This window comes from Bacillus cereus group sp. N24, from assembly GCF_016483345.1.
Classification (GTDB): domain Bacteria; phylum Bacillota; class Bacilli; order Bacillales; family Bacillaceae_G; genus Bacillus_A; species Bacillus_A toyonensis.
In genome coordinates, this window is record NZ_JAEHCA010000005.1 from 57,319 (window position 1) to 172,661 (window position 115,343).

Consider the following 115,343-nt stretch of genomic DNA (forward strand, 5'->3'; position numbering starts at 1 on the left):
TACATATTTCACAACCAGCGCTTAGTAAACAAATTCAAAGATTAGAAGCGGATTTAGAGGTTACTTTACTCAAGCGTTCTGCTCAAGGAGTGGAGTTAACAGAGGCTGGTGAGATATTTATAGCAAGAATGTTACCGATTTTGGAACGAATACATGAAGTGAAAACGGAAATGAAGAAATATCAAGAAAAACGGAAAATCTCTATAGGTATATTGCCAAGTTTAGCGGCGCGTTACATATCGGAATGCAAAGATATATTAAGTGATGGATTCGAAATAGAATGGAAAATTGAGCATACGAAAGTATTAATGGAATTGTTTAAAGAGCGGAAGATTGAAGCGATGTTCATTGATTCAGTAGTAGAAGGCGCTACATATATAAAAGAAATGCGGGAGGAAAAAATTGTTTGTGTAGTTTCAAATGATCATCCTTATAAAGAGAAAACAATAATCCGAATGGAAGGTTTGGAACATGAGAAATTAATTGTGTACCCAGAAATATGTGATGTAAGGAAAATGATTATGAAAATGTTTCAAGGTATAGGTGCGAAACCAATCATTGCGTTTGAAACTTCTTATGCAGAACCGATGCTTGCGATGGTCGGAGCTGGACTTGGTATCACTTTACTTCCAGAAATGTCAGTGGAGCAAGCGGTAAAGCAGGGGAATGTGCATGTGATTTCTGTTGAACCCCCACTCATGCGCAAAATCTATTTCGTATCTCATATGAAAGAGTGCCCGTTATGGCAATCATTTGAGGATAGGTAGTGAAGCGGGCGGAAGATTAAGAAAGATTACAATTGCATTTAAAGAAACATGAAATTTTAAAAAAAACTAGGTCAAAAACACGTCATTACATGGTATGATTAGTACATTGTTAGTTGTTAAATATAGGGGAATTCCCTTTTTATACATAATGCCTTCCATTTCATAAACGGAACGGACAAAAAAAGAGATATAACTAGGAGGCTTTTTTGCATGGATTCTATCCTGACGATCGTTATCATTGTAGTAAGCTCTATTCTAGTGCTGCTCATGATAGAGCTTGTGATAAGAAATCGTTCATATAAAGATATTGAAGCACTGGAGCAGTGGAAACAAGAAATAAAAGATAAACCTGTAGCAGATGAACTAAAGCGAGTAAAAGATTTGAACATGACAGGTCAAACAGAAGAACTGTTTGGTAAATGGCGTGAAGAGTGGGATGAAATCGTATCAACAACTCTTCCAAAAGCTGAAAAAGATTTAGGGCAAGCGCGAAAATTCGCCTCGCAATTCTCCTTCCGCAAAGCAAAGCATGCGATGAACGAATCCATAAGTGGTTTAGATGACGCTGATAATCGTATTACAGACATTTTAAATGAATTACAGCAACTGTTAGAAAGCCATGAAAAAAATAGCTCGGAAATTGAAGGGTTACGTGATACATATCGTAGTATGAAAAAGAGTGTTCTTGCCCATCGACACATGTATGGAGCAGCTGAGCAGAGAATTGAAGAGATGCTAGATGCCGAATCTAATAAATTTAATAGTTTTGAAGAAGCAACAAATAATGGCGACTATTTAAAAGCGAGAGAAATTGTTATTAGTTTGGAAGAAGGTTTAGCTAATTTAGAAATCATTATTCACCAAATTCCAGATTTATTGGTAGAGTGTCAAGCAACGTTACCAGTTCAACTGGAAGATTTATTACACGGACATAATGATATGGTAAGACAAGGTTATGTATTAGATTACCTGGAAATCCCTAAAGAAGTCCGCGATATGACGACACAACTACAAACATGTTTAATGGATATACAGGAGCTTCATATAACGGAAGCGGCTGAAAAAGTAGAAAAATTAAAAACTCGTTTAGACGGTTTTTATGATCAACTAGAACAAGAAGTGCATGCGAGACATTATGTAGAGCAAAAAACACTTTCTGTTTATGAAGATTTAGAAGAACTTCGTGAAGAAACAATTGAAACGAAAGCAGAAACGCAACTTGTGAAACAAAGCTATCAGTTACAAGATAAGGATATTGAGTCTCAAAAAGTAATTGAAAAGCAAATGCACATTTTAATGAAACGTTTTGAAGTGATGCAATTACGCGTTGCTGAACAAGATATTGCATTCTCTATAATTCGTGAGGAATTAGAAGAGGTTTATGAGCAATGTGAAACTTTAAAAGTACTTCATGCAGAATATAAAGAAATGCTACAAACGATGCGTAAAGAAGAATTTGAAGCGCGTGAGAAGTTGCAGGAAATGCGCAATACAATTTTTGAAACGAAACGCTTTATGCAAAAGTCGAATTTGCCAGGTCTTCCAGAGAGTATTATGGAAGATTTACAAAGAGGGCAAATGGCAATGCAAGCTGTATATGAGCAATTAGAAATAAAACCGTTAAATATGCATGCTGTAAATAGCAGTTTAGAAGAAGCATACACAACTGTTAACGGTGTAGCTGAAATGACAGAAGAGTTAATTGGACAAGCGTATTTAGTTGAAAAATTAATTCAATACGGAAACCGTTACCGCAGTCATGATGAAAATCTTGCAGAAAGCTTAAATTATGCAGAGAAATTATTCCGTGAATATCAATACGATGCAGCTTTAGAACAAGCGGCTTCTGTACTAGAGCAACTTGAACCTGGCGTTGTTCAAAAAATAGCTGAATATGTAGACAATGAACAAACCCTTTCATAAAGGGTTTGTTTTTTTGTGTAATTTTGAAGGCGATGTTGCTATAATGAATAGCGGAATACAGTAAGGTTATTCGTTTCAAAATAAAGTGAAACTGTAATCAGTGGGGGGGATTCATCCCCCACTGATTACTAGCCTTCACCAATCGGGATAAAACGGAACCTTTGTGTAGTCTTAGCGTAATTACACGTATTTATGATATGATTATATGATGTGATAGCGCTGAAAGGGGAAGAACGATGATCTATTTTGATAATAGTGCGACGACAAAGCCATATCCAGAAGCCCTTCAATCGTACGTAACGGTTGCTGGGAAATATTTTGGAAATCCTTCTTCTATTCATTCGCTTGGAGGAGAGGCAGAGCGTCTATTAACACAATCAAGAACGATTGCAGCGCAGCTTCTTCACGTAAAACCTTCTGAAATTATTTTCACATCGGGTGGAACGGAAGGGAATAACCTTGCGATTAAAGGGATAGCGATGAGGAATCGTTCGCGCGGCAAACATATCATTACAACAAATATTGAACACGCGTCTGTGTTTGAGGCATATAAGCAATTAGAAGAACTCGGGTTTGATGTAACATATTTACCGGTTAACGAGCATGGTGTTGTATCGGTAGAGGATGTGAAGCGAGTGCTTCGTGAAGATACAATTCTTGTTTCAATTATTCATGTGAACAACGAAACTGGAGCAATTCAGCCCGTTGCTGAAATTGGAACGTTATTATCGAATTATCCGAAAATAAGATTCCATGTGGACCATGTACAAGGGATAGGAAAAGTACCGCTTAATTTATATGCTTCGCATATTGACCTTTGCTCAATATCTGGACATAAATTCCACAGTGTAAAAGGAACAGGTCTTCTTTACGTGCGTGATGGCGTAAGATTAGATCCGATTTTATCAGGTGGTCAACAAGAGCTTAAGTATCGCTCTGGTACAGAGAACTTACCTGGCATTGTAGCGATGGTGAAAGCACTTCGCATGACAATGGAACAAGTGAAAGAAAAGATAGCTCATTTGCAAAGTTTACAAACAGAGCTTGTACGTTTCTTTAAAGAAATGGAAGATGTAACAATTAATACGTCGCTTGCATATGCAGCACCACACATTTTAAATGTGTCGTTTGTCGGTTTAAAACCGGAAGTGGTCGTTCATGCTTTAGAAGAACACGGTGTATATGTATCAACGAAGTCTGCTTGTTCTTCAAAAGCGAATGAAGTGAGCAGAGTGTTAGTGTCAATGGGAGTACCGCATGCAGCTGCTGCAAGCGCTATTCGTATTAGTCTAGCACCAGACAACACGATGGAAGAAGTAAAACAATTTGAAGGTATTGTAAAAGAGACAATGCCAAAATTATATGAAGTGATGAGGTAAAGAAATATGATGACATATGAATATATTTTAGTACGTTACGGAGAAATGACGACAAAAGGTAAGAACCGTTCTAAATTTGTAAGCACATTAAAAGATAACGTTAAGTTCAAACTGAAAAAATTCCCAAACATTAAAATCGATGCAACACATGACCGTATGTACATTCAGTTAAATGGCGAAGACCATGAAGCGATTGCTGAAAGATTGAAAGATGTATTTGGTATTCATAAGTTTAATTTAGCGATGAAAGTACCATCAGAATTAGAAGATATTAAAAAAGGTGCATTAGCAGCTTTCTTACAAGTAAAAGATGATGTGAAAACATTTAAAATTACAGTGCATCGTTCTGATAAACGTTTCCCAATGAAGACGATGGAATTACTTCCGGAAATCGGTGGGCACATTTTAGAAAATACAGAGGATATCACAGTAGACGTCCATAATCCAGATGTGAATGTACGTGTAGAAATTCGCAGTGGTTACAGCTATATTATGTGTGGTGAGCACATGGGAGCTGGCGGTTTACCAGTTGGCGTTGGCGGAAAAGTAATGGTACTTCTTTCTGGGGGTATTGATAGCCCAGTAGCAGCGTACTTAACGATGAAACGCGGCGTATCTGTGGAGGCAGTTCACTTCCATAGTCCACCTTTCACAAGTGAGCGCGCGAAACAAAAAGTAATCGATTTAGCACAAGAGTTAACGAAATACTGTAAACGTGTAACACTTCACCTTGTTCCATTTACTGAAGTGCAAAAAACGATTAATAAAGAAATTCCATCTAGTTATTCTATGACAGTAATGCGTCGTATGATGATGCGTATTACTGAGCAGATTGCAGAGGAGCGTAATGCACTTGCAATTACGACTGGTGAAAGTCTTGGACAAGTAGCGAGCCAAACGTTAGATAGTATGCATACGATTAACGAAGTGACAAACTATCCTGTTATTCGTCCGCTTATTACGATGGATAAATTAGAAATTATTAAAATAGCTGAAGAAATCGGCACATATGATATCTCCATTCGTCCATACGAAGATTGCTGTACAGTATTCACACCAGCAAGCCCAGCGACGAAGCCGAAGCGTGAAAAAGCGAATCGTTTTGAAGCGAAATATGATTTCACACCATTAATCGAAGAAGCTGTAGCGAACAAAGAAACAATGGTATTACAAACGGTAGAAGTAGTGGCGGAAGAAGAAAAATTCGAGGAACTTTTCTAAAACCATAAATTACCATATCTAAAATACGTATGAAGTCATGTTGTTTATCACACTCTATACTCACAAGGAGGTGATACAACATGGCAAGCACAAATAAATTAGCAGTGTCTGGTGCTCAAGCAGCATTAGATCAAATGAAATACGAAATCGCTCAAGAGTTTGGTGTTCAACTTGGAGCTGATGCAACATCTCGCGCTAACGGTTCTGTTGGTGGCGAAATTACGAAACGTCTAGTTTCACTAGCTGAGCAACAATTAGGCGGTTTCCAAAAATAATTCCATATACAATGGCTTAGAAAGAGCGGGTTCTCCCCGCTCTTTCTTTTTGTTGTTCGTATTAGTATAAATTCATTTCGACAAAAGCATAAAAAAATTGTCAAAAGAAGAGGGTTCAAAATTTACTGAAAATTCTTTATTATATAAGGGAGGCATAAAGAAAAAGGAGGATGTTTATGAAGAGAGAGGAATTGTTGGCACCACCATCTTATAATTTAGTTTCAGAAATAGAGAAATATACAGACGATAAAGAGAAGCTTGCTTTAATTTGGCAAGATGATAGAGGGAATAGACGAGAAGTTACATATTTTGAATTAATGCAAGGTGCAAATAAAATTGGAAACGCTTTTATAAAAAGTGGCTTACAAAAAGGGGACAAGCTCCTTATTATGATGCCGCGTTTAATTGAAGCTTACATGACGTATATCGCTGCGATTAAAGCAGGATTTGTCGTAATTCCGAGTTCGGAAATGTTGCGTAAAAAAGATATTGAATACCGTATTGGACACGGAGAAGTAAAAGCGATTGTAAGTTATGAACCATATATCGGACAGTTTGATAACATAGGGGCGATGGAATCTCTTCAAAAGTTCGTTCTGAGCGAGCAGTCAGTAGACGGATGGATCAATTTAAAAACAGCATTAGAAACAGAAAGTGACATGTTAGAAATGGCGAAAACAGATAAAGAAGATATGGTCTTTTTATCTTATACTTCAGGGACGACAGGAAATCCGAAAGGTGTTGTTCATACGCATGCGTGGGCATATGCTCATTTACGTACGAGCGCTCCAAATTGGCTCGGAATTGAAGAGAATGATGTTGTATGGGCAACGGCTAGTCCAGGGTGGCAAAAGTGGATTTGGAGCCCGTTTTTAGCAACTCTCGGTTCAGGGGCAACAGGATTTGTATACAACGGTAAGTTTGAACCGAAAACGTATTTAAATTTATTAGACGATAATAAGGTGAATGTGCTTTGTTGTACACCGACTGAGTATAGATTAATGGCAAAGGTAGAAGACTTGACTGAGTACAATTTAGAAGCGTTACATAGCGCTGTATCCGCAGGTGAGCCGTTAAATAGAGAAGTCATTGAAACGTTCCAAAAGCACTTTGATATTACAGTAAGAGATGGCTATGGGCAAACGGAAAATACATTACTTGTTGGCGTAATGAAAGGGATGGATATTAGACCGGGATCAATGGGGAAACCAACGCCAGGAAACCATGTTGATATCGTTAATGAAGAAGGAATCCCAGTGCAGGTAGGAGAAGTTGGCGATATTGCAGTTCATATTGAAACACCAGCCCTCTTTAAGCAATATTATAAAGATGATGAACGCACAGCGATGCAATTCCGTGGTGATTATTATATTACGGGTGATAAAGCGAAAAAAGATGAAGACGGCTATTTCTGGTTTGAAGGGCGCGGAGATGATATTATCATTAGCTCTGGTTATACAATTGGGCCGTTCGAAGTCGAAGATGCACTTGTAAAACATCCTTACGTAAGAGAATGTGCGGTTGTCGCAAGTCCAGATGAAATTCGAGGGAGTGTCGTGAAGGCATTTATCGTATTAAGAGAGAATATAGAAAAGAACGAAGAAACATTAATTCCAGTGCTCCAACAACATGTGAAAGAACTCACTGCACCATATAAATATCCTCGCAAAATTGAATTTGTAAATGAACTACCAAAAACGATTTCCGGAAAAATTCGTCGTATTGAACTTAGAAAACAAGAGATGGAGCTTCCTTCAAAATAATTTTGAAAATAGGGAAATAAATAGTTGAATGAAATGTAAAACGATGATATTATAAAAACGAACATAAGTTCGATTTTATAAACTAAAAAAAGAGGTGTCCGTATGATTTTAGGTATTAATCCGTACTTAGTTTTAGATGGTAGTGGGCAAGAAGCTGTACAGTTTTACAAAGAGGCGTTAGACGCAAAAGTAGAAGTAATGCAAACTTTTGGTGACATGCCTGAAAATCCAGAATACCCGATTCCAGCTGAAGCGAAAGAGCGCGTTTTACATGCTACTTTAAAAGTTGGTAATACGGACCTTATGATTTCTGATACATTCCCAGGTCAAGAGCATGCAATCGGATCTCAAGTAACAATCGCAATTCAAATTAGTAATGCAGAAAAAGCAAAAGAAGTATTCGAAAAGTTACAAGAGGGTGGAGAAGTTATTATGCCACTTCAAGAAACGTTCTGGAGCCCAGCATACGGACAACTAAAAGATAAATTTAGCATTGAATGGCAAATTACAACGTCTACTACTGAACAAAAATAATTTTTGGGAAAGCACCATTTTTAATTCAAATGGTGCTTTTTTTATACGGATTAATCTCGTAGACTAAAGGGAAAAAGGGGATGAGCATATGGGAGAAATTTGGTATGGCGGCACCATTTACACGATGCGAGAAGAGAATGAAAAAGTAGACGCTGTTTATGTTGAAAACGGTGTGATCGTTGATGTCGGGAGTAAAGAAGAGTTAGAAGACCGATATGCTACTACGGTTAAATTGTACGATTTAGAAGGCAAAACGATGATTCCAGGTCTCGTTGATAGTCATATGCATCTTATTGGGCATGGAGAGAGATTACTCCGTCTAGATTTATCAAATTGTACATCTTATGGCGAAGTGCTTACTCTTGTTCAGAAGCAAGTAGAAGACGTGCCAAAAGGTTGTTGGATTATCGGAGAAGGCTGGAATGAAAATAACTTTACAGATACGAAAGATGTTCACGCACGTGATTTAGATGCAATTTCGAAAGAACATCCCATTTTATTAAAACGAGTTTGTCGTCACGTTACATGGGTGAATTCATACATACTGCAAGAAGCGAACATAACAGAAGAGACGCAAGATCCGAAAGGCGGGAAAATTGGCCGGGATGCATCAAATAAGTTAACAGGGCTTTTATATGAACAAGGACAAGAATTAATGAAACACGTTCAGCCTGAAATTGATGAAGCTTATTTACAAAGAGCTCTGCAAACAGCGATTAAAGATTGCTGGAAATACGGACTTGTTGGCGGGCATACAGAAGATTTAAATTATTATGGTGGTTTTAGAAAAACGTATAATGCGTTTTCTTACGTTATAAAAGAAATGCCATTTAAAGCCCATTTGCTCGTTCATCATGAAGTAGCACATGAACGAAAAGAATATGAAAATGAACACTATATTGAATTTGGGGCAATGAAAATTTTCTCTGACGGTTCTTTTGGCGGAAGAACAGCATTATTAAGTGAACCGTATGAAGATGCGAAGGAAACGAATGGGGTTGCGATTTTCTCACGTGAAGAACTTGCGGAATTAGTGAAGAAAGCACGAGATTTACATATGCCAGTTGCGATTCATACTATCGGTGACTTATCGCTTGAATATGTCATTGATGCACTCGAATTATATCCACCAGCAGAAGGGTTGCGTGACCGTATTATTCATTGTCAGCTTGCTCGTGAAGAGTTGATAGAAAGAATGAAAAACTTGCAAGCCATTATCGATATACAGCCAGTCTTTCTTTCATCAGATTTTCCGTCAGTCATTGAAAAACTAGGAGAACATCGTCTTCGTTACGCGTATGCCTGGAAGACGTTACTGAACGCAGGCTTACATTGCAACGGTGGATCTGATGCTCCTATTGAACAAGTGAATCCGTTTTTAGGCATATATAGCGCTGTTACACGTAGAAGTTTTATTGACGGTGTATGCTATATGCCTGAGGAAAGATTAACGGCATATGAGGCTGTTTCTTTATTTACAACAGGAAGTGCCTATGCAATCGGAAAAGAAGCGAAACGAGGGCAAATTATAAAAGGATATGAAGCAGACTTTACGATATTAGATCGAAACATATTTGAAATAGAGGTAGAAGAAATAAAAGAAGTGCAAGCGGAAATGACCGTCATTGATGGCCAGGTTGTCTATAGAAAAGATGCGTAAAAATATATCAGCGATTATTAAAATATATCGACTTACCGACAAAAACTGACAAGAATAGCGACCGGATAGCCAGAGATTGTTGGCCGCATCAATCGGGATAAATAAATAACCGCAAAATTATGGGATCCCATAATTTTGCGGTTATTTTAATACTATAAAAATGTTCTCTGTACTTTTTCCCAGAAGGAATTGTTTTTTAATTTTACTGTTTTAATTTGTTTATCGCTTAAGCGTACAACAGCTTTTTCCACTTGTTTAATGCTAAGCGCTTCGTTATCCATGCCGATAACAGGATAATCGTTACCGTCTGGTTTAAGTTTTAAAGTTAGTGTACGTTCGTGGTTTAAGATGAACGGTGAACCGAGCGTACGGTATGTGTTGTTATTTAAAGATGCTAGTTCGCTTACTTGGAAACATGGGATAAGCGGATCGACAACGGCACCATGTAATGATTTGTTGTAAGCTGTACTTCCTGTTGGGGTAGAAACAACTAAACCGTCACCTCTAAATGTTTCGAAATATAAATCATCAACGTGAACATCTACAACGAATGTTTTAATAATGCTAGAACGTAATGAGAATTCATTTAAACAATGGAAAGATGTACCGTGATCTACATCTACCTGAATTGTTGGATATTTTCGCACTTCAATTTCATTTTTTGTAATTTCTTGAAGGGCTGTATCAACGTGATCAATGTGGAAATCACAGTAGAAAGAAATTTCATCTTTCGTAGAAATCCCTGCGTATAAGCAATCTTCTCTAAAACCAGTTTTACGAACGGCTTGTAAGAAAGTTGCATCATCTCCAACACTGACGATAGCGTTTGCATTTTTTGGTTGATCTAATATGGTAAATCCATTCTCTTCTAAAATACGATAGATTGGTTTCATCTTTTCAACGAGCGTTGCTTTGTCATCACCATAAAAGAAAAATAAATTGCGACGATCTGCCATTATGTATCCCTCCACTGCAGTTAAATTTTCTGTTTTTCGTGCTACATATCATTAGAATACGTTCTCCGACGATATGTTCAAATAATATATTTCGATATAAATTGTCAAAATACCTTTTTATTTTTAGAAAAATTTTTATATTCAATCTTATGGAACTCTGTTTAATGATGAATAAACTTGTCGATAATGGGTACGGAGTGAAAGGATGATACGTATGAAGTGGCTCGTAATTGGAATAATAATTCTTCTCCTTTTTATTTTGCTTATACTATTGTCGAAAATAAAGCTTAAAGTGACATTTTTATATTCAGAAATGGAAAAGCAATGTTTGTTTCAAGTGAAAATATGGATGATTCGATATACATTTGATGTGTTGGAAAGAATTGAAAAACAGCAGAAAAAGACAGGGCAGAAAATCGAAAAAGCTGAAAAGGACGGCGGAATAGATAATAAAATTATGGCGCAACTTGACAGCATCGGGGAACTGATAAAAAGGCTTCAAAAAGTTCATACTATCGTTAAAGATTTTCTCAAACGAGTGAAAATCAATGGTTGGAAATGGCATACGCAAATTGGAGCAGGCGACGCAGCTAGTACTGGAATTGTCACTGGATATGCATGGGGGACAAAAGGAATGGCTGCTGGAGTTATAGGACAATATATGCATATTGTCGATGTACCAGAATTTGAAATTACCCCTGTTTTTCAAGGGAAGGGATTTGCATCAAGGTGCGAGTTAACAGCATCTTTTCGTATATTTCGTGCTATAAAAACAGGATTCAAATTATTAATGTTTATGAGAAAGCAAAAATCTGGTATGACAGAAAAATCTGTTCAAGCATAGGGGGGATATAGAGTGGACCATCCAATTCAAGGTTTAATGACAACAGCAATGCAGCATTTAAAACAAATGACTGATGTAAATACAATTGTTGGTGATCCAATTAAAGCAGCAGATGGAAGTGTAATTCTTACTGTTTCGAAAGTAAGCTTTGGTTTTGCTGCTGGTGGAAGTGAATTTGGTAAAGTAGAACATTCAGGTCGTCATCCATTTGGCGGGGGAAGTGGTGGAGGAGTTTCTATTAATCCTGTTGCCTTTCTTGTTATAAATGGAGATGGTGTGAAAGTATTACACTTAGATAAGCAGACACACGTCATTGATAAAATAATTGAATTAGCACCACAAGCTGTTGATAAAGTGAAAGAAATGATGGATAAACGAAAAGAAGATGATCCTGAATTTCAAATTTAACGAATAAAGAAGCTGATCAATGGATTAGCTTCTTTAATTTTTTTGTAAATAAAGCGATTTTATTTGCATTATCTATGGGGACAAACTATCATTTACATTGTACATATTTTGTTTAAATAAGGGAGGATTTTCAAGTGGCAAACGTAACTTTTAAAGGTAATCCAATGACTTTAGTTGGAACAGAAGTTAAAGTTGGCGATCAAGCGCCAAACTTCCAAGTATTAGCAAACGACTTATCTCCAGTAAGTTTAGAAACATACAAAGGCGAAGTAAAATTAATTAGTGTTGTACCTTCAATCGACACAGGTGTATGTGATGCACAAACACGTCGTTTTAACCAAGATGCAGCAGGTATTGAAAACGCGAAAGTATTAACAATTAGCGCTGACTTACCATTCGCTCAAAAACGCTGGTGTGCAGCAAACGGTTTAGAAAATGTTGTAACACTTTCTGATCACCGTGACCTTTCATTCGGTGAAGCTTACGGCTTAGTAATGAAAGAACTTCGTTTACTTGCTCGTGCAGTATTCGTAGTAGATAGCAATGACAAAGTAGTTTACGCAGAATACGTAAGCGAAGGTACAAGCCATCCAAACTATGAAGCAGCATTAGAAGCAGCTAAATCTGCAAAGTAATAGGAAGGAAATGACCTCTTATAAAGAGGTCGTTTTTTCTCATCTATTGCTGCGAATGGTAACGATAGATGAGAAAAAATGTTATATCATATATAACTTGAAAGGGAGCTCTTTACAGGAGGTCGCTTTTTCTTTTTGGAAAAAATCACTTTGTGGTATGATATAAGTTATGTGTAAAAGAGAGAAGGAGGAATGTACGTGAGTCAGACAGTGGAAACATTATTTTCTATTTTTGATTCTTCTGCGGTAGTTTTACGTAAAGAATTAGATGTAACATATTTAGAGGCGCTTGTAGAAACAGGTGATAACTTGTTTGAAGGTGCGATTTTACAAGAGGAATTATCCGAATCAACAATTGAAAGGTTGAATCGTGAATATAGTACGTTTAATGAAGAAACATATAAAGGTGAAGAAATTCGTAAAGCATTTCAGCTAGCCATTTTAAAAGGAATGAAAGAGGGCGTACAAGCGAATCACGAAATGACGCCAGATGCAGTTGGAATGTTCATGAGCTACTTATTCCATAAATTTATGCAAGGCAAAACAGAAATTACTGTTTTAGATCCTGCAATTGGAACAGGTAATTTAATGACTACAGTATTTAATAGCGCTAAAGAAGAACTAGCAATGAGTGGATTTGGTGTAGAAGTGGATGAAGTGCTAATTAAACTTGCTTTAGTAAATGCGAATTTACAAAAGCATGGAATCGAATTCTTCCATCAAGATGGACTAGCACCACTTTATATCGATCCAGTTGATGCAGTCGTTTCAGATTTACCAATTGGTTATTATCCAAACGAAATCAGTGCGAGTGAATATAAGTTAAAAGCAGATGAAGGAATGTCATATGCGCATCACTTATTTATTGAACAAAGTGTGAAACATACGAAAGAAGGCGGGTATTTATTCTTCTTAGTACCAAACTTTATTTTTGAAAGTGATCAAGCGCCGAAACTACATGCATTTATTAAAGAAACATGCTTTATTCAAGGTTTGTTACAGCTACCTGTTTCCATGTTTAAAAACGAGAAAAATGCAAAAAGTATATTTGTTCTCCAAAAGAAAGGCCAAGGTGTAACAATGCCGAAACAGGCACTACTAGTGGAATTACCTAAATTCTCTAATATGAAGGCTATGGAGAACATTATGGATCAATTAAATACTTGGTTTGCAACACAAAAGTAACACGATATATATGTAACAGGGTTAGTGATTAATGTAGTACAGTTGTATAGAATATGTCATATTTTTTAATATATACAAGATTTAACTGAATTTTTTTGAAATCTGTAATATATTTTTTTTCTTGGTGTTACAATTTTTTCACTTGAAATATATGTCGGACGATGTTTAAATTAAAATCGTGAGTATAAAATTTACTGATGATGAAACGTTTTCATAGTGAGTGAATTTAATTAGATAAAATCGAGCGGTTTGTGGAATGATCCACACAACTACCAAGAGAAAAAGGGGCGAAAGACTAGATGTCAAAAATCATCGCGATTAACGCAGGAAGCTCTTCCTTAAAATTCCAATTATTTGAAATGCCAAGTGAAACAGTATTAACAAAAGGTTTAGTAGAACGTATCGGTTTAGAAGATAGTATCTTCACTATTACTGTAGATGGCGAAAAACAAAAAGAAATTACAAACATCCCAGATCACGCAGTAGCAGTTAACATGCTTCTTAGCAAATTAACTGAAAACGGAATCGTAAAATCTCTTGATGAGATTGGCGGTATCGGTCACCGTGTTGTACACGGCGGCGAAAAATTTGCGGATTCTGTTTTAATTACTGATGAAGTATTAGCGGAAATCGAAGAATTAAGCGATTTAGCACCACTTCACAACCCAGCAAACCTTGTTGGTATTAAAGCATTCCAAGAAGTATTACCAAACGTACCAGCAGTAGCAGTATTCGATACAGCATTCCACCAAACAATGCCGGAATCTGCATTCCTATACAGCTTACCATATGAGTACTATGAGAAATTTGGTATCCGTAAATACGGTTTCCACGGAACTTCTCATAAATACGTAACTGAGCGTGCGGCTGAATTATTAGGTCGTCCAATTGAAAGCTTAAGCCTACTTTCTTGTCACTTAGGTAACGGTGCAAGTATCGCAGCAGTAGAAGGCGGTAAGTCTATCGATACTTCTATGGGCTTCACTCCACTTGCTGGTGTAACAATGGGTACACGTTCTGGTAACATTGACCCTGCGTTAATTCCATACATCATGGAAAAAACAGGTCAAACTGTAGAAGAAGTAGTTAACGTATTAAACAAGAAGAGTGGTATGTTAGGTCTTACTGGTTACTCTAGTGACCTACGTGACATCATTGCGAAAGAAGAAGAAGGCGACCACCGTGCGAAAGTAGCACTTGACGTGTTCGTAAGCCGTATCCATAAATACATCGGTTCTTACACAGCTCGTATGAAAGGCGTTGACGCTATCATCTTTACAGCTGGTGTAGGTGAAAACAGTGCAATTATTCGTGAGCGCGTATTAGAAGGCCTTGAGTACATGGGCGTATACTTCGATGCAAAACGCAATAACGTATTCGGTGAAGAAGCATTCATCAGCTTCCCTCACTCTCCAGTAAAAATTATCGTAATTCCAACTGACGAAGAAGTTATGATCGCTCGTGACGTACTACGTCTTGGAGATATTGGTTAATATATGAAAAGAAAGACGAGATCCTATAGGATTTCGTCTTTTTTATTTTTAATATATTTTAAAATTCCATCTGGATATAATAATTTTTCCTTCTGAATGAATGCAGTAATGGGAACCCATTTTGCATATGACGCTGTTTGCTCATCTTGTATATTCACTATTTCCATTTCATATAGTGATCTGTCTAATAAACGCAAAGAATATAGTTGAATAATCTCATGACCAATTTCCTCATCTAGATGAAAGATGTTTTCTAAGCAACCTAAATAATCGATAATTTCTACTTCTGTATGAAGCTCTTCATTAAACTCTCGAATAACTGTTTCATCTGATTTTTCTCCGAGTTCAATTGATCCACCAAGAGGACGGTAATAGGTTTCATTGTCTATATTATATTCTTGTAGTAGAAGTCGATCGTGATGTATAACAATACCAAAGGATTTTGCACGTGGGTACATGAATGTGATCGCTCCTTATTCACTTATATGTGGATAATTATAAGTTGAAATATAGAGAAAATCACCTTTTTTTCACGTTGTTGAGCTAATTGTAATACCGTCTAATAGTTCTTTCCAAAATGCTTCATTGTACTGGTATATATCCATTACTGGGCATTTTATAACGCAAATGTTTTGTAATCCCCAATCTTCTTCAGTGATAGTTGGTACATCGGCAGGAAGTAATAAAAGGACGGAGAAGTTATGCTTGACCATTTGAGATAAAATTTGTTCAAGAGAAAGTGCTTCTCCATATGTTCCCCCGGTTCGAATAAACAATATGGATTCTTCCATTTCTACTGTAGTTAGAAAACGATTAATCCGATGCTCATAATTTAATTTAATATCTGTATAAGAAGGCCACGAAGTTGGTGTATTTACATCTGTTTTAAAGTCATGGCAGGAGTCAATTTCATAAATGTTGTCTCGTAGTCTTAATTTCGCATCATCATCCCAAAATGAGATGAAGGACAAATTTTCTAATTCTAAAAAACGGTGAAAGCGATTTTGTAATAATAAATTTACTTTCTCTAATGAAGGACTTAGCATAAAATCAATAACGCCAAAAAATGGGGATAATCCTAGTTGATATAAAGCCCAAGCAGGCCAGCAGTTTTGTCCTAAGCTAAATACAGCATTATACTTTTGTTTTATATTGGATAGATTCATGTGATTCATCTCATCCTTTTTGCTAATATTTTATGTCATTAAAAAATGGTATGTGAATAGAGATAGACAAGTATATTTGCGAAGAATAAGCAGATATATGTTACAATAGAAAAAAATCGAACGAGGTGGTTGTTACGATGCGATCGAAGCGAGAACAAGCCATTTTAGACAATATAAAGGAATGGGAAGCGCAATTAGTTGAGCAAGAAGCGACCGATTTTCAAAAAGTGTTTGATAAATGGTTACATACTACAGTTGCGAAATTACCTGAGAAAAAACGAAAAGAATTCTTTACGAAAGCAGATGGATGGCTTTTTCATTTGCATGCACTGATTCAAAGTTCACAATCACAATTAGATGCACGTAATCGTATTTTAGGAACATCGAGATTATTTAATGAATCAATTGAACAACTTGAAGATTTGAAAGCATTATCTATTGATCAGTTAACATACATAGCAGAGCAACAAACAGCACGTCATCGTCTATATTCATTCGTGCAAGGCGGAGCAACGGGTGCTGGAGGCTTATTATTATTGACAGCTGATTTTCCAGTTATGATTGCGTTAAATGTGAAGGCTGTCCAACTTATTGCAACATCGTTTGGGCATGATGTGAACAAGCCTTACGAAATGATGCTGGCGCTAAAGGTGTTTCATGCGTCATTACTGCCAGGAAGACTTCAGCAATACGCTTGGTACAACTTGCTACGAGAGCTGGAGCAAGAAGATTCGTTCTTTTATGAAGGAGACGAAGCAGTGTTACAAACAGCCTCTACCGAAGTTTTGTTAAAGCAAATTTTGAAAACATTTTCAATTTATGCTCTTCGTCGTAAATTATTCCAAGGTATCCCAGTCATCGGAATGGCAATCGGATCTACAGTAAATTATCGTTTAACAAGAAATGTTACTGAATTTGCGAATCGATTTTATCAAGTGCGCCACATAATGGAGAAAGAAAAAAAATCATAAAAAAAGCGAGAGGCCGAAGCCTTTCGCTTTTTTAATTTGTTGCATGTTTTTTGGTCATTGGAATAGATACTGGTTGCTTTTCTGCTGCTTTTTCTGCTTTTGGATAATAAATTAAATCCAATGTTTTTGCCTGTACGGCAATTGAAAGAATAGTAAAAGCAATTTCTGTCCAATTTAAATAATATAATGAAAGCGCAAGAACAATCGCGTCAAAGACGAAGAAAATTTGCCCAATTGTAAAACGAGTTCGTTTACTTAATACAATTGTTAAAATATCGTCTCCACCGGTTGCACCGCCAAATCGCAATATAAAACCGAGTCCAATACCAGCTAAAGCACCGCCAACTATTGCAGCTATAAATAAATTGTTTGATAAATCTACCGTAAATGGAGAATAATTTTCCATAAGGGAATAAAATACTCCGAATGAAATTGAACCTAAAAATGAATAGCCAACCATTTTTTTACCTAAAAATGAAGCGCACAGTAAAATAATTGGGATATCCATTATTACAGTTGAAATAGATGGTGAAATATCATAAAAATTTTGGATGAATAGTGCAATACCTACAAAGCCACCTTCTGTTAAGTGGTTTTGGAAGTGAATGTGATATAGCGCTGCCGCTAAAATAAATGAACCGATTAAAACCATAAAAACTTCTTTAATAATTTGTCGACTTTGGATGTTCCTCATCGTTATTCCTTCTTTCCGTAGTTAGTAGTCTTTTTTGTGTTGTAAACTAACTACGAGCTCACATGTAGCTTTCAGTTAGTTTACGAAAAAACTAACTACGCTATATGTCGCTGAAGAAATAACGAATAATCCTCTCGTCCATCAATTCTCCCTACCTTCGTTTTAGTTTAAGTCTTAAAACGACTAAACAAAACGTGGAGTAGGATTCGTCATTTAGCAATCCTGCTCTTCTTTGTTTTGTTTAGCTAATAACAATTAAGTCCTAAACAAAACGCTACGTGTAAGAAGAGTCTTTTTTTTGCCAAATTATCCTTCGGGCAATCATAATTTCCCCACTCTCGTATTTTTTTCGCTAGACTAAAGTATCTGAGCTGAAAAATACGCTACGTGTATGATTCGTCAATACGATGCCACATGCTCCTTCGAGCGATCATGATATCAAAATCCCTTCCTTCAAGATTTATATTATTATATCATACTTTCAAAAAATGTATGCGGATGGAAACCGACAATAAACGGAGGGAATCTACAAAAATTGTTATGTTTAAATATTTTTGTAGAAAAGCCTAACTTATTTTGTAGGATTGGACAGTTTTTAGAAGTTTGTCCAATAAGTAAGCAAAGATGGTTTTTTATTCAGTTGTATTGTTTTCGTCACCTTTATCTTTAAAAAATGCATCCCAGCTAATCACACTTAAAAATGTTAAAGCGATAATAATGAAAGCTCGCATCATTTTGAGGCCTCCTTTTGTACATAGTATATGAATACCTTACTTTGTAATGTGTCATTTTTTTACATGTTATATTAATATAGATAGATGAAAGGGAGAGTGGAGATATGCTAAAAGACATGTTTAAAAGAAGAGAATTAAAATGCGTTTCATGTCAGAAAAAGATTGAATATGAAGAAGAGCTAGTTGCTTTTGTGAAGTTGCCGAAAGAAAGAAGTATATTAGTAGGTCCGTTTGATGTATGTTTAGCAAAAACGGCGCAAGAAATATATTGCAAAGCTTGTCACGACAAAAAAGCATGACCCAAAGTGAATGAGGGGCATGCTTTTTTCATTGGTGTGCTTTTCCCTCAGATACATTTTGAGTGAGGCGATACCAAAGCCAAAGGTCGTTAATAATAGAGGCTAAATCAGCTATTTCAGAATTAAGCCTACAGGAAATTTCAAAATTATCTTCGTTATTTAAACGATGTTGTTTTTGATTAATGTAATGTTCAAGCTCTTTTATACGATCAGGTATTTTTCCGCGAATTTGCTCCCATTTTAATAAAATACCATGCTGTGTTTTTTCAGAGATGTCTTCCCATTCTTCTTGTATGTTTGGCACTGCAATTCCTAGATGTTCATTGTATATAAAATACTTTTCCATAGACACACCTCCAATTTCCTGCCTCTATTTTACATAAAAAAAGAAAGAAATTCGACGAAATTGTTTGAAAAAAAATTATGAATTCCCCTTGATTCATTTTATGAAAGGTGTTAAAGTTTGAATTATTATAAGAAATAATGAATATTTATTCTTTAGGGGGATGCAAAATGGAGAAGAAAAAAGTTGTATTAGCATATTCCGGAGGTCTTGATACTTCCGTTGCAATTAAATGGTTACAAGAGAAGAATTATGATATTATCGCGCTTTGTTTAGATTTAGGAGAAGGAAAAGACTTAGCGTTTGTAAAAGAAAAAGCACTTTCAGTAGGTGCAATTAAATCGTATATGATTGATGTTCAAGAAGAATTCGCGAATGAATATGCATTGATGGCGATGCAAGCACACACGTTATACGAAGGGAAATATCCTCTTGTCTCTGCATTATCTCGTCCACTTATTGCGAAAAAATTAGTAGAAATCGCAGAACAAGAAGGTGCAACTGCAGTTGCACACGGATGTACAGGGAAAGGGAATGACCAAGTTCGTTTTGAAGTTTCTATTCAAGCATTGAATCCATATTTAGAAGTGATTGCGCCTGTACGTGAATGGAAGTGGTCACGTGAAGAAGAAATTGCATATGCAAAAGAAAACGATGTACCAATTCCAATTAATTTAGATAGCCCATTCTCAATCGATCAAAACTTATGGGGACGCAGCAACGAATGTGGAATTTTAGAAGATCCATGGGCAGCGCCGCCAGAAGATGCATACGAAATGACATTAGCATTAGAAGATACACCGAATAAACCAGAGTTTGTAGAAATTGGATTTGAAGCAGGAGTGCCGATGACTTTAAATGGTACTTCATATTCACTGTCAGAACTAATTAAAGCGTTAAATGCCCTTGCTGGAAAACATGGCGTTGGACGTATCGATCACGTAGAAAACCGTCTTGTCGGTATTAAATCTCGTGAAGTATACGAATGCCCAGCAGCAATGACGTTAATTACAGCGCATAAAGAGTTGGAAGATTTAACACACGTGAAAGAAGTAGCACATTTTAAACCGGTGATTGAACAGAAAATAACAGAACTTATTTATAATGGTTTATGGTTCTCGCCTTTAAAACAAGCGCTTCATGCATTTTTACAAGAAACGCAAAAGAATGTAACAGGTACAGTGCGTGTGAAATTATTTAAAGGTCATGCGATTGTAGAAGGACGTAAATCTGAATACTCTTTATACGATGAAAAATTAGCAACATATACTGCCCAGGACGAATTTAATCATGATGCAGCAGTTGGATTCATTTCATTATTCGGTTTACCAACGAAAGTATACAGCCAAGTGAATCAAAAGAAGGTGGAAGCGTGAGCAAACTTTGGGGCGGACGTTTTACAGAAGAAGCGGAAGCGTGGGTTGAAGAGTTTGGAGCGTCCATCTCCTTCGATCAACAATTAGTCAATCAAGATATATATGGGAGTATTGCACATGTAACGATGCTAGCAAAGCAAGGCATCGTTACGAAAGAAGAAGCCGAGAAAATAAAGCTAGGTCTTCAATATTTATTAGAAGAAGCGAAACAAAATAAGTTACATTTCTCAGTTGAAGCTGAGGACATTCATTTAAACATTGAAAAGATGTTAATCGAAAAAATTGGTGAAGTAGGAGGGAAACTTCATACAGGCCGAAGCCGTAACGACCAAGTAGCGACAGATATGCATTTGTATGTAAAAGAAAAGGTAGAAGATATTATAAAAGCTACAAAACAATTGCAAACTGTTCTTGTTCATCAAGCAGAAAATAATATTGAAACAATTATGCCTGGCTATACGCACTTGCAACGTGCGCAGCCTATATCATTTGCACATCATATTCTTGCTTACTTTTGGATGTTAGAGCGTGATGTGAATCGTTATGAAGATTCGTTAAAGCGTATTAACATTTCGCCATTAGGAGCAGGAGCGTTAGCTGGGACAACATTCCCGATTGATCGTGAATATAGTGCGGAGCTTCTTGGATTTAATGGAATCTATGAAAATAGTTTAGATGCAGTAAGCGATCGTGATTTCATATTGGAGTTCCTAAGTAACTCATCTATGCTCATGATGCACTTATCACGCTTTTGCGAAGAACTTATTTTATGGAGTAGCCAAGAGTTTCAATTTATTGAAATGAGCGATCAATACGCAACGGGAAGCAGCATTATGCCGCAAAAGAAAAATCCAGATATGGCGGAACTAATCCGCGGTAAAACAGGCAGAGTATACGGTAATTTATTCAGTTTACTTACAGTAATGAAAGGATTACCGCTCGCGTACAATAAAGACTTACAAGAAGATAAAGAAGGAATGTTTGATACAGTAAAAACAGTAGAAGGATGCCTTCATATTATGGCAGGCATGCTGGAAACGATGACTGTAAACAAAGAAAAAATGGGGCAAGCTGTGACCCAAGATTTCTCTAACGCAACAGAAATTGCGGACTACTTAGCAAGTAAAGGACTGCCATTCCGTCAAGCTCATGAAATTGTTGGGAAGTTAGTTCTACATTGCACACAAAAAGGAATTTATTTATTAGATGTACCATTTGAAACGTATAAAGAAATGAGTTCGTTATTTGAAGAAGATTTGTATGAAGTTCTTTCGCCGTATGCCGCTGTAAAGCGCCGTAATAGTGCTGGCGGGACTGGGTTTGAGCAAATTGAAAAAGCTTTGGAGAAGGCGAAAGGGTTAGTCGGAGAATTTGTAGGAATTAAATGATGTATGAGATAGAAGGTAAGGTGCTTTTTATAGAAAGTACCTTACCTTTTTGTATTTAGATTTTTACAGGAGTATTTATCATTTCATAATCATAAAATGATGTTTCTCATGTATCGCTAATAGTTGAATAGATTGAATCAAATTAGGATAGTGAGCAATTGGATCTAAAAATACGATATGCCCTGCAATATTTTCTTCTATATTTTGAACGAGTTTTTTTATTTCATTTGTTTCACGTGTAAGTAATTCTTCTAATTGAGTTACATTCATAGATTGATAGACTTTTTTTGAAGGGATTAAAATCCAAGGTGCTTTCATTCCTTTGCCATGCTTTTCTTTATATTCGGCATAAATGTCATGTATGTCAGTTGCAAATGGGGTGTTTCTTCTGAGCTTGGCATAAGGGATAAGAGTGAAAGAGAATTTAATCGCTACTTTTAGCATTTTTGCAATTAAATATAGGTGATAAAAATGCTCTCCAATAGACCATTTTCCATTCTTTTGCTGATACCACAGTTGTTCTTGAGATAGTGAATGGAGATGAGGAAGGAACTGGCTTCTTTGTACATGTAACGTATGAAAATGCTTTGAGATATTTTCAGATTTCATATTTTGGTATCCTCCACACGTATTTTTCCTAATTATAACATTTTTAGTGGGAATGTAATTAAGCCTAGAACAGTCTGTTCTAGGCTTAAAATTTCATCGCTTAATCATACTTATGTCGATCTTCTGTAATTCGAATATACTCAATATCCATCAAATCACGAAGTAATGCACCATTACTTAGTTCAACGCCGTGTTTCTCTTTAAAATGAGTGCGAATCGTATCTAGCATTTCAATTTCTTTGCCGTTCACGTCTAAAATAATGCGTTCAGAATCATCCATATAGCATCCTCCTTTTTTCAACATATATATTTTGTCCGTCTATTTCTAAAAAATGTATGTTAACGTAATGTTAGGAAATAAGAAAGGGATGGAAAATGAGACGTATTTATTTTATAGGGCTAATTTTGTACACATTAATTGTATTACATGTTGCATTCCCAAATATCTTTTCATTTGAGGATGTAGAAACAGTACACGTTGTGATATTTATTTTTGCTCTATTTGTAGTAGATTGCTTTATTTCTATATGGCTTTCGAAAAGAAAAGATATACAAGGCAAAAAAGAAATGGAACGGAAAAAGAGAAAACGTTCATTTTGGATGATGACGTACTGTTTGTCTTTAGTGCTTACTGCTGCTTTTTTTAGTGAACATATTCCATTAGAAAGATTAAATATTGGATTTGGAGCGTTCGTATTCGCATATTATTTTTTTATGCACTTTCTTCCTTATATGAAAGAAAAGCGAGGAGAAGAGGAAGTCCCGCTTGTAGAAGAAGTGAGAGAACAAGAGAGTAAGAGAATTGAAGGGGATATAAAGAAACTTGGAGAACAAAAGTGGTATTTAAAATCAAAAATCATATACGTTCTTTGCTTTATTACGCCGCCAATTGGCTATTTGTACGTTTTCTTACTTCGTAAAAAAATGACAGAAGATGCAAAGCAAGCGTACTTAACGATTGCGACAATCATGATGGCGTTATGGTCTTTGAAGTTTCTTCCGCCTTATGTGTTGGCAGTAGCTGTTGTAGTGGTTGTTTGTCTTGTATTTATAGTGAAGTATGTGAAATGAAGAAAAACAAGAGCCTGTGTTATTAAACTAACAGATAGATTAAAGTAAGAAATGTTATACTATAATTTGCTTATTCAGTAATAATAGGAGGGATAATAATGGTTCAATCAATAGTTCATATCGCATTAGTAGTAAAAGACTACGATGAGGCAATAGAGTTCTATACAAAGAAACTAAATTTCACACTAGTCCAAGATATATATCAGCCAGAGCAAAACAAGAGATGGGTAGTGGTATCACCTCCTGGTTCAGTCGGCACCACAATATTACTGGCTAGAGCATCTAAACCGGAGCAAGATTCTTTTATTGGTAACCAGTCAGGCGGCAGAGTTTTTCTTTTCTTAAATACTGACGATTTTTGGAGAGATTATAATGAAATGATTTCAAGAGGAATAGAATTTGTAAGAGAGCCGAAAGAGCAAGAATATGGAATAGTTGCAGTATTCAAGGATTTATACGGGAATTTATGGGATTTGTTGCAACTAAAAGACGACCATCCAATTGTTCAAAGAATTAAGTAGAATACAGTGTAAACTTGATTAAACAATCAATTGAAAAATGAGGATTTTAAAATCCATGCAAGAATAGAGAAAAAACAGAGCAGACTTATTCCTATGAATAAAGGCATGTCGTGAAAAAAAGGAGTGGATTACCCACTCCTTTTTCGTTTATTATCATTGTTTAACAACATGTATTTATTGTTCATTCGGGCCTCGAACTTAATTTTCCGTATCCTTCGGTAAAACATGTGGACTTGGTGTTTTATTTATGAATTAAAGATCACCTTGCTCCTCATCACCACGAACAACAAGGACATCGCATTTCGCGTAGCGAATAATATGTTCAGAGACGCTACCGATTAAGAAACGCTCAACAGCATTTAAACCAGTTGCACCACACATAATTAAATCTACTTTATGGTTTGGAGCGATTTCTTTTGAAATTTTTGATTTAGGATTACCAAACTCTAATACAGTTTCAATATTTTCAAGACCAGCTTCAAGCGCAGTTTTTTTGTAGTCTTCTAATAAGTCTTCTGCAAATAGATTTGCACGTTCAGCAATTGCGCGGCTATAAGCTTCTACTGCTGAGTATGCTTTTACATCAACGATATGAGCAATTGTTAATGTTGCGTTGTTTCGTTTTGCGACTTGAATTGCTTTTTTAAAGGCTTTTTCTGCTTCTTTAGAACCGTCCACCGCGATTAAAATATTTGTATATGTATTATTCATAGTAAATTCCTCCCAATCATTTTTATTACCTTTTACAACTTTATTATAAAACAAATTTTGGTAATGTGCTTGTCGGAAACGTTACAGAATTTTGAAAACTTTGTTTTAATTCATTTTAGTTGTAATTGGTGCGAGAACTTGTTACATATGAACTATAGCAATTTAAAAGGGGGCAGTTTTGTGAGACATGCGCTCATTACAGCCGGTACGAAAGGTTTAGGAAAGCAAGTAACAGAAAAATTATTGGCTAAAGGCTATTCAGTAACAGTAACATATCATAGCGATATAACGGCTATGGAAACGATGAAAGAAACATATAAAAATATGGAAGAGCGTCTACAATTCGTGCAAGCGGATGTCACGAAAAAGGAAGATTTACATAAAATAGTAGAAGAAGCGATGAGCCGTTTTGGCAAAATTGACTTTTTAATTAATAATGCTGGTCCATATGTATTTGAACGGAAAAAGTTAGTCGATTATGAAGAAGAAGAATGGAATGAAATGATTCAGGGCAATTTAACAGCGGTATTTCATTTATTAAAACTTGTCGTTCCGGTCATGAGAAAACAGAACTTTGGCCGTATTATTAATTACGGATTTCAAGGGGCAGATAGTGCACCGGGATGGATTTATCGCTCAGCTTTCGCGGCAGCAAAAGTAGGACTTGTTTCATTAACGAAAACAGTTGCTTACGAAGAAGCGGAATACGGTATTACTGCGAACATGGTATGTCCTGGTGATATTATTGGTGAAATGAAAGAGGCGACAATTCAAGAAGCACGCCAGCTGAAAAGTCATAACACACCAATTGGTAGATCTGGAACAGGTGAAGATATCGCAAGAACGATTTCGTTTTTATGTGAGGACGATTCCGATATGATTACCGGTACAATTATTGAAGTGACTGGTGCAGTGGATGTTATTCATAGACATCGATAGAACAAAATAAAATGGAGTTTTAAATAATTGGACAGTTTATCTTTCATACTAAGAGATGCGGATAATACTGTCCTTTCATGTAATATTAAATCTATCGGAAAACTTGTGTTATTTTTTTGTCAAATATTGAGATATTATGTTAGAATATAAGGGCGTAGAAAGCGCTTTAAAAAATGATTCAGGGGTCATTTCATAACTCAAGGGGGAACTAATAATGCGTATCGGTATTCCAACAGAAATTAAAAACAATGAAAACCGTGTGGCAATGACGCCAGCGGGGGCAGTACATTTAGTACAAAATGGTCATGAAGTTTTTGTTCAAAAAGGAGCAGGTTTAGGATCTGGCTTTACAGATGAAGAATACGTACAAGCTGGTGCGAAACTTGTTGAAACTGCTGAAGAAGCATGGAACCAAGATATGGTTATGAAGGTAAAAGAGCCAGTTGCAAGTGAATACGGTAATTTCCGCGAAGGTTTAATTTTATTCACATACTTACACTTAGCTCCAGAACCAGAATTAACGAAAGCATTAATTGATAACAAAGTGGTATCAATTGCATACGAAACAGTACAATTAGACAATCGTTCTTTACCATTACTTGCACCTATGAGTGAAGTAGCTGGTCGTATGTCTGCACAAATCGGTGCACAGTTCCTTGAGAAAAACAAAGGTGGTAAAGGTATTTTACTTGCAGGCGTTCCAGGGGTGAAACGCGGCAAAGTAACAGTTATCGGTGGTGGTCAAGCTGGTACAAACGCAGCGAAGATTGCAGTAGGTTTAGGTGCAGATGTAACAATCATCGACTTAAGTGCAGAACGTCTTCGTCAATTAGATGACATTTTCGGTAACCAAGTAAAAACGTTAATGTCTAATCCTTACAACATTGCAGAAGCAGTAAGAGAATCTGATCTTGTTATTGGTGCGGTATTAATTCCAGGTGCAAAAGCGCCAAAACTTGTAACAGAAGAAATGATTCAATCAATGGAACCAGGTTCTGTCGTTGTAGATATTGCGATTGACCAAGGTGGTATTTTCGAAACAACTGACCGTATTACAACTCATGACAACCCAACTTACGAAAAACATGGCGTTGTTCATTATGCAGTTGCAAATATGCCAGGTGCGGTTCCACGTACATCAACTCTTGCATTAACAAACGTAACAGTACCATATGCATTACAAATTGCTAACAAAGGCTATAAAGACGCTTGCTTAGGCAATTCTGCATTACTAAAAGGTATTAACACATTAGATGGATATGTAACATTCGAAGCAGTTGCAGAAGCACACGGCTTACAATACGCTGATGCAAAAGAGCTTCTTGAAAAAGCTCCTGCTTTATCATAATAGAGATACATTAGAGACCTTCCTCTTATGAGGAGGGTCTTTTTTTAGGGAATAATATGTAAAAAATTGTTACTTATTGATGTTAATAGATAGTAGTTGTGATAATTTAGAATTATAAAATAAAAAGAGGGGATTCAATGGGGAGAAAAAATAAGAAGAAAAAGCAAGCTAAGAGACAAAAATATATAAAGAAAAAACAGGAACAGAACATTCCAACTTCAAAAAAAATAGTCATTATGATAGAAAAAACGTTTCGGTATGTTTGTATGGTTCTGTATGTGATTTTGTGTATGGGTTCATTTGGGGTGCTTTACAGTTTTGGGATAACCCCGAATATTATTGAGAGTATTTTAGAGGTTATACTTGCCGTAATAGAATTAGTTTTATTCGTTATATTCTTTGATACAGTATGGCCTAGTCATGAACGTAAGAGAGATAGGAAAAGAAAAAAGAGAAAGAAATCTTCATACGCTTCAAGTTCATCAAGTGGATTTGGTGACTACAGTAGCAACGATTGTAGCAGCTCAATTGATGGTGGAGGAGATTGCGGAGGTGGAGGAGACTAAGTTGTTTTTTCAGAAGAACGACTAATGAAAGGATGAGACGAAAGATGGAAACTGTGAATTTAATTGAATTAACAAAGGGCATTCAAGATCAACATAAAAACTTCGTCGTTTCAAATGTAAATAGTCATTGCTTACGAATCGCTGTATTTACTGGTGAATATGATTGGCACTATCATTCTAATTCGGATGAGTTATTTATTGTGTTAGAGGGAGAATTACTTATCGATTTTCAAGACGGAGAAACAGCGGTTTTAAAGCCGAATGATTCTATCTTAATTCCAGCATGTACGATTCATAGAACGAGAGCATTCAAGAGAACTGTAAATCTTTGTTTTGAAAATATAGAGGCTGATACGATTATAGTGGAGCAATTATGAGGAAATTATCTGTAGCCCAGTATAGAAAAATACTTTCGATTTTAGAAAGTAATACAAGAACCACAACTTTTGCTTATGCAGTATGTGATCAAACGATAGATGGTAGGGTTTTTGCAAACGAGGAGTTAACAGCAGGACTAATTATCACAGCTAATGGCATTCATTATTTATTTGGTAATACGCAAGATGAAAGTTATAACGAAGATGTATTTTCGTATATAAAAACGGCCATTGAAAAAACAGAGAAAAGATTTACATTGTTCACTTCGAGTGAAGAGTGGGAAATGATGTTAGAAGAGCGTTTTAGTAATGTGCTTCGGAAAATCCCGCGAATGAAATTTCAAAGAGTAATCTTTGAAGAGAGAAAGCGAGAGTGTAACAAACATACATATGAAGTGAAGCGTATTGATAGAAGAGATATAGAACGAAGTAATGAATTTACACAGGCGTATTATAAAGAATATTGGGGATCAAATGAAGCATTTTTGAATGATGGTTTTGGATTTTGTATAGAACAAAATGGGATGACTGTAGCGGAATGTGTTTCGATATTTAGTGGGAATGGATTTGCTGAAATTGATATCGTGACGCATGAAGCGTATCAAGGGAAAGGGTTAGCTCAAGCTGTCGCAACACGTTTCATTGAACATTGTATACAAAATGATATTACACCGTGTTGGGATTGTTATGTAGACAATATTTCTTCGCAAAAATTAGCTAGTAAATTAAGTTTTCATCATCCAATAGAATATGGTTTGTTTGTACGTAAGAGAACGGGGGAATGAAAGTGAATGTGGAGTTAACGAGATTTAAAGTGAAAAAAGGTAAAAGTCATCGTGTAGATGAATGGATGCAGCTTCTTAATGACAATATGAAAGAAGTGCTTTTGACACTAAACGACGAGAAAATGTACGTAGAGACAATTTTCCGGGAAATAAGAGATGGAGAAGAATACTTATATTGGTATTCTGTCCAAGGAGAAGGCGAGGCTCTTGTCGAAAATTCTCATCATGAAATTGATAAAAAGCATGTAGCGTTTTGGTATGAGTGTATTGATGAAGAAGCACCGTCTGTTGATATGAAAACAGAAGTTGTTATGATTCAAGATGTTGTGAAGGAAGCGATGAAATAATAGAATGGTGTTTTTTGGAGAAGCACATTAAAATAGATGTGCTTTTTATTATGCAAAATTTTAAAAAAGAAAAGCTGTATTTGGATATTTTCAAGTGAAAATAAAGGGGGATTTCAAGAGCATTTTAGGACAAACTATAATGAAAAGACCTACCAATATACGGTGTAGTCGTAACAGGAAAAACAGAGGATTTACAAAGTTTACAAGGAGCACCGTATATTAAGGCGGCTGTTAGAGGTGTAACAGTTGAGAAATATTGATTACAAGTAATTAATGTGAATAATCAGAAAATTTATGTTATAATATGGGAAAAGGAGGTTTATATGAGGCAAATACATGGAGCAATTTATATTTACATAACAATGTTTTTCGTGGCGATATCCTATGGATTGGGGCACGTGTATTCGCATCCTATACTAACTTTTTTAAGCGGAGCATGTATGGCGTTTGCGCTTCTTGTCCACCTTTTCTCAGTTTGGATCGTAAAATTTCAATTAAATATTAGTGAAATAGAAGAAGGCACTTTTTGAGTGGCCTTCTTTTTTAGTAATATTGGCGAAGTCCTTGTAGTAACTTTTCAATTTCGTATTCAGTTTCCTTACATATAGACATTGTACGTAATCTGAAAAATAAGCTACGTAAGAAAGCTTTTATATTTCCGTATAGAAATTCGTATGATTCAATATGTAGCGTTGATTTTTGAACTTGTAATTGAGTTGCTAAATCACGAAGGGCTAATATGAGTACTTCTTCCTTTAGGCCATTTTGCAGCATTGCGACAATTGGATAAACGAGACGCTCATCTTCTTCGTATTTGTAATAGATGGAATGAACACAAACTTTGTTTAATAAAGTTTGTAATATTTCTTCGTAATATAAAATTTCCAGTTTAGGACTATTCACAAGCGCTTCAAATGTATCGGAAGCATGAGCGACACTATGCGCCCAGCCACGTTCTTGGACATAGCCTCGTAAGTCGTGCTCTTTGTTCATATATAAAATTAATTGATCTTTTACATTTAATATATCAGTCTGTGATAAGAAATTATGATTTGTATCCGCATCAATAATGAGCGCAATTAATAATGTCGTAAATGCACGGGTAAATACCGCATCTTCGTCATCCGAATGAATCTTATACAATAAATATTTATCACTGATGCTTTCTAATAATAGTTTCTGCAAGTGTGAGTATGAAATATAGCCCTTCTTGATGAGATGATAAAAAGTAGAGTAAATAAGTTTATCCCTTAAATAACTATCAGTAACACCGATATGTTCAAGCATATTGGAACTTAAAGAATTGATATGAATTGTGTTGTCCAGTATGTAATTTTTATTACGAATTTCTTCTAACTGTTGTTGTAACATATAAACCTCCTATTTTAGAAAATTCTGCATTTTAATAATATAATAAAAGGAAGAAATAGACAATAAAGTGAAGCTTTAATCAGTAGGGGGTATTCATCCCCCACCTAACTTCTTTGCTTTCACCGAATTTTGAGGTGGGGAGTCTTACTGCCCGTTAATGCGGGATAAATAAGTGCTTTTGAATGGAGGGCATTATGAAGAGAGCATTATTCTTTTTTATAAGTATTTTCTTTTTAGGAAGTTGTTCGATTCCGTATGTTACTTTTTCTAGCGAGAGCAAAAGTTGGACGGGGCAATATAAAGGGCATATTAAGGATGACAGTGAAGATGGAATATTTACGTTTCAGTATAAGGGCGGAGATGGAAATACAGAATTTAAAAATTTGGAGATTTCTATTCATGGGACCTTTAGTACAATGACAGAAACGTCAGAAGTTCATAAAGGAGCAAGGATTGAAATGAAATCTTCTTGTGTAAGTTGTGCGCCTCTATCTAAAGATGAACCGATAGAGATTGTGATTAAATGGGATGATAAGTATGAAGAGAAGATGGTTTTAAAGCGGAAATTGCATACATAGAGTGAGGGATAAAAATGAGTAGGAATATGAGAGTTTCTATGTATATATTTTTTAGTGTATTTCTAATCATATTATCAGCGTGTACTACAAAACAAGTAGAGGTAAAAAAAGTACCTGAAGAAGGGTATGTCATAGTAAGAAATGATGCGGTATTTTTTGTCGGTGATAAAACGTTTAATACAAAAGTAGAGTTGCAACATTATATAGAACAACAAATGAATAAAGAACATCCATCAGATATAGTGTTGAGCTTTAAGGAGAAAAACGCATCTAATCAATTAAAAACAGGAGATAAAATAAAAGTATGGTCTTCTCACATACTTGAAAGTTACCCAGGACAAATGATTGTAGAGAAATTTAAAGTAGTAGAAAAATAGAAAAAGGCAGCAATTAAGCTGCCTTTTTCTTATTTTACAAATTGTAATTCTTTCGGGAATTTCGTTAAAATTTCTGATCCGTCTTTTGTGATGTAAATATCATCTTCAATACGAACGCCACCTACGTTTGGTACGTAAATACCTGGTTCGATTGTGAAGACCATACCTTCTTTTAATAGAGAATCGTTGCCTTCTTTTACATCTGGATATTCGTGAACGCTAATTCCAAGTCCGTGACCAAGTCGGTGCGGGAAGAAGTCTCCGTAACCTGCATCCGCGATAACAGAACGAGCAGCATTATCAATTGCGCCAAGTGTAACGCCTGGTTTACATGCTTCAACTGCTTGTAGTTGTCCAGCAAGTACAGTGTTGTAAATGCGAGTTTGTTCTTCAGAAAGTTCACCGAATGCTACTGTACGTGTAATATCAGAGCAATAACCGTCAATAATTACGCCTAAGTCAAATAGTACGAAATCGCCGCGCTTCATTTTGTTAGCACCTGGAATACCGTGTGGAAGAGCAGAGTTAGCACCTGCTAATACCATCGTATCAAATGACATTTTATGTATGCCTTTTGTTTTTAATTCGTGTTCAATAATTGCTAATACTTCTAGTTCGCTACGGTTTTCTTTAATTGCATTTACCCCAACTTCAACAGCATAGTCTGCCATTTTAGCTGCTTCACGTAAAATAGAAAGTTCTTTTTCATCCTTAATTAAACGAAGCTCGCGAACTTTTTCCTCTGCTGATTTGAAAGCTGCATTTGGGAATAATTTTGTTAATTCTTCGTAACGTTCTACGTTTAAATGTTCTTTTTCAATTGCAACTGCATTTGCATTGATGCCACGGTCTTTAATTGCTTTTGCAATCATATCCCATGGTCTGTCAGTATCAGTGAATCCGATAATTTCATGTGCCCATCCAGCGTTACGTGCTTGGCCTTCTTCCATTTTAGGGCAAATTAAAATAGGCTCTTTTTCTTGGAATACAAACATACCAAGTAGTCTTTCGTGTGGTTCACAGTGGAAGTTTGTCATGTAGAAAACGTTTGGTGTAGAAGTTAAGAACGCGGCTTCTACGTTTTTTTCTTTTAGCCATTGCATTAAATTTTCTAATCTAGCATTCATCGATTGGCACCCCCGAGATATTTAATTACAAATATAACTTTACCTCGGAAGAAAGCGTTATGACAAGTAAATAGATGTTAGAAAAGACAGGGAATTGAAAAATCATGTAGAATAAAAAGTGAGAATGTGAATAGGGGAGGAATGTAATAATGAAAGTATCTTATCATGGGCATTCAGTTGTAAAGATTGAAACGAATGGAAAAGTGATTTTAATTGATCCATTTTTAACGGGAAATCCGAAAACAGATTTAAAGGCTGAAGATGTAAAAGTAGATGCAATCCTTTTATCGCACGGTCATGGTGATCATGTTGGAGATACAGTAGAGCTTGCGAAGAAAAATAATGCAGTTGTTGTGGCGCCATTTGAACTAGCGACATTTTTAAGTTGGCAAGGTGTAGAAACACATCCGATGCATATTGGTGGTTCACATGAATTTGACTTCGGAAAAGTGAAGTTTACACAAGCATTCCACGGCTCTAGTTATATTGATGAAGAAAATAAGACGATTACATATACAGGTATGCCAGCGGGTATTTTATTTACAGCAGAAGAGAAAACGGTTTACCATGCAGGGGATACGGCTCTATTCTCTGATATGAAGTTAATTGGGGAACTGAATGATATAGATATAGCGTTTTTACCAATTGGTGATAATTTCACAATGGGACCAGAAGATGCTGTTTTAGCAGCAAAATGGATTCATGCGAAAACTGTTGTACCGATGCATTACAATACGTTCCCAGTTATTGAACAGGATCCATATCAATTTGTAGAAAAACTACAAAATTGTACAGGGAAAGTATTAGAAGCTGGAGAAAGTATTACGCTATAAAACAGATACCCTTCATTTGAAAAGACAAGTGAAGGGCTTTTTATGCGTGTAGTACAGCTTTTAAAGTCTGTATTTGTTTAGTTGACTCTTCTCTTTTTGAACGTGGCTGTTCAGGAGTTTCATTCAAATCCATTGCAACTTTTTTCCCATCTACACAAGCTAAAAATACTGCGCCTATAACCTCTAAAATTTTTTTCATCATGTATTCGCTCCTTTGTTTTATTTCTTGTCTTAATTGTATATGGAAGTGTGTGGACGAACTATCGAACGAGATGACAATAGCATTACATTGTTGTAATGGAAGGACTAGTGGAATGTAAGGGTCATTTTGTTATAAAAAAAATAGTACAGATATACAAAGAGAGAGTGTAACAGTTTTGAAAATATAGTATACTGGGAATACAACACATGAAGAATTTAGGGAAAAGAAAGTATGGTGAAACCATTTGGCTACCAAACATAATCAAATTTTAGAACATATTAATAGCCTACCGGTAGGGCATAAAATTTCTGTAAGGCAAATTGCGAAAGATTTGAGTGTAAGTGAAGGGACAGCTTACCGTGCGATTAAAGATGCAGAAAATAAAGGATATGTTAGTACAATTGAACGTGTCGGAACAATTCGAATTGAACAAAAGAAGAAAGAGAATATCGAAAAACTAACATATGCAGAAGTCGTTAACATTGTCGATGGTCAAGTACTTGGAGGCAGAGAAGGACTACATAAAACATTAAATAAATTCGTAATCGGGGCTATGAAATTAGAAGCGATGATGCGCTATACAGAAGCGGGGAACTTGCTTATCATCGGGAACCGTACGAATGCGCATCAATTAGCATTAGAAACAGGGGCCGCTGTATTAATTACAGGTGGATTTGATACAGAAGAGCATGTGAAAAAGTTAGCAGACGAATTGAAGTTGCCAATTATTTCGAGTAGCTATGATACATTTACGGTCGCAACGTTAATTAACCGCGCAATTTATGATCAACTTATTAAGAAAGAAATTGTACTCGTTGAAGATATTTTAACACCGATTGAAGAAACACTATATTTAAAGCCTAGTGATATCGTGCAGAAATGGCATGAGTACAATGAAGAGACGATGCATGGACGTTATCCAATTGTGGATGAAAATAAAAAGGTGTTAGGTATCGTAACTTCGAAAGATATGATTGGTGTTGCGAAAGATACACCAATTGATAAAGTGATGACGAAACACCCTATTACGGTAAATGGAAAGATGTCTGTCGCAGCTGCAGCGCGTATGATGGTATGGGAAGGTATTGAATTACTTCCTGTTGTGGAAGATGGAAATAAATTGCAAGGTATCATTAGTCGTCAAGATGTACTTCAGGCATTACAGATGATTCAGCGTCAACCACAAGTTGGTGAAACGATTGATGATATTGTAACGAATCAATTTATGACGCCGAAAGAAGCAAAAAATGAGCATTTGTATCAATTTTCAGTGACGCCACAAATGACGAATTCAATCGGAACGTTATCTTACGGTGTATTTACAACAATTGTGACAGAAGCAACAAACCGTGTCATTCGTGCTCAGAAGAAGAGTGATTCAATTGTTGAGAACTTAACAATTTATTTTGTAAAGCCGGTTCAAATTGATAATGTTGTATCGGTTCATCCGAAAGTATTAGAGATTGGGCGTAAATTTGGTAAGGTTGATGTAGAAGTGCATCATGAAGGTAATGTTGTTGGAAAAGCATTACTTATGGTGCAATTGATCGATAAATAAAAAGATGGAGCAAGCCGCTTTGGTTTGTTCCATCTTTTTTTTATGTAGAGAGTGATTTATATAATGTTAAATGACAGAATATTAATTTATTTAGATGGTAGACTATGTTACAATTGTATTGTAAGAAAATGGATTTTGAGGAGGCGGTATGCAATATGTCATCAGAAATAATCTTCTTTGGTGGTATCGCACTATTTTACTTTCTTGTAATGATACCGATCCAATATTTATATTTACAAGGTTTACATGAAAAAAGGAAACGTACAGGATTATCTCAGCGAGAACTATATGAAAAAATGTCTTTTGAAGAGGAACAATTACATTTTCATGTGCAAGGCAACCTATTTAATATACCTTCTGCGTTTGTTGCATATATGATTTTAAAAAGTAGAGGACGTAAAAAAGCATCACAATGGTGATGCTTTTTTACGTTGCTTCATAAGCTTCTGCTTCTTTAACTGCTAATGGAAAGAAATGTTTATATTGGCGAAATCCATTAAATGCACTCGTACTACCAAATAGAACGAATAAAACACCGACGATCATACGAGCGGTTGAAAGTTCTAAAAAGAATTGGTTTATCCCGAAGAATAAGACGAATGAACCGAGTGCCATTGCGGATTTTCCTGAGAGCCAACCTTTTTCCATTGGGCGGTTTGTACGAAAGTATTTTGTTTTGTAGAAGAGGTACAACATAAATGAGACGATAATACAGAAGACTAATACTGGCATAATGCACACTCCCATCGCTTTGTGAAAAATTATAGTGAAGAAAAAAGAAATATCTAAACTTTCTAATTTTTATTATAAAGCAATTGTTCGCATGTATGAAATACTTTCCGTTATAATGGAGGATAAAGTGAAGAAGTTGAATAAAAAGGAGATTATACATATGCATGAGCAAATTTTAGGAGCAATTAAAGAATTTGAGACAATTATTATTCATCGTCATGTGCGTCCGGATCCAGATGCATTAGGTTCACAAGGCGGTCTTGGTACGATTTTGCAAGAATCGTTTCCAGAGAAAAATATTTATACGGTTGGGTACAATGAACCGTCACTAGCATACTTACGAGTAATGGATAATATTGAAGATAGCGTATACGAAAATGCACTTGTTATCGTTTGTGATACTGCGAACCAAGAACGTGTTGACGATCAACGCTATACAAAAGGGAAGATGTTAATCAAAATTGATCATCATCCAAATGAAGATCCGTACGGAGATATTACGTGGGTAGATACGACAGCAAGTTCTACAAGTGAAATGATTTATGAGTTTTATAACTATGGAAAAGATAAAGGATTAAAAATAACAAAAGAAGCAGCTCGCCTTATTTTAGCAGGGATTGTTGGAGATACAGGTCGTTTCTTATTCCCGAATACAACAGCAAAAACACTCCTTTACGTAAGTGAGCTTGTTGATATGGGTGTGAAATTCACAGATTTATACAATGAAATGTATAAGACAAAAGAAAAAATCGCTCGTTTAAACGGTTATATTTTACAAAACTTTACGATGGTAGAAGAAGGAGCAGCTTACATTAAATTAACGAAAGAAGTATTAGAAGAATTTGATGTACTTCCTTCTGAAGCATCTGGTGTTGTTGGAGCGCTTGGTAATATTGACGGATTAAAGGCATGGGTTCTATTTTTAGAGGAAGACGATGTAATTCGTGTTCGCCTTCGTTCAAAAGGGCCAGTTATAAATAAATTAGCAATGCAATATAACGGCGGAGGACATCCGATGGCTTCTGGTGCAAAAGCATCTTCTTGGGAAGAAGCGGATCGTCTGTTTGCTGATTTACGTGATATTTGTAAATAAGAGAGTATATGTTAAAACGAAAAGAAGGAGCGGCGCTTAAGCCCTCCTTCTTTATTTTTCTTTCTCTATATCAATACTAATTTCAAGTACAGTATCAAAAGAAATTGTATCGACTTTAAAGCGGTATATACGATCGTAATGTTTGTACGTTTTGTTTTCGATTGCTTTTTTGAGTAGGTCTTTATTTTTTGCGATACTTTGAATGTTTTTCGTTAAAAGATGCTGGAGGTCATTATGGATAGAAGTGGTCATATTTTCGAGTGTTAGATTGTCTAAATCATATTTTTCTCGATTTATTATTTTTATTTTAATCTCTTGAATTGTTAAGAGACGTTTATTTTCTGTGTTCAACTTTTCTTGATCTTCGAGAAGGACGTGGAGCTTTGCTTCTTGTTTTTCTATAATTTCTCTTTGTTCTGCTATTTTACTAGCTTGTTCTTCTTGAAAAACACCGTATATGTACAAAAAAATAAACCAGCTCAACACGCCTCCAACAGCAGCACCAGCTAAAACTAAGTACCATCTTTTTGCTGTATTGGCACTTGGCACTCTCATACATGTTCCTGCGTTAGCCATTTAATAATAATAAGACCTGTTTGCATACCGCCAGTTGCGAAAAAAATAAGGAGAATTTGTTTTACGATATCTTTCATATCTCCGCCAAAGAAGCTTCTTTCAAAGCTATAAAAGGTATCAAATGTTCCGCCGATTGCTGCAACGAGTGCCCAAATTCTTAAATTTTGGGCGAATTGATTAATGTAAGTTAGAGCTGGTTTTCCGATAAGAAACGCACCAAATCCACCAATTAATGAACCGCCAAGTATAACCCCAAAGGCAATAAAATAACTAATAATAAGCAGAGAGAAAAAAGTATGTTCTCTTACATCCATCGTCATTCCCCTTTCTTCTTCATATATATGGACAAAGTATAAGAAGTATGTTTTGATTTCCGCTTTCCTCATCACCTATAATAAAAGTAGTCAAATAGGTAAAGAGAGGGTACAACAGTGAAGTTTGTGCATTTACAATGTCAAACCGTTTTTAGTTTATTAAAAAGTGCTTGTAAAATTGATGAGCTTGTAGTCAGGGCGAAAGAACTCGGTTTTTCATCGCTGGCTATTACGGATGAAAATGTTATGTATGGTGTTATTCCGTTTTATAAAGCATGTAAGAAACATGGTATACAGCCTGTTATTGGATTAACCGCTTCTATTTTTAGTGAAGAAGAAGAAAGGTCTTATCCGCTTGTATTACTTGCTGAGAATGAAATAGGCTACCAAAATTTATTAAAGATTTCTAGCAGTATTATGACGAAGTCAAAAGAGGGTATTCCGAAGAAGTGGCTTGCGCATTATGCGAAAGGATTAATTGCTATTTCACCAGGTAAAGATGGCGAAATTGAGCAATTATTACTAGAAGACAATGAGAGTCAGGCTGAAGAAGTAGCTCGCACATATCAAAATATGTTCGGCCATTTTTATATGAGTTTGCAACATCATGCGATTCAAGATGAGTTGCTTTTACAAGAGAAACTACCTGAATTTATTAGTAGGGTTAATATTCCAGTCGTTGCAACAAACGATGTGCGCTATATCAATCAAAGTGACGCGCTCGTTCACGAATGTTTACTATCTGTTGAAAGTGGAACGAAAATGACTGATCCAGATAGGCCGAGGCTGAAAACAGATCAATATTATTTAAAGTCATCGGATGAAATGGAAGCACTATTTTCTCACACGGAAGAGGCGATTTACAACACTGTAAAAATTGCAGAACGTTGTAAAGTAGAAATACCGTTTCATGTAAATCAATTACCGAAATTTCCTGTTCCATCTAACGAGACGAATGATATTTACTTACGCCGTGTTTGTGAAGAAGGCTTGCATAAACGTTATGGTACGCCAAAAGAAGTGCATATAAAGCGTTTGAATCATGAACTAAACGTCATTTCTAGTATGGGATTTAGTGATTATTTTCTCATCGTATGGGACTTTATGAAGTATGCACATGAAAATCATATTTTAACAGGACCAGGCCGTGGATCGGCAGCTGGCTCACTCGTTTCGTACGTATTAGAAATTACAGATATTGATCCAATTGAATACGATTTGTTATTTGAAAGATTTTTAAATCCCGAACGTGTGACCCTTCCGGACATTGATATCGATTTTCCAGATATAAGACGTGATGAGATGATCCGATATGTGAAAGATAAGTATGGTCAGCTCCGCGTGGCGCAAATTGTAACGTTTGGGACGCTTGCAGCGAAAGCAGCAATTAGAGATATTGCTCGTGTAATGGGGCTTCCGCCGCGAGACATTGACATATTTTCAAAACTTATTCCATCGAAGCTTGGTATAACGTTAAAAGATGCATATGAAGAATCACAATCACTCCGTGAGTTTATACAAGGGAATCTTCTTCATGAGCGTGTGTTTGAAATTGCAAAACGTGTAGAAGGCTTACCTCGTCATACGTCTATTCATGCCGCTGGCGTTATTATGAGTCAAGAACCGTTAACGGGTAGTGTAGCAATTCAAGAAGGACATAACGATGTTTATGTTACGCAATATCCTGCTGATGCATTAGAAGAACTCGGGTTGCTCAAGATGGACTTTTTAGGCTTACGTAATTTAACGTTACTTGAAAATATTATAAAGTTTATTGTGAAAAAAAAGGGGAAAGAAATTGATATAAGGAATTTACCTCTCCAAGATGAAAAGACGTTCCAATTGCTAGGGAGAGGGGATACAACGGGAGTATTCCAGCTTGAATCAGGTGGTATGCGAAATGTACTTCGCGGATTAAAACCGAATGAGTTTGAAGACATTGTCGCTGTTAACTCGTTATACAGACCAGGACCGATGGAACAAATCCCAACCTTTATTGAATCGAAGCACGGAAAAAGAAAAATTGAATATTTACATCCGGATTTAAAGCCGATTTTAAAAAGAACATACGGTGTAATTGTATACCAAGAACAAATTATGCAAATTGCATCGAAGTTAGCAGGATTTTCGCTCGGAGAAGCAGATTTATTACGCCGAGCAGTGAGTAAAAAAAATCGTGATATTTTAGATCAGGAACGTCAGCATTTCGTGCAGGGTTGTTTGCGAAATGGATACGATGAGACATCAGCAGAGAAAATTTACGATTTAATTGTAAGATTTGCGAATTATGGTTTTAACCGAAGTCACGCTGTAGCTTACAGTATGATCGGATATCAGCTTGCCTACTTAAAAGCGAATTATACGTTGGAATTTATGACAGCATTATTATCAAGTGCAATTGGAAATGAAGATAAGATTGTGCAGTATATACGAGAAACGAAGCGGAAAGGTTTCCACGTTTTGCCACCGTCACTTCAGAAGAGTGGTTACAACTTCCAAATAGAAGGGAATGCGATACGTTACAGCTTACTTTCAATTCGAAATATCGGAATGGCCACAGTGACGGCATTGTTAGAAGAACGAGAGAGCAAAATGTTTGAGGATTTATTTGAATTTTGTCTTCGTATGCCAGCGAAGTTTGTAACAGAACGAAATTTAGAGGCGTTCGTCTGGTCGGGATGTTTTGACGATTTTGGTATTTCGAGAACGAATTTATGGAAAAGCCTTAAAGGAGCGTTAGAGTACGCAAATCTTGCCCGTGATTTAGGGGATGCTGTTCCAAAATCAAAATATGTACAAGGAGAAGAGCTCTCTTTTATTGAACAGTTAAATAAAGAGAAGGAAGCACTTGGCTTTTATTTATCAAGCTATCCGACAGCGCAGTATGTGAAGTTAGCAAAAGAATTAGAAATTCCATCTCTCGCTCAGGCGATGCGAAATAAGAAAAAAGTACAAAGGGCTATCGTGTATATAACAAGTGTGAGAGTCATTCGTACGAAAAAATTGCAAAAGATGGCGTTTATTACATTCTGTGATCAAAATGATGAAATGGAAGCGGTTGTTTTCCCGGACACGTATATACATTTCTCAGACAAGTTACAAGAAGGGGCAATTGTTTTAGTTGACGGTACGATTGAGCTAAGAAATCATAAGCTGCAATGGATTGTAAACGGACTATATCCGTTAGAAGAAATGGATGTTTATGAAGAAAAGAAAGATGCATCTGTTTACGTGAAATTGCCGTCTCAGTATGAAAAAAAGCTTTTGAATCAGGTTACAAAAATATTGTTTGACTATTCGGGTTTTGCGAAAGTACTAATTTATTATGAAAAGGAACATAAAATGGTACAATTATCTCGAAGTTTATCGATTCATCCAAGTGAAAAATGCTTAAGAACACTTCGTGAAATTGTCGGGGAAGAGAATGTAGTTGTGAAAATATAATGGACAATTTCCCTACACTTCGATTATTATAGTAGTAGTGTTCGTGGTCAGACCACTTGGAGAAATTGATACCAGCTAGAATAATTTGAGGAGAGTGGATAGTTTGTCAACACTTCGTGAAGAAGCACTTCACATGCATAAAGTGCATCAAGGAAAATTAGAAACTGTATCAAAAGTAAAAGTAGAAAATGCAAAAGATTTAAGTCTTGCATATTCTCCAGGGGTTGCAGAGCCTTGTAAAGAAATTTATGACGATAAAAGTAAGGTATATGAATATACGATGAAGGGAAATATGGTAGCAGTTGTGACGGATGGAACGGCTGTACTTGGTCTTGGTAACATTGGACCTGAAGCATCTCTTCCAGTAATGGAAGGTAAAGCTGTATTATTCAAGAGCTTTGCTGGTGTAGATGCATTCCCAATCGCCTTAAATACAAACGATGTAGATAAAATTGTTGAAACTGTAAAATTAATGGAGCCAACTTTTGGCGGCGTTAACTTAGAAGATATCGCAGCACCAAACTGCTTCATTATTGAAGAACGTTTGAAGAAAGAAACAAATATTCCTATCTTCCATGATGATCAACACGGAACAGCTATCGTAACAGTAGCGGGCCTTGTGAATGCGCTGAAATTAGTTGGAAAGAAAATGTCTGACATTAAAGTTGTCGCAAATGGCGCAGGTGCAGCAGGTATTGCAATTATTAAACTTTTATATCGCTATGGAGTACGCGACATTATTATGTGTGACCGTAAAGGTGCAATCTATGATGGTCGTCCTACTGGTATGAATCCAGTGAAAGATGAAGTTGCAAAATATACAAACAAGAATCGTATAGAAGGTTCTTTAGCTGATGTTGTACAAGGTGCGGACGTATTCATTGGTGTATCTGCAGAAGGTGCATTAACAGAAGAGATGGTTCGTACAATGAATGACAATGCGATTATTTTTGCAATGGCGAATCCGGTTCCGGAAATTATGCCAGAATTGGCAAAAGCAGCGGGCGCAGCTGTTGTTGGAACAGGTCGTTCTGACTTCCCGAACCAAGTAAATAATGTACTGGCGTTCCCTGGTATTTTCCGCGGTGCACTTGACGTACATGCGACACAAATTAACGAAGAAATGAAGATGGCAGCTGTACAGGCTATTGCTGAGCTTGTAGCAGAAGATGAGTTGAATGCAGACTATATCATTCCGGCACCGTTTGACGCGCGTGTAGCGCCTCGAGTGGCAGCTTACGTTGCGAAAGCAGCAATGGAGACAGGAGTAGCTCGTCGTCAAGTAGATCCAAATGAAGTTGCTGAGAAAACAAAACAATTAGCGCTGATTGGTAAAGAATAAGCGAGGAATTTCCATTGACATCATCAAATACAAAAGTATATCTCGAAATTGTAAAAAAAATCCGTTCCATTATGGAAGAGGATGGATTGGTAGCAGGGGATCGTTTGCCGTCTGAGCGGGAGCTAAGTTCACGCTTAAACGTAGGACGCTCATCTGTAAGAGAAGCATTGCGTGCTTTAGAACTGGTAGGGTTAATTGAAACGAGACGTGGTGAAGGGACGTTTATTCGAAACTTTTACGATAACGGTCTTGTACAACTAATTGCTCCGTTTCTATTGCAAGATGAGAAAACAATTCGTGATTTATTACAAACAAAACGATTGCTTGAGAAAGATATGATTCGAATTGTATGTAATTTACCGAAAGAAACATTTTCTAAAGTGCTAAGTAGATTACAGAAAGTGCTTGAAGAAAATGAAAGTTCGATTCCAATGCTTCACCAAACGTTCTTTAAAACACTAATTGAACAAGTCGATAATTATTTACTATATCGCATTTGGATGATCGTAAATGATTACGTAGCAACTCTTTCTTGTAAAGTTTCAGGAGATTCTATCGATATGTATAGAAAGCTTTATGCTACTTTGGAAGAAAAACAAGAAAATGATGCACTAAAAATTTACGATGAATTAGTAGAGAATATACAGTTTCACTCGTAATGTATAAAATTTGTCGAAATGACCATGACACGTTATGACAAACATTCTACCGCATAGCGGTTAAAGTTAAACGTAAAGAGAGAGGTTATTAGACAGATTGAGAAGATAAGGCTAACATCAAACATTGGTGTTAGCCCCATTTTCTTCTTACGCTAACCTTAGCTCTCAACGAAGGGGGTCAAATTGTGCTAAGAGATTTATTCGTGAAAAAGAAAAAGTATGCTGCAATACCTTCAGAACAAGTACGAAAAGATGTACCAGATGGCGTTATGACAAAATGTCCGAAATGTAAAAAAATCATGTATACGAAAGAACTTCTGAAAAATTTAAAAGTATGTGTGAACTGTGGATATCATCATCCTATGAATGCATGGGAGCGCCTTGATAGTATATTGGACGAAGGGTCATTCCGTGAGTATGACAAAGAAATGGTTTCATTAAATCCACTCGAGTTTCCGGGATATGAAGAGAAATTAGAGAACGATCGTAAGAAGACTGAATTGAATGAAGCGGTTGTAACTGGTGAAGGAACAATTGATGACATGCTTGTTGTTGTTGCAGTAATGGATTCTCGTTTTCGAATGGGGAGCATGGGCTCTGTTGTAGGAGAAAAAATTGCCCGTGCGGTTGAAAAGGCATACGACTTACAAGTTCCATTTATTATCTTTACTGCTTCGGGTGGTGCCCGTATGCAAGAAGGTATATTAAGTTTAATGCAAATGGCAAAAACAAGCGTAGCTTTGAAAAAGCATAGTAATGCAGGAGGGTTATTTATTTCTGTTATGACTCACCCAACGACGGGCGGGGTTTCAGCGAGTTTTGCTTCACTTGGTGATTATAATCTTGCAGAGCCAGGTGCACTTATCGGATTTGCTGGTAGACGTGTAATTGAACAAACAGTGCGTGAGAAACTACCGGAAGATTTCCAAACGGCAGAATTTTTACTAGACCATGGTCAATTAGATGCGGTTGTGCATCGTGATGATATGAAAGAATCACTTCGTAAGATTTTAGAAGTTCATCAAGGAGGGGAAATGGCTGTATGGCAGAGCTAGAATTTGAAAAACCAGTTGTTGAGCTAAGAAATAAGATCCGTGAACTGAAAGACTATACGAAAAACAGCCAGATGGACTTCAGTGAGGAGATTCGTATTTTGGAAGACAAGCTAGAAAATTTAGAGGAAGATATATACGGCAATATGAAAGTATGGGACCGTGTGCAAATTGCTCGTCATGCAGAACGACCGACAACGCTCGATTATATTGAGCACTTATTTACTGATTTTTTTGAATGTCATGGAGATCGCCTATTTGGCGATGATGCAGCGATTGTCGGCGGCATTGCGAAATATAAGGGGATGCCTGTAACTGTAATTGGGCATCAGCGCGGAAAAGATACGAAAGAAAATATTCGTCGTAATTTTGGGATGCCTCATCCAGAAGGATATCGAAAAGCACTGCGTCTCATGAAACAAGCGGAAAAGTTTAATCGTCCTATTATTTGTTTCATCGATACGAAGGGAGCTTATCCTGGTAAAGCAGCTGAAGAACGTGGACAAAGTGAAGCTATTGCCCGCAATCTATTTGAGATGGCAGGCTTAACGGTACCAGTTATTTGTATCGTTATCGGTGAAGGCGGTAGTGGTGGTGCGCTAGGTCTTGGAGTAGGAGATTACATTCATATGCTAGAAAATTCCACTTATTCTGTTATTACACCAGAGGGTGCAGCGGCAATTCTTTGGAAAGATGCAGGAAAAGCGAAGGAAGCTGCAGAAGCAATGAAAATTACAGCAGCAGATTTGAAAGAATTAGGTGTAATTGATGAAATTATTCCAGAGGCAAAAGGTGGAGCTCACCGTAATCTTTTAAAACAGTCAGAAAATATAGACTTAATGATTAGAAAAACTTTTGAACAATTAAACGGAATTTCGAAAGATGAATTAATCGAAAAACGTTATGAAAAATATATGAAAATTGGGCAAGTTTCGTTTTCAAACGCTTCCATTGGGATAAAATAAGAAAAGCGTGCGTTCCTCTTCGCGAATGCACGTTTTTATTATGAAAAGACACATCTTCTCCATTGTGTTTTTATATTTTTTCGTGTTATTTTATTATAAGGCAAATAATCTTTATGAGGTGAGTACAAATGAAACGTATTGGTGTATTAACAAGTGGTGGAGATTCACCTGGTATGAATGCTGCCATTCGTGCAGTTGTTCGTAAAGCGATTTTCCATGATATTGAAGTATATGGTATTTACCATGGATACGCTGGATTAATTTCTGGTCACATTGAAAAATTAGAACTTGGTTCTGTTGGCGATATTATCCACCGCGGTGGTACGAAATTATATACAGCAAGATGTCCTGAGTTTAAAGACCCAGAAGTACGACTAAAAGGTATCGAGCAATTAAAGAAACACGGTATCGAAGGACTTGTTGTTATTGGTGGAGATGGCTCTTACCAAGGTGCTAAAAAATTAACTGAACAAGGATTCCCATGTGTTGGTGTACCAGGTACAATCGACAATGATATTCCTGGAACAGACTTCACAATTGGTTTCGATACAGCTTTAAATACTGTTATTGATGCAATTGATAAAATCCGTGACACAGCTACATCTCATGAACGTACATATGTTATCGAAGTAATGGGACGTCATGCTGGAGACATCGCATTATGGGCTGGTTTAGCTGATGGTGCAGAAACGATCTTAATTCCAGAAGAAGAGTATGACATGGATGATGTAATCGCTCGTCTAAAACGCGGTAGCGAACGTGGGAAAAAACACAGTATTATCATTGTAGCTGAAGGTGTTGGAAGTGCAATTGACATCGGTAAGCATATTGAAGAAGCAACAAACTTTGATACTCGTGTAACTGTATTAGGTCACGTACAACGTGGTGGATCACCAAGTGCACAAGACCGTGTATTAGCAAGTCGTCTTGGCGCAAGAGCAGTTGAGTTGTTAATTGCTGGTAAAGGTGGACGCTGTGTAGGTATTCAAGATAATAAACTTGTTGATCATGACATTATCGAGGCGTTAGCTCAAAAGCATACAATCGATAAAGATATGTATCAATTATCTAAAGAATTATCCATCTAATCGGCGTAATGTCGGATATTTGGGAACGGTTTCATAATTTTCGGAGGTGCAATATGCGTAAAACTAAAATTGTATGTACAATAGGTCCTGCTAGTGAAAGTATTGAGAAATTAGAACAATTAATGGAAGCGGGTATGAACGTTGCTCGTTTAAACTTCTCTCATGGTAGCCATGAAGAGCACGGCGCTCGTATTAAAAACATTCGTGAAGCTTCAAAGAAAACTGGTAAAACAGTTGGTATCTTACTTGATACAAAAGGTCCAGAAATCCGTACTCACGACTTCGTAGACGGACAAGCTGAACTTGTAACAGGTGCAGAAGTAGTTCTTTCTACTGAGCAAGTATTAGGTACTGCAGAGAAGTTCTCTGTATCTTATGCTGGTCTTTATGATGATGTAGACCCAGGTTCTCGCATTCTAATCGATGACGGTCTTATCGAGCTAGAAGTAATCGAAAAAGCTGACGGAAATATCCGTACAAAAGTTTTAAACAGTGGAACTGTAAAAAATAAAAAAGGTGTTAACGTACCAAACGTAAGCATTAAGCTTCCTGGTATCACTGAAAAAGACGTAAAAGATATCATCTTTGGTATCGAGCAAAAAGTTGATTTCATCGCAGCATCTTTCGTTCGTAAAGCATCTGACGTATTAGAAATCCGTGAATTGTTAGAAGAGCATAATGCTCAATACATCCAAATCGTACCAAAAATCGAAAACCAAGAAGGTATCGACAATATCGATTCAATCTTAGAAGTTTCTGACGGTTTAATGGTAGCTCGTGGTGATATGGGTGTGGAAATTCCACCAGAAGAAGTACCTTTAGTACAAAAACGTCTAATCAAAAAATGTAACGTATTAGGTAAACCAGTTATTACTGCAACGCAAATGTTAGATTCTATGCAACGTAACCCACGTCCAACTCGTGCGGAAGCAAGTGACGTAGCTAACGCAATCTTCGATGGTACGGATGCAATCATGCTTTCAGGTGAAACTGCTGCTGGTCAATATCCAGTAGAAGCGGTAACAATGATGGCTAACATTGCAGTACGTGTTGAAAAATCATTACAATACGAAGATATGTTCAAAAAACGTATTAAAGAGTTCACTCCAACAATTACAGATGCAATTAGCCAATCTGTTGCGCATACAGCACTTGCTCTTGATGTAGCTGCGATCGTAGCTCCAACAGAAAGTGGACATACTGCGAAAATGATCTCTAAATACCGTCCAAAATCTCCAATCGTAGCTGTAACATCTGACGAGCAAGTAGGACGTCGTCTTGCACTTGTTTGGGGTGTACAAGCATTTATGGCTGGGAAACGTGCAGCGTCTACTGACGAAATGCTAGATACTGCGATTCACACAGGTATGGATGCAGGTCTAATCGGACTTGGAGACACTGTAGTAATCACTGCGGGTGTTCCAGTTGCTGAAACTGGTACAACAAACTTAATGAAAATCCATGTTGTTGGTGAAGAAGTTGCTAAAGGACAAGGAATCGGTCGTAAAGCTGCAAAAGGTAAAGTAGTTGTAGCAAAAACAGCTGCTGAAGCTGTAGCGAACGTAAACGAAGGTGATATCCTTGTTACAACAAGCACTGATAAAGATATGATTTCTGCAATCGAAAAAGCTGCTGCTTTAGTTGTAGAAGAAGGTGGCTTAACTAGCCATGCAGCTGTTGTAGGCGTATCAATCGGTATTCCTGTTATCGTTGGTGTAAACGGCGTAACAGCAACTTTAAAAAATGGCCAAGAAGTAACAGTTGATGCGGCACGCGGAATTGTTTATAATGGACATGCGGAAGTGCTATAAGAAGTAATACGGAGAGAAGGAGCGGAGTCCTTCTCTTTTTTTTACACAAAAACATGATAGAACTATTTTAAAACGTCTAAATTTACTTTTACAAGCTGCTTGTTAAGAAGTTTAATGTGAATGGATGTCTTACTTCTGTTTAGTCTATATGAGCGTTTTAGGGGTCTTTAAAGCGATTTGTGAAAGGAGTGCAGAACTGTGAAATGGTTGTTATTCTTGTTGATTTTAATACCGGCGGTTGAGATTACGGTATTAATTGGGTCGAGTCATGTAATAGGTTTATGGTCTACGTTCGCTATGATTGTATTTACTGGTGTTGTAGGTGTATATTTGGCGAAAAGGCAAGGGTTTAAAGTGCTTAGAGAGATTCAATCTAAGTTGAATAGAGGAGAAATGCCAGGCGAGGCAGTACTAGATGGTATTTTTGTATTTGTAGGAGGTATTCTTTTAGTGCTTCCTGGATATGTGACGGATGTAATGGGGTTTATTTTTGTTGTCCCTTTTACTAGGGCTTTATTGAAGCCGCTTGTTATGAAGTGGATGGAATGGAAGTTTAGAAAGAGATCTACTATTATTATTCAGAAGTAGTGCTTAGATTATAGCGATCTAAGCACTACTTTTTTTATTCTGCAAAAAGCCTGATTGGTGCGGGTTAATAATTAGTGGGGGATGAACAAAACCTGATTGATTAAAGTTTCACTTTATTGTGTAGGATATATATTTCCGATTGAACATGTAAAATGGATACTATTTGTTCTTAATGAATAGTATGTAGAAAAAAATCCGCTATATTGAAGTTTTATTTTTGTGTATGAAGGATCGAGGAACGTAATGAAGTCTGATAAAAGCAGGGAAATCATTAATTGAAGCCTTATCTTATATTAATTTGTATATTTATTCATTTACATAAAAAGTAATAAATGTAAGGAATAAATATAAAACAAATAGAATAAAAATGTATTTTCGGTTAAAAAATCCGTTTTTATATGCAAAAAAACAAGAGAATTATCCTTTTTTGAGGCAATTCTCTTTTTGCATGTAGTTAGTATGAAAAAGAAGTACAAGGAATAATGAGTGGGAAATTGCACTCATTATTCCTTAAGTTTTTTGTGTGAATTAGAAATTATTGTTTTGAAGAGGGTGAACCTTTAATGTATTTCCACAAGTCATGGAAGACATGAGCTTTGTGTAATGTATTAAGTAGTACTAATGTGACTGGACCGATGATTAATCCTAAGAAACCGAAGAGCTTAAAGCCGATAAATAGAGCGACTAGTGTCGCTAATGGATCCAGGCCAATATTAGATGAAAGCACTTTAGGTTCCATAATTTGTCTTTGGACAATCACGACGATGTATAGAATGAGAAGACCGATGGCGAATGCAGTGTCGCCAGTGAAAAATACGTATATAACCCAAGGGACGAAGACGGCTCCTGTCCCTAAGTATGGGAGTAAATCTACAACACCTGTAATAATCGCGATAGTAATGGCGTATGGTACGCGTAATATTAAAAGTCCGATTAGTACAATAACGGTTGTCATAGATACGAGTGTAAGTTGCGCTTTAACAAAACCGAACAAAGCTTTTCTTAAATCGACAAAAATAGTTTTTCCGTAGCCATGTACACGATTCGGTAGAAGTTTTCTTGCTTTTTGAGCAAGACGGTGCCAATCGTAACTAATGAAGAAAGTAGCTAATAAAATGAATACAAGAACAGTTAGAGTTGTTGGTAATGCACTAATGAAATTTGTTAATCCACTTATAATAGCTGTTAAAAGTTCTTTCATTTGTGTTGTTGCTTCAGTTCCTAAGTTTTGGATGTTTTGTGTAATTGTATAACGCTGCGGTTCTCCAAGATGATTAAATTTAGAAATTAAATCGTCATAGAGAGGCATAATATGATTAAGTGCAAATTGCTCTGCGAATTTAACGATATCCGGAAACTTTACTGTAACAAGTTGTAGTAAGTATGTTGTGGCAGATATTGCTTCTGTTACAAGGTATGTAACAAGCCCGACGATAGCTCCGAATACGAGAATTAAGCTAACGAGTACTGCTAGTGCGCGAGGGAATTGTAGTTTTTGATTAAGGAAATTGACGACAGGATTAATCAAATAAGCAAATGCAAAAGCGATAATAAAAGGATAGATAAGTCCTGACATGTATAGTAATACATAGAACCCAGCTACCGTTGCTACAATGACAAATATGAGTCGCAATATCATATATAGTAAGTTTCGGTTCAAAGATGTATACCTCCCATTCCAATTTGTATTAGCCTAATTCGTTCAACTTATAACGAGTAGCATTCACTGATTAAAGTTTCACTTTTATGTTATAGTGGAATGATGGATTTTCCCTGCTTTTTCAGTACATGAACGACTGTAAAAGCTTGTTGATGATGCTTCTACTATATGGTAAAAACTTCATTTTCTCTTCTTTTTATTTTACCTGTTTCTTGCTAGAAAAGAAAGGAGAGACCATCGTTTCAAAAATGTATATATGCTTTGATTTTTTTGGGTTGTAGTCTCATTTTGTAAGTTAAAAATGCATACAAAAATGAAATTGTTGGCTTATTCTCATTGGCAAATAGACATCGATATGACATGTATAACGATAGGTTTAAAGGTATTTTTGTTTGGAAGCGAGTTCATTATTTTCAGAAAGGAAGTGCAAACATGATTAGTCAGTCAACGTTATTTTTATTCATACTACTTATTATAGGACTTATTGCTAAAAACCAATCGCTTACTGTAGCCATTGGAGTGTTATTCTTATTGAAGTTTACGTTTTTAGGAGATAAAGTCTTTCCTTATTTACAAACGAAAGGGATTAACCTTGGTGTAACAGTCATTACAATAGCAGTGCTCGTACCGATTGCGACAGGGGAAATAGGCTTTAAACAACTTGGAGAAGCAGCAAAATCATATTATGCATGGATTGCTTTAGCCTCAGGTGTGGCGGTCGCTTTGTTAGCGAAAGGCGGCGTACAATTATTGACGACGGACCCTCATATTACAACTGCGCTTGTTTTTGGGACGATTATAGCGGTTGCCTTATTTAATGGGGTGGCTGTAGGCCCGTTAATTGGGGCTGGAATTGCCTATGCAGTTATGAGTATTATACAAATGTTTAAATAAGGAATTTTATAGTAATATAAAATTTTTGAATTCTTTCTGTTCACAAAAGTCAGATAATTGTTTATAATAGAATTAGAAACTTTGAAAAGTTACATAACAGCAGAGACTTTACACCAGATAAAATAAAAACAACATAAAACAATTTTATAATGATATTGTTTTATGTTGTTTTTATCATAAAACTCTTCGGAATTCATTTTCCTCACTAACTTGTTGTTCTGAGCGTGAGGATTCGGGGAGACATTCACGCTCATGCTTTCCATGTAAGCAATGGACATTAAGAGGGGAACATCGCAACAAATGTGCATGATCGTGCATTTTGCTTGCCTAAAGAGTGAACGGGCGTTCATAATTCATAAGGGGAGCAAATAGATATAAGGAGCAAGGTTGGGAGAATTTTTCAGGAAAAGGAGAGAATGTCATGACTGTTATTCGAGGTTTAGAAGGGGTAGTAGCAACAACATCATCTGTGAGCTCTATTATTGATGATACATTAACTTATGTTGGGTATAATATTGATGATTTAGCTGAGAATGCTACATTTGAAGAAGTAGTGTACTTATTATGGCACCGCAAGCTTCCTAACGAACAAGAACTAGCGGAATTTAATGAAACTGTATCAGAATACTATAAAGTGCCAGGTGAAATTTTAACATATTTAAAACAAGTAGATTTAAAGATCGCACATCCTATGTCTGTTTTACGAACTGCAATTTCCATGCTATCATTATACGATGAGAGCGCTGAAATTATGGATGAAAAGTCCAATTATTTGAAAGCGGTTAAATTACAAGCTCAAGTGGGGACTTTAATTGCCGCTTATGCAAGAATCCGTAAAGGTTTAGATATTGTTGAACCGAGAAAAGATTTATCATTAGCTGCAAACTTCTTGTACATGTTAAATGATCGTGAGCCAAATGAAGTTGAAATTGAAGCTTTTGATAAGGCGCTTGTACTTCATGCAGATCATGAGTTAAACGCTTCTACATTTACTGCACGTGTTTGCGTAGCTACACTTTCAGATGTATATTCTGGTATTACTGCAGCAATCGGTGCGTTAAAAGGTCCTCTTCACGGCGGGGCAAATGAAAATGTAATGAAGATGTTAACTGAAATTGGCGAAGAAGAAAATGTAGAATCATATATTCATAATGCTCTTCAAAATAAAGTGAAAATCATGGGCTTTGGTCATCGTGTGTATGAGCAAGGTGATCCACGTGCAAAACATTTACGTGAAATGTCTAAGAGATTATGCGTGCTTTTAGGAGAAGAGAAATGGTATAATATGTCTATCAAAATTGAAGACATTGTAACAAAAGAAAAAGGTCTTCCACCAAATGTTGATTTCTATTCAGCTTCTGTATACCATTGTTTAGGAATTGACCATGACTTATTTACACCTATTTTTGCAATTAGCCGTATGTCAGGCTGGTTAGCTCATATTCTAGAACAATATGAAAACAACCGTTTAATCCGTCCGCGTGCTGATTATAATGGACCAACACATCAAGTATATGTTCCAATTGCACAACGATAAGCGAAAAACACTATTTCGATAGTAAAAATACGCTTTCAAAAGTCTGATTTTTTTGGAAAGATGTAATGATTAGAATATTTTAATTTGACTAACGGTTTGAACTGAGGGGTTATTCCCTCAGTTTCATACATATGAAATTTCAAACATGGGGGTTATCACATTGAAGACAGGTGAAAAAATTACTGTAACTAATGGTGTTATGAATGTACCAAACAATCCGATTATTCCATTTATCGAAGGAGATGGAATTGGTCCTGATATTTGGGAAGCTGCATCTCGCGTACTAGAAGCAGCAGTAGAAAAAGCTTATGATGGTGAGAAGAAAATCGTTTGGAAAGAAGTGCTTGCAGGGGAAAAAGCATTCAACCAAACAGGCGAGTGGTTACCAGAAGAGACTTTAAATTTAATCCGTGAATATTTAATCGCAATTAAAGGTCCACTTACAACTCCAGTTGGCGGTGGTATTCGTTCTCTAAACGTAGCGCTTCGTCAAGAATTAGATTTATACGTATGTCTACGTCCAGTTCGTTATTTTGAAGGTGTTCCTTCACCTGTAAAACGTCCGGAAGATACTGATATGGTTATTTTCCGTGAAAATACAGAAGACATTTATGCTGGAATTGAATATGCACAAGGATCTCCAGAAGCAGAAAAAGTTCTTGCTTTCTTAAAAGAAGCAATGGGTGTTAATAAAATCCGCTTCCCAGAAACATCTGGTATTGGTATTAAACCAATTTCAGAAGAAGGGACAAAGCGTCTTGTTCGTGCTGCAATTCAATATGCAATTAACGAAAAACGCTCTTCTGTTACATTAGTTCATAAAGGAAACATTATGAAATTTACAGAAGGTGCTTTCAAAAACTGGGGTTACGAAGTTGCGGAACAAGAATTCGGCGATAAAGTATTTACTTGGGCTGAATATGATCGCATCGTTGAAAAAGATGGCAAAGATGCAGCGAATAAAGCGATGGCAGACGCAGAAGTGGCTGGAAAAATCATTGTAAAAGATTCTATTGCAGATATCTTCTTACAACAAATTTTAACTCGTCCACGTGAGTTCGATGTTGTTGCAACAATGAACTTAAATGGAGACTACATCTCTGATGCACTTGCTGCACAAGTAGGTGGAATTGGTATTGCACCTGGTGCAAACATTAACTATGTGACTGGACATGCTATCTTTGAAGCTACACATGGTACAGCTCCAAAATATGCAGGTTTAGATAAAGTAAACCCGTCTTCTGTTCTTCTTTCTGGTGTATTATTACTAGAACATTTAGGATGGAATGAAGCTGCGAAATTAGTAACTGATTCAGTTGAGAAAACAATTGCATCAAAAGTAGTAACATACGACTTCGCTCGTCTAATGGAAGGCGCAACAGAAGTGAAATGTTCTGAATTTGCTAATGAGCTTATTAAAAACATGGATGTAGCGATAATCAAAAACGCATAATTAAAGTGGGGGGTAAATTATGACAATCAAACGCAAGAAAGTTTCAGTCATCGGTGCAGGATTTACAGGAGCAACAACAGCATTCTTATTAGCACAAAAAGAACTTGCAGATGTTGTATTAGTGGACATTCCACAACTGGAAAATCCAACAAAAGGGAAAGCGTTAGATATGTTAGAAGCGAGCCCAGTACAAGGTTTTGATGCTAACATTATTGGAACATCTGATTACGCAGATACTGCTGATTCTGACGTTGTCGTTATTACAGCAGGTATTGCACGTAAGCCTGGTATGAGCCGTGATGACTTAGTAGCAACAAACTCTAAAATTATGAAAAGTATTACGCGCGACATTGCAAAACATTCACCAAATGCGATTATTGTTGTATTAACAAATCCAGTTGATGCAATGACATATTCTGTATTTAAAGAAGCAGGATTCCCGAAAGAGCGTGTTATCGGGCAATCGGGCGTATTAGATACAGCTCGTTTCCGTACATTCATTGCACAAGAATTAAATTTTTCTGTGAAAGACATTACAGGATTTGTTCTTGGTGGACACGGTGACGACATGGTACCTCTTGTACGTTATTCCTATGCGGGTGGCATTCCGTTAGAAACGTTAATTCCGAAAGAGCGTTTAGAGGCAATTGTAGAACGTACACGTAAGGGTGGCGGAGAGATTGTAGGCTTATTAGGAAACGGTAGTGCATATTACGCACCAGCGGCTTCTTTAGTTGAAATGACAGAAGCAATCTTAAAAGATCAACGCCGTGTATTACCGGCTATTGCGTATCTTGAAGGTGAATATGGTTATAGTGACCTTTACTTAGGGGTACCAGTAATTCTAGGTGGTAACGGAATTGAAAAAATTATTGAATTAGAACTTCTTGCAGAGGAAAAAGAAGCGTTAGATCGCTCTGTAGAATCTGTACGTAACGTTATGAAAGTTCTTGTTTAATAATTAAATATAAGCGGAAAAAGATTCGGGGCCCCGAATCTTTTTCTACTATTTAATGAAATGTTTTTTTGAAATAATATGAAAACGCTATCATTTGTAGTATCCTATAATGAAACTGTAGATTTATACTATACATTGCCCTCATCATAGTAAATTTCGGATAAGGTATCGCTTTTAGTAGGATAATAAGGTGAAAAAATCGGAGGGGGTTGTAACATGTTAAAGAAAAAAGTTCAAATTGGTCGTAAAATGGATGAAATTACAGTAGGAGAGAAACTATCTATCACTGAAAAAATTGAGGATAAAGATTTGTTATTGTATTTAGGGCTAACGAATGATGCCAATCCATTATATATTCAGCATGATTACGCATCCCAAACTCCGTATGAAAAGCCGATTGTACCAAGCATTATGCTAACGGGAATGATTACAACGGCGGTTACGAAATATTTACCAGGTCCAGGTAGTCATATTATTAGGAAGGACCTTACGTTCGTGAAGCATGTTCACCATTATGAAACGTTACAAATCCACTTTGAAGTTGTGGCTGTTTCTGAGGAGGCACATACAATTGATATGCTTGTATCTGCTCATGATGAAAAAGGAGAAACGGTTGTTAAAGGTTCATTAACGGTAACGCCACCTTTTAAATCTGTTTCCATTATGGAAAAAGCATTAGATAATTTTTAAAACATGAAAATATGAATAGTGCTAGCATACCTTTAATAAGGGAGCTAGCGCTATTTTTAGTTGAAGAATCCTTCAGCGAACCCTGCAGCAAAATCTGAACAACCCGTTTTAATCGTATCCCAGCTTGGAGCGTTAAAAGTAAGAATACATGTTACTACTAAAGTTAGAATAGGTAGTACTAGTCGCATAATAGAACCTCCACATATGTAACATTCATATATATTAATTATTATATGAAATTATCACATACTTTAATAACTGAAGTCAATTGAAGGAGGGATTTTTTAAGTGAGATGGAAAAGGGAAGACGTTATTTTTGAAACGATAAGAGAAGCTGAAGTGTGGGCAGACGGGATCGCGAATGAAATATACGGAAGGGTATTTGATGGATATGAAACACCGGACTATAAAATAGCGTATGTTCTATCTTTTTTCTTAGCACAAAATCGAGAATTCAATGTTCATACGGAAGTAGAATGTAATGAGAATATAGAATTGTATAAAGTGTGGATAGTAACACGTTAATTGAGCCGAGTGTAATTGTTTTTAGAGATAACGAGAGCATAATCTGAATCCATGAATAGACAATTATATTGAGGGGGGACCTGTTTTCTAGTATGATGAGAATAACGGGGAAAATACTAGGATGAAGAAGGTTTCAAGTCTATAACTTGGAGGAAAAGAATGAACAATCGTATTTTAGTAGTTGATGATGAGGAATTTATCTTAACTTTAATTGAATTTAATTTACAACAAGCTGGTTTTGAAGTTATAACAGCGATGGACGGAGAAATGGCGCTTCAAAAAGCGACAACAGAACGTCCGGATTTAATTATATTAGATTTAATGCTTCCAAAAATGGATGGTATGGAAGTTTGTAAAGAATTACGATTGCAGCGTGTTATGACGCCGATTTTAATGTTAACAGCAAAAGATGATGAATTTGATAAGGTGCTAGGTCTTGAACTTGGGGCGGATGATTATATGACGAAGCCATTTAGTCCAAGGGAAGTTGTTGCTCGTGTGAAGGCGATTTTACGTCGTACGAAATTACAGCAAGAAGAGCAAGTTGCAGAAGCGCCAGATGAAGATAGCATCCTAATTGCAGACCTTAAAATTTTACCGGAGTTTTATGAGGCTTATTTCCAAGGAAGAAAGCTTGAATTAACCCCAAAAGAATTTGAACTACTTGTTTATCTTGCGAAAAATAAAAGTCGCGTGTTGACGCGTGATCAATTATTAAGTGCTGTATGGAATTATGATTTTGCTGGTGATACACGAATTGTTGATGTTCATATTAGCCACTTGCGCGATAAAATTGAAAAAAATACGAAAAAACCGACGTACATTAAAACGATACGTGGTTTAGGATATAAATTAGAGGAGCCAAAAGGGGATGAATAAATTTCGTTCCAGGCTTCTTTTTACATTTGTTTCTCTTATTGTGTTTATTTTAGTTGGACTAGGTTTACTGTTAGAAACCGTGTTTGAAAACTATTATATAGATCATGCGAAAGAGAGAATGGTAAAAGAAACAGGATATGTTGCGGTATTAGCAGAAGAACAAGGTTTTGAGGATGTTTTAAAAAGGCCGTATGTATTTGAAAAGTTAGAAGAAAAAATACCAGCTTCTATTATATTTGTAGATGAAAAAAAGAAAGTTCAATATGGCAAAGGGCAACAATCTGCATTTAGTCAAGAGATGATTAAAGAACTTTCTGCCGAAACAGCGAAACAACGAAATAAAGTCATTACGAAAGAAACGGATCAGAAGAATGAATTTTATCATGCGGTGTTCGTTCAAGATGTAACAGGGAAACAAGGATACATTTTGGTGAAAAGTACAATTGAGCCTTTGAAAGATGTTCATCAAAAAACGTGGGGATTATTAATTATCGGATTTGTTATCGCTTGTCTTGTAGTCGTGTTTTTAGGTATGAAAATTACAGGGCAATATATTAGGCCAATTGAATCAGTTACGAAAGTTGCGATTGAATTAGCGAAGGGAAATTATAAAGCACGTGCTTATGAAAGTCATTCGGATGAAACAGGAATGCTGAGTAAAGCGATTAATATTTTAGCTCGTAATTTACAAGAGATGACACTCGAACAAGAAATGCAACAAGATCGTCTGCATACGTTAATCGAAAATATGGGAAGTGGAATGATTTTAATTGATAGCCGCGGTTATATAAACCTTGTAAACCGTTCTTATAAAGAGACTTTCCACGTAACAGATGAAGAGTATTTAGATCGCTTATATTATGAATCGTTCCATCATACAGAAATTATTGAGCTTGTGGAAGAAATCTTTATGACAGAAGTGAAAGTGCGTAAACAAATGCTATTGCCACTTGGAATTGAGCGAAAGCATTTCGAAGTATATGGAGCGCCGATTATCGGGACGAACCATGAATGGAAAGGGATTGTTCTCGTATTCCATGACATAACAGAGTTAAAGAGATTAGAACAAATGAGAAAAGACTTTTTAGCCAATGTTTCTCATGAACTAAAGACGCCAATTACTTCTATTAAAGGTTTTTCAGAAACGCTCTTGGATGGAGCGATGGATAATAAGAAATTCTGCGAACATTTCTTACACATTATTTTAAAAGAAAGTGAACGCATGCAAGGGTTAATTGAAGATTTATTAGATTTGTCAAAGATCGAGCAACAAGGGTTTAAATTAAATATGGAAACCGTTGATATGAAGGGACTTCTTGAAGATATTCATATGGTGCTTGACAATAAAGCAGGCGAAAAAGAAATCTCTTTACAAGTGAATGTATTAAAACGTGTCTCTGTCATTGGAGATCCTGGTCGTTTGAAACAAATCTTTATTAATTTAATTAATAATGCAATCGTATATACACCGGCTGGAGGCGTTGTTTCTGTTGAATTAGCAGAAGATAAATACAATGCTTATATAAAAGTATCTGATACTGGAATTGGTATTAGTAAAGATGAAATCCCACGTATTTTTGAACGTTTTTACCGAGTGGATAAAGCGAGAAGTAGAAATACTGGTGGTACAGGTCTTGGATTATCGATTGTAAAGCATTTAGTTGAGGCACATCACGGTACAATTACTGTGGATAGTGAAGTTGGGGAAGGGACAACATTTACAGTTGTTTTACCGAAATCGGCAACTGAAAAATAGGATGAAGGATATTTACAATATATTAACAATGGCTTAATTAAATATTAATAAAGCTCTGTTAATATAATACATGAAAACCCCTTCATCCAAGGAGTAATTTTGGACGAGAATAGTTATGCTGTTCTCGTCACTTCCCTTTATGCCAATATAAGTTTGATATATATGAAAGAAAAAAACCGTTATTTTTCTTCTCTCTATTAGTCATGTTAATATAGAGAGAGGAAAGGAACGGTTTTTTTTCTATGTGAAAATCGTTTCAAATTTGTATGGGGAGGTTTCTATTGTGGAAAAAAAAGTCGTATTAGTAGATGGTAATAATATCGCGTATCGTGCTTTCTTTGCACTACCGCTTTTAAATAACGACAAAGGTATACATACGAACGCAATTTACGGTTTTACAATGATGTTAATGAGAATATTAGAGGAAGAAAAGCCAACGCATATGCTTGTTGCGTTTGATGCAGGAAAAACGACATTCCGTCATAAAACGTATAGCGAGTATAAAGGAGGACGTCAAAAGACTCCACCTGAGTTATCAGAACAATTCCCGTTTATTCGTGAGATGCTTGATGCATTTAATGTACCGCGTTATGAACTAGAAAATTATGAAGCGGATGACATTATGGGGACGTTAGCGAAAGAAGCGAGTGAGCAAGGGTTTCATGTTAAGGTTATTTCAGGAGATAAAGATTTACTTCAACTTGTTTCTGATAATACGCTTGTATGTATACCTCGAAAAGGGATTACAGAAGTAGATGAATATACGAAAGAAGCTTTATTTGAGAAATACAGTTTATCACCAAAGCAAATTATCGATATGAAAGGTTTAATGGGGGACCAGTCAGATAATATTCCGGGTGTACCAGGAGTTGGTGAAAAAACTGCAATTAAATTGTTAACGCAATTTGAAACGGTTGAAGCAGTGTATGAAAATATCGATCAAGTAAGCGGGAAGAAATTAAAAGAAAAACTAGAAGCGAATAAAGAACAAGCTCTTATGAGTAAAGATCTTGCAACTATTATTACAGATGCGCCGATTACAGTGCATGTGGATGATATGGAGTATAAAGGATATGAAGCAAGTGATGTGATTCCAATGTTCGAGAATTTAGGATTTACATCTCTTTTGAATAAATTAGGTGTTACGCCAGAAGAAACAGCTCCAGCTGAATTAGATGATATTACATTTGATATTGTGGAAGAAGTTACAGAAGAAATGCTTCAGCAAGATAGTGCACTTATTGTAGAAGTACAAGAAGATAACTATCATAAAGCGGACATTCAAGGTTTTGGTATTCAAAATGAAAATGGTTGCTACTTTATTCAGACGGACATAGCTCTTGCATCCGAGGCTTTCAAAGCATGGCTTGCAAATGGAGAAATGAGAAAGCATACATTTGATGCGAAGCGAGCTATCGTTGCACTCAAATGGAAGGGTATAGATATTCAAGGAATCGACTTTGATTTATTAATTGCTGCTTATTTACTTGATCCAGCTGATACGGATAAAGATTTCCGTACTGTAGCGAAAATGAAAGAAACGCATGCCGTGAAATCGGATGAAGAAGTTTATGGAAAAGGTGCGAAGCGTGCTGTTCCAGAGCTAGAAGTAGTAGCGGAGCATGTAGCTCGAAAAGTGCATGTATTATATGATGTAAAGCAAACGTTCTTAGAAGAATTAAAAAAGAACGAGCAATATGAATTGTTTACAGAGTTAGAATTACCACTTGCACGTGTACTAGCTGATATGGAAGTAAAAGGTGTAAAAGTTGATACGGAGCGCCTTCGTAATATGGGAGAAGAACTTGCAGGTAGATTAAAGGAAATGGAACAGGAAATTTATAAGCTTGCGGGAACAGAATTTAATATTAATTCACCGAAGCAACTTGGGGTTATTCTGTTTGAGAATTTAAACTTACCAGTTATTAAAAAGACGAAAACAGGTTATTCTACGTCAGCTGATGTACTAGATAAACTTATGAATCATCATGAAATTATTCCAAACATTTTACATTATCGTCAGTTAGGGAAATTAAATTCAACTTACATTGAAGGTTTACTAAAAGTTGTGCATGAAGATTCATCGAAAATTCATACTCGCTTTAATCAAGTTTTAACACAAACAGGTCGATTAAGTTCAACAGATCCGAACTTGCAAAATATACCGATTCGATTAGAAGAAGGAAGAAAGATTCGTCAGGCATTTGTTCCATCAGAAGAAGGATGGATTATATATGCGGCCGATTATTCACAAATTGAACTTCGTGTATTAGCTCATATTGCAAATGATAAAGGGCTAGTTGAAGCGTTCCAACATGATATGGATATTCATACGAAAACAGCTATGGACGTATTCGGTGTTGGAAAAGATGAAGTAACTTCGAATATGAGACGACAAGCGAAAGCTGTTAACTTCGGAATTGTGTATGGTATTAGTGATTACGGTCTTTCACAAAACTTAGGAATTACAAGAAAAGCAGCAGCGGAATTTATTGAAAAGTATTTAGAAAGTTTCCCTGGTGTACAAGAATACATGGATGACATCGTAAAAGATGCGAAACAAAAAGGGTATGTGGCTACTTTATTAAATCGTCGCCGTTACATTCCGGAAATTACGAGTCGTAATTTCAATTTACGTAGTTTTGCTGAGCGTACAGCTATGAATACACCAATTCAAGGTAGTGCTGCAGATATTATAAAGATAGCTATGATTATTATGGCAGATCGTTTAGAAGAAGAAGGATTACAAGCGCGTCTTCTTCTGCAAGTACACGATGAATTAATCTTTGAAGCACCAAAAGAAGAAATTGAAAAATTAGAGAAGCTTGTACCAGAAGTAATGGAGCATGCAATTGAACTCGCAGTTCCACTGAAAGTTGATTATTCTTACGGTCCAACTTGGTACGACGCAAAATAAGGAAGTGATGAAATGCCTGAATTACCAGAGGTTGAAAACGTCAGACGGACACTCGAAAATCTTGTAACAGGAAAAACGATTGAAGATGTTATTGTTACGTATCCAAAAATAGTAAAACGACCAGATGATGCGGAAATCTTTAAAGAAATGCTCAGAGGCGAGAAAATTGAAACGATAAAGCGAAGAGGTAAGTTTTTGCTTTTATATGTAACGAATTATGTTATCGTTTCGCATTTGCGTATGGAAGGAAAGTTTTTACTTCATCAAGAGGATGAGCCAATTGATAAGCATACGCACGTCCGTTTCTTATTTACAGATGGAACTGAATTACATTATAAAGATGTGAGAAAGTTTGGTACGATGCATCTCTTTAAAAAAGGTGAAGAGTTGAATCAAATGCCTCTTGCTGACTTAGGTCCAGAGCCATTTGATGCTGAATTGACACCACAGTATTTACAAGGAAAATTGCAAAAGACAAATCGTAAAATAAAAGTCGTATTATTAGATCAGCGTCTTTTAGTAGGGCTTGGAAATATATATGTAGATGAAGTTTTATTCCGTTCTCATATCCATCCGGAGCGAGAAGCTGCATCTTTAACGGAAGAAGAAATCGAAAGAATTTACGAAGCAATTGTTACGACGCTAGGCGAAGCAGTGAAGCGAGGCGGAAGTACAATTAGAACGTATATGAATTCGCAAGGGCAAATTGGTTCATTCCAAGAACTTTTAAATGTATATGGGAAAAAGGGAGAACCATGTGTAACTTGTGGCACGATATTAGAAAAAACAGTTGTTGGCGGAAGAGGGACGCATTATTGCCCAATTTGTCAGCCTAGAATATAGAAAAGAGATAACATCGGATAGGCATTTGTCATATACATACAGCAGAGCTATGTATAAGGGAGGAGCTTACCGATGTACCTTTATTTATCTCTTATTTTATTAGCTTTTACATTAAGCTTAGATAGCTGTAGTGTAGGGCTGACATATGGTTTGAGAAGCGTAAGAATTCCACTAAGATCAATTATAATTATCGGAATCTGTTCAGCGGCTGTTATGCTTGTTTCAATGGGAATTGGACATATGATTGCGAAAATATTTTCACCTGTTATCGCAACGCGTATCGGTGGGCTTGTTCTTATTGGAATAGGGATTTGGGTATTATATCAATTTTTTCGAAGTGATAAAAAGGAAGAACCGAAGCAAGAAGAGAAGGTTTGGAAACTAGAAATTGCTTCACTTGGGTTAGTAATTCAAATTTTACGGAAACCGACTGTTGCAGACTTTGATAAATCGGGAACTATTTCTGCAGGAGAAGCGCTACTTCTTGGTATCGCACTTTCCGTGGATTCGTTTGGTGCTGGAATTGGTGCATCTTTATTAGGTTATGCACCCGCTATGATGGCGGTATTAGTTGCAGTTATGAGTTCTTTATTTTTGTTTATTGGAATGAAGCTGGGTACAGTTTTATCGAATATGAAATGGTTACAAAAATTTACATTCCTGCCTGGGGTATTACTCATTATTATTGGAATTTGGAAAATGTAAGTATGGGCGTGGAACATTAGTTTCGCGCCTTTTATTATGAGGAGGAGAAGTATTATGACAGTGGTAATTGGATTAACGGGAGGAATTGCAAGCGGAAAAAGTACGGTATCAGAAATGTTTCGTGAGCTAAGTATACCGGTTATTGACGCAGATGTTATTGCAAGAGAAGTTGTAGAACGAGGAAAACCAGCATATAACAAAATAGTAGAAGTATTTGGAACGGAAGTGTTACAAAAAGATGGAGAACTGGATCGGCCGAAATTAGGAAATGTTGTTTTCTATAATGAAGAAAAACGATTGCAGTTAAATAAAATTGTTCATCCTGCAGTACGTGAGGAAATGAATGCACAAAAGGAAATGTACATAAAAGAAAGTATGCAAGCGGTTGTGTTAGATATCCCTCTTTTGTTTGAAAGTAAATTAACAAGTCTCGTTGACCGCGTTTTAGTTGTAGCTGTCACGCCTGATACGCAATTAAAACGTTTAATGGAGCGAAATAATTTTTCAGAAGAAGAAGCAAAAGCACGTATACAATCGCAAATGCCGTTAGAAGAAAAAGTGAAGCATGCGGATGAAGTAATAAATAATGATGGCACAATTATGGGAACGAAAACACAATTACAGGGAATTTTAAAGAAATGGAACATTATTGACTAAAAAATTGTGAAATTAATGAAAATGCTTAGTGACATATCCCCTTTTTGTGTTATACTATTATTGGGATTGGAGATAAATAGTATAACGCATTCAAGGGGGATAACATATTATGACTCGTGTGGCAATTAATGGATTTGGACGTATTGGGAGAATGGTATTTCGTCAGGCAATAAAAGAAAGCGCATTCGAAATTGTAGCAATCAATGCAAGCTATCCATCTGAAACGTTAGCACATTTAATTAAATATGATACAGTTCACGGCAAGTTTGACGGAACAGTAGAAGCATTTGAAGATCACTTATTAGTTGATGGGAAAATGATTCGCCTTTTAAACAACCGCGATCCAAAGGAATTGCCTTGGACAGATCTAGGTGTTGAAGTTGTAATTGAAGCAACTGGTAAATTTAATTCAAAAGAAAAAGCAATTCTTCACGTTGAAGCTGGAGCGAAAAAAGTTATTTTAACAGCGCCTGGTAAAAATGAAGATGTAACAATTGTAGTTGGTGTGAACGAAGACCAATTAGATATTACAAAACATACCGTTATTTCAAATGCATCTTGTACAACAAACTGTTTAGCGCCTGTTGTGAAGGTGTTAGATGAGCAGTTTGGAATTGAAAACGGTTTAATGACGACTGTTCACGCTTATACAAATGACCAAAAAAATATTGATAACCCACATAAAGATTTAAGAAGAGCACGTGCTTGCGGACAGTCGATTATTCCAACAACGACAGGTGCTGCGAAAGCGCTAGCAAAAGTTCTTCCGCATTTAAACGGAAAACTTCATGGTATGGCACTTCGTGTACCAACACCAAACGTGTCTCTTGTTGACTTAGTAGTAGATGTAAAACGTGATGTGACAGTTGAAGCTATTAACGATGCATTCAAAACGGTTGCAAACGGTGCGTTAAAAGGTATTGTAGAATTTAGCGAAGAGCCTTTAGTATCTATTGACTTTAATACAAATACACACTCAGCTATTATTGATGGCTTATCTACAATGGTAATGGGTGATCGTAAAGTAAAAGTACTTGCTTGGTATGATAACGAGTGGGGCTACTCTCGTCGTGTTGTAGATCTTGTAACGTTAGTTGTTGACGAATTAGCGAAACAAAAAAATGTGCAACATATTTAAGTGAATAAGGGAGAGGGCAAGTGAATATTGCCCTCTCTTTTTTATTTTTTTCTGAAAAGGAAAAAAATTATATGAGTATATTTTGGAAAGTGGACATACCACGAAGCGTTGTTATTACTGTATTTGTGAATCATTTCTTTTTTTTAGGGAAAAGTAAAGAGGAAAATATGACAGAAAATCGAAAAAACTGTTGTTGCAAAATGAAAATAAACAAAGTATACTAACACTCGTAAACTTAAGAGCTGAGGTACGTAGTCACTACTTAAAGGGTTAGGACCTCTCTGGACTAACTTTCCCCCGTGGTAGTGGAGCAAGCCAAATTGCAAATTAGTTTTCAATTCGAACAGTTAGAATAAATTTACAAGGGGGAACTGTAGAATGGATACTATGGATACGATGGGTCGTCACGTGATCGCTGAACTTTGGGATTGCGATTTCGACAAGCTTAATGACATGCCGTATATTGAACAATTATTTGTGGATGCAGCACTAAGAGCTGGTGCTGAAGTGCGTGAGGTTGCTTTCCATAAATTTGCACCACAAGGTGTAAGTGGAGTAGTAATTATCTCGGAATCACATTTAACAATTCATAGCTTTCCGGAGCACGGTTACGCAAGTATTGATGTTTATACTTGTGGGGATCGTATTGATCCAAATGTTGCTGCAGAATATATTGCAGAAGGTTTAAACGCGAAAACGCGTGAGAGCATCGAGCTTCCTCGAGGCACTGGTAGCTTCGAAATTAAGCAGAGAGAAACAAAAGCTCTTTAAAAAAGAACATAATTGATTTAAAATGTAAAGAGGTGTATAATGCACCTCTTTTTTAGTTTATAAAAAAGGAAAAACATAACGTGTTCATTAGTTAGTTAAATGGAGCTCTCACACATAAGTTAGTGCTACATCTACCATCTTATTTTGTTGGGAAAATAGATGATGAAATCATGTATTTAAACTTAGAGTGGTAAGAGCATTAGAATGAGTTATATAATATTGTATATATATTTTTACGTGAATGAAGTAGAGAAAAATAAAAATCAAATTGTAAGGGAGTGAATGAATTGCGTTGTCCATCCTGTTCTCATAATGGCACAAGAGTGTTAGATTCGCGTCCGGTAGACGAAGGGCGCTCTATTCGAAGAAGGAGAGAGTGTGAAAGTTGTTTAAGTCGCTTTACGACATTTGAAAGAGTAGAAGAGTCACCTCTTATCGTTGTTAAAAAAGAAGGCACACGAGAAGAGTTTAATAAAGAAAAGATTTTACGCGGTTTAATTAAAGCATGTGAGAAAAGACCAGTATCTTTAAGACAATTAGAGGAAGTAACACAAAGTGTGGAACGTGAACTTCGTAATTTAGGTATATCAGAAGTGAAAAGTGATATGATTGGTGAAATTGTTATGGAAGAACTTCGTGATATCGATGATGTTGCTTACGTACGCTTTGCTTCTGTATATCGTCAATTTAAAGATTTAAATGTATTTATTGAAGAATTAAAAGATATACTGCAAAAAGAAAGAGAATAGAAGCTGTATTCAATTCTCTTTACATACTGTAAGTAATGAGGTAAGAGAGCTAGAAGCGTAAGCTAATAGCTCTTTTTCGCTAATAATCATTGGGGATTTTGTTCATCCCAAAATGAGTATTAGCCTTCACCAATAGGGCATTTACGGGAAGGTATCTCCTGCCAAACTTCCGTGCATTCGCCGAATTTTGATGTGGGAGTCTTACTGCCCGCAAATAGCGGGATAAAATATATAATGAAGATAGAACGAATGAATTAGAGGATAGATTGGATGAAAGAAAGGAAAAGCAAGAATGCAAAAACAGTCATGGATGGAGCTATTGCCGATTGATCGTTATAAAGTAAGTACGAAAGGACTACTACATAATTACGACCGAAAAGTGTTAACGATGTTGTATCAGCCGTTAATAGGTAGTAGAGCTTTTAGCTTGTACATGACGCTATGGGGGGCGTTAGAGCAAGATCGTGTATTTGGAAAAGAGAATACACATCATTCCCTTATGGTGACCATGCAAATGCAACTTCCCGAAATATATGAGGAACGAGTAAAGCTAGAGGCAATTGGGCTTTTAAAGGTATATATTAAGAAAGAAAAAGATATTCGAATGTTTATATACGAATTGCAACCACCTTTATCTCCAAAGCAGTTTTTTGATGATATTGTTTTAAGTATCTTTTTATACAATCGATTGAGTCGGACAAAATATAATCAAGTAAAACAATATTTCTTAGAAGAAGAATTTGATTTTGCTTCTTATGAAAATATTACACGTTCTTTTAATGAGGTGTTTGATTCGTTTAATCCAGGACAGCTTGAGCATGCGCAAGAAGAACTCCGTATTCCAAAAGCGACAACGATGCCAAATAATGAAAAGGGAGATGCTCCTAAAGTTTGGAACGATTTCTTTGATTTCTCCTTATTTGTAGACGGATTGTCCGCTCTTGTTCCTAAAAAGGCGATTACAGATCAAGTGCGAGAATGTGTCATTACACTTGCTTACGTGTATGGTGTGGATGTGTTATCGATGCAAAATATCGTTCTTGGTGCGGTGACAGAGATGCAAACAATTGATATGGAAAGGCTTAGAAAAGGAGCGCGCGATTGGTACCAATTCGAAAATGGTCAAGCGTTACCAATATTAAGTGAAAGAGTACAGCCACACGCTGCACGTACGATGAAAGAGAAAGAGCCTTCATCGCAAGAAGAGATGCTTATAAAACAATTAGAAGAAATCTCACCAAAACAACTATTGAAAGAGATTTCTGGTGGTGCAGAGGCGACGAAAGCGGACTTGCAAATTGTTGAGGATGTTATGATCAATCAAAAATTAACGCCAGGAGTTGTGAATGTACTTATTTATTACGTTATGCTACGCTCAGATATGAAGCTCGCGAAAACGTATGTGGAGAAGATTGCTGGGCATTGGGCTCGTAAAAAGGTCGGTACAGTAGCTGAAGCAATGGCGCTAGCAAAAGAAGAAAACCGTCAATACCAAGAATGGGCTGAGACGAAGAAAAAAGGTCGTACAGCGAAGAAAACAGTACGAAAAGAAATGGTACCAGATTGGTTGAAAGAAGAGCCGAAAGAAAAAGAAACTGTGAAAAATGATGTAGGTGCGGAAAAAGATACAAGTACGTTAGAAGATGAACGAAAACGACTAGAAGAAGTGTTGAAAAAATATAAGCGTGATTAATAGAAGAGAATGAACGCTCTTTGAGGTGAGAAAATGGAGCATATTCAAAATTCATTTACAAAATTAATGGAAAATGAAAATTTTAAAAACAGATATGAAGTATTAAAGGCGGAAGTGATGGCACATCCGCGTGTGAAAGAATTTATAGACGAGCATAAAGGCGAAGTAACAACTTCTATGATTGAGCGCAGTCTTGTGAAGTTATATGAATATATTGGACAATGTGTAGGTTGTTCAGATTGTCCGGATCTAGGGACATGTAAAAATATGCTGCAAGGATATGAGCCGAAGCTCGTTATCCAAGGTAAGATGATTGATATTCAATACGATCGTTGCATTAGAAAAGTAGCATATGATGAGAGAAAAAAATATGAAAAACTCGTTCAAAGTGTGTATATGCCAACGGATATTTTACAGGCGACTATGGAAAATTTAGACCCTTCAGAGTTAAATGCACGTATTGATGCAATTGGTGCAGCGAATGAATTTTTAAGCACATATGAACCGGGTAAAAAAGTACAGGGGCTATATCTTTACGGTAAATTTGGTGTAGGGAAAACATATCTTTTAGGGGCGATTGCGAATGAGCTTGCTCGAAAGAAAATAAGTTCCATGCTCGTATACTTCCCAGAATTTTTACGTGAAATTAAAAGTTCGATTCAAGATAATTCAATTGGAGAAAAGATTGATGCGGTTAAACGGGTACAAGTTTTAATGTTAGATGATATCGGAGCGGAAGCGATGTCTAGTTTTGTACGTGACGATGTACTCGGTGCAATCTTACAATTCCGTATGCTAGAAAACTTACCAACGTTCTTTACGTCTAATTTTGATTTCAAACAGTTGGAACATCACTTAACGTATACACAGCGCGGTGAAGCAGAAGAAATGAAAGCGGCCCGTATTATGGAACGAATTAAATATTTAGCGAAACCAATTACAATCGGTGGGAAAAACCGCCGTCATAAGTAAAGAGCAAGCTGAGAAGCTTGTTCTTTTTTGTTTTGAATGCTTTTCAGCGTAGTCGAATTGTAAAACGAACAGTTCTTATTGAAAATTCATAGTAGCTTGTATCATTTTTTTCTCCCTCCCTTAATATATATAAAATTAGCAAGCCATATCGAGTGGATTTTCTAACGAAAGGAAATGCAATTCTACTAAGAGTGAACTTCCACGGGCCAAACTCTTATAGGATTTGTAACGTATAGATACAATCCTTTAGAGCGGGGATAAAAGGGGGGACAAAAGTGATTGAAATTTGCTTCGAAGAAAAAAATGATGCTATGTACGTATATAAACAACTACTGAAAAGGGCGGAAGTGTTATATAAAGAAACGAGTGTGTATTTACAGGAACAAAAAGTTGTAATTCACATACCAGTATGTGAATCACACTATATTGAAAAGATTTTATTGCCAGTCATGGTATATTTCATTGTGAATGTGAAACAAAATGAGTGGATTTATACAATTTTAAAAGAAAAGTTTTTTTATGAAGAACAAGAAGAGTGTCATCAAATATTGCATATAGCGCAAGAAGTTTTAAAGGGAAGAAGAAAAGGGGTTGCTCGTGAGTTAACACGTTACACATTTGAATCGTATATTAAGTCTTCTTTAAATAATTGGCTTTGTGATCCGCTCTCATTCTCGTTTTCATCATATGTTCGTTTTCGTCTTCGTACATATAGGGAAATGGTAGCTAAGCTTACTGAAGTGGCAATTGATGAGTATAAGATGGAACAAGAATATCAAATGTTCATTGAGACGCTCCGGCAACAAGTTAGTAATCGAAAGTCACGTTTGTCCTGTATGCATCTTATTTTTGATGAAAGTTTTATTTTCTATGATGATAAAGGTAGACGTTTAAAACAGGAGAAATTGGTCCAATATATAGATGAAGATTTGCTAAAGCAAAAAGATGTATATATTGATACAAAAGTAATTGCACCACTTCTTTCTATTTCACCGAAAAAAATCTATTTGTATACGAAAGAACAAGACCATAATATGATTATTACTTTGCGAAACGTATTTCAAGAACGGATACAAATACACGGATTACATGAGTTTGAACGCAATGTGAAAAATTTAAAAAATAAAGGTAACGCCCTTGATTTTCTAAGTTTTTGAGCATATAATTACCTACATAAATGAAATATATTGAAATGTCATGATGAGGACATGAGTAGTTTTCTACGATTTTCAGAGAGGGAAGCCTTAGGGTGTGAGCTTCCTAGTACGGGATTATTACTTACCACCTCTAAACTTTAGCAGTGAACGATTTTTTTAGTAATTGCTAACGGACAACACCGTTATGTTGAACTTGAGCAATTAACAATCATGTTAATTGGAACAAGGGTGGAACCACGAATTCAACACTCGTCCCTTTTTACGGGATGAGTGTTTTTTATTTTGAGAAAAAGAGGAGTGACCAGTGATGGCAGATGTAGTTAAAATTACTTTCCCTGATGGAGCTGTGAAGGAGTTTCCAAAAGGCGTAACAACTGAAGAAATCGCAGCTTCTATTAGCCCAGGCTTAAAGAAAAAAGCTGTAGCTGGAAAATTAAACGATGAGATGATCGATCTTGTTACACCAATCGAAGAAGATGGTGCAGTTTCTATTATTACATTAGATTCAGAAGATGGCTTATACATTTTACGCCATTCAACAGCCCACCTTTTAGCACAAGCGTTAAAACGTTTATATAAAGATGCTAAGCTTGAGCTTGGCATTGGTCCAGTAATTGAAAATGGCTTCTACTACGATATTGATATGGAAGAAGCAATTACAGTTGAAGACTTCAAGAAAATCGAAAAAGAAATGCAAAAAATCGTGAACGAGAACTTAGAAATCGTTCGTCATGAAGTACCACGTGCAGAAGCACTTCGTCGCTTTGAAGAAATCGGCGATGAGTTAAAATTAGATTTAATTAACGATCTTCCAGAAGATGCAGTTATTTCAATCTATGAGCAAGGCGAATTCTTCGACCTTTGCCGCGGTGTTCACCTTCCATCTACAGGGAAAATTAAAGTGTTTAAATTATTAAGCGTTGCAGGTGCTTACTGGCGCGGCGATAGCAATAATAAAATGCTACAACGTATTTACGGTACTGCATTTGTTAAGAAAGCAGAATTAGATGAGCATTTACGTATGCTTGAAGAAGCGAAAGAGCGCGATCATCGTAAATTAGGTAAAGAATTAAAACTATTTACTAATAGCCAAAAAGTAGGACAAGGTTTACCACTTTGGTTACCAAAAGGTGCAACAATCCGTCGTATTATCGAGCGTTACATCGTTGATAAAGAAGCAAGCTTAGGCTATGATCACGTATACACTCCAGTACTAGGAAGCAGAGAGCTATATGAAACTTCTGGTCACTGGAATCACTACCGTGATGGCATGTTCCCATCAATGGAAATGGATAATGAAGAGTTAGTTCTTCGTCCAATGAACTGCCCTCACCACATGATGGTTTATAAAAACGATATTCACAGCTACCGTGAATTACCAATCCGTATTGCGGAACTTGGAACAATGCACCGTTATGAAATGTCAGGTGCGTTATCTGGATTACAACGTGTACGCGGAATGACTTTAAACGATGCGCACATTTTCGTACGACCAGATCAAATTAAAGAAGAGTTAAAACGTGTTGTAAACTTAACTCTAGAAGTGTACAAAGATTTCGGTTTAGAGAACTATTCATTCCGTCTATCTTATCGTGACCCAGCAGATACTAAAAAGTACTATGCTGATGATGAGATGTGGGAAAAAGCACAAGGTATGTTAAAAGAAGCTATGGATGAAATGGGTCTTGATTACTACGAAGCTGAAGGTGAAGCGGCGTTCTACGGTCCAAAACTTGACGTTCAAGTTCGTACTGCTCTTGGAAAAGACGAAACACTTTCAACTGTACAATTAGACTTCTTACTTCCAGAACGCTTTGAATTAGCTTACGTTGGTGAAGATGGAAAACAACATCGTCCAGTTGTAATTCACCGTGGTGTTGTATCAACTATGGAACGTTTCGTAGCATTCTTAATTGAAGAATACAAAGGTGCATTCCCAACTTGGTTAGCTCCAGTTCAAGCGCAAGTAATTCCAGTTTCTCCGCAAGTGCATTTAGACTATGCGAAGAAAGTACAAGATGAATTGCGCCGTGCTGGTATTCGCGTTGAATTAGATACTCGCGAAGAGAAAATTGGTTACAAAATCCGTGAAGCACAAATGCAAAAAATTCCGTACATGCTTGTAGTAGGTGACAATGAAGTAACTGAAAATGGCGTAAACGTACGTAAATATGGTGAACAAAAATCAGAAACAATCGCATTAGATGCTTTTGTTGACATGATTAAAGTAGAAGGAAAACGATAAGAAAGAGCCGCGGTATACCGCGGCTTTTCTTTTTAATATAAAAGAGAAAAACTAGAAAAAATAACCATGTAACTCTTATCATAAAAAAGTATTGCATGTATGCTAGTTGTTTGTTACAATATTTCTTGTTGTTAGTAAAACACATCGCGTCTTCTTGACAGACGTCATGTCCTATGATAAACTCATCAAGGATAATAGAATATTGTTTTGTGGAACAAGTAGAAGCACCCGCTTCTCACCTGATGGACGCATTCGCAGTTAGCAGGTAAATGTATTTCTTACTTAAGATTTTACAAGTGTGGGTGTCGTATGCCCGCACTTTTTTTGTCGGGTTCTATGACTACAAAATATATTCTGAGAAAACCTTGGAGGTGGCTTACTATTAGCAAGGATATGATGATTAACGAGCAAATTCGTGCACGTGAAGTACGTTTAGTTGGCGCAAATGGCGATCAACTTGGAATCAAGTCTCGTAATGATGCTTTAGACTTAGCTGCAAATCTTAATCTTGATTTAGTATTAGTTGCTCCAAATGCGAAACCGCCAGTATGCCGCATTATGGACTACGGTAAATTCCGCTTTGAGCAACAGAAGAAAGAAAAAGAACAGCGCAAAAATCAAAAAGTAATTAGCATGAAAGAAGTTCGTTTAAGTCCAACAATTGATGAACACGACTTTAACACAAAACTTCGTAATGCTATCAAGTTTTTAGAGAAAGGCGACAAGGTTAAAGCGTCAATTCGCTTTAAAGGACGTGCCATTACTCATAAAGAAATCGGTCAACGTGTTTTAGATCGCTTCTCAGAAGCTTGTGCTGAAGTTAGTACAATTGAATCTAAGCCTAAAATGGAAGGACGTAGTATGTTCTTAGTTTTAGCACCGAAAAACGATAAGTAATAGATAGAGGAGGAAATACCTATGCCTAAACAAAAAACTCATCGCGGCGCTGCAAAGCGTTTCAAAAAGACTGGATCAGGTAAACTGAAACGTTCTCACGCTTACACAAGCCATTTATTCGCTAACAAATCTACAAAAGCTAAACGTAAACTACGTAAAGCTGGTGTAGTAAGCGCTGGTGACTTCAAACGCATTCGTCAAATGCTTGACAACTTAAAATAAGTTCGGCTGATATATAGAACAATTAGGAGGTAATATTATGCCAAGAGTAAAAGGTGGTACAGTTACTCGTCAACGTCGTAAAAAAGTTATAAAATTAGCAAAAGGTTACTACGGTTCTAAAAATACATTATTCAAGGTTGCTAACCAACAGGTTATGAAATCTCTAATGTATGCATTCCGTGACCGTCGTCAAAAGAAACGTGACTTCCGTAAATTATGGATCACACGTATCAACGCAGCAGCTCGTATGAATGGTCTTTCTTACAGCCGCTTAATGCACGGTTTAAAAAATGCTGGCATCGAAGTTAACCGCAAGATGCTTGCTGACTTAGCTGTTCATGACGAAAAAGCTTTCGCTGAATTAGCAACAGTTGCAAAAAACAACATTAACTAATTAATTAGTTGAAACCTTAGAAGAATTTTCTTCTAAGGTTTTTTGTTTGTTTTCAAAGAGAAGTTTGAAGTGAATGAAGCTCTAAAGATTTATGGACGCATCGTTATCGATATGACAAAATTAACATAAAAATTATAGCGATATAGAAGAATATACATATGAAGTCAGGAGAATTCTCCTGGCTTTTTTCAATTATGCTCGTTTGGAAAGAAGAGTATCTTTCCTAGCCGAAACGACACTGCTATAATGGAAAGATGATATGGAACTTTCATCAGATGAACAATATACGAGCGATGACTGAAACGTATTTGTAAATTAAGGACAAGCTATTTTATAAAGAGGTAGATAGCTGACTTATTCATAAGAACTGAAACATAATAATGAACTTTGAGATGAAACAACATTGTTGCATAAAATGCGATGTTGGAGGAGGACAATAGAATGGACTTACTACAACTATTTAAATTACAAAAAGAATTAGATGACCGTATTGCAAAAGAACATGACTTACAACCGAAAAAGTTGTTAAAAGAAAAAATGCTAGCTCTTCTTGTAGAAATTGGAGAACTTGCAAATGAAACACGTTGTTTTAAATATTGGAGCAACAAATCAGCTTCAGAACGTGAAATAATATTAGAAGAATACGTAGATGGTTTGCATTTTATTTTATCAATCGGAATCGATTTAGGTATTGATAAAAACTTCTTATTCTATAAATGTGCACAAACGAATAAAACACAAGTGGAAATTTTCTTAGACACATATGCGAAAGTAATTCGTTTTACAGATCAACCATCTATCACGAACTATATTGAATTATTTACAAGCTATCTTCGACTTGGACAAGCACTTGAATTTGAACAAGAAGAAATTGAAAAAGCGTATTTAGATAAAAATGAAGTAAATCATCAGCGTCAAACACAAGGATACTAATTTAATTTTTGAATATTTCAATTTCCTTTTGTATAATAAGGTGACTGAAGAAAAAGGAGGGTGTTGGCAATGATAAAATTAGACGCGACATTGACAATGCTAAAAGAGTTAACAGATGCACGTGGTATTGCTGGTAACGAGCGTGAACCACGTGAAGTAATGAAGAAATATATTGAGCCGTTTGCGGACGAACTTTCTACTGATAATTTAGGAAGTTTAGTTGCGAAAAAAGTTGGGGAAGAAAACGGCCCGAAAATTATGGTTGCAGGTCATTTAGATGAAGTTGGCTTTATGATTACGCAAATTGATGACAAAGGCTTCCTTCGTTTTCAAACAGTTGGTGGCTGGTGGTCACAAGTTATGCTTGCACAGCGCGTGACAATTGTAACGCGTAAAGGAGATGTAACAGGTGTAATTGGTTCAAAACCACCACACATTTTACCTCCAGAAGCCCGTAAAAAGCCAGTTGATATTAAAGACATGTTTATCGATATTGGTGCTTCTAGCCAAGAAGAGGCAATGGAGTGGGGCGTACGACCAGGAGATCAAGTTGTACCTTACTTTGAATTCCAAGTGATGAAGAATGAAAAAATGTTACTTGCAAAAGCATGGGATAACCGAATCGGTTGTGCGATTGCAATTGACGTATTAAAACAATTAAAAGATGAAAAACATCCAAACGTTGTATACGGCGTTGGAACTGTACAAGAAGAGGTTGGTCTTCGTGGTGCAAAAACATCTGCGAATTATATCAAACCAGATATCGCGTTCGCAGTAGATGTTGGTATCGCTGGAGATACACCGGGTGTAACGTCAAAAGAAGCGCAAAGTAAAATGGGCGATGGACCGCAGATTATTTTATATGATGCTTCTGTTATTGGACATACAGGTTTACGTGATTTCGTAGTTGATGTTGCTGACGAACTACAAATTCCATACCAATATGATTCAGTAGCTGGCGGGGGAACAGATGCAGGTGCGATTCACATTTCTGTAAATGGTATTCCGTCTATGGCAATTACGATTGCGACACGCTACATCCATTCGCATGCGGCAATGTTACACCGTGATGATTATGAAAATGCAGTGAAGTTAATTGTAGAAGTTATTAAACGTCTTGATAAAGAGGCTGTACATAACATTACATTTAATTAATAGAAAAAAGCGAAGGAGGATCTCCTTCGCTTTTTTATGTTTTAAAAAGGTCTTTCTAATCCTGCGGCAGTATGGGCCCCTAAAATAATTAAACGAGTTAATTGCATGGCCATAAAATGCGGGGTATATATCATCCCTCTTTTTAACCATGACATAATCATCCCGATGTGAGCCCCTGTCACATAACTAATTAGAATATCACGAGGAACCATAAGATCTTTATCATCTGGTTGTGAAATTGATAAGCTTAATGTTAAATGCGTTTGTATTGTTTTCATCATTTTATAAGAGTAGTTTCCTGCAGCTTTATCCCCGAGCATAACATTATAGAAGTTCACGTTTTCTGCGATGTGTTCGAACAGAGCCAAAAATGTTGGATGTGGTGAATCGAATGTAAGTTGAAAATCCTCTTTATTTTTATTTTTCGGTTTGATTACTTCTGCTAGCTTCTCTAACATTTCTTCAATGCTTTTGTCTAATAAGTCGTATTTATCATGGTAATGGCTATAAAATGTAGCGCGATTTACAGGAGCGCGTTCTGCGATATGTTGAACAGTTACATTTTCAAACCCTTTTTCGCCTACTAAAGCGACAAAAGCATCCTGTATGAGTTGTCTCGTCCGCTTTACACGTGGATCATTTGTATTTTTAATAGACATTTTACTTCTCCTCGTTTCATTTTATACACTTAAACAACAAATCGGTATTATATTGTTGTTTAAGCGACATTTCATACTTAAATTGTCGGTTGTAGATTCGAAATAATTATTTATAATTATAAACGATAGTCCTTTAGAAATCAGCACCACTCGCAGGTAGACGAAATCCGGTTTATGCTGCTGAAGGTGTGCTTTTTTTGTTTAAAGGTTAATATAATTAACAATTAAACAGTATAAACAATAAGGATGTAAATAGTTTAGAAAAAAATTATATGCGATATAAGGAGAGGAATGCAATGAATCAGTTTCGAAGAATGGTGATTATCAACATTATCACATTAATTGTGCTAGTGGGCGGCGGCATTGGCGGTTATTACTATTACAATCAAGCGGAAAACTATTTAAAAACAGAAAATGCAAAAATTGATGGAAAGGTAATTCCAATTGCTTCACCAGCAGCAGGTAAATTGACTGACTGGAAAGCTGAAGTAGGAAAAAACTACAATGAGAACGATAAATTAGGTGCTGTCACTGTAGCTGGAGCAAATGGGGAGCAAACAGTAGACGTAACAATTCCGCAAAACGCGACAGTTGTACAATCAAACGCAACGACAAATGCTTTCGTTGGAGCTGGTAGCCCAATTGCTTATGCATTTGATATGAACAATTTATGGGTAACAGCAAACATTGAAGAAACAGATGTTGACGATGTGCAAAAAGGTCAAGATGTAGACGTGTATGTAGATGCATACCCAGACACGACGTTATCAGGAAAAGTAGAGCAAGTTGGATTAACAACAGCGAATACATTCTCTATGTTACCATCAAGCAACGCAACAGCGAACTATACGAAAGTAACACAAGTGGTACCAGTTAAAATTTCTTTAGATCATAGTAAATCAGTAAATATTGTTCCTGGCATGAATGTGACAGTTCGTATTCATAAGTAAGGGGGAGATGAGATGTCCTCAATTGCAATTGCAGGATATGCACTATTTTGTATAATCGTCTTCTTCCTTGTAAATCGTCTTTTACGAAAGAAAAAAACGAACGTGGGAGAAGAACAAGTCCCAGCCGTAAGTAAAATAGAAGTAAGTAAGGTAGAAACAGAAGAAAAAGAAATTGAACGAAAGCAAGAAACAGAAATTTCTAATGTAGTTGAGTTAGAAACAGGTAAGCAAGAAGAAGTAAAACAAGAAAAAGAAATGCCGAAAAAACAAACGTCTATGCCTATAGAGAATGTGAACGTAAAAGCAGTTGTAACAGTATTAATTCTCGGGATGTTCGTTTCTATTTTAAACCAAACGATCATTAACGTTGCATTGCCTCCGTTAATGAATGAATTTAATGTATCAACTTCAACAGCACAATGGTTAATTACAGGCTTCATGCTCGTAAATGGTATTTTAGTACCGATTAGTGCCTTTTTAGTTTCACGATTTACGTATCGTAAATTGTTCGTAGCGGCAATGTTATTCTTCACGGTAGGATCTATCATTTGTGCTACTTCAGGAAACTTTACAATGATGATGACGGGCCGAGTGATTCAAGCGGTTGGAGCGGGTATTTTAATGCCGGTTGGTATGAATATTTTCATGACATTATTCCCGCCTCATAAGCGAGGAGCAGCTATGGGATTACTAGGGGTAGCGATGATTTTAGCACCAGCTATCGGACCAACTGTAACAGGATGGGTAATTGAAAACTATAGCTGGAACTTAATGTTCTACGGAATGTTTGTGATTGGTTTAATTATTACTTTCCTATCTTTAAAATTCTTTACACTAGCTCAGCCGGTATCTAACACAAAGCTAGATGTATTCGGTGTTATTAGTTCAAGTATTGGACTAGGTAGCTTATTGTATGGATTTAGTGAAGCGGGAAATAATAGCTGGACTAGTGCAGAGGTTGTGATAACACTTATCATTGGTGTAGTAGGTATTGCAGTATTTATTTGGAGAGAGCTAACAACGGACAATAAAATGCTTGATTTACAAGTGTTTAAATATCCAGTATTTACTTTTACTTTAGTAATTAACGCAATCGTAACGATGGCATTATTCGGAGGTATGTTATTACTTCCAGTATATCTACAAAATATTCGTGGCTTTACGCCAATTGAATCTGGTTTACTACTTCTTCCAGGATCATTAATTATGGGGATCATGGGACCAGTAGCAGGTAAATTATTCGATAAATATGGCATTCGTCCATTAGCAATAATTGGATTGGCAATTACAACTTATGCGACATATGAATTTACAAAATTATCGATGGATACACCGTATAGCGTTATTATGACGGATTATATTATACGTTCAATTGGTATGTCATTCATTATGATGCCAATTATGACAGCTGGTATGAACGCGCTGCCGATGAAATTAATTTCTCACGGTACAGCAACGCAAAATACGTCAAGACAAGTAGCTGGTTCAATTGGAACAGCGATCTTAATCACACTTATGACGCAACAAACGACTGCTCACGTAGCGGATTATGGCAACATGTTAACAACGTCAAATCCAATTTTAGTTGATAAAGTACATGGTATGGGCCAAAGCTTAGCGGCTTTAGCTGGATCAGCTCAAGCGGGAGATGCGATGAGCACGCAACTACTATTTGGACAAATCTCAAAGCTATCTGCAATTAACGGTATTAACGATGCTTTCTTAATTGCAACAATACTCGCAGGTATTGCTTGGGTGTTATCGTTCTTCTTACCATCAGGCAATAAACCAAATAGAAAAGCAGGGAATTAATTTCCCTGCTTTTTTGTGTTTTTTATGTAGTTAGATATAAAAGATGATAACTAGTTACAGAGCACAATCCTGTTATAACCAAAATCGTCCCCATAGAACGAATACTTGATATTTGTCTGCCACTTATAATAGCTACTAGTCCAGCTAATGAGAAGAAGCACCAATATAAAGTTCCCGAAATTGGAACCATTCCCTCTAAATCTATTCCATAACCTATACAAATGATAGGAACAACGATAAGTGATATGCTAATTAAACCAGCTATAACGATAAGTGATTTTCGATATTTAATTCCGGCAGCAATTAAATAAATGCCAACGATGCCTTCACATAATAACAAAATAGGGGCTAAGATAAGCCAAATAAATAAACCGGTAGATTCCATATGTAATAACTCCTTAATGAATAAAATATGAATCAGGCATGGACAATAGCTGCAAACAGTCCTATTGAGAAAATAATGAGTCCCATGTTGCGTATACTCTTAATTTTTGAATGTACCCCATTCAATCCTGCTAATAAACCAGCTAGAGAGAAAAGCATCCAATATAGGACAGGTGGAATGTGGAGAACGTTCTCTCCATTGATACCTTTGTTTAAAAAAAGTAAAAGGCATTATAATGAATGAAAAGCAAATAATCCCCATTAAGGTAACAAGTAATTTCCGATGTTTAATTTCTGTTACCATTAAAAAATACCACCAGCAATCCCGCATAGTAAGAGAAGTGGCGTAAAAAGCATCCAAATAATATTGAACATATGTAAACTCATTTAAGTGAACTAAGTTATATTTTACTACATGAGGTTTATTTTGGATATTATTAATAAAATCGAAAAATAGTTATTGGCGATTTGAAAAGCTAGATGATAGTGTAACAAAAATTATACTGACGCCTGTCCTAACTTCTGGTGAAGAGGGAGAAAAGAAAACGGATTATCGAAAAGTTTTAACGGAAGAAGAGTTCGAAGTTGTGATAAAAGAGTAAAAAGAGGTATCGTGATGATACCTCTTTTTAACTCAAGAATGCCAATATATTATTCATAATATGAAGTAACATAGCTGGAATAATGGATTTTGTTTTTTTACATAAAATAGCCATTAATAATCCCAAGAAGAAAGTAATTACCATTACCCCAAGTGAGTATGTATGAGCGATCCCGAAGAAGAAACTTGTTACGATGGCTGCAATCCAAAATGGAAAGCGTTCAGAGAAGAAGTGAAGTAAAAAACCACGGAAAATAAGTTCTTCGAAAATTGGGGTGAGTATCGCAAAGCTGATAAGTAGTAATATTTGATACTGCTTAAAAATGTCTAAGTTTAGTGCGGAAGATTGCTGCTTTGTTGCGTCTTGGAACACATAATTTAACAGTATGTAATTGAGTAAGATGTTTATAACGAAGAAAAGAAGTAAGTATACGTATGTGCGCCATTCTTTCAGTGCTTTAAAATTAAAAGATTTTAATAGTAAATTTTTTGCGGGTTCGAATTTAAAAATGAAGAATAACAACACGGTTAGTTGTAATACGGTACTTGCAGTATTTGCAATAGATTCATACAGGGCAATTTGTTTTTTATCTGTAAGACCTGCTGTATAAATTGTTAAGGGCATTGCGAGGAACACAGTAATAAGTCCGGTTCCAAAAAAAGCAAAGAAAACGGAGCTAATGAATTGTCCCCATGACATAGAGTATTTCTGTTCATAAGGAAGTTGTGTAGCGGGTTGCATATGTAGAATCACCTCTTTATATTTGTATATTTAATTATAAAGTATTTTGTTTTCGGGTGTAATGTTTAAATATTACATACAAAGGTTTATTTTTCGTAAAATAATAAAAGAGGTATCACCCTATAGTGATGCCTCTTTCTCATTGATAACTATGTTCTGCCTTATTGTTCGATTTCGATTGCTCTATTTGCAATTCACGCTCTACCAATCGATCTAACTGCTGAATTGCTTTTAGTGCTTTTTCGTAAGAAATCGTTCTATAATGGTGCGCTCCGCCAGGTTCTTCATCGGCTTCATCGGCCCACTTAATAATGTTTTGTAGAGGTGTTCTTTCAAGTGATTGTTCTACTAGGAAAGAATCAGTATGCAATAGAATTGCAACAGAAATTTCTTTTGCTAGTTTTGGATGTTCTCCTAGTCTAATAAGCAACTTGTGAGCTCTTTCCGCTCCTTTAATTGCATGTATATCATTCTTTTTATATAAGTCATAGTCCCATTCACCGCCTGTGTACCATGTATGATGTCCGATATCGTGAAGGAAACCGGCTTTTGTCGCAGCATCGACTGAGGCGTGATGCTTTTTGGCTAAGTGAAACGCATGGTAAGCGACAGCAATCGCGTGGACCATTCCAGAACGATTTACGTATTTTTGTGTAATGTGGTGTTTAAAAATTTGTTCAAGCGTAATACGGTGCATAAAACATTCACTCCTTTTATCTAATGATGTATATGAAGAAAATCGATCGGTTTAAATGTATTTTGAACATTGTACTCCATCCGGGTAGCGTTAGTAAAGTAGAAATGTTTAGGGAAAGGAAATTTTTTTGCGAAAAAAATCACCCTGGCTTATGCGAAGGTGATTTTTCAAATTGCTTATTTTTTTAATCCTTGCTCTAACGTTTCTAACATTTCGTGCTTTTCATTTTCATCAGCATTTTTCCAAATGACTTCAAATAAAACACCAAGACCTGGAAGCATTTTCTCTTCACCGCTTTGAATTGCATCGACAATTGTTTCTTGTAATTGATCTTGTGAATTTCCAGATACATTCGCTAATACAGCACCGCGTAAATTAAAACTCATTGCTTTCACCTCTTCTTCAGAATTGAAACTGACGTTAGTTTTTGTTCTTTTTTATGTAAATATGTATGAAAAATAGGCTATAATGATAAGACAAGAAGAGAGGGAAATACATATTATGAAAAACATTGATTCAGTACAAAATCCGCGTGTGAAGCAGTGGAAAAAGCTGCAAACGAAAAAAGAACGCGATAAACAAGGGTTGTTCTTTGTTGAAGGATTCCACTTAGTGGAGGAAGCTTTAAAGGCAGGAATTGTAACAGAACTTATCGTTTCAGATCAAACAGACCTTCCGAAAGATTGGACAGTGAATGATGTTGAAATGTATATCGTGCCTGAAGCGATTGTAAAAATACTTCGTGAAACAGAAACAACACAAGGTGTATTTGCTGTCTGTGAAAAGCATGAGAAAGAAGTAGCTCTTACTGATGGGAAATTTCTTTTATTAGATGGCCTTCAAGACCCAGGTAATTTAGGAACGATTATTCGTACAGCTGATGCAGCTGGTATTCATGCCGTTGTGCTTGGAGAAGGTTGTGTTGATGTTTACAATAGTAAAGTACTGCGCTCTACACAAGGTTCTATCTTCCACTTACCGATTGTAAAAGGGAATTTAGAAGAATGGGTAGACAAGTTAAAAGAAAATAGTGTTCCTGTATATGGAACAGCTCTTGAAAATGGAGTTCCTTACGGTGAAGTAACACCAGCCGGAAGTTTTGCATTAATTGTAGGGAATGAAGGAAGCGGCGTACGCCAAGAAATTCTTGCGAAAACGGATCAAAACTTGTATATTCCGATTTATGGCGGGGCAGAATCATTAAATGTTGCGGTTGCAGCAGGGATTTTAACGTATTATTTACAAAGCCCGGTTGCGAACAAATAAAAAACTTCTTATAATAAGTTGAAGTACATGTTCGTAATGAACATATAATAAAAGTTAAATAACGAAAAACGTTGATAGAGAAGAGTAGCTGACAAAATCGCCATATAGGGAGAGAATGCCATAGACTGAAAGCATTCTTATGGTAGACGGAAGTGAATTCACCTCTGGAGTTGACGCCAGGACCATGTATATGTAAAGGCGTTCCGGTCAGAATTGATCGTTATAACTAATGAGTGGGCAGACTTGTTCTGTCAATTTAGGGTGGTACCGCGAATTTACCTCGTCCCTTTTTGGGAGCGAGGTTTTTTTATTTTTAAAATTAGGAGGGTTCCAAATGGAAGCACGTTTAAAAGAGCTAAAGCAAAAAGCGTTAGAGCTTATTGAAGAAGCGAAAGAGCTAAAGGGCTTAAATGACGTACGCGTAGCGTATTTAGGGAAAAAAGGCCCAATTACAGAAGTATTACGCGGCATGGGAAAATTATCAGCGGAAGAGCGTCCACGTATGGGAGCATTAGTAAATGAAGTACGTGAAGCGATTCAAACGCGTCTAGATGACAAAATTGGTAACTTAGAAAAAGCAGTAATTGAAGCGAAATTAGCTACTGAAACAATTGATGTTACCTTGCCAGGTCGTCCTGTTGAAACAGGTTGTCACCATCCGTTAACAGCTGTTGTTGAACAAATTGAAGATGTATTCATCGGTATGGGTTATGAAGTAGCTGAAGGAACAGAAGTAGAAAAAGACTACTACAACTTCGAAGCATTAAACTTACCGAAAGATCATCCAGCACGTGATATGCAAGATACATTCTACATTACAGAAGAAACGTTACTACGTACACATACATCTTCTGTGCAAGCACGCACGATGGAAAATAACAAAGAAAAAGGCCCAATCAAAATTATTTGTCCTGGTAAAGTGTATCGCCGCGATGACGATGATGCGACGCATTCACACCAATTCATGCAAATTGAAGGTCTTGTAATTGATAAAAACATTCGCATGAGTGACTTAAAAGGTACACTGCAAGTATTCGTGAGAAAGATGTTCGGTGAAGACCGTGAAATCCGTCTTCGTCCAAGTTTCTTCCCATTCACAGAGCCATCTGTAGAGATGGATATTTCGTGTATGATGTGTCACGGTAAAGGTTGTGGCACTTGTAAAGGAACTGGCTGGATTGAAATTTTAGGCGCAGGTATGGTTCACCCGAACGTACTTGAAATGGCTGGTTATGATTCAAAAGAATATCAAGGTTTCGCATTCGGTATGGGCGCAGAGCGTATCGCAATGTTGAAATACGGCGTAGATGACATTCGTCATTTCTATACAAATGATGTACGTTTCTTACAACAATTCAAACGAGCGTAAGGGAAGGAGAGGATAAGTATGTTCGTATCATATCGTTGGTTACAAGAGTATGTAGATATTAAAGATGTAACAGCACAAGAACTAGCAGACAAAATCACGAAAAGTGGTATTGAAGTAGAAGGTGTTGAAGTATTAAATAAAGGTGTAAAAGGTGTTGTAGTTGGTCACGTATTAGAGTGTGAAAAACATCCAGAAGCTGATAAGTTAAGCAAATGCTTAATCGATATCGGTGAAGAAGAACCAGTTCAAATTATTTGTGGTGCTGCTAACATTGCAAAAGGTTTAAAAGTACCAGTTGCAAAAGTTGGCGCTGTACTTCCTGGTAACTTCAAAATTAAAAAAGCAAAACTACGCGGTGAAGCTTCTCACGGTATGGTTTGTGCTCTTCAAGAGCTTGGCATTGATGGAAAGTTAGTTTCAAAAGAATACGCAGATGGTATCTTCATCTTCCCAAGTGACGCTGAAGTTGGTGCAGATGCACTTGAAATTTTAAACTTACATGATGAAGTACTTGAGCTTGGTTTAACACCAAACCGTGCAGATTGCTTAAACATGTTAGGTGTTGCATATGAAGTAGCTGCTATTTACGGCCGTGAAGTAAAACTTCCAGCTATCGACTTACAAGAAACAGCAGAAAAAACTGCTGATTACATTTCTGTAAGTGTAGAAGCGAAAGAAGAAAATCCATTATACATTGCAAAAATGGTAAAGAACGTAAAAATTGGTCCATCACCAATGTGGATGCAAACTCGCCTTATGGCAGCTGGCATTCGTCCAATTAGCAACGTAGTTGATATTACAAACTACATTTTAATGGAATACGGTCAACCGTTACATGCATTCGATTACGATAAATTAGGTTCAAAAGAAATCGTTGTTCGTCTTGCAAAAGAAGGCGAAAAAATTGAAACGTTAGATGATCAAGAGCGTACGTTACAAGACCATCATCTTGTAATTACAAACGGAACAAAAGCTTTAGCTGTCGCTGGTGTAATGGGCGGAGCGGATTCAGAAGTTACAAATGACACAGTAAACGTTCTAATTGAGTCTGCATACTTTGCGGGTCAAACAGTGCGCCGTACATCAAAAGACTTAGGTCTTCGCAGTGAATCAAGTGCACGTTTCGAAAAAGGAATCGATCCAACACGTACATTTGAAGCAATTCAACACGCAGCTGCTTTAATGGCGAAATATGCTGGCGGAGAAGCACTTGAAGGTGTAGTAGAAGCTGATAACTTACAAGTACAAGAGCGTACAGTATCTGTTACGGCTGAAAAAGTAAACCGTGTATTAGGTACAAATATTTCTGCAAGTGAAATGGGTACAATGTTCACAAACTTGAAGTTCCCATTCACAGAAGTAGAAGGAACATTCCATGTGAATGTTCCAGCACGTCGTCCTGATATTACAATTTCAGAAGACTTAGTAGAAGAAGTGGGCCGTCTATACGGTTATGACCATATTCCAGTTACATTACCTTCTGGAACAATGACTCGTGGTAAATTAACATCAGCACAAACGAAACGTCGTAAAGTACGTCGCTTCTTAGAAGGTGCTGGTTTATATGAAGCAATCACATATTCATTAACAAGCGCTGACAAAGCGAAACAATATATGGTTGAGCCGAACGAAAAAGCTCCTGTAAATCTTGCGCTTCCAATGAGTGAAGAGCGTAGTCAACTTCGTTTAAGCTTAGTGCCACAATTGTTAGAAGCAGTTTCATACAATGTTGCACGTAAAAACGACAGTGTTGCTCTATACGAAGTAGGTTCTATCTTCTTACCGACAGAAGCAGGAGAACTTCCGAAAGAAGAACAACATCTTGCAGGTGTTATGACAGGTCTTGCTCTTCACCATGCATGGCAAGGTGAGAAAAAAGTAGTAGACTTCTTCGTTATGAAAGGTGTGCTAGAAGGATTATTCGACGTACTTGGCGTTGCAAACCAAATCGCATATGCACCAGCAAAACGTGAAGGTATGCACCCAGGCCGTACAGCTGACATCGTATTAGATGGCGAAGTAATTGGATTCATCGGTCAATTGCATCCAGAATCGCAAAAACAATTAGATGTGAAAGATACATTCGTATTCGAACTATCTCTTGTAAAAGTATTCAGTGCAGACGTGGAAGAAACTTACTACTCACCAATCCCACGTTTTCCATCGATGACACGTGATATGGCTGTTGTTGTAACAACAGAAACAAAAGCTGGTGAAATGAAGCAAGTCATTGCTGAAGCTGGCGGAGAACTTCTGAAAGACGTAACGCTATTTGATTTATACGAAGGTGAAAAAATGGAAGAAGGCAAGAAATCACTTGCATTCTCTATGACTTACTTCGATGCAGAACGTACGTTAACAGACGAAGAGGTAACAGAAGCACATAACCGTGTATTAACAACGGTAGAAGAGAAATTTGGTGCGGAGTTACGTAAGTAATAAGAAATTGCCGGATCTATTCCGGCAATTTTTTTTATGATGCGATTGTCGATATATTATAAAAATCGCTGATATATTTGAAGTTATGGTCGATATATTGCGAAAATCGCTGATATATTTTCTGGCATCTTGCATCTTTCCCTCGAATGTAGTACATTAATTTTAGTTTAACAAAATGAAAGACGATGATAAGGAAAAGTATTATATACTATAATCCATAGCGAGTCAGGGACGGTGAGAGCCTGATGAGGCGGTATATGTGAAGAACACCTTGGAGTTGCTAACCGAAATTGAATCTTGTATTCAAGAGTAGACTTAGACGGGAATCCGGCCTGTTACAAACCGGGAAGTATGTATTACATACGAGTTAAAGTTGGTCTTTATGACAAATTGGGTGGTACCGCGAAGTTTAACCTTTCGTCCCTTTATGGATGAAAGGTTTTTTTGTATTTAAATATATCAGCAAAGGAGAATTTCACTATGGAAAACACATTAGTAAAAAGTCTGTATAGAGATACAGAAAAGTATGCAGATCAAACAGTACAAGTATCAGGGTGGATTCGTAACTTACGTGATTCAAAAGCATTTGGTTTCATCGAATTAAACGACGGTAGCTTCTTCAAAAGCGTTCAAATCGTATTCGATACTGAATTAGAGAACTTCAAAGAAATTGCAAAACTTCCACTTAGCTCTTCAGTTAAAGTAGAAGGTAAAGTAATTGCAACGCCTGGAGCGAAGCAACCATTTGAAATTAAAGCAGAAAAAATTGATATCGAGGGCTTATCAGATTCTGATTACCCACTTCAAAAGAAGCGTCATACGTTTGAATACTTACGTACAATCGCTCACTTACGCCCAAGAACAAATGCATTCTCTGCAACGTTCCGCGTACGTTCTATCGCAGCATTTGCGATTCACCAATTCTTCCAAGAGCGTGGATTCGTACATGTTCACACACCAATCATCACTGGTAGTGATACAGAAGGTGCTGGCGAAATGTTCCGCGTAACAACGCAAGATTTAAACAACGTATCAAAAGGTGAAGACGGACAAGTTGATGAATCAAAAGACTTCTTCGGTAAAGAAACAAACTTAACAGTAAGTGGACAGCTGAACGCTGAAGCTTATGCATTAGCATTCCGTGATGTATACACATTCGGACCTACATTCCGTGCGGAGAACTCAAACACAACTCGCCATGCAGCTGAGTTCTGGATGGTTGAGCCTGAGATTGCATTTGCTGAATTAGGCGATGTAATGGATCTTACAGAAGATATGCTGAAATATGCAATGAAATATGTATTAGAACATGCACCAGAAGAAATGGACTTCTTCAACAGCTTCGTTGATAAAACAGTTCTAGAGCGCATGAACAATGTGATTAACTCTGACTTCGGTCGTATCACTTATACAGAAGCAATTAAAGTACTTCAAGAATCAGGTGCTGACTTTAAATACCCAGTAGAATGGGGTATTGACTTACAAACAGAGCATGAAAGATACTTATCAGAAGAAATCTTCAAACGCCCTGTATTCGTAACAGACTATCCAAAAGACATTAAAGCGTTCTATATGCGTATGAATGAAGACGGTAAAACAGTAGCTGCTACTGACCTTCTAGTTCCTGGCATCGGCGAATTAATCGGCGGAAGTCAACGTGAAGAAAGAATGGACGTTTTAGTAGACAGAATTAAAGAATTAGGTATGAACGAAGAGGACTACTGGTGGTACTTAGAACTTAGAAAATACGGCGGTACAAAACACGCTGGATTCGGTCTAGGTTTCGAGCGCTTCCTAATGTACATCACTGGTATGGCTAACATCCGTGACGTAATTCCATTCCCAAGAACTCCAGGTTCTTCTGAGTTTTAAGATATAAAAAAGCGAGAGCAACTGCTCTCGCTTTTTTTATTGAGAAAGTTTGTAATTGCAACCTAAACTTTATAAAGTATTTCACGACTGGAAAAGATGTTGTTCATAGTTCACTTCCCACTTCATATATAAGTAAAACGAATGCGACATTTATATAGGGAAGGGGTTTTTATACAATGGGGGAAATTCCAAGTCATACAAAGTGGACATTGCGTGACAAGTATATAGTAATCACTGGTGCAACAAGTGGTATTGGATTAGCGGCAGCTAAGGTGTTTGCAAAAAGCGGTGCTAAGCTAGGAATCATTGCACGTAATGAAGCAAAAGCGAATGATGTTATGACTCAACTTGAAAATATAATGGATGGGAATGCAGTGGTAGATATATTTTTCGCTGATATGTCTTCCCAACAATCTATACGCCAGGTAGCTACCGATATTTTAGAAAGATGTCCGAGAATTGATATATTAGTAAATAATGCGGGTGCTTTATTTCAAACAAGGCGAATTACAGAGGACGGTTTGGAGATGACCTGGGCGGTAAACCATTTAGGTCCATTCTTACTTACAGATTTGTTGTTGGAGCGTTTAAAAGAAAGTGCTCCTGCTCGTGTCATTACCACTGCATCTCACGGTCACAAAATGGCTAAAAAGGGAATTGATTTCAATGATCTAGATGCGGAACAACTGTATCGCGGTGTTAAGAAGTTCATGGGCGGTCCTACAATGCGTTATGCACAAACAAAACTAGCTAACATTTTATTCACCTCTGAATTGGCACAGCGGTTGGAGGGGACGGGTGTTAGTGCTTATAGCTTTGACCCGGGGCTAGTGAATACGAATTTTAACCAGGATAATGGTCTAGTTGCTCGCTTAACTATGGCAGCAATGAAACCTTTCTCCCGTACGCCGGAGAAAGGTGCTGAAACTTTAGTATGGCTAGCAGAATCAACTGGATTTACTAATCAGAGTGGTTATTACTATGCCGATAAACAAGTAGGGGAAATGTCTGAAGCTGCCTTGGATAAGGATGCAGCAAAGCGTCTATGGGACATTAGCGAAAACCAAACACGAGAGTAAAAGAGTAGCGAGTATATGTTCAGATTATTATGTTGAATAGTTTTTTACCCTTAAGTAAAAAGTAACCTAGGGGGTGAGTGCAATGAGTAAAAAAGTAAAAAAAGACCATTCAAGCTCAATCCTAGGTTCTCCAGAAGTGGAAGGACAAGGGACAACAACACATGAAACTGGTTCTCATAAAGTATCTTCATCAAATAAGAAGCAGAAACGAAGCTAATATAAAAAAGGGAGAGTCTTGGCGGCTCTCCTTTTTTATAGGGGAATTACTAAAAATGAGTTAATTTAGCGATATAGTTAGGAGAGGAAAATAGTAAATGCAATTACATTGAATCGAGAACACATGAAACAAAAAACAGGAGTTTGTAAGCCCCTGTTTTTGTCGATACTATTTCAATAAGCGAAACGCTTTCTCTGTATTAGCAAAATGCAGTTTTACAAACTCAGGTAATCTTTCTTTACCTACTTTTTGAATTAATTTAGCAGCGGCGATATCAACTTGTTTACCAGCACCTTTTGGGAGTGGCATACCAGCTTTTTTACTTAGTTCGTCAAATTGTTTTACGAATGAGTAACGAGCTAAAATGGAAGCGGCGGCAACAGCTAAATGAACACTTTCACCTTTCGTAGCGAAGTAAACATGTTCACGCTGTACCTGTTTTTGTTTTGTTAAATACTTATAGTATGTATCAGGTTGCGTAAATTGGTCGATTAAGATGCCTTCTGGTGTTGTAGGAGCAATTTTCGCTAATAAGTTTGTAATGGCTTTATTGTGTAGTAAAGCTTTTAGCTTACCTTGATTATTTCCTTTATCAAATAGCTCGTTATATTTTTCATTATGAAGAACGAGAGAGCTGTAAGGAACAACGTGAAGTAGTTGTTTTGCAATAGCGGTAATTTGAGCATCGTTTAAGTTTTTGGAGTCTTTTACACCAAGTTCTTTTAAAAGTGGAATTTGTTTTGCGTCCACATATACAGCAACTACTGTCATCGGTCCGAAGTAATCACCAGTACCTACTTCATCTGATCCTGCTATAGACATTGTACCGATGGAAGCAGGCGGTGCATAACGATGAGAATCGACCGATTTTTTTACAGTTGTTTTCGGTGTTTGAGAGACAGTTTGCCAACGAGAAGCTTCTGCTTCAGCACGTCCACCTTGGAACATTACTTTTCCAGATTTATATGCTGTAATCGTGCAAGATGGCACCTTTGCCATAAAGATACCGCCTTGCGGAATTTTTGAGCTAAGTGCTTGTTTATATTGTTGTTTCATGTCTTCAATTACTGTAGAACTTGTTTGTATTACGATAGAATTTGACAAAATGGTCGCTCCTTTTTTATATTGTTATTTTTATCATATCGGATTGTTCTTTCTGTTTCCATATTATGATGGTTCATGGTATGATAAACTTTAGGATTCTGTACGTGATTGGAGGCCGGTGAGTTGTCACAACAAAAGGGAAATAAAAGTCGAATTAATGTAGAAATATATGGCCAACAGTATTCAGTTGTTGGCGATGAAAGTACAAGTCATATCCGCATGGTAGCAGCGATTGTGGATGATAAAATGCGCGAACTCAATGCCAAGAATCCTTCGCTTGATACGAGTAGACTAGCGGTATTGACGGCGGTAAACGTCATACACGATTACATAAAATTAAAAGAAGAACATGAGAAGTTGAAAGAAAGTATGACAAAAAAAGGAATGGAATAAACATGATTGATATTATTATCATTTTACTGCTTGTTATGGGATTTTTCCTCGGATTACGCAGAGGTTTTATCTTACAACTTGTAAAGTTAACAAGCTTTATTATCGCATACCTTGTTGCATACTGGTACTGTAAAGATTTAGCGCCAGCACTTGCGAAATTTATTCCGTATCCATTTGATAAAAATGTATCCGTTCCAGAATGGATTGATGCAAATAATATTGAGACAGTATTTTATCAAGCAATTGCGTTTATCGTATTATTTATTATTACAAAAATCGCACTTTCATTACTTGGTAATTTGTTAAATATGTTTGCAGAAATACCGGTGTTAAAGCAAGTAAATGCGTTTGCGGGGGCAATCCTCGGATTTTTAGAAGTATATATTATTTTGTTTGTTTTAATTATTGTTGGAAATATTCTTCCGATTGAACAAATACAAACACCATTACAAAAATCATCAATTAGCAAAATAATTGTAGACGATACACCGATTCTCTCTGAAAAGGTGAAGGAGCTATGGCAGACAGGTAGCAGAGTATAACTTCTCTTTTTTCGGAAAGAGAAGTTTTTTTCTATGAAAGAAAGGCGGGGCAATGATGAAAGTAAATAAAAAACAAGTTATTAAATTACTAGAGACAATCGGACTTTTTATGGAACTAAAGGGTGCGAATCCATTTAAAATATCTGCATTTCGTAAAGCGGCAGCAGCACTAGAAAGTGATGATCGTAGTCTTTCTGAAATTGAAGATTTCACAAAGATTCCAGGCATCGGAAAAGGAACAGCAGCAGTTATTCAAGAATATATAGAATCGGGAACATCTGAAGTATTACAAGAACTTGAAAAAGAAGTGCCAAGCAGTTTGTTACCGTTATTAAAACTTCCGGGCCTTGGTGGTAAAAAGGTAGCTAAGTTATACAAAGAACTTGGTGTTGTGGATATGGAATCGTTAAAAGCTGTTTGTGAGGAAAATAAAGTACAAGCTTTAGCAGGTTTCGGTAAGAAAACAGAAGAGAAGATATTAGAAGCAATTGATCAAGTAGGATCTCGTCCAGAACGTTTGCCGATTGCGATGGTATTACCTATTGCCGGGGAAATAGAGGAGAAATTGTCGAATATTGCTGAAGTAATTCGTTTTTCTCGCGCTGGTAGCTTACGCCGTGTTCGTGAGACAGTGAAGGATTTAGATTTCATTATTGCAACGACAGAACCAGCAGCAGTACGTGAACATTTATTGCAATTCGATAATATGATTGAAGTAATCGCAAGTGGAGATACGAAAGTTTCTGTTCGTCTTCAATACGAATATGATATTTCAATCGATTTCCGTTTAGTAAAACCAGAAGAGTTTATTACAACTCTTCACCATTTCACAGGATCAAAAGACCATAACGTAAAAATGCGCCAAATTGCAAAAGATAAAGGCGAAAAAATTAGTGAGTACGGTGTAGAGAACTTGGAAACAGGTGAAGTAAAAACATTCGAGACTGAAGAAGAATTTTTTGCTCATTTCGGTCTTCCATTTATCCCACCAGAAGTGCGTGAAGATGGAAAAGAAATTGAATTAATTAAAGAGTATCCAAACTTAATTCAGTTTTCTGATATACAAGGTGATTTACATATGCATACAACGTGGAGTGACGGTGCTTTTTCTATTGAAGAAATGGTACAGGCATGTCGTGCTCGTGGATATAAGTTTATGGCGATTACTGATCACTCACAATACTTGAAAGTAGCGAACGGTTTAACGAAAGAGCGTCTTCGTGAACAAGCGAAAGAAATTGAACGTATGAATGAAAAGTATCCAGACATTACAATTTTACGCGGAATTGAAATGGACATTTTACCGGATGCATCACTTGATTTTGATGATGAAGTATTAGCAGAATTAGATTATGTTATTGGAGCTATCCACTCTAGCTTCTCACAAGACCGTGAAACGATTATGAAGCGTCTTCGCGCTGCACTTGAGAATAAACATGTTACAATGATTGCTCACCCGACAGGACGCCTTCTTGGACGTCGCGAGGGTTACGATGTAGACACAGATTTATTAATTGAACTCGCAAAAGAAACAAATACAGTTTTAGAATTAAATGCAAATCCGAACCGTCTAGATTTAAGCGCGAAATTATTAAAACAAGCACAAGATGCTGGTGTAAAAGTAGCGATTAATACGGATGCTCATACACTTGAAATGTTAGAAGACATGGAAACAGGTGTAGCAGCAGCACGTAAAGGTTGGATTCAAAAAGATAACGTGATTAACACGTGGGATATTGAACGTTTATTAGACTATATTAAACGTAATAAGTAACACAGGGGGGACCTGCAACATGTTAGAAAGAACGTTGCGTGTATTAGAATACAATAAAGTAAAAGAACAATTACTTGAACATACAGCCTCTTCACTTGGTCGTGACAAAGTGAAGAATTTAGTACCGAGCACTGATTTTGAAGAAATTGTAGAACTACAAGATACGACGGATGAAGCGGCGAAAGTCATTCGTTTAAAAGGGAGTGCGCCATTAGGTGGTATTACTGATGTTCGCTCAAATGTAAAGCGTGCAAAAATTGGAAGTATGTTAAGCCCAAATGAACTACTTGATATTGCAAATACGATGTATGGTAGTCGCAATATGAAACGTTTTATCGAAGATATGGTTGATAATGGTGTCGAGCTTCCGATTTTAGAAACTCACGTCGCTCAAATTGTATCTTTATATGACTTAGAAAAGAAAATTACAAATTGTATCGGTGATGGCGGTGAAGTAGTCGATAGCGCAAGTGATAAACTACGTGGTATTCGTAACCAAATTCGTACTGCGGAAAGCCGTATTCGTGAAAAGTTAGAGAATATGACGCGTTCTTCAAACGCACAAAAGATGTTATCTGATGCGATTGTAACGATCCGTAACGAACGTTACGTAATCCCGGTAAAACAAGAATACCGCGGTGTATATGGTGGTATTGTTCACGATCAATCTGCTTCTGGACAAACGTTATTTATTGAACCACAAGTAATTGTAGAATTAAATAACGCACTTCAAGAAGCACGTGTGAGAGAAAAACAAGAAATCGAACGCATCTTACTAATGTTAACAGAAGAAGTGGCAGTAGAAGCTGATATTGTTTTGTCTAACGTAGAAGTAGTTGCAAATCTTGACTTCATTTTTGCAAAAGCTTTTTATGCGAAGCGAATTAAAGCAACGAAGCCAATCGTAAATAACGAGCGCTACATGGATTTAAGACAAGCGCGTCATCCGCTTATTGATCCGGAAATTATTGTGCCAAATAACATTATGCTCGGTAAAGATTTCACAACAATTGTAATTACAGGACCGAATACAGGTGGTAAAACAGTTACTCTGAAAACGGTTGGTATTTGTGTGTTAATGGCGCAATCTGGTCTTCATATTCCAGTAATGGACGAATCAGAGATTTGTGTATTTAAAAATATTTTCGCTGATATCGGTGATGAGCAATCGATTGAACAAAGTTTAAGTACGTTCTCCTCACATATGGTGAACATTGTTGATATTTTAGAAAAAGCTGATTTTGAAAGCTTAGTTTTATTCGATGAATTAGGTGCTGGAACAGACCCACAAGAAGGGGCTGCACTAGCAATTTCAATTTTAGATGAAGTATGTAATCGTGGTGCTCGCGTTGTTGCAACGACGCATTACCCGGAATTAAAAGCATACGGATATAACCGTGAGCAAGTTATTAATGCGAGTGTTGAGTTCGATGTGAACACATTAAGCCCAACGTATAAATTATTAATCGGTGTACCAGGACGTAGTAACGCCTTTGAAATTTCGAAGCGCCTCGGATTATCTGATCGCGTTATTGATCAAGCGCGTAACCATATTAGTACGGATACAAATAAAATTGAAAATATGATTGCGAAGTTAGAAGAAAGTCAAAAGAACGCAGAGCGTGACTGGAACGAAGCAGAAGCGCTTCGTAAGCAATCTGAAAAGCTTCATCGCGAATTACAGCGTCAAATTATTGAATTTAACGAAGAGCGTGATGAAAAATTGTTAAAAGCGCAAAAAGAAGGGGAAGAAAAAGTCGAGGCTGCGAAGAAAGAAGCAGAGGGCATTATTCACGAACTTCGTCAATTGCGTAAAGCGCAGCTTGTAAACGTGAAAGATCACGAGCTTATTGAAGCGAAGAGCCGTCTAGAAGGTGCAGCGCCAGAGCTTGTGAAGAAACAAAAAGTGAATGTGAAAAACACAGCGCCAAAACAACAATTACGTGCAGGCGATGAAGTAAAAGTATTAACGTTCGGTCAAAAAGGTCAATTACTTGAAAAAGTAAGTGATACAGAGTGGAGCGTACAAATTGGTATTCTGAAGATGAAAGTGAAAGAATCCAATATGGAATACATTAATACACCGAAGCAAACAGAGAAAAAAGCAGTCGCAAGTGTGAAGGGTAGAGATTATCATGTGTCGTTAGAGCTTGACCTTCGCGGTGAGCGTTATGAAGATGCAATGATGCGCGTTGAAAAATATTTAGACGATGCACAGCTTGCAAGCTATCCTCGTGTGTCAATCATTCACGGTAAAGGAACAGGAGCGCTTCGCCAAGGTGTACAAGATTACTTGAAAAAACATCGCGGCGTGAAAAACTACCGTTACGGTGACATGGGCGAGGGAGGCCTAGGCGTAACAGTTGTCGAATTAAAATAGCAAACAACGAAACAAAGGGGAAACCATTATATGTTTATGGACAAACTTGCAAAAGCATTGTTAGCTTGTTGTGGAATATTCTTGGTGATTGGGGTTATTTATTTAGTTGTTTTTGCGAAGTAAAGGAGCGTCAATCGTGGCATAATGATATTGCCATAGATTGACGCTTTTAATATACGAAAAGGAACAAAATATGAAAATCAACCAATACATAAGCGAAGCAAAATCCTGCTCAAGACGCGAAACAGATCGTCTTATTAAAGCAGGACGCGTGGCAATTGACGGTGAGATTTGTACGCACGGTGCACTCGTGAGCGATGGTGATGTAATAACGATTGATGGGCAGGTTATTGCAAAAGAAGAGAAAGAAAAGGTGTATATCGCTTTTCATAAACCAGTTGGAATTACTTGTACAGCAGCCGATCATATTGAAGATAATATTATTGATTATATCAATTACCCAGAGCGAATCTTTCCCGTTGGACGATTAGATAAAGCATCGGAAGGACTTATTTTATTAACGAATGATGGCGCGATTGCGAATCAAATTTTACACGGAGATCATGAGCATGAGAAAGAATACGTTGTGACGGTAGATAAACCTTTTACAGATTGGTTTATTGATGAGATGTCCAGCGGTGTAAAGATTAAAGATGGAATGACGAAGCCATGCAAAGTGACGAGAGTCGGCCAATCTACATTTCGCATCGTTTTAACACAAGGAATGAACAGGCAAATTCGTAGAATGAGCCGTGCTTTCGGGTTTACTGTAACAAAGCTAAAGCGAGTGCGCATTATGAATATAGAATTACATGAGCTTGAAGTGGGAAAGTGGCGGAGCGTTACAGCTGAAGAGTTAGAAATTTTAATAGGGCAGTTATAGGGAGGGGAAATTTTCTCCCTATATTTTTTTTTCAGAAAAAATAAAACTATTGATTTTTTAAAAAATAGCCCATATAATAAAAAACAACAAGTTTCGACAAGATATTTTATAAAAGTAATGATGAGGACATGAGTTGTTTTCTACGATTCTCAGAGAGGGAAGCCTTAGGCTGTGAGCTTCCTAATACGAAAAGACAATCTTACCACCTCTAAACTTCAAGAGTGAACTGCATGCATGATGCATTGTAATTCTTGGCGGATAAAACCGTTATCAATTTACACGAGCTATAAAATGAGCTTATTTCGTTATAAATTCATTTTATTAGAATAAGGGTGGAACCACGATTTCAACACTCGTCCCTTTGTTAGGGACGGGTGTTTTTTGCGTTCTTTTACGGGGAAGTATGCTTGAAAGAGGATATGTGACGGATTTTAATTCAGAATATTTTGTTAATTAATCATTTAGGAGGTTAGTAGAAATGAAATCATCTTTAAAATTTTCTGAGGTGTTTGCAATAAGTTTAATGTTATTTGCACTATTTTTCGGTGCAGGTAATATGATTTTTCCACCAGCGTTAGGACAAGGTGCTGGAACAGATGTATGGATCGCGTTATTTGGTTTTATCGTAACAGGTGTTGGATTGCCTTTATTAGGGGTAATTGTTATAGCTCTAAAGGGAGATATTAATGAGCTAGCAGGACGTGTGCATCCTATCTTCGCACTTGTTTTTATCACTGCAATTTATTTATGCTTAGGCGTATTCGTAAGCGTTCCGCGTACAGGGACAGTTGCTTATGAAATGAGTGTTGCACCATTTTTACCAAGTGAGATAGCTAGCCAATCCTATCCACTTGTTATCTTTACATTTATTTTCTTTGCGGTAACTTTCTATTTAGCTTTAAATCCTTCAAAATTAGTGGGACGCATCGGTAAAGTGTTAACTCCAATTTTATTAGCTGTTATTGCAATTATTGTAGGTAAAGCACTTATTACACCAATTGGAGAATTTGGTTCACCGACAGAAGTGTATAGTGCTCCTCTTTTCAAAGGTTTTATTGACGGATATTTAACTTTAGATGGACTGGCAGCACTTGTTTTCGGAAATGTTGTCATTAATGCTTTAAAAGCAAAAGGTGTTACAAATAAGAATAGCATTGCGAAAGTAACAATCTTTGCAGGATTTATTGCAGCACTTGGTTTACTACTTGTGTATTTAGCGCTTGCGTATCTTGGAGCTTCTAGTGTATCGCTTGGAATGGGCGCAAACGGAGGCATTATTTTAACAAACGTTGTAAATCATTTATTTGGTAGTTACGGAACATTATTACTAGGTATCGCAATTACAGCAGCATGTTTAACAACTTCTGTAGGTATTGTTGCAGCTTGTGGAGAATATTTCTCTTCCTTATTACCAAAGCTTTCATATCAAAAAGTCGTTTTCATTTTCTGTGTATTAGCATTTATGGTAGCCAATCTTGGTTTAACGCAGTTAAACGCATTAGCATTACCAATCTTAATCGCCATTTATCCAATTGGAATCGTTCTTATCGTATTATCACTTGTTGAAAACTACGTTCGTCTTCCATTAGCGATGTATGTGGGTGGTATTGTAGGAGCGTTCGCAATTAGTTTCTTTGATGGATTACACAATGCAAATCTTCAAATTGCAGCATTAGCACCTATTTTAAATAAGATTCCATTATATAGTGTAGGGATTGGTTGGTTAGTTCCAGGCATAATCGGTATAGGATTTGGTTATATAGTTTCTAAGTTTCAAAAGCAGGAAATTGCTGTAGAAAAATAGAGAAAAGAGGCTTTCTATAATAGAAAGTCTCTTTTTTGTAGAAAAAGTCGTACATAGAGAAATTTAGATATTAAAAAATTTATACGTAATATAGTTGACAAAAAATTTATGAGTAGGCTAAGATTGACTTAGTTGTGGAAATATTGGAAGGGAAGTGAAGGAAAGGGGTTTCTATAACTATAGTGTTGTTATGGGAAGAGGTGAAAGAGGAGGAGAAGGGATAGTTTATTTTTTTTGATTTATATTGAGAATGATAATCAATGAATAAGTTTTATAATTTTTTCTCAGTTTCTATGCCTTCGTATAAGGAATAGGGTGAGATATTATTTTTAACATTAAATGAGAATGATAATCAATAATACTTATATTACATAAAAGAATGCTAATTAAATATAGGTGGAAAAGATTATTTTTTTTCTTATAAATTGAGAATAATTATCATTTTCAAAAAGTGAAATGCAAGATAAATAAGGAGGAAACAAGAAAAATGAAAAAGTTTTCTGTATTACCCGCTTTTATTATGACATTTGTATGTATGCTAGCTTTTCTTGTAGTGCCGTTCGGACAAGCTTCAGCAAAATTAGCTGACGGTACGTATGATATTAACTACGTAATACAAAAAGCGGAAAACGAGTCAGCTTCAATGGCAAATGATTATTTTGAAAAGCCAGCGAAGTTAATTGTAAAAAATGGTGAGATGAAAGTTCAAGTTCCAATGAACCATAGTGCTTGGATTACAGAATTTAAAGCACCGGAGAATGGGAATTTTGTTGATGCAAAAGTAGTGAGTAAGGACGAAGCGGCTGATAAAAGAACGGTTGAATTTAAAGTTGATGATCTATCAAAGCCGTTGGGAGTAAAAATTCATGTTGTTGTACCAAGTGCAAACTATGACCACCACTATACAATTCGTTTTGCGTTTGATGCAAATGTAAAAGCTGTAGGTGGCGATAACGGTGTAGTTGCTGCAACAAAAAATAATGACCAAGCGAAAACAGATACACAAGTAAAAGAAGAAAAAACGAAAGTAGAGAATAAAGAAGTGAATAAAGAAACAAATGAGAGTGGAAAAGCTGAAAAAACAGATAATCCAAAAACAGGAGACGAAGCACGTATCGGATTATTTGCAGCGTTACTTCTTGTTTCAGGTGTTTTCTTAATTCGTAAAGTGAAGCTAAACAAATAAATATTTCGAAGGGTGATGAATATATGTTTAAACAATTTAAAATGATTATTGCCGTATTTGCTGTTTTATTTACGTTTATCGCAACACTAGGTTCACAAGATGCAAAGGCTGCTACAAAACTAGCTGATGGGAAATATAATATTGCTTTCACTGTATGGAAAGGCGATAAAGATGAATCATCTAGAATGAATAGTTATTTTGAAAGCCCAGCAACATTAACAGTTAAAAATGGAAAACAATATGTTTCATTTAAAGTGAAAGATAGTTCTTCTATTAAAAGTTTCCAAGTAGAAAAAGATGGTCAATTTATAGAAACAACCGTGTTAAGTGAAAACAAAACAGATAATACTAGAGTTGTAGAATTTGAAGTTGCTGACTTGTCAAAAAAACTAAACGGCAAGGTGAAAATTAATATCCCAATTATTAATTACAATGCTTCATATGATATTCGCTTTGTATTTGATGGGAACAGTGTTAAATAATTAATTTTTTATAAAGGAGCGTTATTTCATTGAACAAGTATCTTAAGATTGTTGTTGCAATGTGTCTAATGATATTTACATTCGTATCAACATTACAACCACTTGCAGTTCAAGCAGCTACCAAGTTAGCTGACGGTGAATATTCAATTGGCTTCAAAGTTTTAAAAGATACATCAGATGAAGAATCGATGATGAATCAATATTCAGTAAGCCCGGGAACTTTAAAAGTGAAGGATGGGAAAAAAAAAGTATCCTTTACATTAACGAATAGTTCATGGATTACGAAGTTTGAAACAGAAAAAGCAGGCCAACTTGTTGAGACAAATGTAATTAGTGAAGATAAAGAAAAAGATACAAGAGTAGTAGAATTTGATGTGGAAGATGTAGAGAAGGTATTAAATGCAAAAGTAAAAGTAGATATTGATTTTTTAAATTATCATCATGACTATGATGTGCGCATTGTCTTTGATCAAAGTAGCATTAAACCCGTTCATGTAGAAAAGCCAAATGAAAAAGAGGACCCAGCTAATAAGCCAGATCCAAATGAAAAACCTGATCCGAGTCAGAAGCCCGACCAAAAGCCTGACCCAGATCAACAACCAAATTCTAACACAATTACAGATGGTGAGTACAGCATTCCATTTAAAGTGTTCAAAGATCAAACAGATGAAGAATCCAAGATGAATAGTTACATGGTAAATCCAGGAGTATTAAAAGTAGAAAATGGTAAGAAAAAAGTCGTTATAACACTAAAAAGTAGCTCATTAATTAAAAATTTCCAAACGGAAAAAGATGGTGCATTTGTTGATGCAAAAGTAGTGAGTGAGGATAAGGAAAAAGATACAAGAGTAGTAGAGTTTGAAGTAAACGATTTATCTAAAAAACTAAATACAAAAGTATTTATCGAAATGGCATCAAGAAATTATAAGCAAACGCATGATGTACAACTTTTATTTGAACAAGATAAACTTGAAAAAATTAAAAATGAAGAGAAAAAACCAGAAGTAGAAAAACCGGAAGTAGAAAAACCAGAAGTAGAAAAACCAGAAGTAGAAAAACCAGAAGTAGAAAAACCAGATGATAATAAAAATCCAGATGCTGAAACAATTAAAGATGGTGAATACAGCATCAATTTTAAAACATTAAAAGATCAAACAGAAGAAATTTCAATGATGAACACATATACAAAAAGTCCAGGTGTGTTAAAAGTAAAAGATGGTAAGAAGTATGTGTCCTTTACGTTAACGAATAGTGCTTGGATTACAAAGTTTGAATTTGAGAAAAATGGTGCGTTTGTTGATGCAAATGTAATAAGTGAAGATAAAAAAGCTGATACACGCGTAGTGGAAGTAGAAGTACCGGATTTATCGAAAAAGTTAAATGCAAAAGTAAAAGTAGATATCGATTCAATGAATTATCACTATTTTTACGATATTCAATTTGCATTTGATAAAGGTAGCATTAAGCCGTTAAATAACCAAGGTGGAAACGACAACCAAGGTGGAAACGACAACCAAGGTGGAAACGACAACCAAGGTGGAAACGACAACCAAGGCGGAAACGACAACCAAGATAATAACACAACAATTGACCCAAAAGCTCTTAAAGATGGTGAATACAGCATTGGCTTTAAAGTGTTAAAAAATCAAACAGATGAAATCTCAATGATGAACACATACACAAAAAGTCCAGGTGTATTAAAAGTAAAAGATGGTAAGAAATATGTATCGTTTACATTAACAAATAGTACATGGATTACGAAATTTGAATTTGAGAAGAATGGTGCTTTCGTTAATACAAAAGCGTTAAGTGAAAATAAAGAACAAAATACAAGAGTAGTAGAAGTAGAAGTAAACGATTTGTCTAAAAAATTAAATGCAAAAGTAAAAGTAGATATCGATTCAATGAATTATCACCATTTTTACGATATTCAATTTGCATTTGATAAAGGTAGCATTAAGCCGTTAAATAACCAAGGCGGAAACGACAACCAAGGCGGAAACGGCAAGCAAGGTGGAAACGACAAGCAAGGTGGAAACGACAACCAAGGCGGAAACAATAACCAAGGTGGAAATAATAAACCGAAAGTAATAGTTGATCCGAAAAATTTAGTAGACGGTCAATATGATATTACATTTAAAGTATTAAAAGATAAAACAGATGAGATTTCAAAGATGCATGACTATGTTGTAAATCCAGCGAAATTAATCGTAAAAGATGGTAAAAAATACATTGAGATGACGCTGAAAAATAGCGTGTGGATTACGAAATTCCAAACGGAAAACAATGAGCTATTCGCTGATGCGAAAGTAATAAGCGAAGATGAAAATGCAAATACGCGAGTAGTACAGTTTGAAGTAGAAGATCTATTTAAAAAATTAAACGCAAAAGTAAAGGTAGACATCGATGAGATGAACTACCATCATTTCTACGATGTACAAATTCAATTTGATACAAATAATATCGGTGCGTTAGGAACTATTAAAGAGGATCCAAAAAATGAACCAAAAAATCCAGTGACTACACCGAAAGTAGATAATGTAAAAACAGTAGGTAATCCTGATTTTAATCGAAATGCAGATGATAAGAAGAAAAACAATGCTACAGATAATGATGCAAAAAAAGAGAAAAACTCAAAAACTGCAGATACAGCACAACTTGGTTTATACATGGTGTTACTGCTAGGTTCACTTGCTTTACTAGTTCGTAAATATAGAGCGGGTAGATTGTAATTTTTGGAGTCTTGATGCATGTTCGCGTGCATCAAGACTTGTTTCATATTGTATGGAAAGGAGTGGTGATTGAGAGTGAAGAAAATTGCAAGTGTACTAATGGCTATCATTTTGTTAATGAGTATAGCCGGGTGCTCATCACCCAAAAAAGAAACAGCAAAGCAGGTAAAGAGTGAGAGTAAAGAGCGCATTGTTGCAACAACAGTGGCTGTTACTGAAATTATAGATGCGTTAGAAGTAGATTTAGTCGGCGTTCCAACAAGTTCTAAAACTTTACCAAAGCGATATAAAGGTTTACCTGAAGTTGGGAATCCAATGAGTCCAGATATGGAAAAGGTAAAATCATTAAAGCCGTCAGAAGTATTATCTGTGACAACACTTGAATATGAATTAAAGCCAGTTTTTGATGGTGTGGGTATGAAAGTAAACTTTTTAGATTTAACAAGCTTGAAAAATATGCAAAATTCTATTAGCGATTTAGGTAAGAAATATGGACGTGAAAAGCAGGCTGAAGAAGTTGTAACTAAGTTAGATAAAAAGGTTGCTAGCATTCAAAAAGAAGTAAAAGGAAAAAAAGAACCGACAGTACTTATTTTGTTAGGTGTGCCAGGAAGTTATTTAGTAGCAACAGAGCATTCTTATATTGGAGATTTAGTGAAACAACTAGGTGGTAAAAACATTGTACAAGGTGAACGAGTAGAGTATTTAGCTTCTAATACAGAGTACTTAAAGAAAGCTGATCCAGATATTATTTTACGAGCAGCTCATGGTATGCCTGATGAAGTTGTAAAAATGTTCGATAAAGAATTTAAAACGAATGACATTTGGAAGCACTTCGCTGCAGTTAAAAATAACCGTGTTTACGATTTAGAAGAGCGTTTATTTGGAACGACAGGCAATTTAGCAGCAATTGAAGCGTTAGATGAATTGAAAAAAATGATGTATCCGTGATGCATTTTAATATAAAGGAAGAGTGGAATGAATAAAAAAACTTGGAGTTTCCTCATTGTTACTGCATTGCTTATTGTTATGACATCATTATCAGCGATGAAAGGGAGTTTAGAAGTAGGTATTGTTGAGCTTGTACAAGGGATATTTACAGGGGGAAATGAAGATGTTGAAGTGATTAAAGATTTACGTTTCCCACGTATTATTATTGCACTATTTATTGGAGCAGCTCTGGCTGTTTCAGGTGTGCTTTTTCAAGCTGTTATGAAAAATCCACTTGCTGATGCTGGTGTAATCGGGATATCTTCTGGAGCAAGTTTTATGACACTCGTTATTATTACGTTGTTTCCGCAATTCTTTTTCTGGACACCAGTATTCGCATTTTTAGGCGGTGCGCTTGCGTGTTATCTCGTTTACTCTTTTTCATGGAAGTCTGGATTAAGTCCACTCCGCATTATTTTAATTGGTATTGCTATTAATGCAATGTTTACTGGATTAAATGAATCATTCGTTACGATTTGTGGATATTTTATTAAGAGTATTAAGCAAACGACGACTTCTAACATAACAATGGAGACGTGGGGCGATGTAGAAATAATGGTGACTTATGGAACGATTGGTCTTATTCTTGCTCTGTTCGTAGGAGCTTGGTGTAACTTATTATCGCTACAAGATAAGACTGCGAAAAACTTAGGCTTGCACGTGACGAGAGTTCGTCTTATTATTTCTGCCATTGCAGTACTCTTAGCGGCAGTATCAACAGCGATTGCAGGTGTTATTGCTTTTGTAGGATTACTCGTTCCGCATATTTCAAGACAATTAGTCGGTTCAGACCATAAAGTATTAATTCCATTTTCTGCTCTTGCAGGGGCGTTATTAATTTTGACGGCAGATACAATTGGAAGGTTAATTGTGCCACCTAATGAAATTCCAGCAGCAACAATTATGGCAGTTATTGGTGGTCCATTCTTAATATTCTTGCTTAGAAAGAGTGATAAAGTTCATGGAAATTAAAAATGTAACCTTTTCATACGATAACGTAACAAATCGTTTAAAGTCTGTTAGTAGTGAAATAGAAATTGGGAAAATTACAACAATCATTGGTCCAAATGGATGCGGGAAATCAACATTACTTAGTGTCATGTCTAGAAATCACGCTCCTAGCAGTGGAGAAGTAATACTTGATGGGAAAGCGATTAGTGAATATAAACCGAAAGAGTTTGCTAGAAAGCTAGCGGTTGTCCATCAACAAAATGAGGCTCCAGCAGATATTACAGTGGAAAAGCTAATAAGCTTTGGGCGTATGCCATATAAAAATATTTTCTCTCCGCAAACAGATGAAGATAGAGAAGCGATTGAGCGTGCACTAGTATGTACGAATTTACAAAGTAAGCGTGATAAGCCAATTTATGCTTTATCAGGCGGAGAGAGACAGCGAGTTTGGATTGCAATGACATTAGCTCAAAATACACCAATGCTTTTCTTAGATGAGCCGACAACATATTTAGATATTTATTATCAGATAGAAATATTAGAGTTAGTGAAAGAGTTAAATGAAGTGTATGGACTAACGATTGTAATGGTATTACATGATATTAATCAAGCCATTCGTTACAGTGATCATATTATCGTTATGAAAGATGGAGAGATTGTTACGAAAGGTAATCCTAATGATGTAATAACAGAAGAAATGGTTAAAGCAATATATGGTGTAGATGTCGTTGTAAAGCAGGATGAAGATACAGGACTATACATGGTACCAATGGGAATCTAAAGGCTGAGCATAATCCGTTTTGAGGTGATAATTTGAATAGTAAGAAAGAACGGAAAAAGAATTCATTTTTTCAACGCATACTTACCATTGTGTTTTTAGGAATCTTTTTCTATTCAATGTATGAATTGGGTGGAATTTTCATGGATTATTATGAAAATCGTAAAGTAATGGCTGAAGCGCAACATATTTATAAGAGAAGTCCAATGGAAGAAAAATCAGAGGATGGGGAAGTACGTAAGCAGTTTCAAGCTCTCCAAAAAATTAATCCAGAGATAGTTGGATGGATTACGATGGATGATACACAAATTAATTATCCAATCGTTCAAGCGAAGGATAATGATTACTATTTATTTCGTAATTACAAAGGTGAAGATATGAGAGCGGGAAGTATTTTTATGGACCACCGTAATGATGTGAAATCTCAAAACCGAAATACTATTTTATATGGTCATCGTATGAAGGACGGTTCTATGTTTGGGAGTTTAAAAAAAATGTTGGATGAAGAATTCTTCATGTCCCATCGTAAATTATATTACGATACATTATTTGAAGGATACGATGTTGAAGTTTTTTCAGTATATACGACAACAACGGACTTTTATTACATTGAAACGGATTTTGAAAATGATGCAGCATATACATCGTTCTTAAAGAAAATTCAAGAAAAATCACTGTACAAAACGGATACGGAATTGACGGCTAATAATGAAATTGTAACACTTTCTACATGTGACTATGCGCTTGATCCAGAGGCTGGAAGGCTAGTTGTACATGCAAAATTAGTGAAAAGAAATTAAAGAAAAAGTATAGAATATGAGAAGTGATAGCACTCCTCATATTCTATACTTAAAAAATAACTGTTTTTACTGTGCTGCAGCCATTGGCATACGTACAACTTTTACATCATAGTAAGCAATTTTATTATCAAGAATATATTCTGGCATTCCGCCTTGATGTGAGTGAGCATCTTTAAATGCTGAGCTCTTTGTCCAACCTTGGAAATCTTCTTTTGCATTCCAGCGAGTGCTAATTGTTACTTCATCATAATCAACTGTATTTTGCGTTAAAAGAACTTCTAATCCTAAAAATCCTGGCATCGTTTCAACTTTACCTACTTTATTAAAACGCTCAATTAATTTATGTCCATTTCCCTTTGTAATTTTAGCTGTATTTGTAACAATAATCATGTGTATTCCTCCTATAAATGTAGCTATATTTTCAAGAACTCATATACATTAAATGATAATGAAAATCATTATCATTGTCAATGGCAATAATGAAATATATAAATTTTTTTTGAAAGTATGATGTTTATTTCATAAGTTAGTAAATATATTGCGATTAGGTGTAAGGCTGAGCGGGTTGTACTAGCAAAGCGATAATATGGTATAGTGAAACGAGGCTGTTTTTCGGCCTCGTTTTTTACATGCTTCCTACTAATAGAAAGCATTCAAATGGAAAGGAAGACATTACATGCGATCTGAAGTAACTATAAAAATAAAACCGAAATTTATAAAAGAAATTAAAAGTGGATATCCGCTTATTTTAAAAGATGCGATTCAAAATTTAAACGATATTCGTGAAGAAGGGACAATCATCAAAGTAGTAGATGAGAAGAACCAATTTATCGGAAAAGGCTATTATGGAAAACAAAATAAAGGATACGGCTGGATTTTAACGAGAAAAGAGAGTGAACAAATTAATCAATCTTTCTTTGAAAGTAAAATCAAATCTGCCTTACATAAACGAAAACAGTTTTACAAATTAAATGATACGACAGCATTCCGTGTCCTAAATGGTGAAGGTGATGGTCTTGGCGGCTTAATCATCGATTATTATGACGGTTATTACGTAGTGAGCTGGTATAGTGAAGGGATTTATACTTTTAGAGATGAAATCATAGCGGCGCTTCAAAAAGTAGCAAACTTTAAAGGTATTTATGAGAAAAAGCGTTTTGATACGAAAGGGAAATACATTGAAGGCGATGATTTCGTAGCAGGAGAGCGCGGTGAGTTCCCACTTATCGTAAAAGAGAATGGTGTGAACTTTGCGGTTTATTTAAATGACGGAGCGATGGTTGGTGTGTTTTTAGATCAGCGTAACGTTCGAAAACAAATTCGTGATACATATGCACAAGGAAGAACTGTGTTAAATATGTTCTCTTATACAGGTGCTTTCTCTGTATTTGCAGCACTTGGTGGAGCGACTAAAACAACGAGTGTGGACCTTGCAAATCGTAGTTTAAGTAAAACGATTGAACAATTTAGTGTCAACGAAATTGATTACGAAGCACAAGATATTATTGTAGAAGATGTATTCCTTTACTTTAAATATGCTGCGAAGAAAAAAATGAAGTTCGATATGGTTGTATTAGATCCTCCAAGCTTTGCGCGTTCTAAAAAGTATACATTTAGCGCAGCGAAAGATTATAAAAACTTATTAAAAGAAACGATCGCGATTACAGAAAATAACGGTATTATCGTTGCTTCTACAAATTGTAGCGCATTTGATATGAAAAAGTTTAAAGGCTTTATCGATACTGCATTTAAAGAAATGAACGGTAAATACAAAATATTAGAAGAACATTCTTTACCAGAAGATTTTCGTACAATTGATCAATTTAAAGAGGGAGACTACTTAAAAGTAGTTTTCATCGAAAAAATTAAAGGCTAATAAAGAAAAAGGAGCTCGGGTTTACTTGAGCTCCTTTTCTTATTGAACGATATTTTGTACTCTACCGACTTGCCCGTCCTGCAATCGCACTTTAATGCCATGCGGATGGGAAGGGGAGTTTGTTAAAATATCTTTTATAATTCCACGTGTTAATTTGCTTGTTCGTTGATCTTGTTTTAATACAATATCAACTTCAAGACCGGGTGCGATATTAGAACGTTTTTGTCCGTTCATTTATACACCTGTACGTCTACGTTGGTTGTTTGTTTTTTTCGTCTGTTGGTTTTGTAATTTTTTCGTTTCTTGGCTTTGACTTTTTGCATTTTGGCCATTTCCATTTCCTTGCTTTTTCTTAGCAAGTTGTTCGCGCATTAAATCAGCTAAGCTTACTTTTTTATTCTCTGACATGATAAGTCTCCTTTATATAAAGTTAATTATGAACAATCGTAGTGAATTTCATCATATCATTGTTAAGGAAGGAAGGGAAGTTGGTTTGAAAATTCATATAATTGTTTCCAGTCTGTAGTAGTTACGATACAATTGAATTGTTAACGTTTGTAAAAAGGGGATAGACATATGTCACATCATATTTTATTAGTTGAAGATGATATCTCAATTCAAGAGATGGTGGAAAAGTATTTAATAAAAGAGGGCTTTCAAGTTACAATCGCGTCTGATGGAGAAGAGGGAGTAAATACATATTTAAAAGGTTCATTTGATTTGATTATCCTCGACATTATGATGCCAAAGCTAGATGGCTTAGAGGTTGTACGAATCATTCGAGAAAAAAGTGCCGTTCCGATTTTAATGATGTCAGCAAAAGATACAGATGTTGATAAAGCTGTTGGATTAGGACTTGGGGCAGATGATTACATTTGTAAGCCATTTTCTATGATTGAATTAGCTGCACGTGTAAAAGCGAGTATTCGGAGGTCTACAAAATATTCGACTACGGAAACAACAGAAAAGATGATTCAGATTGGTGATTTAACAATCGATCCAATTAATTTTACTGTAGAAAAAAACGGGAACCCTCTCAAACTTACTTTAAAAGAATTTGAGATTTTAAAACTGTTCGTAAAGAATCAAAATCGCGTATTTACAAAAGCACAAATCTATACGTTAGTTTGGAATGAAGAGTATTACGGTGATGATAACGTTATTAATGTTCATATGAGAAGATTGCGTGAGAAAATTGAAAGTGATCCATCTAATCCAGAATATATTAAAACGTTATGGGGCATCGGCTATAAGTTGGAAGTGATGTAATATGACCAATCTGTTAATGGGCATTATTTTTATATTGTTATGTATCATTTACATACAATATAAGATGAGAAAAAATAGTAGCAAAAACTTACGATACACATATGAAAAATTAGAAAGTATTGTAAATGAAAAAACAGGCGAGACGTTACTCGTTATGACAGATGATCTAGAATTGCAAAAATTATTAGTGGCAATTAATCAATTATTAGATTCAAAACAGAAAACGAATGCAGATCATGCAAAAGTAGAAATTTCGATGAGAAAAATGCTTTCAAATATTTCGCATGACTTGAAAACACCACTAACAGTTATTCTTGGATATACAGAAATGTTAAATGAGGATAAAACGATAAATGAAGAAGAACAGAAAATATTACTTGAAAAGGTTCATATAAAAACGCTGGAAGTGATGGAACTAATTCATAAGTTCTTTGATTTAGCAAAATTAGAATCTGGTGACAAGGCAATAGAGATAACAAAAATAAATATGAATGAAGTTTGCCGCGAGAAGATTTTATCTTTTTATGATTTAGTGACGACGAAAGGATTTCATGTTCATATTGATATACCTGAAAGAAATATATATGCACTTGGAAATACAGAAGTATTAGGCAGAGTGTTAAATAATTTAATATCAAATGCAATTACATATGGAGAGGCTGGAAAGACACTCGGTATGACGTTAAGAGATGATGAAACGAGTGTGTATATAGACGTATGGGATAAAGGAAAAGGAATTGATGAATCTCATATTGATAAAGTGTTTGAGCGTATGTATACACTTGAAGACTCAAGAAATAAATTGTACCAAGGAAGCGGCCTGGGATTAACGATTACGAAAAGGCTTGTGGAAGCGATGGATGGAAAGATTCATCTTTCTAGTAAGCCATATGAAAAAACGATTTTTACAGTTGTATTAACAAAGATGAAGTTTTAGCTTGTAGAGAAGTAAATTCTACAAGCTTTTTTTTCAGCGTAAGGAATTTGTAAGGAACGAGTAAGAAAAAAGAGATTTCCGTTGTCTATTATAGAAATATAGAGCAGCGCGAAAGGGGAAAATGACATGACATATATATTAAAAACGAACCAGTTAACGAAAGTGTTTAAAGGAAAAGAAGTTATTTCTAGCGTTAACATGCATGTGAAAAAAGGAGAGATATACGGTTTCTTAGGGCCGAATGGTGCTGGTAAAACAACAATTATGAAAATGATTGCAAATTTAATAAAACCGACGAGCGGCGATATTGAAATTTTCGGTGAGAAGTTAACAGACACATCTTATGAAGTATTAAAAAGAATGGGAACAATTATCGAATATCCAATCTTTTATGATAAATTAACGGCGAAGGAAAACCTAGAATTACATTGTGAATATATGGGCTATTACGATAAAAACGGCATTGATCATGCTTTACATTTAGTGAAACTACACGGCATAGACAATAAAAAAATAAAAGATTTTTCATTAGGGATGAAACAACGACTTGGTATTGCAAGGGCAATCGTGACAAAGCCAGAATTGCTCATTTTAGATGAACCAATTAACGGTTTAGATCCAATTGGTATTAAAGAGTTACGAGACTTATTTAAAATGCTCTGCAAAGAATATGGTATTACATTATTAGTTTCTAGTCATATTTTAGGCGAGATGGAACTAATGGCAGATACAATTGGTGTGATTCAAAATGGAAAACTAATAAAAGAAGTTTCAATGAAGAGTATTAACGGAAAACAAACAGAATACATTGAAATCACTGTTCCTGATGTGAAACGTGCAGCTTATATTTTGGAGGATAAACTCGGCATAAAAAATTACAAAATAATGAGCGGAAATATAATTCGTGTGTATGAATTGAAGGCGACACAGCAGGCTATTTCAAAAGCACTAATTATGAATGATGTAGAAATTGAAAGTATTAATAAAAAACATAGCTCCTTAGAAGAATACTTCTTAAACGTAATGGATGGGGAAGGAATTCACGCTTAATGTAGTTTCAGCGAAGGAGGATATGATGATGAATGCATTAATACTAAATCTTATAGCTGGATTTATCGTAATACTCATAAGTGGAATCTTATAATGTAAAAAACCAGAACGAAAGTGGATCTTAGTTTTACTAGTGATAGGAACAGTAAGCGTAGTTACTGCTAGAATTAAAATATTAGTAGCGTAGAGACGGTAATGGAGGCGGAATTTATATGCTTAGATTAATGAAGCTAGAATGGAAAAAACATCAATTATCTAGTTATTTTAAAGGGGTAGCAATTTGTATTATAGCAATTTTTGCAGCGGTAAGCCTTATGGCATGGGGATCTAAAGTAGAGGATGATTTGATGTTCTCTAGCTATATGGAATACATGTCTTTAGCAAATATTTTTATTAGAATTACATTTATTATTTTTGCATCGGTTATTTTATCACGCTTAGTGATTGATGAATACAAGAACAAAACAATACAGCTACTATTTATGTACCCATTGCAAAGGAAAATGCTAATGAGAGCGAAATTAGCAATTGTTTTTATTTTTTGCTTTGTGAGCACGATTATCGCAACATTCATTATTAGTTTACTCATATTCTGTATGAATCCAATGATGGGAATACTTGAAACGCCTGTTACGATGGGTGAAATAATAGCTACCGTTCCAGCTACTTTTATAAGTGCATTTATGATATCTGGTATAAGTTTAATTCCATTATTTTTTGGAATGAGAAAGAAATCGACACCGACAACGATTACTTCGGCAGTAATAATCGGGATGACAATTAGTGGTAACTATGGTCCTGAAAAAGGTCAAGTAAGTATGTTTGATTTTATAGCTATCCCAATTGTGCTCTGTTTATTAGGGATTTTCATTAGTTATCTATCGTATCGTAAAATCGACAAGGTTGATGTGGCATGAAGCAAGCCTAAAACAACAACGAACTGGGGTATGAATGGTGAAAAAGATAATAGTAATTGCAATTTTATTCCTTACAATTGCTAGTATGGTTTTTGGTTTTAAGGTATTTCAGGGGAAAGATTTTAAGAAAGAAAAGTCTTTTGAGATAAATAATATAAAAGAAATAGAAGTAGACAATGAAAACTGGGATATTGAATTTAAAAGTACAGACGCTAATAAAATAGTAATTTCCGCCCAAGGTCAACAAGTAGATAAAGAGATAGATCCCGTCAAAATGGGAAATTACGGAAATAAAATTGTGATTAAGCAACAACAAAAGGCGACCAGATTTTTTAATGGTTTTACGTTTAGGAAGAAAAATAGTATATCTATAGCTATTCCGAAGAAAGAAATAGATAAAATTGTATTAAATAATAAATCAGGTGATGTGAAAATAAGCGATATAGTAGTAAAAAGTATCGTGACAAAAGGCAATTCTGGAGATGAAATGATTGTAGGACTATCGGCAGAGAAGGGTGAGTTCACATCCGAAAGTGGAGATTTAATGTTAAAAGATAGTTCATTACAAGAAGTAAATATAACTTCTACTACTGGTGATAATTATATGAAAAATGTAAAAAACGAAAATATGAGCATCACTTCAACATCTGGAGAAGTATTACTGAAAGATATGACAGAAGGAAAATCATTATTTTTAGAAACAAAATCAGGCGATATTGGCGTAAGGTATAAAGGTGTCCCAGCTTCATTGAAGCTTACAGCTAAAAGTAATTCGACTGACATAATAATAGATTTAAAAGGACTTAAGAAAGATAAAAATAAAGAAAAAATAAAAGTAGGAACTATTGGTGATGCAAAAAACGAAGCGAAGATTTTAAGTGAAACAGGAGTCATTTATATTGATTAATTCTTAGGAGGAAGGAGGATTATCATGCTACGTCTTATGAAGCTAGAATTGAAAAAGTTTAAGCTTGGCTGGTACGTAAAAGGGGCAGTTATTGCAAATATTACTATACTGGCATTAATGATATTTGTGAGCATCGTTGCTCAAGTAGAAGGCGATCCAGAAATAAGGGATCCACAGACGATTTTGTTAACGGCTAGCGTGTTAGTAAGGTCAACATTTATTGTTTTTGGTGGTGTACTAATTGCAAAACTAATAATTAATGAGTATAAAAATAAAACAATACTACTTATGTTTTCTTATCCCATTAACCGGAAGAAAATGATGATTAGTAAGTTGGCTATTACAGCAACAGTAACATTTATAACAGTTATTGTATCTAACATTTTAGTAGTAGGAGTTTTCTTTGGAATAGATAGCTATTTTTCAATTCTTCCTAATTCATTCACAATAGATCAATTGAAGCAAGAAGGGATAAACCTTGTTCCTTTAGCCGTTGCAACTGCGGGAATAAGTTTAATCCCTCTATATTTCGGAATGCGTAAACATTCGGTGCCAACTACAATCGTTTCATCTATTATCGTTGTGTCAATCGCAATTAATAACCAGCCAATATTTCCGATAGCGACTTTTCTACCTCTTCAATTCACATTTGCAGCGATCGGTATGGTGATTGCTTATTTTGGGATTAAAAATATTGAGAGGG

General features: G+C 36.1%; 117 protein-coding genes, 3 pseudogenes and 5 other annotated features (2 of these 125 only partly in view). Of the genes and pseudogenes, 94 read left to right on the top strand and 26 right to left on the bottom strand.

Annotated elements, in window-relative coordinates; all coding sequences use genetic code 11:
* The 8 genes from JDS95_RS09910 to JDS95_RS09945 all read left to right on the top strand — a co-directional run.
* Positions 1–767, top strand: the 3' portion of a protein-coding gene (locus JDS95_RS09910) for a LysR family transcriptional regulator (RefSeq protein ID WP_000362577.1). 73 nt of this gene lie to the left of the window's left edge; the window shows 767 of its 840 coding nt (coding positions 74–840); the start codon falls outside the window, past its left edge; it ends in the stop codon at positions 765–767.
* Positions 768–977: 210 nt separating this feature from the next.
* Positions 978–2,690 (top strand): septation ring formation regulator EzrA, encoded by a 1,713-nt coding sequence (ezrA, locus tag JDS95_RS09915; protein ID WP_000377321.1) that lies wholly within the window; start codon positions 978–980, stop codon positions 2,688–2,690.
* Positions 2,691–2,926: 236 nt separating this feature from the next.
* Complete coding sequence (locus JDS95_RS09920) at positions 2,927–4,069, top strand: cysteine desulfurase family protein (RefSeq protein WP_000638978.1); 1,143 nt, start codon at positions 2,927–2,929, stop codon at positions 4,067–4,069.
* 6 nt (positions 4,070–4,075) lie between these two features.
* Positions 4,076–5,290, top strand: coding sequence for a tRNA uracil 4-sulfurtransferase ThiI (gene thiI, locus JDS95_RS09925; protein ID WP_000989269.1), 1,215 nt, complete (start codon positions 4,076–4,078; stop codon positions 5,288–5,290).
* An 80-nt stretch (positions 5,291–5,370) separates the two neighbouring features.
* The gene (locus JDS95_RS09930; protein WP_000168890.1) at positions 5,371–5,565 is read left to right on the top strand and encodes an alpha/beta-type small acid-soluble spore protein; all 195 of its coding nucleotides are present in this window, start codon (positions 5,371–5,373) and stop codon (positions 5,563–5,565) included.
* 176 nt (positions 5,566–5,741) lie between these two features.
* Positions 5,742–7,328: an acyl-CoA synthetase MbcS gene (gene mbcS / locus JDS95_RS09935; RefSeq protein WP_000817736.1), complete on the top strand. Its 1,587-nt coding sequence runs from the start codon at positions 5,742–5,744 to the stop codon at positions 7,326–7,328.
* Between the two features lie 102 nt (positions 7,329–7,430).
* Entirely contained in the window at positions 7,431–7,862 is a 432-nt protein-coding gene (locus tag JDS95_RS09940) for a VOC family protein (RefSeq protein WP_000600349.1), read from the top strand.
* A gap of 88 nt (positions 7,863–7,950) precedes the next feature.
* Positions 7,951–9,522, top strand: a complete 1,572-nt coding sequence (locus tag JDS95_RS09945) for an amidohydrolase (protein WP_000504005.1) — start codon at positions 7,951–7,953, stop codon at positions 9,520–9,522.
* Between the two features lie 152 nt (positions 9,523–9,674).
* On the opposite strand, the gene JDS95_RS09950 is transcribed toward JDS95_RS09945, so the two are convergent.
* Positions 9,675–10,478 (bottom strand): NAD kinase, encoded by an 804-nt coding sequence (locus tag JDS95_RS09950; protein ID WP_000785189.1) that lies wholly within the window; start codon positions 10,476–10,478, stop codon positions 9,675–9,677.
* Positions 10,479–10,683: 205 nt separating this feature from the next.
* Here JDS95_RS09950 and JDS95_RS09955 point away from each other — a divergent pair, with 205 nt between their 5' ends.
* The 5 genes from JDS95_RS09955 (at position 10,684) to ackA (ending at position 15,043) form a co-directional block, all read left to right on the top strand.
* On the top strand, positions 10,684–11,322 hold the full coding sequence (locus tag JDS95_RS09955; RefSeq protein ID WP_016109194.1) for a DUF2953 domain-containing protein: 639 nt from the start codon (positions 10,684–10,686) through the stop codon (positions 11,320–11,322).
* 12 nt (positions 11,323–11,334) lie between these two features.
* Positions 11,335–11,730 (top strand): GerW family sporulation protein, encoded by a 396-nt coding sequence (ytfJ, locus tag JDS95_RS09960; protein ID WP_000350003.1) that lies wholly within the window; start codon positions 11,335–11,337, stop codon positions 11,728–11,730.
* 134 nt (positions 11,731–11,864) lie between these two features.
* The gene (gene tpx, locus JDS95_RS09965; protein WP_000024525.1) at positions 11,865–12,365 is read left to right on the top strand and encodes a thiol peroxidase; all 501 of its coding nucleotides are present in this window, start codon (positions 11,865–11,867) and stop codon (positions 12,363–12,365) included.
* Positions 12,366–12,563: 198 nt separating this feature from the next.
* Positions 12,564–13,550 (top strand): class I SAM-dependent methyltransferase, encoded by a 987-nt coding sequence (locus JDS95_RS09970; protein WP_000084369.1) that lies wholly within the window; start codon positions 12,564–12,566, stop codon positions 13,548–13,550.
* A 299-nt stretch (positions 13,551–13,849) separates the two neighbouring features.
* Positions 13,850–15,043, top strand: coding sequence for an acetate kinase (gene ackA, locus JDS95_RS09975; protein WP_000034585.1), 1,194 nt, complete (start codon positions 13,850–13,852; stop codon positions 15,041–15,043).
* 23 nt (positions 15,044–15,066) lie between these two features.
* Here ackA and JDS95_RS09980 read toward each other — a convergent pair whose 3' ends face one another.
* Together JDS95_RS09980 and JDS95_RS09985 are read right to left on the bottom strand one after the other, a co-directional pair.
* Positions 15,067–15,501 (bottom strand): NUDIX hydrolase, encoded by a 435-nt coding sequence (locus JDS95_RS09980; RefSeq protein ID WP_000283514.1) that lies wholly within the window; start codon positions 15,499–15,501, stop codon positions 15,067–15,069.
* Positions 15,502–15,573: 72 nt separating this feature from the next.
* On the bottom strand, positions 15,574–16,209 hold the full coding sequence (locus JDS95_RS09985) for a DUF1796 family putative cysteine peptidase (protein ID WP_001054284.1): 636 nt from the start codon (positions 16,207–16,209) through the stop codon (positions 15,574–15,576).
* A 137-nt stretch (positions 16,210–16,346) separates the two neighbouring features.
* Here JDS95_RS09985 and JDS95_RS09990 point away from each other — a divergent pair, with 137 nt between their 5' ends.
* A complete protein-coding gene (locus JDS95_RS09990; protein ID WP_001256857.1) occupies positions 16,347–17,180 on the top strand; it encodes an EcsC family protein in 834 nt (277 codons plus the stop codon).
* A 31-nt stretch (positions 17,181–17,211) separates the two neighbouring features.
* Here the strand turns inward: JDS95_RS09990 and JDS95_RS09995 are convergent, their stop codons facing one another.
* A complete protein-coding gene (locus tag JDS95_RS09995) occupies positions 17,212–17,874 on the bottom strand; it encodes a YitT family protein (protein ID WP_001244520.1) in 663 nt (220 codons plus the stop codon).
* A gap of 838 nt (positions 17,875–18,712) precedes the next feature.
* Between JDS95_RS09995 and JDS95_RS10000 the strand changes: the two genes are divergently transcribed.
* Positions 18,713–18,907: a hypothetical protein gene (locus JDS95_RS10000; protein ID WP_000910295.1), complete on the top strand. Its 195-nt coding sequence runs from the start codon at positions 18,713–18,715 to the stop codon at positions 18,905–18,907.
* A gap of 28 nt (positions 18,908–18,935) precedes the next feature.
* Here JDS95_RS10000 and JDS95_RS10005 read toward each other — a convergent pair whose 3' ends face one another.
* Entirely contained in the window at positions 18,936–19,253 is a 318-nt protein-coding gene (locus JDS95_RS10005; protein ID WP_000417202.1) for a hypothetical protein, read from the bottom strand.
* Between the two features lie 167 nt (positions 19,254–19,420).
* On the opposite strand from JDS95_RS10005, the gene JDS95_RS10010 reads away from it, so the two are divergent.
* The gene (locus JDS95_RS10010; RefSeq protein ID WP_000412311.1) at positions 19,421–20,626 is read left to right on the top strand and encodes an argininosuccinate synthase; all 1,206 of its coding nucleotides are present in this window, start codon (positions 19,421–19,423) and stop codon (positions 20,624–20,626) included.
* Positions 20,623–22,014 (top strand): argininosuccinate lyase, encoded by a 1,392-nt coding sequence (gene argH / locus JDS95_RS10015; RefSeq protein ID WP_085450542.1) that lies wholly within the window; start codon positions 20,623–20,625, stop codon positions 22,012–22,014. The genes JDS95_RS10010 and argH overlap by 4 nt, the downstream gene beginning before the upstream one ends.
* A gap of 78 nt (positions 22,015–22,092) precedes the next feature.
* Here the strand turns inward: argH and JDS95_RS10020 are convergent, their stop codons facing one another.
* Entirely contained in the window at positions 22,093–22,623 is a 531-nt protein-coding gene (locus JDS95_RS10020) for a DinB family protein (protein ID WP_000834359.1), read from the bottom strand.
* A 100-nt stretch (positions 22,624–22,723) separates the two neighbouring features.
* Positions 22,724–22,903, bottom strand: coding sequence for a hypothetical protein (locus tag JDS95_RS10025; protein ID WP_000342760.1), 180 nt, complete (start codon positions 22,901–22,903; stop codon positions 22,724–22,726).
* Positions 22,904–22,998: 95 nt separating this feature from the next.
* On the opposite strand from JDS95_RS10025, the gene JDS95_RS10030 reads away from it, so the two are divergent.
* Together JDS95_RS10030 and JDS95_RS10035 are read left to right on the top strand one after the other, a co-directional pair.
* Entirely contained in the window at positions 22,999–23,694 is a 696-nt protein-coding gene (locus tag JDS95_RS10030) for a hypothetical protein (RefSeq protein WP_001252906.1), read from the top strand.
* A 98-nt stretch (positions 23,695–23,792) separates the two neighbouring features.
* The gene (locus JDS95_RS10035; RefSeq protein WP_000250790.1) at positions 23,793–24,215 is read left to right on the top strand and encodes a VOC family protein; all 423 of its coding nucleotides are present in this window, start codon (positions 23,793–23,795) and stop codon (positions 24,213–24,215) included.
* A 252-nt stretch (positions 24,216–24,467) separates the two neighbouring features.
* Here JDS95_RS10035 and JDS95_RS10040 read toward each other — a convergent pair whose 3' ends face one another.
* Positions 24,468–24,926: a universal stress protein gene (locus JDS95_RS10040; RefSeq protein ID WP_001066677.1), complete on the bottom strand. Its 459-nt coding sequence runs from the start codon at positions 24,924–24,926 to the stop codon at positions 24,468–24,470.
* A gap of 147 nt (positions 24,927–25,073) precedes the next feature.
* Here JDS95_RS10040 and JDS95_RS10045 point away from each other — a divergent pair, with 147 nt between their 5' ends.
* The 8 genes and pseudogenes from JDS95_RS10045 (at position 25,074) to JDS95_RS10080 (ending at position 29,818) form a co-directional block, all read left to right on the top strand.
* Positions 25,074–25,865 (top strand): SDR family oxidoreductase, encoded by a 792-nt coding sequence (locus JDS95_RS10045; protein ID WP_002039744.1) that lies wholly within the window; start codon positions 25,074–25,076, stop codon positions 25,863–25,865.
* Positions 25,866–26,079: 214 nt separating this feature from the next.
* Positions 26,080–27,213, top strand: a complete 1,134-nt coding sequence (gene ald, locus JDS95_RS10050; RefSeq protein WP_001219394.1) for an alanine dehydrogenase — start codon at positions 26,080–26,082, stop codon at positions 27,211–27,213.
* 137 nt (positions 27,214–27,350) lie between these two features.
* Positions 27,351–27,779 carry a hypothetical protein gene (locus JDS95_RS10055; protein ID WP_085450543.1) on the top strand — a complete coding sequence of 143 codons (429 nt, stop codon included), beginning with the start codon at positions 27,351–27,353 and terminating at the stop codon, positions 27,777–27,779.
* Between the two features lie 44 nt (positions 27,780–27,823).
* On the top strand, positions 27,824–28,156 hold the full coding sequence (locus tag JDS95_RS10060) for a cupin domain-containing protein (protein WP_000450949.1): 333 nt from the start codon (positions 27,824–27,826) through the stop codon (positions 28,154–28,156).
* On the top strand, positions 28,153–28,941 hold the full coding sequence (locus tag JDS95_RS10065) for a GNAT family N-acetyltransferase (protein ID WP_085450544.1): 789 nt from the start codon (positions 28,153–28,155) through the stop codon (positions 28,939–28,941). The genes JDS95_RS10060 and JDS95_RS10065 overlap by 4 nt, the downstream gene beginning before the upstream one ends.
* A gap of 2 nt (positions 28,942–28,943) precedes the next feature.
* On the top strand, positions 28,944–29,288 hold the full coding sequence (locus tag JDS95_RS10070) for a DUF6176 family protein (protein WP_002045281.1): 345 nt from the start codon (positions 28,944–28,946) through the stop codon (positions 29,286–29,288).
* 143 nt (positions 29,289–29,431) lie between these two features.
* Positions 29,432–29,548, top strand: a pseudogene (locus JDS95_RS10075) (anti sigma factor C-terminal domain-containing protein); the annotation flags it as partial.
* Positions 29,549–29,611: 63 nt separating this feature from the next.
* Positions 29,612–29,818: a hypothetical protein gene (locus JDS95_RS10080; RefSeq protein WP_001248905.1), complete on the top strand. Its 207-nt coding sequence runs from the start codon at positions 29,612–29,614 to the stop codon at positions 29,816–29,818.
* A 13-nt stretch (positions 29,819–29,831) separates the two neighbouring features.
* Here the strand turns inward: JDS95_RS10080 and JDS95_RS10085 are convergent, their stop codons facing one another.
* Positions 29,832–30,659 carry a DUF2785 domain-containing protein gene (locus JDS95_RS10085; protein WP_199690440.1) on the bottom strand — a complete coding sequence of 276 codons (828 nt, stop codon included), beginning with the start codon at positions 30,657–30,659 and terminating at the stop codon, positions 29,832–29,834.
* A 194-nt stretch (positions 30,660–30,853) separates the two neighbouring features.
* Between JDS95_RS10085 and JDS95_RS10090 the strand changes: the two genes are divergently transcribed.
* Both JDS95_RS10090 and JDS95_RS10095 read left to right on the top strand, forming a co-directional pair.
* A complete protein-coding gene (locus JDS95_RS10090) occupies positions 30,854–31,237 on the top strand; it encodes a hypothetical protein (RefSeq protein WP_199690441.1) in 384 nt (127 codons plus the stop codon).
* A 14-nt stretch (positions 31,238–31,251) separates the two neighbouring features.
* Positions 31,252–31,614, top strand: coding sequence for a DUF3221 domain-containing protein (locus tag JDS95_RS10095; RefSeq protein WP_016109182.1), 363 nt, complete (start codon positions 31,252–31,254; stop codon positions 31,612–31,614).
* A gap of 29 nt (positions 31,615–31,643) precedes the next feature.
* Here JDS95_RS10095 and pepQ read toward each other — a convergent pair whose 3' ends face one another.
* Positions 31,644–32,741 carry a Xaa-Pro dipeptidase gene (pepQ, locus tag JDS95_RS10100; protein WP_000994035.1) on the bottom strand — a complete coding sequence of 366 codons (1,098 nt, stop codon included), beginning with the start codon at positions 32,739–32,741 and terminating at the stop codon, positions 31,644–31,646.
* A 149-nt stretch (positions 32,742–32,890) separates the two neighbouring features.
* Between pepQ and JDS95_RS10105 the strand changes: the two genes are divergently transcribed.
* A complete protein-coding gene (locus JDS95_RS10105) occupies positions 32,891–33,574 on the top strand; it encodes a metal-dependent hydrolase (protein WP_000868934.1) in 684 nt (227 codons plus the stop codon).
* A 40-nt stretch (positions 33,575–33,614) separates the two neighbouring features.
* Here JDS95_RS10105 and JDS95_RS10110 read toward each other — a convergent pair whose 3' ends face one another.
* Positions 33,615–33,776 carry a hypothetical protein gene (locus tag JDS95_RS10110; RefSeq protein ID WP_000976100.1) on the bottom strand — a complete coding sequence of 54 codons (162 nt, stop codon included), beginning with the start codon at positions 33,774–33,776 and terminating at the stop codon, positions 33,615–33,617.
* 244 nt (positions 33,777–34,020) lie between these two features.
* On the opposite strand from JDS95_RS10110, the gene JDS95_RS10115 reads away from it, so the two are divergent.
* Positions 34,021–35,334, top strand: a complete 1,314-nt coding sequence (locus tag JDS95_RS10115) for a DRTGG domain-containing protein (protein ID WP_000201581.1) — start codon at positions 34,021–34,023, stop codon at positions 35,332–35,334.
* A gap of 155 nt (positions 35,335–35,489) precedes the next feature.
* Positions 35,490–35,753, top strand: a complete 264-nt coding sequence (locus tag JDS95_RS10120; protein ID WP_000093555.1) for a DUF3949 domain-containing protein — start codon at positions 35,490–35,492, stop codon at positions 35,751–35,753.
* Positions 35,754–35,760: 7 nt separating this feature from the next.
* Here JDS95_RS10120 and JDS95_RS10125 read toward each other — a convergent pair whose 3' ends face one another.
* On the bottom strand, positions 35,761–36,066 hold the full coding sequence (locus JDS95_RS10125; RefSeq protein ID WP_085450546.1) for a YtpI family protein: 306 nt from the start codon (positions 36,064–36,066) through the stop codon (positions 35,761–35,763).
* 160 nt (positions 36,067–36,226) lie between these two features.
* Here JDS95_RS10125 and JDS95_RS10130 point away from each other — a divergent pair, with 160 nt between their 5' ends.
* Positions 36,227–37,159: a DHH family phosphoesterase gene (locus JDS95_RS10130; protein WP_000545153.1), complete on the top strand. Its 933-nt coding sequence runs from the start codon at positions 36,227–36,229 to the stop codon at positions 37,157–37,159.
* Between the two features lie 51 nt (positions 37,160–37,210).
* Here the strand turns inward: JDS95_RS10130 and ytrI are convergent, their stop codons facing one another.
* Both ytrI and JDS95_RS10140 read right to left on the bottom strand, forming a co-directional pair.
* Positions 37,211–37,714 carry a sporulation membrane protein YtrI gene (gene ytrI / locus JDS95_RS10135; protein ID WP_001265733.1) on the bottom strand — a complete coding sequence of 168 codons (504 nt, stop codon included), beginning with the start codon at positions 37,712–37,714 and terminating at the stop codon, positions 37,211–37,213.
* A complete protein-coding gene (locus JDS95_RS10140; protein ID WP_002005839.1) occupies positions 37,711–38,124 on the bottom strand; it encodes a YtrH family sporulation protein in 414 nt (137 codons plus the stop codon). The genes ytrI and JDS95_RS10140 overlap by 4 nt, the downstream gene beginning before the upstream one ends.
* A 42-nt stretch (positions 38,125–38,166) precedes the next feature.
* On the opposite strand from JDS95_RS10140, the gene dnaE reads away from it, so the two are divergent.
* The 8 genes from dnaE (at position 38,167) to JDS95_RS10180 (ending at position 48,998) form a co-directional block, all read left to right on the top strand.
* Positions 38,167–41,493 (top strand): DNA polymerase III subunit alpha, encoded by a 3,327-nt coding sequence (gene dnaE / locus JDS95_RS10145; protein ID WP_199690443.1) that lies wholly within the window; start codon positions 38,167–38,169, stop codon positions 41,491–41,493.
* Between the two features lie 133 nt (positions 41,494–41,626).
* The gene (ystJ, locus tag JDS95_RS10150) at positions 41,627–42,835 is read left to right on the top strand and encodes an NADP-dependent malic enzyme (protein WP_162148121.1); all 1,209 of its coding nucleotides are present in this window, start codon (positions 41,627–41,629) and stop codon (positions 42,833–42,835) included.
* Positions 42,836–42,849: 14 nt separating this feature from the next.
* On the top strand, positions 42,850–43,494 hold the full coding sequence (locus JDS95_RS10155) for a FadR/GntR family transcriptional regulator (protein ID WP_000204451.1): 645 nt from the start codon (positions 42,850–42,852) through the stop codon (positions 43,492–43,494).
* A gap of 185 nt (positions 43,495–43,679) precedes the next feature.
* Positions 43,680–44,549: an acetyl-CoA carboxylase, carboxyltransferase subunit beta gene (gene accD, locus JDS95_RS10160; RefSeq protein ID WP_000942864.1), complete on the top strand. Its 870-nt coding sequence runs from the start codon at positions 43,680–43,682 to the stop codon at positions 44,547–44,549.
* Positions 44,537–45,511, top strand: a complete 975-nt coding sequence (gene accA / locus JDS95_RS10165; RefSeq protein WP_000818790.1) for an acetyl-CoA carboxylase carboxyl transferase subunit alpha — start codon at positions 44,537–44,539, stop codon at positions 45,509–45,511. Before accD ends, accA begins: the two co-directional genes overlap by 13 nt.
* 128 nt (positions 45,512–45,639) lie before the next feature.
* Entirely contained in the window at positions 45,640–46,599 is a 960-nt protein-coding gene (gene pfkA / locus JDS95_RS10170; protein WP_000821156.1) for a 6-phosphofructokinase, read from the top strand.
* Positions 46,600–46,652: 53 nt separating this feature from the next.
* On the top strand, positions 46,653–48,410 hold the full coding sequence (gene pyk / locus JDS95_RS10175) for a pyruvate kinase (protein ID WP_001232682.1): 1,758 nt from the start codon (positions 46,653–46,655) through the stop codon (positions 48,408–48,410).
* 198 nt (positions 48,411–48,608) lie between these two features.
* Positions 48,609–48,998: an FxsA family protein gene (locus JDS95_RS10180; protein WP_000871649.1), complete on the top strand. Its 390-nt coding sequence runs from the start codon at positions 48,609–48,611 to the stop codon at positions 48,996–48,998.
* Positions 48,999–49,533: 535 nt separating this feature from the next.
* Here JDS95_RS10180 and ytvI read toward each other — a convergent pair.
* The gene (gene ytvI / locus JDS95_RS10185; protein WP_001081386.1) at positions 49,534–50,658 is read right to left on the bottom strand and encodes a sporulation integral membrane protein YtvI; all 1,125 of its coding nucleotides are present in this window, start codon (positions 50,656–50,658) and stop codon (positions 49,534–49,536) included.
* Positions 50,659–51,090: 432 nt separating this feature from the next.
* On the opposite strand from ytvI, the gene JDS95_RS10190 reads away from it, so the two are divergent.
* From JDS95_RS10190 to JDS95_RS10210, 5 genes are all read left to right on the top strand, one after another.
* Positions 51,091–51,552: a DUF441 domain-containing protein gene (locus JDS95_RS10190; protein ID WP_000625507.1), complete on the top strand. Its 462-nt coding sequence runs from the start codon at positions 51,091–51,093 to the stop codon at positions 51,550–51,552.
* A 421-nt stretch (positions 51,553–51,973) separates the two neighbouring features.
* Positions 51,974–53,089 (top strand): citrate synthase, encoded by a 1,116-nt coding sequence (gene citZ, locus JDS95_RS10195; protein WP_000216095.1) that lies wholly within the window; start codon positions 51,974–51,976, stop codon positions 53,087–53,089.
* Between the two features lie 160 nt (positions 53,090–53,249).
* Positions 53,250–54,542, top strand: coding sequence for an NADP-dependent isocitrate dehydrogenase (gene icd, locus JDS95_RS10200; RefSeq protein WP_199690445.1), 1,293 nt, complete (start codon positions 53,250–53,252; stop codon positions 54,540–54,542).
* A 19-nt stretch (positions 54,543–54,561) separates the two neighbouring features.
* The gene (gene mdh, locus JDS95_RS10205) at positions 54,562–55,500 is read left to right on the top strand and encodes a malate dehydrogenase (RefSeq protein WP_000153227.1); all 939 of its coding nucleotides are present in this window, start codon (positions 54,562–54,564) and stop codon (positions 55,498–55,500) included.
* Positions 55,501–55,716: 216 nt separating this feature from the next.
* The gene (locus JDS95_RS10210) at positions 55,717–56,190 is read left to right on the top strand and encodes a MaoC family dehydratase (protein WP_000914174.1); all 474 of its coding nucleotides are present in this window, start codon (positions 55,717–55,719) and stop codon (positions 56,188–56,190) included.
* Positions 56,191–56,246: 56 nt separating this feature from the next.
* On the opposite strand, the gene JDS95_RS31535 is transcribed toward JDS95_RS10210, so the two are convergent.
* On the bottom strand, positions 56,247–56,378 hold the full coding sequence (locus JDS95_RS31535) for a hypothetical protein (RefSeq protein WP_001241584.1): 132 nt from the start codon (positions 56,376–56,378) through the stop codon (positions 56,247–56,249).
* A gap of 100 nt (positions 56,379–56,478) precedes the next feature.
* Between JDS95_RS31535 and JDS95_RS10215 the strand changes: the two genes are divergently transcribed.
* The 19 genes from JDS95_RS10215 (at position 56,479) to JDS95_RS10305 (ending at position 76,798) form a co-directional block, all read left to right on the top strand.
* A complete protein-coding gene (locus JDS95_RS10215; protein ID WP_001267375.1) occupies positions 56,479–56,715 on the top strand; it encodes a hypothetical protein in 237 nt (78 codons plus the stop codon).
* Between the two features lie 159 nt (positions 56,716–56,874).
* Entirely contained in the window at positions 56,875–57,594 is a 720-nt protein-coding gene (phoP, locus tag JDS95_RS10220) for a two-component system response regulator PhoP (protein ID WP_001065218.1), read from the top strand.
* Entirely contained in the window at positions 57,587–59,350 is a 1,764-nt protein-coding gene (phoR, locus tag JDS95_RS10225) for a sensory box histidine kinase PhoR (RefSeq protein WP_001032138.1), read from the top strand. Before phoP ends, phoR begins: the two co-directional genes overlap by 8 nt.
* Positions 59,351–59,633: 283 nt before the next feature.
* On the top strand, positions 59,634–62,267 hold the full coding sequence (gene polA, locus JDS95_RS10230; protein ID WP_000412838.1) for a DNA polymerase I: 2,634 nt from the start codon (positions 59,634–59,636) through the stop codon (positions 62,265–62,267).
* 12 nt (positions 62,268–62,279) lie between these two features.
* The gene (gene mutM / locus JDS95_RS10235; protein WP_001114490.1) at positions 62,280–63,110 is read left to right on the top strand and encodes a DNA-formamidopyrimidine glycosylase; all 831 of its coding nucleotides are present in this window, start codon (positions 62,280–62,282) and stop codon (positions 63,108–63,110) included.
* Positions 63,111–63,182: 72 nt separating this feature from the next.
* Positions 63,183–63,815, top strand: a complete 633-nt coding sequence (ytaF, locus tag JDS95_RS10240; RefSeq protein ID WP_000281732.1) for a sporulation membrane protein YtaF — start codon at positions 63,183–63,185, stop codon at positions 63,813–63,815.
* Between the two features lie 54 nt (positions 63,816–63,869).
* A complete protein-coding gene (gene coaE / locus JDS95_RS10245; RefSeq protein ID WP_000219288.1) occupies positions 63,870–64,472 on the top strand; it encodes a dephospho-CoA kinase in 603 nt (200 codons plus the stop codon).
* Between the two features lie 109 nt (positions 64,473–64,581).
* Complete coding sequence (locus JDS95_RS10250) at positions 64,582–65,610, top strand: glyceraldehyde-3-phosphate dehydrogenase (protein ID WP_000198973.1); 1,029 nt, start codon at positions 64,582–64,584, stop codon at positions 65,608–65,610.
* 387 nt (positions 65,611–65,997) lie between these two features.
* Positions 65,998–66,381, top strand: a complete 384-nt coding sequence (gene speD, locus JDS95_RS10255) for an adenosylmethionine decarboxylase (RefSeq protein ID WP_002003660.1) — start codon at positions 65,998–66,000, stop codon at positions 66,379–66,381.
* Positions 66,382–66,668: 287 nt separating this feature from the next.
* Positions 66,669–67,130 carry a transcriptional regulator NrdR gene (gene nrdR / locus JDS95_RS10260; protein WP_001203687.1) on the top strand — a complete coding sequence of 154 codons (462 nt, stop codon included), beginning with the start codon at positions 66,669–66,671 and terminating at the stop codon, positions 67,128–67,130.
* A 292-nt stretch (positions 67,131–67,422) separates the two neighbouring features.
* A complete protein-coding gene (locus JDS95_RS10265; RefSeq protein ID WP_001171838.1) occupies positions 67,423–68,823 on the top strand; it encodes a replication initiation and membrane attachment family protein in 1,401 nt (466 codons plus the stop codon).
* Positions 68,824–68,856: 33 nt separating this feature from the next.
* The gene (gene dnaI, locus JDS95_RS10270; protein ID WP_000400118.1) at positions 68,857–69,795 is read left to right on the top strand and encodes a primosomal protein DnaI; all 939 of its coding nucleotides are present in this window, start codon (positions 68,857–68,859) and stop codon (positions 69,793–69,795) included.
* A 275-nt stretch (positions 69,796–70,070) separates the two neighbouring features.
* Positions 70,071–70,952, top strand: a complete 882-nt coding sequence (gene ytxC, locus JDS95_RS10275) for a putative sporulation protein YtxC (RefSeq protein WP_000569632.1) — start codon at positions 70,071–70,073, stop codon at positions 70,950–70,952.
* Positions 70,953–70,983: 31 nt separating this feature from the next.
* Positions 70,984–71,212: a binding site (T-box leader), on the top strand.
* 47 nt (positions 71,213–71,259) lie between these two features.
* On the top strand, positions 71,260–73,197 hold the full coding sequence (gene thrS / locus JDS95_RS10280) for a threonine--tRNA ligase (protein ID WP_000786073.1): 1,938 nt from the start codon (positions 71,260–71,262) through the stop codon (positions 73,195–73,197).
* Between the two features lie 210 nt (positions 73,198–73,407).
* Positions 73,408–73,528 (top strand) — a sequence feature (ribosomal protein L20 leader region).
* Between the two features lie 62 nt (positions 73,529–73,590).
* Positions 73,591–74,094 carry a translation initiation factor IF-3 gene (gene infC / locus JDS95_RS10285; RefSeq protein ID WP_000973214.1) on the top strand — a complete coding sequence of 168 codons (504 nt, stop codon included), beginning with the start codon at positions 73,591–73,593 and terminating at the stop codon, positions 74,092–74,094.
* Positions 74,095–74,115: 21 nt separating this feature from the next.
* On the top strand, positions 74,116–74,316 hold the full coding sequence (gene rpmI, locus JDS95_RS10290; RefSeq protein ID WP_001125945.1) for a 50S ribosomal protein L35: 201 nt from the start codon (positions 74,116–74,118) through the stop codon (positions 74,314–74,316).
* A gap of 37 nt (positions 74,317–74,353) precedes the next feature.
* On the top strand, positions 74,354–74,710 hold the full coding sequence (gene rplT / locus JDS95_RS10295; RefSeq protein WP_001138362.1) for a 50S ribosomal protein L20: 357 nt from the start codon (positions 74,354–74,356) through the stop codon (positions 74,708–74,710).
* 441 nt (positions 74,711–75,151) lie between these two features.
* Positions 75,152–75,643, top strand: coding sequence for a dUTP diphosphatase (locus JDS95_RS10300; RefSeq protein WP_000365054.1), 492 nt, complete (start codon positions 75,152–75,154; stop codon positions 75,641–75,643).
* A 69-nt stretch (positions 75,644–75,712) separates the two neighbouring features.
* Positions 75,713–76,798 (top strand): M42 family metallopeptidase, encoded by a 1,086-nt coding sequence (locus JDS95_RS10305; protein WP_000593045.1) that lies wholly within the window; start codon positions 75,713–75,715, stop codon positions 76,796–76,798.
* Positions 76,799–76,839: 41 nt separating this feature from the next.
* Here the strand turns inward: JDS95_RS10305 and JDS95_RS10310 are convergent, their stop codons facing one another.
* Positions 76,840–77,457: a TetR/AcrR family transcriptional regulator gene (locus tag JDS95_RS10310; protein WP_000023657.1), complete on the bottom strand. Its 618-nt coding sequence runs from the start codon at positions 77,455–77,457 to the stop codon at positions 76,840–76,842.
* Between the two features lie 296 nt (positions 77,458–77,753).
* Here JDS95_RS10310 and JDS95_RS10315 point away from each other — a divergent pair, with 296 nt between their 5' ends.
* Both JDS95_RS10315 and JDS95_RS10320 read left to right on the top strand, forming a co-directional pair.
* Positions 77,754–78,407 carry an HlyD family secretion protein gene (locus JDS95_RS10315; protein WP_001071409.1) on the top strand — a complete coding sequence of 218 codons (654 nt, stop codon included), beginning with the start codon at positions 77,754–77,756 and terminating at the stop codon, positions 78,405–78,407.
* Between the two features lie 12 nt (positions 78,408–78,419).
* Positions 78,420–80,219, top strand: coding sequence for a DHA2 family efflux MFS transporter permease subunit (locus JDS95_RS10320; RefSeq protein ID WP_000094771.1), 1,800 nt, complete (start codon positions 78,420–78,422; stop codon positions 80,217–80,219).
* Between the two features lie 22 nt (positions 80,220–80,241).
* Here the strand turns inward: JDS95_RS10320 and JDS95_RS10325 are convergent, their stop codons facing one another.
* Complete coding sequence (locus tag JDS95_RS10325) at positions 80,242–80,604, bottom strand: hypothetical protein (RefSeq protein WP_000446230.1); 363 nt, start codon at positions 80,602–80,604, stop codon at positions 80,242–80,244.
* 13 nt (positions 80,605–80,617) lie between these two features.
* A pseudogene (locus JDS95_RS10330) lies at positions 80,618–80,978 on the bottom strand (ammonia permease).
* 62 nt (positions 80,979–81,040) lie between these two features.
* On the opposite strand from JDS95_RS10330, the pseudogene JDS95_RS31835 reads away from it, so the two are divergent.
* Positions 81,041–81,205 (top strand): annotated as a pseudogene (locus tag JDS95_RS31835) (DUF4179 domain-containing protein); the annotation flags it as partial.
* A gap of 27 nt (positions 81,206–81,232) precedes the next feature.
* Here JDS95_RS31835 and JDS95_RS10335 read toward each other — a convergent pair.
* From JDS95_RS10335 to sspI, 3 genes are all read right to left on the bottom strand, one after another.
* A complete protein-coding gene (locus tag JDS95_RS10335) occupies positions 81,233–81,946 on the bottom strand; it encodes a CPBP family intramembrane glutamic endopeptidase (RefSeq protein ID WP_001182106.1) in 714 nt (237 codons plus the stop codon).
* 139 nt (positions 81,947–82,085) lie between these two features.
* Positions 82,086–82,643, bottom strand: coding sequence for an HD domain-containing protein (locus JDS95_RS10340; RefSeq protein ID WP_000554796.1), 558 nt, complete (start codon positions 82,641–82,643; stop codon positions 82,086–82,088).
* Between the two features lie 176 nt (positions 82,644–82,819).
* Entirely contained in the window at positions 82,820–83,029 is a 210-nt protein-coding gene (gene sspI / locus JDS95_RS10345; protein WP_000009509.1) for a small acid-soluble spore protein SspI, read from the bottom strand.
* Positions 83,030–83,111: 82 nt separating this feature from the next.
* Here sspI and JDS95_RS10350 point away from each other — a divergent pair, with 82 nt between their 5' ends.
* The 6 genes from JDS95_RS10350 (at position 83,112) to JDS95_RS10375 (ending at position 90,885) form a co-directional block, all read left to right on the top strand.
* Positions 83,112–83,909 carry a TrmH family RNA methyltransferase gene (locus JDS95_RS10350; RefSeq protein WP_002045349.1) on the top strand — a complete coding sequence of 266 codons (798 nt, stop codon included), beginning with the start codon at positions 83,112–83,114 and terminating at the stop codon, positions 83,907–83,909.
* Positions 83,910–83,971: 62 nt separating this feature from the next.
* Positions 83,972–84,200: a binding site (T-box leader), on the top strand.
* A gap of 43 nt (positions 84,201–84,243) precedes the next feature.
* A complete protein-coding gene (gene pheS / locus JDS95_RS10355; protein ID WP_000388218.1) occupies positions 84,244–85,278 on the top strand; it encodes a phenylalanine--tRNA ligase subunit alpha in 1,035 nt (344 codons plus the stop codon).
* Between the two features lie 18 nt (positions 85,279–85,296).
* Positions 85,297–87,717 carry a phenylalanine--tRNA ligase subunit beta gene (gene pheT, locus JDS95_RS10360; protein WP_144467192.1) on the top strand — a complete coding sequence of 807 codons (2,421 nt, stop codon included), beginning with the start codon at positions 85,297–85,299 and terminating at the stop codon, positions 87,715–87,717.
* A gap of 176 nt (positions 87,718–87,893) precedes the next feature.
* Positions 87,894–88,145, top strand: a binding site (T-box leader).
* A 52-nt stretch (positions 88,146–88,197) separates the two neighbouring features.
* Positions 88,198–89,589: an asparagine--tRNA ligase gene (asnS, locus tag JDS95_RS10365; protein ID WP_000432185.1), complete on the top strand. Its 1,392-nt coding sequence runs from the start codon at positions 88,198–88,200 to the stop codon at positions 89,587–89,589.
* Positions 89,590–89,765: 176 nt separating this feature from the next.
* Positions 89,766–90,668 (top strand): SDR family oxidoreductase, encoded by a 903-nt coding sequence (locus JDS95_RS10370; RefSeq protein WP_000503912.1) that lies wholly within the window; start codon positions 89,766–89,768, stop codon positions 90,666–90,668.
* 82 nt (positions 90,669–90,750) lie between these two features.
* The gene (locus JDS95_RS10375; protein ID WP_199690447.1) at positions 90,751–90,885 is read left to right on the top strand and encodes a YuzL family protein; all 135 of its coding nucleotides are present in this window, start codon (positions 90,751–90,753) and stop codon (positions 90,883–90,885) included.
* A gap of 168 nt (positions 90,886–91,053) precedes the next feature.
* Here the strand turns inward: JDS95_RS10375 and rnhC are convergent, their stop codons facing one another.
* Positions 91,054–91,989, bottom strand: coding sequence for a ribonuclease HIII (gene rnhC, locus JDS95_RS10380; protein ID WP_085450551.1), 936 nt, complete (start codon positions 91,987–91,989; stop codon positions 91,054–91,056).
* 123 nt (positions 91,990–92,112) lie between these two features.
* Between rnhC and zapA the strand changes: the two genes are divergently transcribed.
* The 13 genes from zapA to srtB all read left to right on the top strand — a co-directional run bounded on the left by zapA (position 92,113) and on the right by srtB (position 107,684).
* Positions 92,113–92,382, top strand: a complete 270-nt coding sequence (zapA, locus tag JDS95_RS10385) for a cell division protein ZapA (protein WP_000082703.1) — start codon at positions 92,113–92,115, stop codon at positions 92,380–92,382.
* Between the two features lie 2 nt (positions 92,383–92,384).
* A complete protein-coding gene (locus tag JDS95_RS10390; RefSeq protein ID WP_000565405.1) occupies positions 92,385–92,924 on the top strand; it encodes a CvpA family protein in 540 nt (179 codons plus the stop codon).
* 55 nt (positions 92,925–92,979) lie between these two features.
* Positions 92,980–94,698, top strand: coding sequence for a DNA polymerase/3'-5' exonuclease PolX (polX, locus tag JDS95_RS10395; protein ID WP_000867537.1), 1,719 nt, complete (start codon positions 92,980–92,982; stop codon positions 94,696–94,698).
* A 19-nt stretch (positions 94,699–94,717) separates the two neighbouring features.
* Entirely contained in the window at positions 94,718–97,078 is a 2,361-nt protein-coding gene (locus JDS95_RS10400; RefSeq protein WP_000893742.1) for an endonuclease MutS2, read from the top strand.
* Positions 97,079–97,271: 193 nt separating this feature from the next.
* Positions 97,272–97,961, top strand: coding sequence for a 23S rRNA pseudouridine(2604) synthase RluF (locus JDS95_RS10405; RefSeq protein ID WP_000700719.1), 690 nt, complete (start codon positions 97,272–97,274; stop codon positions 97,959–97,961).
* A 108-nt stretch (positions 97,962–98,069) separates the two neighbouring features.
* Positions 98,070–98,325 (top strand) — a binding site (T-box leader).
* Between the two features lie 114 nt (positions 98,326–98,439).
* Positions 98,440–99,765, top strand: coding sequence for a branched-chain amino acid transport system II carrier protein BrnQ6 (gene brnQ6 / locus JDS95_RS10410; RefSeq protein ID WP_000842670.1), 1,326 nt, complete (start codon positions 98,440–98,442; stop codon positions 99,763–99,765).
* Positions 99,766–100,252: 487 nt separating this feature from the next.
* Positions 100,253–100,951, top strand: a complete 699-nt coding sequence (gene isdC / locus JDS95_RS10415; RefSeq protein WP_000714737.1) for a heme uptake protein IsdC — start codon at positions 100,253–100,255, stop codon at positions 100,949–100,951.
* Positions 100,952–100,974: 23 nt separating this feature from the next.
* Entirely contained in the window at positions 100,975–101,433 is a 459-nt protein-coding gene (locus tag JDS95_RS10420; RefSeq protein ID WP_000476174.1) for an NEAT domain-containing protein, read from the top strand.
* A gap of 29 nt (positions 101,434–101,462) precedes the next feature.
* Positions 101,463–104,165: an NEAT domain-containing protein gene (locus JDS95_RS10425; protein ID WP_199690449.1), complete on the top strand. Its 2,703-nt coding sequence runs from the start codon at positions 101,463–101,465 to the stop codon at positions 104,163–104,165.
* A 69-nt stretch (positions 104,166–104,234) separates the two neighbouring features.
* Positions 104,235–105,116 carry a heme ABC transporter substrate-binding protein IsdE gene (gene isdE, locus JDS95_RS10430; protein ID WP_199690451.1) on the top strand — a complete coding sequence of 294 codons (882 nt, stop codon included), beginning with the start codon at positions 104,235–104,237 and terminating at the stop codon, positions 105,114–105,116.
* 27 nt (positions 105,117–105,143) lie between these two features.
* Positions 105,144–106,127, top strand: coding sequence for a FecCD family ABC transporter permease (locus tag JDS95_RS10435; RefSeq protein WP_085450554.1), 984 nt, complete (start codon positions 105,144–105,146; stop codon positions 106,125–106,127).
* Positions 106,117–106,887 (top strand): ABC transporter ATP-binding protein, encoded by a 771-nt coding sequence (locus JDS95_RS10440; RefSeq protein WP_000403759.1) that lies wholly within the window; start codon positions 106,117–106,119, stop codon positions 106,885–106,887. The genes JDS95_RS10435 and JDS95_RS10440 overlap by 11 nt, the downstream gene beginning before the upstream one ends.
* Positions 106,888–106,919: 32 nt before the next feature.
* A complete protein-coding gene (srtB, locus tag JDS95_RS10445) occupies positions 106,920–107,684 on the top strand; it encodes a class B sortase (RefSeq protein ID WP_033660819.1) in 765 nt (254 codons plus the stop codon).
* 66 nt (positions 107,685–107,750) lie between these two features.
* On the opposite strand, the gene isdG is transcribed toward srtB, so the two are convergent.
* Complete coding sequence (gene isdG / locus JDS95_RS10450; protein ID WP_000587821.1) at positions 107,751–108,074, bottom strand: heme oxygenase; 324 nt, start codon at positions 108,072–108,074, stop codon at positions 107,751–107,753.
* 286 nt (positions 108,075–108,360) lie between these two features.
* Between isdG and JDS95_RS10455 the strand changes: the two genes are divergently transcribed.
* Entirely contained in the window at positions 108,361–109,560 is a 1,200-nt protein-coding gene (locus tag JDS95_RS10455; protein WP_001255941.1) for a class I SAM-dependent rRNA methyltransferase, read from the top strand.
* Between the two features lie 39 nt (positions 109,561–109,599).
* On the opposite strand, the gene JDS95_RS10460 is transcribed toward JDS95_RS10455, so the two are convergent.
* Positions 109,600–109,794 carry a YwbE family protein gene (locus JDS95_RS10460; RefSeq protein WP_001014313.1) on the bottom strand — a complete coding sequence of 65 codons (195 nt, stop codon included), beginning with the start codon at positions 109,792–109,794 and terminating at the stop codon, positions 109,600–109,602.
* Entirely contained in the window at positions 109,795–109,968 is a 174-nt protein-coding gene (locus JDS95_RS10465; RefSeq protein WP_001293579.1) for a hypothetical protein, read from the bottom strand.
* 168 nt (positions 109,969–110,136) lie between these two features.
* Here JDS95_RS10465 and JDS95_RS10470 point away from each other — a divergent pair, with 168 nt between their 5' ends.
* The 6 genes from JDS95_RS10470 to JDS95_RS10495 all read left to right on the top strand — a co-directional run.
* Positions 110,137–110,829 carry a response regulator transcription factor gene (locus tag JDS95_RS10470; protein WP_000018040.1) on the top strand — a complete coding sequence of 231 codons (693 nt, stop codon included), beginning with the start codon at positions 110,137–110,139 and terminating at the stop codon, positions 110,827–110,829.
* A 1-nt stretch (position 110,830) separates the two neighbouring features.
* Positions 110,831–111,766: a HAMP domain-containing histidine kinase gene (locus tag JDS95_RS10475; protein ID WP_199690453.1), complete on the top strand. Its 936-nt coding sequence runs from the start codon at positions 110,831–110,833 to the stop codon at positions 111,764–111,766.
* 126 nt (positions 111,767–111,892) lie between these two features.
* The gene (locus JDS95_RS10480; protein ID WP_000221073.1) at positions 111,893–112,816 is read left to right on the top strand and encodes an ABC transporter ATP-binding protein; all 924 of its coding nucleotides are present in this window, start codon (positions 111,893–111,895) and stop codon (positions 112,814–112,816) included.
* A 212-nt stretch (positions 112,817–113,028) separates the two neighbouring features.
* Positions 113,029–113,733: an ABC transporter permease gene (locus JDS95_RS10485; protein ID WP_000945215.1), complete on the top strand. Its 705-nt coding sequence runs from the start codon at positions 113,029–113,031 to the stop codon at positions 113,731–113,733.
* A 34-nt stretch (positions 113,734–113,767) separates the two neighbouring features.
* Complete coding sequence (locus JDS95_RS10490) at positions 113,768–114,640, top strand: DUF4097 family beta strand repeat-containing protein (RefSeq protein ID WP_000239299.1); 873 nt, start codon at positions 113,768–113,770, stop codon at positions 114,638–114,640.
* Between the two features lie 24 nt (positions 114,641–114,664).
* Positions 114,665–115,343, top strand: the 5' portion of a protein-coding gene (locus JDS95_RS10495) for an ABC transporter permease (RefSeq protein ID WP_000945189.1). 17 nt of this gene lie beyond the right edge of the window; 679 of the gene's 696 nt are visible here — the first part of the coding sequence; the start codon lies at positions 114,665–114,667; the stop codon falls past the right edge of the window.

Bases quoted from the DNA above. Each gene is read 5' to 3' on its own strand.
- JDS95_RS10435 (WP_085450554.1), top strand. From the start codon at position 105,144: ATGAATAAAAAAACTTGGAGTTTCCTCATTGTTACTGCATTGCTTATT.
- JDS95_RS10110 (WP_000976100.1), bottom strand. From the start codon at position 33,776: ATGATGAAAAAAATTTTAGAGGTTATAGGCGCAGTATTTTTAGCTTGT.
- JDS95_RS10375 (WP_199690447.1), top strand. From the start codon at position 90,751: ATGAGTAAAAAAGTAAAAAAAGACCATTCAAGCTCAATCCTAGGTTCT.
- brnQ6 (WP_000842670.1), top strand. From the start codon at position 98,440: ATGAAATCATCTTTAAAATTTTCTGAGGTGTTTGCAATAAGTTTAATG.
- citZ (WP_000216095.1), top strand. From the start codon at position 51,974: ATGACTGTTATTCGAGGTTTAGAAGGGGTAGTAGCAACAACATCATCT.
- JDS95_RS10060 (WP_000450949.1), top strand. From the start codon at position 27,824: ATGGAAACTGTGAATTTAATTGAATTAACAAAGGGCATTCAAGATCAA.
- JDS95_RS10210 (WP_000914174.1), top strand. From the start codon at position 55,717: ATGTTAAAGAAAAAAGTTCAAATTGGTCGTAAAATGGATGAAATTACA.
- JDS95_RS10055 (WP_085450543.1), top strand. From the start codon at position 27,351: ATGGGGAGAAAAAATAAGAAGAAAAAGCAAGCTAAGAGACAAAAATAT.
- pheS (WP_000388218.1), top strand. From the start codon at position 84,244: ATGGAAGCACGTTTAAAAGAGCTAAAGCAAAAAGCGTTAGAGCTTATT.
- speD (WP_002003660.1), top strand. From the start codon at position 65,998: ATGGATACGATGGGTCGTCACGTGATCGCTGAACTTTGGGATTGCGAT.
- JDS95_RS10095 (WP_016109182.1), top strand. From the start codon at position 31,252: ATGAGTAGGAATATGAGAGTTTCTATGTATATATTTTTTAGTGTATTT.
- JDS95_RS10310 (WP_000023657.1), bottom strand. From the start codon at position 77,457: ATGTCTATTAAAAATACAAATGATCCACGTGTAAAGCGGACGAGACAA.
- mbcS (WP_000817736.1), top strand. From the start codon at position 5,742: ATGAAGAGAGAGGAATTGTTGGCACCACCATCTTATAATTTAGTTTCA.
- JDS95_RS10125 (WP_085450546.1), bottom strand. From the start codon at position 36,066: ATGCCAGTATTAGTCTTCTGTATTATCGTCTCATTTATGTTGTACCTC.
- isdG (WP_000587821.1), bottom strand. From the start codon at position 108,074: ATGATTATTGTTACAAATACAGCTAAAATTACAAAGGGAAATGGACAT.
- JDS95_RS10305 (WP_000593045.1), top strand. From the start codon at position 75,713: ATGATAAAATTAGACGCGACATTGACAATGCTAAAAGAGTTAACAGAT.
- JDS95_RS10190 (WP_000625507.1), top strand. From the start codon at position 51,091: ATGATTAGTCAGTCAACGTTATTTTTATTCATACTACTTATTATAGGA.
- JDS95_RS09950 (WP_000785189.1), bottom strand. From the start codon at position 10,478: ATGGCAGATCGTCGCAATTTATTTTTCTTTTATGGTGATGACAAAGCA.
- JDS95_RS10350 (WP_002045349.1), top strand. From the start codon at position 83,112: ATGATAAGACAAGAAGAGAGGGAAATACATATTATGAAAAACATTGAT.
- pfkA (WP_000821156.1), top strand. From the start codon at position 45,640: ATGAAACGTATTGGTGTATTAACAAGTGGTGGAGATTCACCTGGTATG.
- JDS95_RS10400 (WP_000893742.1), top strand. From the start codon at position 94,718: ATGTTAGAAAGAACGTTGCGTGTATTAGAATACAATAAAGTAAAAGAA.
- JDS95_RS09980 (WP_000283514.1), bottom strand. From the start codon at position 15,501: ATGTACCCACGTGCAAAATCCTTTGGTATTGTTATACATCACGATCGA.
- JDS95_RS10085 (WP_199690440.1), bottom strand. From the start codon at position 30,659: ATGTTACAACAACAGTTAGAAGAAATTCGTAATAAAAATTACATACTG.
- JDS95_RS10455 (WP_001255941.1), top strand. From the start codon at position 108,361: ATGCGATCTGAAGTAACTATAAAAATAAAACCGAAATTTATAAAAGAA.
- ytrI (WP_001265733.1), bottom strand. From the start codon at position 37,714: ATGAGAGTGCCAAGTGCCAATACAGCAAAAAGATGGTACTTAGTTTTA.
- ezrA (WP_000377321.1), top strand. From the start codon at position 978: ATGGATTCTATCCTGACGATCGTTATCATTGTAGTAAGCTCTATTCTA.
- dnaI (WP_000400118.1), top strand. From the start codon at position 68,857: ATGGAGCATATTCAAAATTCATTTACAAAATTAATGGAAAATGAAAAT.
- ald (WP_001219394.1), top strand. From the start codon at position 26,080: ATGCGTATCGGTATTCCAACAGAAATTAAAAACAATGAAAACCGTGTG.
- JDS95_RS10485 (WP_000945215.1), top strand. From the start codon at position 113,029: ATGCTTAGATTAATGAAGCTAGAATGGAAAAAACATCAATTATCTAGT.
- JDS95_RS10265 (WP_001171838.1), top strand. From the start codon at position 67,423: ATGCAAAAACAGTCATGGATGGAGCTATTGCCGATTGATCGTTATAAA.
- JDS95_RS10130 (WP_000545153.1), top strand. From the start codon at position 36,227: ATGCATGAGCAAATTTTAGGAGCAATTAAAGAATTTGAGACAATTATT.
- JDS95_RS10440 (WP_000403759.1), top strand. From the start codon at position 106,117: ATGGAAATTAAAAATGTAACCTTTTCATACGATAACGTAACAAATCGT.
- sspI (WP_000009509.1), bottom strand. From the start codon at position 83,029: ATGAGTTTTAATTTACGCGGTGCTGTATTAGCGAATGTATCTGGAAAT.
- JDS95_RS10020 (WP_000834359.1), bottom strand. From the start codon at position 22,623: ATGAAATCTGAAAATATCTCAAAGCATTTTCATACGTTACATGTACAA.
- JDS95_RS09945 (WP_000504005.1), top strand. From the start codon at position 7,951: ATGGGAGAAATTTGGTATGGCGGCACCATTTACACGATGCGAGAAGAG.
- JDS95_RS10470 (WP_000018040.1), top strand. From the start codon at position 110,137: ATGTCACATCATATTTTATTAGTTGAAGATGATATCTCAATTCAAGAG.
- phoP (WP_001065218.1), top strand. From the start codon at position 56,875: ATGAACAATCGTATTTTAGTAGTTGATGATGAGGAATTTATCTTAACT.
- JDS95_RS10105 (WP_000868934.1), top strand. From the start codon at position 32,891: ATGAAAGTATCTTATCATGGGCATTCAGTTGTAAAGATTGAAACGAAT.
- JDS95_RS10465 (WP_001293579.1), bottom strand. From the start codon at position 109,968: ATGTCAGAGAATAAAAAAGTAAGCTTAGCTGATTTAATGCGCGAACAA.
- JDS95_RS10300 (WP_000365054.1), top strand. From the start codon at position 75,152: ATGGACTTACTACAACTATTTAAATTACAAAAAGAATTAGATGACCGT.
- JDS95_RS10460 (WP_001014313.1), bottom strand. From the start codon at position 109,794: ATGAACGGACAAAAACGTTCTAATATCGCACCCGGTCTTGAAGTTGAT.
- JDS95_RS10390 (WP_000565405.1), top strand. From the start codon at position 92,385: ATGATTGATATTATTATCATTTTACTGCTTGTTATGGGATTTTTCCTC.
- JDS95_RS10340 (WP_000554796.1), bottom strand. From the start codon at position 82,643: ATGCACCGTATTACGCTTGAACAAATTTTTAAACACCACATTACACAA.
- asnS (WP_000432185.1), top strand. From the start codon at position 88,198: ATGGAAAACACATTAGTAAAAAGTCTGTATAGAGATACAGAAAAGTAT.
- phoR (WP_001032138.1), top strand. From the start codon at position 57,587: ATGAATAAATTTCGTTCCAGGCTTCTTTTTACATTTGTTTCTCTTATT.
- JDS95_RS10035 (WP_000250790.1), top strand. From the start codon at position 23,793: ATGGTTCAATCAATAGTTCATATCGCATTAGTAGTAAAAGACTACGAT.
- JDS95_RS09920 (WP_000638978.1), top strand. From the start codon at position 2,927: ATGATCTATTTTGATAATAGTGCGACGACAAAGCCATATCCAGAAGCC.
- JDS95_RS10420 (WP_000476174.1), top strand. From the start codon at position 100,975: ATGTTTAAACAATTTAAAATGATTATTGCCGTATTTGCTGTTTTATTT.
- thrS (WP_000786073.1), top strand. From the start codon at position 71,260: ATGGCAGATGTAGTTAAAATTACTTTCCCTGATGGAGCTGTGAAGGAG.
- JDS95_RS10040 (WP_001066677.1), bottom strand. From the start codon at position 24,926: ATGAATAATACATATACAAATATTTTAATCGCGGTGGACGGTTCTAAA.
- JDS95_RS09955 (WP_016109194.1), top strand. From the start codon at position 10,684: ATGATACGTATGAAGTGGCTCGTAATTGGAATAATAATTCTTCTCCTT.
- JDS95_RS10000 (WP_000910295.1), top strand. From the start codon at position 18,713: ATGCTAAAAGACATGTTTAAAAGAAGAGAATTAAAATGCGTTTCATGT.
- JDS95_RS10405 (WP_000700719.1), top strand. From the start codon at position 97,272: ATGAAAATCAACCAATACATAAGCGAAGCAAAATCCTGCTCAAGACGC.
- JDS95_RS10030 (WP_001252906.1), top strand. From the start codon at position 22,999: ATGAGACGTATTTATTTTATAGGGCTAATTTTGTACACATTAATTGTA.
- JDS95_RS10005 (WP_000417202.1), bottom strand. From the start codon at position 19,253: ATGGAAAAGTATTTTATATACAATGAACATCTAGGAATTGCAGTGCCA.
- JDS95_RS10090 (WP_199690441.1), top strand. From the start codon at position 30,854: ATGAAGAGAGCATTATTCTTTTTTATAAGTATTTTCTTTTTAGGAAGT.
- JDS95_RS10475 (WP_199690453.1), top strand. From the start codon at position 110,831: ATGACCAATCTGTTAATGGGCATTATTTTTATATTGTTATGTATCATT.
- JDS95_RS31535 (WP_001241584.1), bottom strand. From the start codon at position 56,378: ATGCGACTAGTACTACCTATTCTAACTTTAGTAGTAACATGTATTCTT.
- JDS95_RS10025 (WP_000342760.1), bottom strand. From the start codon at position 22,903: ATGGATGATTCTGAACGCATTATTTTAGACGTGAACGGCAAAGAAATT.
- JDS95_RS09930 (WP_000168890.1), top strand. From the start codon at position 5,371: ATGGCAAGCACAAATAAATTAGCAGTGTCTGGTGCTCAAGCAGCATTA.
- JDS95_RS10370 (WP_000503912.1), top strand. From the start codon at position 89,766: ATGGGGGAAATTCCAAGTCATACAAAGTGGACATTGCGTGACAAGTAT.
- coaE (WP_000219288.1), top strand. From the start codon at position 63,870: ATGACAGTGGTAATTGGATTAACGGGAGGAATTGCAAGCGGAAAAAGT.
- pepQ (WP_000994035.1), bottom strand. From the start codon at position 32,741: ATGAATGCTAGATTAGAAAATTTAATGCAATGGCTAAAAGAAAAAAAC.
- JDS95_RS10490 (WP_000239299.1), top strand. From the start codon at position 113,768: ATGGTGAAAAAGATAATAGTAATTGCAATTTTATTCCTTACAATTGCT.
- mutM (WP_001114490.1), top strand. From the start codon at position 62,280: ATGCCTGAATTACCAGAGGTTGAAAACGTCAGACGGACACTCGAAAAT.
- JDS95_RS09995 (WP_001244520.1), bottom strand. From the start codon at position 17,874: ATGAGGAACATCCAAAGTCGACAAATTATTAAAGAAGTTTTTATGGTT.
- JDS95_RS10315 (WP_001071409.1), top strand. From the start codon at position 77,754: ATGAATCAGTTTCGAAGAATGGTGATTATCAACATTATCACATTAATT.
- JDS95_RS10480 (WP_000221073.1), top strand. From the start codon at position 111,893: ATGACATATATATTAAAAACGAACCAGTTAACGAAAGTGTTTAAAGGA.
- isdC (WP_000714737.1), top strand. From the start codon at position 100,253: ATGAAAAAGTTTTCTGTATTACCCGCTTTTATTATGACATTTGTATGT.
- JDS95_RS10250 (WP_000198973.1), top strand. From the start codon at position 64,582: ATGACTCGTGTGGCAATTAATGGATTTGGACGTATTGGGAGAATGGTA.
- rplT (WP_001138362.1), top strand. From the start codon at position 74,354: ATGCCAAGAGTAAAAGGTGGTACAGTTACTCGTCAACGTCGTAAAAAA.
- pheT (WP_144467192.1), top strand. From the start codon at position 85,297: ATGTTCGTATCATATCGTTGGTTACAAGAGTATGTAGATATTAAAGAT.
- JDS95_RS10120 (WP_000093555.1), top strand. From the start codon at position 35,490: ATGTCATCAGAAATAATCTTCTTTGGTGGTATCGCACTATTTTACTTT.
- infC (WP_000973214.1), top strand. From the start codon at position 73,591: ATGATGATTAACGAGCAAATTCGTGCACGTGAAGTACGTTTAGTTGGC.
- polX (WP_000867537.1), top strand. From the start codon at position 92,980: ATGAAAGTAAATAAAAAACAAGTTATTAAATTACTAGAGACAATCGGA.
- JDS95_RS10080 (WP_001248905.1), top strand. From the start codon at position 29,612: ATGAGGCAAATACATGGAGCAATTTATATTTACATAACAATGTTTTTC.
- JDS95_RS10065 (WP_085450544.1), top strand. From the start codon at position 28,153: ATGAGGAAATTATCTGTAGCCCAGTATAGAAAAATACTTTCGATTTTA.
- JDS95_RS10320 (WP_000094771.1), top strand. From the start codon at position 78,420: ATGTCCTCAATTGCAATTGCAGGATATGCACTATTTTGTATAATCGTC.
- ytaF (WP_000281732.1), top strand. From the start codon at position 63,183: ATGTACCTTTATTTATCTCTTATTTTATTAGCTTTTACATTAAGCTTA.
- thiI (WP_000989269.1), top strand. From the start codon at position 4,076: ATGATGACATATGAATATATTTTAGTACGTTACGGAGAAATGACGACA.
- ackA (WP_000034585.1), top strand. From the start codon at position 13,850: ATGTCAAAAATCATCGCGATTAACGCAGGAAGCTCTTCCTTAAAATTC.
- pyk (WP_001232682.1), top strand. From the start codon at position 46,653: ATGCGTAAAACTAAAATTGTATGTACAATAGGTCCTGCTAGTGAAAGT.
- JDS95_RS09990 (WP_001256857.1), top strand. From the start codon at position 16,347: ATGCGATCGAAGCGAGAACAAGCCATTTTAGACAATATAAAGGAATGG.
- JDS95_RS09985 (WP_001054284.1), bottom strand. From the start codon at position 16,209: ATGAATCTATCCAATATAAAACAAAAGTATAATGCTGTATTTAGCTTA.
- JDS95_RS10010 (WP_000412311.1), top strand. From the start codon at position 19,421: ATGGAGAAGAAAAAAGTTGTATTAGCATATTCCGGAGGTCTTGATACT.
- JDS95_RS10335 (WP_001182106.1), bottom strand. From the start codon at position 81,946: ATGCAACCCGCTACACAACTTCCTTATGAACAGAAATACTCTATGTCA.
- ystJ (WP_162148121.1), top strand. From the start codon at position 41,627: ATGCATAAAGTGCATCAAGGAAAATTAGAAACTGTATCAAAAGTAAAA.
- JDS95_RS10325 (WP_000446230.1), bottom strand. From the start codon at position 80,604: ATGGAATCTACCGGTTTATTTATTTGGCTTATCTTAGCCCCTATTTTG.
- mdh (WP_000153227.1), top strand. From the start codon at position 54,562: ATGACAATCAAACGCAAGAAAGTTTCAGTCATCGGTGCAGGATTTACA.
- JDS95_RS09940 (WP_000600349.1), top strand. From the start codon at position 7,431: ATGATTTTAGGTATTAATCCGTACTTAGTTTTAGATGGTAGTGGGCAA.
- JDS95_RS10045 (WP_002039744.1), top strand. From the start codon at position 25,074: ATGAACTATAGCAATTTAAAAGGGGGCAGTTTTGTGAGACATGCGCTC.
- accA (WP_000818790.1), top strand. From the start codon at position 44,537: ATGGCAGAGCTAGAATTTGAAAAACCAGTTGTTGAGCTAAGAAATAAG.
- rpmI (WP_001125945.1), top strand. From the start codon at position 74,116: ATGCCTAAACAAAAAACTCATCGCGGCGCTGCAAAGCGTTTCAAAAAG.